The organism is Cellulosimicrobium sp. MI9406, assembly GCF_040595865.1.
Lineage (GTDB): Bacteria > Actinomycetota > Actinomycetes > Actinomycetales > Cellulomonadaceae > Cellulosimicrobium > Cellulosimicrobium funkei.
In genome coordinates, this window is sequence record NZ_JALIZI010000003.1 from 342,649 (window position 1) to 454,992 (window position 112,344).

A 112,344-nucleotide genomic window follows, 5' to 3' on the forward strand; every position below is an offset into this window, starting at 1 on the left:
GCGGGAGCTCGTTCGCCGCGCCACGGTCCGCACCCCGCCCTACAATGACGACAGAGGGACGACAGGAGCTGCCACCGGCTCCGGGACGGAGCGGAGGGCGAGATGTCGAGCAGCGGCGCAGCAGGTCAGAGGACCGTGAGCGAGCGGAGCGCCCACCGGAAGGCGATCGGTCTCGCCGTCGCCGCCGCGGTCGGCGGCTTCCTCTTCGGGTTCGACAGCTCGGTCATCAACGGCGCCGTCGCGGCGATCGAGGGCCAGTTCGACCTCGACTCCGCGGTGACGGGCCTCGTCGTCGCGATCGCTCTCCTCGGCTGCGCGCTCGGCGCGTGGTCGGGCGGCCGCCTGGCCGACCGGTGGGGCCGCACGCGCGTCATGGTGTTCGGCGCCGTCCTGTTCTTCGTCTCCTCGATCCTCTCGGCGATCGCGTGGTCGGCCTTCGACCTGGCCATCTGGCGGTTCATGGCGGGCGTCGGCATCGGTATCGCCTCGGTCATCGCGCCCGCGTACATCGCGGAGATCGCGCCGGCCCGCCTCCGCGGCCGCATGGGCTCGCTCCAGCAGCTCGCCATCACGATCGGCATCTTCGCCGCGCTGCTCTCCGACCAGCTCCTCGCGGAGACCGCTGGCGGCGCGTCCAACGAGCTGTGGCTCGGGTGGGAGGCGTGGCGCTGGATGTTCCTCGTCTGCGTCGTCCCCGCGGCGGTCTACGGCATCCTCGCCCTGCGCATCCCCGAGTCGCCCCGGTACCTGGTGGCGAAGGGCCGGGACGACGAGGCGCGCGCCGTGCTCGAGTCCGTGCTCGGGCCGGACGAGGACGTCGACGACCGCATCGCGCAGATCCACCGCTCGATCGCCGTCGACGAGAAGAACGCGCAGGAGGGCACGCTCAAGGGCTCGGCACTGGGCCTCAAGCCGATCGTGTGGGTCGGCATCCTGCTCTCGGTGTTCCAGCAGTTCGTCGGGATCAACGTGATCTTCTACTACTCGACGACGCTGTGGCAGGCCGTCGGCTTCGACGAGAGCCAGTCGTTCCTCGTCTCGACGATCACGTCCGTGACGAACGTCGCGGTGACGTTCATCGCGATCGCGCTCGTCGACAAGGTGGGGCGACGCCCGATCCTGCTCATCGGCTCTGCCGGCATGACCCTGTCGCTCGGGATCATGGCGCTCGCCTTCACGCAGGCCAGCGGGAGCGGGGACAACATCAGCCTGCCGGACCCGTGGGGCCCGATCGCCCTCGTGGCCGCGAACGCGTTCGTCGTGTTCTTCGGGGCGTCGTGGGGCCCGCTCGTCTGGGTCCTCCTGGGCGAGATGTTCCCGAACCGGATCCGGGCCGCCGCCCTGGGCGTGGCGGCCATGGCGCAGTGGCTGGCGAACTTCGCCATCACCCTGACGTTCCCGCCGATGCTCGCCGCCTTCGGCGCCTCGATCCCCTACCTGATGTACGCGATCTTCGCGGCGCTCTCGTTCGTCTTCGTCCTGAGCAAGGTGCCGGAGACGAAGGGCGTCGAGCTGGAGGACATGGGCGACCAGGCCAAGAGCCGCTCCGGGCGCTGACCTCCCCTCCGGGACGCCACCGAGCCCAGGCCCTCCCACCGCTGCGACAGCGGGGACGGGCCCGGGCTCCGTCGTTCGCACCACCGCCTCTCACGGCCGGGAATTCCTTGCCCCACACAATGGTTGCTGAAAGCAACTTCGCGGAGTATGCTTGCCTGCAGCAACCAAGGAGTGCCTGTGCCTGTGACCGCCCTTCCCGCGACCGACGTCGCGGACCCCGGACTCACCCCGGACCCGTCCCCCGCGGCGGGACTCGTCCGCGCGCTCGACGACCTGGCGCGCGCCCAGCGGGAGTCCGCCGTCCGGATCGCCCGCGACCTCGACATGCCGCGGGCGTCGTTCGGTCTGCTCCGGATGCTCCAGCACTGCGGCCCCGTCCAGCTCGGGGACGTCGCGGCGAAGCTCCGGGTCGACCTCTCCGTCGCGAGCCGCCAGGTGAGCCACCTGGTCGACGCGGGCCTCGTGCGCCGCACGGTGGACGACGACGACCGGCGGGCCCGGACCGTCGAGCTCACCGAGGCGGGCCGCGCGCTCCTGGTGCGGGCGTACGAGCACATCGACGTCCTCGCCGCGACGACGTTCGCGGACTGGGGCGACGAGGAGATCGTCGAGGCCACGCGCCACATCGAGCGCGTCGCCGCGGCGGTCGTCGCGGTCCACGACTCCCCCCGCACCACCGGGTGACCGACGGCGCCCGGCGGCCCTGCGCCGTCGGGCACGCGCCCCGACCACCGGCCGCACCGCGGACCGGCCCCCGACCACCTGACACCGCCCCCCGACACGTGCGCCCCGCCCCGGCCTCGTGAGCAAGGAACCCAGCGCCTGATGACCAGCACCCCCGCAGAACGCACCGCACCGCCCGGCAGCGCCGGCGCCCCCGCACCGATGACCCGCCGCGAGGTCATGGAGTCCCTCTCCGGGATCCTCCTCGGCATGTTCGTCGCGATCCTCGCGAGCTCGATCGTCTCGAGCTCCCTCCCGAAGATCGTCAGCGACCTCGACGGCTCGCAGTCGTCGTACACGTGGGTCGTCACCTCGACCCTCCTCGCCATGACGATCTCGACCCCCATCTGGGGCAAGCTCGCCGACCTCACCAACCGCAAGGTCCTCATCCAGATCGCGCTCGTCGTCGCGGTCGTGTCCTCCGCGCTCGCGGGGCTGTCGCAGAACGTCGGCACCCTCATCGCGCTGCGCGCCTTCCAGGGCATCGGCGCCGGTGGCCTCATGGCGCTCGCCACGGTGCTCATCACCGACATCATCTCGCCGCGCGAGCGTGGCAAGTTCATGGGCCTCATGGGCGGCATCATGGCCGTCAGCCAGATCGGCGGGCCGCTCCTCGGCGGCGTCCTCACCGACGCCGTGAGCTGGCGCCTGAACTTCTTCGTCGGCCTGCCGTTCGCCATCGCCGCGATCATCGTCCTCCAGCGCACGCTGCACCTGCCGAAGGTCGCGCGCCGCGTCGTCCGGATCGACTACTGGGGCGCGATCCTCATCAGCGCCGGCGTGTCCTCGCTCCTGCTGTGGGTGACGTTCGCCGGGCAGAACTTCGAGTGGCTCTCGTGGCAGACCTTCGCGATGGTCGGCGGCGCGGTCGTCGCGCTCGTGGGTGCCGTGCTCGTCGAGCGCGTCACGCCCGAGCCGCTCATCCCGCTGCACCTGTTCAAGAACCGCACGTTCGTCCTCGCGGTCGTCGCGTCCGTCGCGGTCGGCGTCGCGATGTTCGGGACCGCCGTGTTCCTCAGCCAGTACATGCAGGTCGCGCGGGGCAAGACGCCGACCGAGTCCGGCCTCCTTACGATCCCGATGATCGTCGGCACGTTCGTCGCGTCGACCCTCTTCGGCCAGCTCATCACGCGCTACGGCCGCTACAAGGCCTTCATGGTCACCGGTGGCGCGGTCCTCGTCGCCTCGCTCTTCGCGCTGTCGACGATCGACTACCACACGAGCTTCACGCTCATCAGCGTCTACCTGTTCTTCCTCGGCGTGAGCATGGGCATGCTCATGCAGAACCTCGTGCTCGCCGTGCAGAACACGCTCGCCGTGGAGGAGATGGGTGCCGGGACCTCGACCGTCGCGTTCTTCCGCAGCCTCGGCGGCGCGATCGGCGTGTCCGTGCTCGGCGCGGTGCTCGCGAACAAGGTCACGACGTCGATCCAGGACGGCCTCACCCAGCTCGGCGTGCCGGCCGGCTCGATGGGCGGCGGCAACGCCGTGCCCGAGGTCTCGACCCTGCCCGCGCCGATCAAGGACCTCGTGGAGAAGTCCTACGGCGACGGGATCGCCGAGATCTTCCTCGTCGCGGTGCCGCTCGCGCTCGTCGCGCTCATCGCCGTGTCGTTCCTCAAGGAGGTGCCGCTCGGCACCAAGACCGGCCTCCAGGAGCGCCTCGAGAAGGAGGCGGCCCTGCTCGGCACGGACGCCCCCGTCGACGCGACCCCCGGTCGCGTGACCCTCGCGGAGGAGACGGAGTCCACGCTGCTCGGTGCCTACGAGCCCGCGGGCGTGGTCGACGACGAGGCGACCGCACGCCGGTCGCGCTGACGCCGGCGTCCCCGCTGCACGGGAGGCAACTCTGACGCACCCCGAGGGGGTGGTCCCGGACTGCCCGGGACCACCCCCTCGGTCGTGCGCCGGGAGCTCCCGTCGCCCCGCGCGGGTGAGGTTCCGGGGAGGAAGGTGACCGGGCCGTGCCCTTCGCGCCATGATGGCCCTGTGCCCCCCGAGACCGCTCCGGCCCGCCCCGCTCCCGACACCGCGCACGTCGACGACGGCGCGTACGTCGACCTCGAACGCGAGCTGCGGATCCTGCTGCGCCGCGCCGGCGCGGTCGCCACGGGCATGGCCCGCCGCATCCACCCCGACCTGGAGGCGAGCGCCTACCCGCTGCTCGCCCACATCGCCGACCACCCCGGGGTCCGCGGCTCGGAGCTCGCGGCGCAGTTCGGCGTGGGGCGCGCCACGATCTCCCGCCAGCTCAGCCGCCTGCACGACCTCGGCCTCGTCGCGCGCGAGGTCGACCCCGACGACTCGCGCGGCCAGCTCATCACCCTGACGCCCGACGGCGAGGCCCGCCTCCACGCCGCGCACAGCGGGCGGGTCACGTCGATCACCGAGGCGCTGGAGGGCTGGGACCAGCGCGACGTCGCGACGCTCGCGACGCTCCTGCACCGGTACTCCGAGGACGTCGTGCGCTGGGCCGCCAACCGGTGACCCTGGCCCCCGGCGCGGCATGACCGTGCCCGACGGCGCCTGCCCGCCCCACGTCGCCCCGCGCGGTCGCGGGGCGGCCCGGGTCCGACGGCGGCCCGTCGTCGCGCTCGTCCTCGCGCTCGTCGTGGTGGCGGGCCTCGTCGTCGCGACGCGCGTCCCCGACCCGTGGGGCGACGTCGGCGGCGACGTGCTCTACGCCGTCGCGACCTTCGTCCTCGTGGTCCTCGTGGCGCCGCGCGTGCGCCCGCTCGTGGCGGGCGCCGTCGCGCTGGGGTGGTGCTGGGCGGTCGAGGCGCTCCAGGCGACGGGCGTCGCCGCCGCCGTGAACGACGCGGTCCCGCCCGCGGCGTGGCTGCTGGGCAGCACGTTCGCGGTGCGGGACCTGGTCTGCTATCTGGTGGGCGTGGCGCTCGCGTGCGTGGTCGACGCGGGCGTCGGCGCCCGGTCGGCTACTCCGCGCCGGCCTCGAACGTCAGGCTGACCGAGTTCATGCAGAACCGGTCGCCCGTCGGGGTCTGGGGCGCGTCGTCGAACACGTGGCCCAGGTGCGAGCCGCAGCGCGCGCAGCGCACCTCGGTGCGCACCATGCCGTGGCTGCGGTCGGTGAGCAGCTCGACGCGGTCACCCGCGAGCGGGCTGAAGAAGCTCGGCCACCCGCAGTGCGAGTCGAACTTCGTGTCGGAGCGGAACAGCTCGTTGCCGCACGCGCGACACGCGTAGACGCCGACGCGCTTCTCGTCGAGCAGCTCGCCCGTCCACGCGCGCTCGGTCCCGGCCTGCCGCAGCACGGCGTACTCCTGCGGGGACAGCTCGGCGCGCCACTCGTCGTCGGTCTTCACGACCTCGTAGGGCTGGTTCTCGTGGGTCTGGCTGGTCATGGTCCACCTCCGACGGTCCCAACCACGCCGACCGCTCCCGTGTTCCCGGCCCGCCCCACCCGCTGAGAGCACGAGAGAGTCGCGGCCGAACCGGTTCGACCGCGACTCTCTCCTGCCTCAGCGCCGGGGCGTCAGCGCGGGCTGGAGGTCGAGTAGACGGTGCTCGACCCGCCGGCGGGGCGTTGCGCGCGGCCACGGCCACCACGACGGCGGCCGCCGCCCTGGCCTGCCGCGCCGTTCCCGGTGCCCGAGGTGCCGCGGCCGTCCCGGGCGCCGCCCTCGGGGCGACCCGCACCCGTCGGGCGCTGCGCCGGGCGCTGACCGCCCTGGCCGCGCTGCGCCGTCGTGCCCTGGCCCGCGGGCTGCGCGGCCGGGCGTGCGCCGCCCTGGCCGCCACGGCCACGGCGCGACGCGCGCGACCCGCCGTTGGACGAGCCCGTGCCGCGCTTCGCCTGCGTCTGCGGCGGCGTGATGTCGGACGGGCGCACGTACTCCGCGACCTCGCCGACGAGCCCCTTGATCGTCGCGTCGCCGGGCGCGACCGGCTGCGGCTGCGCGGTGATCTTCGCCTTGCGCGTGAGGTCGCGCACGTCGCCGCGCTGCTCCGGGAGCATGACGGTGACGACGACGCCCTCCGACCCGGCGCGGGCGGTACGGCCCGAGCGGTGCAGGTACGCCTTGTGCTCCGCCGGCGGGTCGACGTGCACGACGAGCTCCACGTCGTCGACGTGGATGCCGCGCGCCGCGATGTCCGTGGCGACGAGCACCTTGACCGCGCCCGACGAGAACGCCTCGAGGTTGCGCTCGCGCGCGCCCTGGCCGAGGTTGCCGTGCAGGTCGACGGCGGGCACGCCCGCCGCGGTGAGCTGCTTCGCGAGCTTCTTCGCCTGGTGCTTGGTGCGCATGAACAGCACGCGGCGGCCCGTGCCCGAGGCGAGCTCGTGCACGATCTGCTTCTTCGCGTCCGCGTCGCGCACCGCGAGGATGTGGTGCGTCATCTGCGGGGGCGCGGCCGCGGCGTCGTCCACCGAGTGGCGCACCGGGTTGCTGAGGTAGCGCTTGACCAGCTGGTCGACGCCGTTGTCCAGCGTCGCGGAGAACAGCATGCGCTGCCCCTGCTTCGGCGTCTTGTCCATGATGCGCTTCACGCCCGGCAGGAACCCGAGGTCGGCCATGTGGTCGGCCTCGTCGAGCACGGTGATCTCGATGCCGTCGAGCGTGAGCAGGCGCTGGTTGAGGAGGTCCTCCAGGCGGCCCGGGCACGCGATGACGATGTCGGCGCCCTTGTCGAGCGCGGCGACCTGGCGCGACTGCGCGACGCCGCCGAAGATCGTCGTCGTCACGAGCCCGAGCGCCTTCGCGACCGGCTCCATCGTGGCGTTGATCTGGTTGGCGAGCTCGCGCGTCGGGCACAGCACGAGCGCGCGGGGCCGGCGCGGGTGGCGCGACGACTTCGCCCACGACAGGCGGGCGACGGTGGGCAGCGAGAACGCGAGCGTCTTGCCGGAGCCGGTGCGGCCGCGGCCGAGGACGTCACGGCCCTTCAGCGAGTCGGGCAGCGTGGCGGTCTGGATGGGGAACGGGGAGTCGATGCCCTGGCGCGAGAGCTCGCGCACGACAGGGGTGGGCAGGCCGAAGTCGGCAAAGGAAGTCACAGGTGATGGGCCTCTCGGGGCTCAAGGTCGGGGTCCGCCGCACGCAATCCGGGGGGATCTCCACGACGCCGGGCGCGCGGGATCGCGCTGCCCTCGAACGTCCAGTGTCTCATGCCCGACGACGGGCGGCCGGGTGAGGTGCGTCTCGGCGCCCTCGCGTACAGGGCCCTGTGGTGGAATGTCGCGCGTGCACGCCCTGGCGAACGCCCTCACCGTCCTGCCCGCTCTCCCCCGAGGCGGGGTCACGGGAGCGCCCGACGGCGCCTCCACCACGGGCAGTGACGTCGCCGCGTCCGTGGGGGACGTCGTCGGGCAGGTGTGGGAGGCCGCAACCACGCCCGTCCCTCCCCCGGCGGCCGCCGTGGTCGTCGCGATGGGCGTCCTCGCGCTCGTCGTCGTGCTCGTCACGCCCGTGTGGCGCGTGGCCCGGCACGTCGTGACCATCGCGCACGAGGCGTCGCACGCGCTCGCGGCCCTGCTCACGGGCCGTCGGCTCGCGGGCATCCGCCTGCATTCCGACACGTCGGGGCTCACCGTGTCGTCCGGGCGCCCGCGCGGGTTCGGCATGGTCCTCACCGCGTTCATGGGATATGTCGGCCCCGGCCTCATCGGCCTGGGCGCCGCCGCGCTGCTCCGCCAGGGGTACGCCGTCGGGCTGCTGTGGCTGCTCGTCGTGCTGCTCGCCCTCATGCTGCTGCAGATCCGCAACTGGTTCGGGCTCTGGTCCGTGCTCGTCACCGGCGCCGCGCTCGTCGGGGTGTCCTGGTGGGCGACGCCGCCCGTGCAGAGCGCCGTCGCGTACGCCGTGACGTGGTTCCTGCTGCTGGGCGCCGTGCGGCCGGTGCTGGAGCTGCAGTCCGAGCGGTCGCGCGGCCGGGCGAGCACCTCCGACGCCGACATCCTCGCGCGCCTCACCCGCCTGCCCGGCCTGTTCTGGGTCGGGGTGTTCCTCGTCGTGACGGTCGGCGCCGCCGTGCTCGGCGGGTCGTGGATCGTCGGGCCCGCCGCCTGACCCTCGCGTACCGGTCGCACCCCGGTCGAGCGGGCCTCGCAGGCCGGTCGAGACACGACGACGGGCCGCCCGCCGGAGCGAGCGGCCCGCCGTGGGACCGAGGACGCGCCTGGAGGAGGAGGACGCGTCGTCGAGACGGTCCGGCGCGAGCGCCGGGAACGTCCCGTCAGCCCTGCGGCGTCAGGACGAACGCCGGTCCCTGCGCGTTCGGGTCCGTGTCGAGCGTGAGGTTCGCGAGGGTCGGGGCCGTGGCGGACTCCACGAACACCTTCGCCTCGCCGTTCTCCACGACCGTGTCGTCGGGCTGCGGGGCGGGGACGAGCGCGAGCTCGAAGCTGCCCGCCTGGTCCGCCGACTCGGCGATCCGCAGACCGCCTCCCTCGGGGACGCCGGCCTGGGTCTGCAGGTCGTGGACAGCGGTACGGGCGTTGTCGGTCAGGGTAAGCACGAGAGCTCCTCTCGTCGCCGGGCGGAACCTGCGGGACACGTCCGTGCGGCCCACGCCTGGCCGGCGTGACCTGCCGTCGGTGCACCCTCCCGCGGGCTCCTCGGTCTTCTCCACCGAAACAAGAACCCGCGACCGTCGCAAGCGAAACGCCCGGTTCTCACCAAATTTCTCACGGAGCAAGACCGCGGGTGACACGTCGCGGAGCGCCGCATAGGGTGCGCGCCCGCGGGAGTCGCGATCTGAGATCGGCACATGCTGCCCGGGTCGGCACGTTCTGCGCGGTTCGGCAGTCGCACGTGCCGATCTGGGTCGGGACGGCCGAACTCGGTCGGGACTGCCGACGGCGGGGCGCGGGTAGCCTGTGCGTGGACGCCACCGGCGTCCAGGGCCTCTAGCTCAATCGGCAGAGCTGCGGACTTTTAATCCGTAGGTTGTGGGTTCGAACCCCACGGGGCCCACCTCCTGGCCCGCGGACGCCCCAGCTCTCTCACGGCGCCACCCGGCGGACGGCCACGCCCTGGTGGACCGCCAGCCGGCGCCGCGTGCCCTGGTCAGCAGACGCTCAGGCCGTGAACGTCGCCCAGACGGTCTTGACGTCGTCGGTCCGGTACCAGCCGACGTCGAGCGAGAGCTGGCGGGCCATGTGCAGGCCGACGCCGCCCGCCCCGGGGATGCGGCGCCCGGCGTAGACGGGCTCGGTGGACACGTCGTGGTCGGCGACCTCGAGGAGGAACCGGTCGCCGCTGCGGGCGAGGCGCACGATCGTCGGGGGCAGGCCGTGGCGCAGCGCGTTGGTCGCGAGCTCCGAGGCGATGAGGACGAGCTTGTCCGGCGTGGACGAGAGCCGACCGGTCGACGCGACGCCCTGGCTCTCGAGCGTCGCCACGAGGCCGGCGCGCAGCGCGGAGAGCTCCTCCGTCGTGGAGAGCACCCACTCCTCCACGAGCTGGTACTCCTCGGGCGGCATCGACGTGATGAGGTCGGCGTCGTCGAGGGGGACGTCGATCAGGGTCTGGTCGTCCACGCGGGGGTACCTCCAGCGGCTTGAAGGAGCGGAGCGGCCACCCTGACACGCGAACCCCCGGCCCGCACCCCGTCCCGCCCGGCTCACCGGGAGCCCGCCGGCCCGGCCACCGGGGCGGGCCGGTCAGCGGCCCGACTGCGGCCCGACGCCGCGCGTTCATCCCCCGTTGGTTGCGCGCGGGACGGGTGCGGCCGGACCGTCGGACCATGGCGATCGAGGACGAGGACCGCGAGATCGACGTCGTGGTGGAGCGGGTCAGCACGCGCTTCCCGGACGTGCCGGTGGAGGACGTCCGTGAGCAGGTGCTCGCGGAGCTGGGCCGGTACCAGGCCGCGCACGTGCGCGACTTCGTGCCGGTGCTGGTGGAGAACGCGGTGATGGACGTGCTGCGCTCGGGCGAGCGGGCGCACCGGCCGCCCCGCGGGAGCGTGCGCCCCGACCGATGAGTCCGGGTGTGGGCGGTCGTCGGTACGTTCGCGGCGGGTCGATCGACCTGCCCCGACGACGAGGAGCTCGCATGTCCTTCCAGGCCTATCTCGACGCGGTCGAGGACAAGACCGGTCTGACCCCGCGCCAGCTGGTCGACCTCGCGCACGAGCGCGGGTTCGACGAGACGACGAAGGCGACCCCGATCCTCGAGTGGCTCCGGGACGACTACGGCCTGGGCCGCGGGCACGGCATGGCGATGGTCCACGTCATCACGAAGGGCCCGCAGATCTCGTCGAAGCACGTGGGGTCCGACGGCTCGCACCGCGACGACTCCGACACGCTGTGGCTCGACGGCAAGGCGACCCGGCCGGCCTGACACCCGGCGCGGCCGTCCCCCCGGCCCGCACGCCGGTGCCCGACGACGTCCCGGGAGCGGGCGTCGTCGGGCACCGGGGCGCGGGGCGGCTCAGACGACGGGCGCGGTCAGAGCGTCCAGCGCTGGGCCTCGGTCTGGTTGCAGGTCCAGAGCTGGACCTTCTGGCCGTCACGCAGCGGTGCGCCGCCCTGGGCGTCGAGGCACTTGCCGGACTGCGGGTTGCGCAGGGCCTTGGTCGCGGAGTCGTACGTCCACTTCTGCGCGCCCGTGCCGTTGCACGTGTAGATCCACACGGCGGTGCCGTCGGCCGTCCCGCTGCGCGCGACGTCGAGGCACTTGCCGAGGGCTCTCACGGTCCCGTCGGTGCCGCGCGTCCACTGCTGCGCCGCGTTGCCGCTGCAGGTGGCGAGCTGGACCTGGTTGGTGTCGGTCGGGTCGGCCCACGGGACGTCGAGGCACAGCGTGCTCCCGATGCGGAGCGCGCCCGTCCCGGCGGGCAGACCACCGGGGGTGCCCGGCTGCTCGGTGCTGCCGCCGTTCCCGAGGGGCGTGGCCGTGCCGGTGAACGGGTCGAGCTTGATGTACGCGGCCTGGGGGTTGCCGTCGTGGACGAGCGACTCGTGCGCGCCGACGTCGTCGAACGCGAACGCGTACGCCTTGCCGTTCGCCATCTGCTGGTGCGCGAGCTTCGCGTAGACGTTGGTGCGGGCGTCCTGGTAGAAGCCGGCGTTGCTGGCGTCCGGCTGGTTCGGGTTCGTCAGCGCCGTGGTGCGGACGAGCGCCGCGCACAGGGTGCGGGCGATCGGCCCGACGACGTGGTCGTTGGGCGCCTGGAGGTCCTTGTGGCACCCGTACACGCTCGACGCGTCGGGCTTCTTGAACGCGGCGACCTCCTGCCCGGACCCGTTCCTGAAGCGGAACCAGTCGCCGTCGACCCGGCCGCGGAACTGCGTGCCGGGCTCGTGGGAGAACGGCGTGACGACCATGTCGCGCGTGCGGTACGAGTTCCACACCTCGGTGACGTAGGAGTCGATCGAGGCCGACGAGATCTTCCCGACGTCGATCCCGTGCGACGGGTTGAGCGCGCGCAGGCGGCTCCCGTCGGGCGCGCGCTGCACGAGCCCGCCCCACCCCGCGCTCTCGAGGGCCGTGTAGAACGCCTCGTAGCCGTTCGGCTTGAGCATGCCCGTGCTGAGGACCTGCCCGTCGGCGCGCTGGACGCCCACCTGGTACGGCGCGGACCAGTGGTCCACCTGCGTGCTGTTGATCCACAGGCCGCCGTCGTTGAGCGTGTACTCGGTCCAGTTGAAGAGGATGTTCCGGTTGGGGTCGGAGTCGTTCTGGACGGCGGGCTGGACGAGCCGCCCGTCGAGCACGATCTGGAACGTCATCTTCTGGCCGTACGAGTAGTAGACGCGCCCGGACAGCTTCGGGAGCCGGATCGTCACGGACTGGCCGGGGCCGGGTCCGGCGATCGACGCGTTGGGTGCCGGGACGGGCACGGGCCCGACCCCGCCGGGCCACGGGTGGAACGTGCCGCCCGCGTCCGCCCAGCCGGCGACGCCGTCGCGCTCGCCGAGGACGTACAGGTAGATCGGCCCCCTGCCCGAGTCGTTGGTGATCGTCAGCGGGATGGTCGCGGGGACCGCGCTCGCGGGCGCCGCCACGCCGACCAGCGCCCCGCTCACCGCGAGGACCGCGGCGCACAGCGCGGCCCACGCTCGTCTGCTGCTGTTCTTCCTGTCGTGAGGCATACGGGATCTGCTCCTGTTCGGTTGCTCCGTCGAAACCGGTCGCCGGACCGTTCCGGCGACAGCGTTGCCACAGGAGGTGTGGAAGCGCTGCCACGACCGTAACGGACAGCGGCCCGCGACGCCAGGGAGCGCTCCCCCGCGTCCGGTGCGGCGTGCTTGGGGGCCATGGATCGACGCCGCGGCGCTCCCTCCGCGCGCGGCCCCCCGGAGGGAGCCGGTCGCCCGTAGACTCGAACGAGTGCAGTGCCACCACTACGACGCCGGCCGGTGCCGGTCGTGCACCCTCCTCGACCTCGCCTACCCCGCGCAGGTCACCGGCAAGCAGGAGCACTGCGCCGAGCTCCTCACCCCGCTCGCGCCGGACCTCACCTGGCTGCCCACTGTCGAGTCCACCGACTCCGGCTTCCGCAACAAGGCGAAGATGGTCGTCACCGGCACCACCGACGCCCCGGTGCTCGGGATCCTCGCGGAGGGCGGCGGCGTCGACCTCACCGACTGCCCGCTCTACCCGCCCGCGCTCCAGGCGTCGTTCCCCGCGTTCGCGGCGTTCGTCACGCGCGCGCGGCTCGTCCCCTACGACGTCCGCACCCGGCGTGGCGAGCTCAAGTACGTCCTCGTCACCCTCTCCCCCGACGGCGACCTCATGGCGCGGTTCGTCCTGCGGTCCACCGAGTCCGTGCCGCGGGTCCGCAAGCACCTGCCGGCCCTGCTCGACGCTCTCCCGTCGCTGCGCGTCGTGTCCGTGAACCTGCACCCCGAGCACAAGGCCGTCGTCGAGGGCGAGACCGAGATCGTGCTCACCGAGGCCGAGACGCTGCGCATGCACGTCAACGGGATCGACCTCCACCTGCGCCCGCAGAGCTTCTTCCAGACCAACACCGACGTCGCCGCGGCCCTCTACCGCCAGGGCCGGGCCTGGGTGGACGACGCCGCACCCGCCACGGTCTGGGACCTCTACTGCGGCGTGGGCGGGTTCGCGCTGCACGTCGCGGGGCCCGCGCGCGACGTCGTCGGCGTCGAGACGAGCGCCGAGGCCGTCGCGAGCGCACGGCTCACCGCGCGCGACGCCGGGCTCGACCGCACGACCTTCCTCGCCGAGGACGCGACCGCGTTCGCCCTCTCACGGCAGGACGTGCCGGACCTCGTCGTCGTGAACCCCCCGCGGCGCGGCATCGGGGAGACGCTCAGCACCTGGCTGGAGCGGTCCGGCGTCGGGCACGTCGTCTACTCGAGCTGCAACGCGACGACGCTCGCGCGCGACCTGGCCCTCATGCCGTCGCTCCGACCGCGCGAGGCGCGCGTGCTCGACATGTTCCCGCAGACGTCGCACTACGAGGTCGCGGTCCTGCTCGAGCGCGCCTGACCTCGCCCGGCGTCCGCGAGCGCCGCGCGGCTCAGGGGCGCTCCCCCGCGCGTCGGGACGCCTCGACGGCCGCAGACTCGACGCGCGCCCGGTAGGCGACCCACTCGTCGTCGTCCAGCGCGGGCAGGTTGCCCCGCCCGTCGCCCGCCGCGCCGTCGACGAGCTCGCGCACGATGTCGGCGTGCCCGGCGTGGTGCGCCACCTCCGCGAGCACGTGCACGAGCACCTGGTGGAGCGTGACGTCCCGGTTCTCCGGGCGCCACCACGGCACGTGCCCGGGTGCGTCGAGGTCGAGCGACGCCACGGTCGCGTCGCACAGCTCCGTCGACCGCCGGAACAGCTCCAGGATCTCCTCCCGGCTCTCGTCCGCCGTGGCCCACATGTCGGCGTTCACCTCCGCGCCGTCGGCGAACCAGGGCAGGTCGAGGTCGTGCGTGCCGCCGAACGCCTCGTGCAGGTAGCCGAGCTGCACGCTGCCCACGTGCTTCACCAGGCCCAGGACGTTCGTGCCCGTGCGCGTGAGCGGACGGCGCACGTCGTACTCGCTCAGCCCCTCCGCCTTGGCGAGCAGCGCGTCGCGCTCCCGGCTCAGGTAGCGCAGCAGCGTCGCCTTGGGGTCGTGGTCCGGTGCCGTCCTCGTGCTCATCCACCGGACGCTACCGACGCCCTCCCACGCCAGTGCCAAACTCCCCTCATGGCCACCGTGCACGCAGAGATCACCGACCGGCTGGCGGCGTTCGTGCTCGCGCAGCCGGTGTTCTTCGTCGGCACCGCGCCGCTCGCGGCGGACGGTCATGTGAACGTCGCGCCCAAGGGCATGGCCGGGACGTTCGCGGTGCTCGGGCCGCACCGCGTCGCCTACCTGGACTACACCGGCTCGGGCGCCGAGACGCCCGCGCACCTGCGCGAGAACGGCCGGATCGTCGTGATGTTCTGCGCGTTCGAGGGCCCACCGAACATCGTCCGCTTCCACGGGACCGGCCGGTACGTCGAGGCCGGCAGCCCGGAGTTCGACGCGCTGCGCGCCCGCTTCCCCAAGCGCGAGACAGCGGGTCAGCGCGGCGTCGTGGTCGTCGACGTGACGCGGGTCTCCGACTCGTGCGGGTTCTCCGTGCCGCGCATGGCCCTCGTCGAGGACCGGGACCTGCTCGACCGCTGGGCCGATCGCAAGACTCCGGAGCAGCTCGAGGCCTACCGCGTCACGAAGAACACCACGAGCATCGACGGCCTCCCGGCGATCGGCGACGGCTCGCACACCGTGGAGACCACGACGCCACGCGAAGCCCTCGGGCGCTGACGTCTCGCGACACCGGGCTCCTGGGTGCGTGCGCACCCGAGAACCCGCGACGCACGCCCGCGCGCACGTCCGCGCGCACGTCTCGCCGACAGGCACTACCAGGCCTCTACCTCGCCGAGGTAGAGACCCGGTTCTGCGAGGTAGAGGCGGGGTCTCGCGAGGTAGAGCCCAGGTCCGCGAGGTAGAGGCCTGGTCGCGCGGAGTAGAGGCCCGGCCCCGCGAGGGAGCTCGACCTCACGAGGCGGGCCGCTCGTCCGCCGTCGCGGCGAGGTAGGCCCTCCCGCGCGGCGAGAGGCGGTACCCGACGTCGAGGCTCTCGGTGAGGCCGAGCTCCTTGAGCCGACGCACGCGCGCCTTGAAGTCGTCGCGGGCCAACCCCAGCCCGGCGGCGAGCTCGCGCGCGACGACGCCCTCGTGCGTGCCGATCAGCTCGAGGTACCGGCGCGTCCACGGCTCCGCGGCGGCCCGGTCCTTCCGCGCGAGCGCGGTGCGGAGCTGCTCGACGGCGTCCTCGTCGAGGTCCGCGTCCTCGCGCAGCGCGACGCGCGGGTCCGGGCCGGCGAGCCGCAGGCCCACGCGGTAGAGGTCCCCCTCGCGCCCGGCGCCCCGAGCGAGCACACGCTCGGGCGAGGTCATCCCCGCGAGGCGGGCCTCGTCGTCGGACACGACGGGCTCGCCGCCCGGACCGGCGGGCACGCGCTCGACCGACGTCACCTCGACGACGCCCACCCGGGTGCGCTGGAGCGTCCCGACGCGCACGCGCGGCGTCGTCCAGCGGCGGAACGCCAGCGTCACCGTCCCGTCCTGGAGGCCGCGCAGCGTGCGGGCGTCGAGGAGCACGCTCCGAGCCTACGACCACGCCGCCACACCCTCCCGAGGGAGAGCCCGGCCGGTGAGGTAGAGCCGAGGTCACGACCTGGGCTCTACCTCGCCGGACCGGGGCTCTACTCGCGCGACCAGGGCTCTACCTCGCGAGCCCGCGCGACTGCGGCTCTACCTCGGCAGGGCAGGCAGGTCAGGCGAGCTCGGGGCGGCGGGCGACGGTGAGGACGTGGGTGTCGGGCCAGTCGACGGGCTCGCCGGTCGTGGCGTCGTGCAGGGCGGCGACGGGCGTGAACGCGTGCTCCACGACCCACTCGTTGCGCCACGCCCCGCTCCCCGGCTCGAGCTCGAACCCGGCGGCGGTGAGGAGCTCGGCCCATCGGGGGCCGGTGAGGTCGCAGAAGCGCTCGTGGCTCTCGGACAGCCAGTTGTCGACGTAGTCCTTGCGCGTGAGGAACTCCATCGCCTCGCGCAGCGTGAGCCGCCACGACCCGGGGCGCACGCGCTCGGGCCGGAACTCTGCCCCGGAGAGGCGGGGGAAGTCGTACGCGAACTGGACGAGCCGGGCGTCGGTCGAGAGCGCCCCGACCCACGCCGCGACGTCCTCGCGCGCGAGGTCGTCGAGGTCGGTGCGGGCGCCGCCGGGCCCGTCGCCGGTCGCGGGGGCGCCGTCGTCGGTCCGCAGCGTGAGCACGACGACCCGGTCCGGCTCCGCGGGGCCGCACACGTCCGAGTTGATCCACACGCCGCCGAGCCGCGTGTGCGCGTGGACGCGGCGCGCGAACGTCTCGACGTCGCGCACGCCGTCCCCGTACGACGACACCTCGTGCGTGAGCGCGACGGTGAGGGTCGTGTCGACGGAGGCGTCGGGCATCACGGACCGGTCGAGGATGTTGGCCTGCACGAACCACACGTGCGGGTTCGTGAACACGCCCTGCGCCTTCTTGTGCTCGGCCTCCGCGACGAGGTGCCGCGCGACGTCGACGCCGAACAGGTCCGACTCGTGCAGGCGCGGCTCGCGCGCCACGTGCTCCAGGAGGCCGCCCGTCGCGCACCCGATGTCGACGATCCGGCCGGGCCGCACGTGCGGGGCGACCTGGGCCCACTTGCGCGCCGACGCGTCCTCGAACGCGGCGGCGTACGTGCGGTAGTCGCGCGTCGAGGTGAGGTCGCCGTCGCCGGACACGACCGGGTCGGCGAAGATGCGCCGGACGTCCTCGACGAACCGGTAGCGCGCGAAGAACTCCGGCACGGCGGGGTGCGCGACGTCGCGCCAGCGCTCGTCCCCCGCGGCGATCTGCTCGACGACGTCCCACGGCCGCGCGGGGAGGTCGCCGCCCGGCTCGGCGGCGTCGAGCTCGACCCCCGCGACCCGGTAGCCGAGCGCGCGGTAGGCGTCGACGAGCGCGGGCGTCGAGCACGCGACGACGGTGCCCGCGGGGTCGGGCGCGACGCCGGTCGCGGTCGCGACGCTCGTCACGACGAGGTGGGCGAAGCGGTCGTCGGGCGCGACGTCGGGCACGGGCACGACGACGGACGCGAGGCCCTCCCGGGTCGTGACGTTCTCGACGAGCGCCTCGCGCCGGTGCCCGGGCAGCGGGTTGCGGCGGGTTCCCGCGTGGTTGGCGGACGTCACGACCCAGACGACCTCCACGTCGGGGGCGCAGCGCACGCGCCGACCGTCGAGGTCGTGCACGAGACCGGCGCGCAGCGCCCGGAGGTAGTCGACCTGGTAGCGCGTGACGACGTGGTGGCGGCCGGGGAAGAGGATGCGGCGCACGGGCGGGCCGTCGGTGGGGAGGGGCACCCGCACACGGTGCGGCCAGCCGGCACCCGGGCGCAACCCGTCTCACCTCTCGGGCCGACAGCCGCAGCCCTGGGCGCCACCCGTCTCACGTCTCGGGCGGCCGGACGCAGCACCCGCAGGGCCCGCGTCCGGGGCACGGACGCTCACGAGGCGCGGAACGGTGCGGTTGTGCGGGTCCGAGCACGTGTTCGCACGACGCGACACGCCAGACCTGGACGGCCGTCCACGATGCAGCGGGGCGCGCCGTATGCGACGGTATGGGCGATGTTCTGGATCGTGGCAGGGGCTGTGCTCGTCGTGTCCGGCCTCGCGATCGCCGCGACGGCCGCCCGTGGCGCGCGCCGCGCCGGGTCGACGGGTGCGAGCGGCATCGCGATCGCGGTCGGCGGCGGCCTCGTCGTGTGGGGCGCCGTCGCCCTGCTCGTCGGGCTGCTCACCGAGGGCTGACCGGAACCTTCCGCGCGTCCACGAGCTCCGCCCCGCTCACCGCACCCGAGAGCCCGCGGCGCCCGCGCGTGAACGGGACCGCGACCACCGACACCACCGCGAACAGGGCCGCGAGCGGCGCCGCGACCGAGGCGGTCACCCCCACCGCCGCAGGCAGCCCCGCCGGCAGGTCGCTCAGCAGGCCGAGCGCTCCCCACAGGGCTCCGCCCGCCGCCGCGCGGGCGACGCGCTGCGCCGTCGTGCCGCGCCGCCCGCCCCAGCGCGGGGCGAGCCACACCGTCCGCTGGCCCCACGAGGCACCGCTGCCGAGCAACGTCGGCGCCACGAACACGACCACGAACGGCACGAGCGTGCCGAGCAGCCACTGGGCCCAGTCCGCGCCGTCGGGCAGCGGGCGCCCGAGCGCGTAGAGCACCGTGCGGTACGCGACCTGCAGCACGACGCCCAGCGCCGTGACGAGCAGCGCGTCGAGCAGCATCCCGAGCCACCGCCGCCAGACGGTCACCGGCCGGGCCTCCTCGCGGCGTGCCTCGAGCTCTCCCGCGCGCGGCATCCAGCGCAGCAGGAGGGGCGCCGCGAGCGCCCCGAGGAGCGCGCCGAGCGTGTTGGTCAGCACGTCGTCGACGTCGGCGACCCGGTACGAGCACGGGATGATGCCGAAGATCCCGGTGTACTGCGTGGTCTCGACGAGGAGCGACACGAGCAGGCCGGACAGCGTCGTGACGAGCACCCCGCGGCCGAGGTAGCGCCGCACGAGCACGCCCCACGGGACGAACAGGACGACGTTGAAGACCACCTGGAGCACGGCGGTGCTGCGCAGGGTCGCGCCGAGCCCGAGCCCGGCCGTGTCCCGTCGGACGTCCGCGAGCGAGTGGAACGGCACGAGCTCGGCGCCCGCGACGCCGTACTGCGCGCACCACCGCGCGAGGTCGCCGCTCGGGAGCGGCAGGAGCGTGTAGGCGACGAGCGCGACGCCGTAGACCGCGACGGCGGCCGCCCCGAGCAGACGCCGGCCGCTCAGGCGGCCGTACCGCCGGTACTGCCACACGAGCGCGGGCACGAGGAAGGCGGCGAAGAGCAGGGCGCCCCCGAGCAGGCCGACGTACGCGGGCCACGTCCACCGGTCGGTCACGCGCGGGCTCCGCCCTGCGCGGGACGGCGCGCGGCGCGGGTCGCGGTCGGGACCGGGGCGGGGTTCGGTGTCACGGGCCCCAGTATCGCGGCCGACGACGACCGGCCCCGTCCGGCGGGACCTTCGGCGCGGCCCGGGGCGGGGCCTCGGGCCTACCGTGGAGGTGCGGTCGGGAACCACGGGTCGCCGCGGGTGCACCGAGGACCGGTCCGGGACCGGCCGCCGCGCACCGACCGGTGCGCGCGGCACGACGGACGAGGTGAGCACGATGAAGGCGGCGCGGTACCACGGCAAGGAAGACCTCCGGATCGAGGACGTCCCGGAGCCCGAGACCCGGCCGGGGACCGTGAAGATCCGGCCCGCGTGGACGGGGATCTGCGGCTCGGACCTGCACCTCTACCTCGAGGGCCCGTTCCCGCCGGCGCCGTCGGAGACGCAGCCGCACCCCCTGTCGGGCGAGACGCTGCCCGTCGTGTTCGGGCACGAGTTCTCCGGCGTGGTCGAGGAGCTCGGCGAGGGCGTCGAGGGCCTCGCGGTCGGGGACGCGGTCGTCGTCGAGCCGTTCATGGTGTGCGGCGAGTGCCCGCCGTGCCGCGACGGGCTCTACAACGCGTGCGTGAAGATGGGCTTCATCGGCATCTCCGGCCGCGGCGGCGGGCTGGCGGAGCACGTCGTGGTCGAGCCGCGGTGGGTGCACCCGGTGGGCGACGTCCCGCTGGACCAGGCGGCGCTCATCGAGCCGCTGGCCGTCGCGTACCACGGCGTCCGCCTCTCCGGGGCGCAGGCGGGCGACACGGTCCTCGTCGGCGGCGCAGGTCCGATCGGCCTGCTCACGTGCGCCGTGCTGCACGCGATCGGGGCGCGCGCGATCGTCACGGAGGTGAGCGGGGCGCGCAAGGCCAAGGCGCTCGAGACCGGGGTGGCCGACGACGTCCTCGACCCGCGCGAGGTCGACGTCGCCGCGCGCGTCCTCGAGCTCACGGACGGCCGCGGCGCGGACGTCGCGATCGAGTGCTCGGGCGCGCAACCTGTGCTCGACACGCTGACCCGCGCGCTCAAGGCGGGCGGCACGCTCCAGATCGTGGCGCTGTTCTCCGAGCCGCCGACGCTCGACGTCATGACGGTCCTGCTCCGCGAGCTGACCATCAAGGGCGCGATCGGGTACGCGGACGACCACCCGGCCGTGATCCGGCTCGTGCAGGAGGGCAAGGTCGACCTCGCCCCGTTCGTGACGAGCCGCATCGCCGTCGAGGACGTCGTGGAGAAGGGGTACCGAGAGCTCATCGACCACAAGGACGACCACGTGAAGATCGTCGTGTCGGTGTGAGACGGCGGCCCGCGGCCCCCACCGTCCCCGGGGGCCGCGGGCCGCGCTGCTCGACCTGCGGTGCGCGGCGGGGCGTGCCACGGTGGAGGAGCACCGCAGCACCCGGCCCCGGGAGGCCCGCATGGACGTCCTCGCCGCCCACGGCGACGCGATCGGCGCGTTCGACGCGCTCGTGCGCCCGCTGCGCGACGACCGGTGGCCGCTCCCCACGCCCGACGCGGACTGGACCGTGCGCGACCTCGTCAACCATGTCACGGCCGAGCAGCTCTGGGCGCCGGAGCTCCTCGCGGGCCGCTGGATCGAGGACGTCGGCGGCGTCTTCGACGGCGACGTGCTGGGCGACGACCCCGTCGACCGCTGGGTCGACGCGTCCGTCCAGGCGCGCGAGGCGTTCCTCGCGCCGGACGCCCTCGACCGTCGCGTGCACCTCTCGTACGGCGACGAGTCGGGCGCGGAGTACTGCGCGCAGATGACGTTCGACCTCGTGGTGCACGCGTGGGACCTGGCCCGGGCGACGGGCGGGGACGAGGAGGTCGACCCGGCGCTCGTCGCGTGGGCGCTGCGCTACGCCGAGGCGCGCTCGACGTTCCTCGAGCCCGGCCCGCTCTTCCGCGGTCCCCTCGACGTCGACGACGGCGCCGACGACCTCACGCGCCTCCTCGCGCTCACCGGCCGGGCGCGCTGACCGCCGTCGCACGACGACCGGGTGAACGTCGGCGGAACGTCCGGCGCGCGGCGTCCTGCGCAGGACGGCCGGGCGCGCCGCGCGCGAGACTGGCCCCATGCCGCTCGACCGCACCGCACCCCGGACGCCGGCGGAGCCGCCCGGCGCACCGCGTCGCGCCCGTCTCCTCGAACCGGTCGCCGACCGCGCGGGCCGGCCGCTCGTCGTCGGGCACCGGGGCAACTCGTCCGTCGCGCCGCAGAACACGCTCGCGGCGTTCGAGGCGGCGTGGCGCGCGGGCGCGGACGCGATCGAGCTCGACGTGCACCTCACGGCCGACCGGCACGTCGTGGTGCTGCACGACGACGTCGTGGACGAGACGACGGACGGCACCGGCCGCGTGGACGGACTGACGCTGGCGCAGGTCCGCGCGCTGGACGCCGGGTCGTCGTTCGCGCGGGCGTTCGCGGGCCAGCGCGTCCCCACGTTCGAGGAGGCGGCGCGGTTCGTCGCGGAGCGGCCCGGGCTGGAGCTGCTCGTCGAGCTCAAGGGCGTGTGGTCGGCGGACGACGCGGCGCTCGTGACGGGGGTCGTGGACGCCGCCGGGATCGGGGACCGGGTGGTCGTCCAGTCGTTCTGGCCGCCCACGGTCGCCGCGCTGCGCGACGCCGCGCCGCACCTCGACCGGGCGCTGCTGCTCGCGCTGCACCCGGACAGCCTGGACGAGCTGGTCGCAGTGTGTGCGGACCTCGGGGTCGTGGGGTGCCACCCGGAGGTCGCGCTCCTCGCGCACGAGCCGGGCCTCGTGGAGACTCTGCGCGACGCGGGCCTGCGCGTGCACGTCTGGACCGCGGACACGCCGGACGAGTGGGACGACCTCCTGGTCCAGGGCGTCGACGGCATCATGACCGACCGACCCGACCGCCTCGTCGGCTGGCTCGACGCGCGGCTCGGCCCCGCCGTGCACGCGGGCGCCCGAGAGGTGGACCTCGCCGCGTCGCCCTAGCCTCGACGGATGAGCGCGACGACCCCGCCGACGCCCCCGGGCGCGCACCCGCCCGGCACCGCGACGAGCCCTGCCGCGACCGGCGGCGCGCCCCGGTCGCCCGCGGTGTGCGTGCTCGCCTTGACCCCGTTGCTCGCGATCGAGATCGAGCCCGCCGGGCCGACCGAGACGTCGCCCGAGGTGCACGTCCACCCGGGCGGGCAGGGCCTGTGGCTCGCGCGCATGGCCTACTCGCTCGGGGCGCACGTCGTGGTCTGCGGGCCGTTCGGCGGCGAGACGGGCAGCGTCGCGGCGCACCTCGCCCGCACCGAGAACCTCGAGCTGCGCACGGTCGGCACCGGCGGCAACGGGGCGTTCGTCCACGACCGGCGCAGCGGCCAGCGCACCGAGCTCGTGACGATGGATCCCTACCCCCTGAACCGGCACGAGGTCGACGACCTCTACAGCACCGTCCTGGTCAGCGCGCTCGACGCGGCCGTCACGATCCTCACCGGCTCGGAGACGGCCGTCGGGGTCCCCGCGTCGTTCTTCCGGCGCCTCGCTCACGACCTGCACGCCTCGGACAGCCAGGTCGTCGCGGACCTCTCCGCGGACCAGGCCCGGGCCGTCGCCGACGCGCCGGGGGTCGTGCTGAAGATGAGCCACGAGGAGCTCGTCGAGGGCGGCTTCAGCGACGACGAGTCCGAGGAGTCGCTCCTGCGGTCCGCGCGCGCCATGGTCGACGCCGGCCCGCGCGCGCTCGTCGTGTCCCGCGCGCACGACCCCTCGCTGCTCGTCACGCGCGAGCACACGTACCGGGTCACGACGCCCCGCGTCACGACCGTCGACCACCGCGGCGCGGGCGACTCGATGACGGCGGGGATCGCCGTCGGGCTGGGGCGCGGGCTCGAGCCGCCCGACGCCGTCCGCCTCGGCGCCGCAGCCGGGGCGCTCAACGTCACGCGGCGGGGCCTCGGGACGGGCCGCCGCGACCAGATCGAGCGCTTCGCGCGCAGCGTCACGGTCGAGGACGTGACCTGACGCCGGCCCGCGGAGCGTGGCCCCGCACCAGAACCCGGACCCGAACCCTCAGGAGGACCGCGTGCGCGCACTCGTGACCAACGACGACGGGATCGACTCCCCCGGCCTGGCGGTGCTCGCCGGGGCGGCGCTCGACGCCGGGTACGAGGTCGTCGTCGCGGCGCCCGCCCGGGAGTCGTCCGGGGCGAGCGCCGCGCTGCTGGGCGCCGAGCGCGACGGCCGGCTCGCCGTCGAGCCGCGCCGCGCGCCCGGCCTGCCCGACGACGTCACCTCCTACGCCGTGCGCGCCGCCCCCGCGCTCATCGCGTTCGTCGCCGCCTACGGGGGGTTCGGCCCGCGGCCCGACCTCGTGCTCTCGGGCGCCAACAAGGGCGCGAACACCGGCAACGCGATCCTGCACTCGGGCACGGTGGGCGCGGCGCTGTCCGCGATGACGCACGGCATCCGGTCGCTCGCCGTCTCGGTCGACGCCGCCGAGCCGCGGCACTGGGACACCGCGCGGCTCGTCACCGACCACGTGCTCGCGTGGATGGGCGGGAGCGACGCCGCCGAGGTCCCGCTCGACCGGCGCACGCTCAACGTCAACGTGCCCGACGTCGCCCCCGACCGCCTGCGCGGGCTGCGGCAGGCGCCGCTCGCGTCGTTCGGCCTCGTCCAGGCGAACATCCACGAGGACGGCGACCGGCACCTCGTGCTCCAGTACTCGGGCACCGAGCGGCACTCCGAGCCCGACTCCGACACCGGCCTGCTCACGCGCGGCTGGGCCACCGTGACGCTCCTCGTCGCCCCCTACGCAGACGCGAGCCTGGCGATCCCGCCCCTCCCCTGACGACTCCCGCCGTCGAGCACGGGGTCCGCGACCGTGTCTCGGCCGATCCGGTCGTCAACCGCGTGCTCGACCGTCGCCGGTGTCGTGGTCGGGGGTCTCGTCCGGCACCTTCTCGTGCTCGGCGGTGCGCTCGCGCTCCTCGATGACGTCCTGACCGGGTCCGGCGAACGCCCGCGAGCGCTCCTCGCCCTCGGGCGTCCCGCTGAAGAAGGCGGACTCCGCGGCCTCGGGCAGGTCGTCGTCGTGCCCCACGGCGGGCAGCGGCCGGGTGCTGCCCGGCGCCTCGGCGTCGACGCCCCCGTCCGCCGCGGTCGGCCCGGTGGGGCCGGGACGGCCCGCGCCGTCGTCCGGGCCCGGCACCACCCCGACGAGCCGCGTCGGGTCCTCGCTCGGCGCGGCACCCGCACCGCGCCCCGCGCGCCGGATCGTGCCGAGGACGACGGGCGCGTCGGCACGGCGCGCACCGCGCTCGGCGGGGAGCCGGGGCGGTCGCGCCGGGGCGACGGGACCGCCGTCGTCCGTGGCGTCGCGGCCGGGGCCACCGGGCGCGTCGGCCCCGTCCGGCGCGCCGAGCCCGTCGCGCTCGTCCGGCCCGTCGAGGTCCAGGGCGTCCACCGCGCGCTCGAGCCGCGTGCGCGGCAGGCCCTGGGGCGCGGCGCGCTGCAACCAGTCGACGAGTCCCTCGCGCACGAAGCACCGCAGGTCGAACAGCGTCGGGGCGTCGTGCGCGCTGACGAGCGCGCGCACGCGCACGAGGCCCCCGACGGCGTCGGTCACCTGGAGGATGCCGACGCGCTCGTCCCACAGGTCCGTGAGCCCCAGCAGGCGCCGCAGCTCGGCGCGCATGGGGCCGACCGGCACCTCGAAGTCGAGGTCGAGCTCGACCGTGCCCAGCAGGTCGGCCGCGCGCCGGGTCCAGTTCTGGAACGGCGTCGTCGTGAAGTAGGTCGACGGCATGATGAGCCGGCGGTCGTCCCACAGGTGCACGACGACGTACGTCATGGTGATCTCCTCGATGCGCCCCCACTCGCCCTCGAGCACCACGACGTCGTCGACGCGGATCGCGTCGGTGAACGCGATCTGCATGCCCGCGAAGACGTTGGCGAGCGACGTCTGCGCCGCGAGCCCCGCGACGATCGAGATGAGCCCGGCCGACGCGAGCAGGCTCGCCCCCGCCGCGCGCGCGGCGGGGAACGTCAGCAGGATGCCCGCGACCGCGCACACGACGATCACCGCGACGGTGAGCCGCCGCAGCACCGTGATCTGCGTCCGGACGCGGCGCGCGTGCCGGTTGTCCGCGGTGTCCATGCGGTAGCGCTGGAGCGCGGAGTCCTCGAGCACGAACGCGATCGCGCCCACCCACCACGCCCCGACCACGATGAGCGCGATGAGCAGCAGGTGCTCGACGGCGGGCCGCCACGGCGTCCCGGCGTCGGTGGTGACGCGCACGGCGATCCAGACGGCGACGACGGTGAGGACCGCGCGGTCCGGCCGCCGGAGCCGTCGCGACAGGTCCCGGGCCAGCTCGCTGCGCCGCCCGGCCCGCCGCACGACGGCGGAGATCACCGTCCCCAGCACGAACGCCAGGACCACGCCCGCCGCGACCGCACCGAGGGTGAGCAGGACGTCGGTCGTGTTCTCGAGCTCGGTGTCCATCCCCCCAGGCTAGGCAGGGTGCGAGACCGTCACCTCCGGGCCGCGCGACGGACGCGGGGCGCCCGGGACCGCGGGGGGCGGGCCAGCCACGGGGCGAGCACCTGCGTCACGCGCGGCAGCACGAGGTAGGTCATCACGGGCGTGAGGACGAGCGTCGTGGCGAGCACGCGCGGGACGACCGGCACCGCGTCCCACGCGGGGACCAGGCTCCCGACGAGCACGGTGAACGCGAGGTTCACGGGGAAGAACCCGAGCCAGATGCTCACGGACTGCTTCCAGCGGGGCGGCGCCGCGGCGACCGCCGCGCCCGACGATGCGCCCGACGACGCGCCCGGCGTCGGGTCGTCGAACCAGCCCTCGATGCCCGTGCGGCGCTCGACCCGCGTCTCCTCGACGAGGTCCCGGCCTCGCGCGAGCCAGCCCACCCGGTCGGGCGAGGTCTCCCAGGCGTCGAGCGTCGCAGCGTCCGCGAACCGGTAGAGCATGTGCCAGTCGTGCGACCCGGCCGAGGCGCGCACCCAGCCGGAGCCGAGGAAGCCCGGGTAGCGGTTGGCGAGGTTGACCCCGTCCTGCACCCAGCGCGTGACGGCGGGGACGTTCTCGGGCCGGACGCGGCGCTCGATCGCGACGGTCACGGGACCGGCGCCGGTGCGGGCCGGGCCGGAGCGGGGTCGGGCGGGCGGGCTCGGGGGCAGGGCGCGGGCGGGGTCGCCGCCGGTCCGCCGCACGTCCCCGGGGACGTCGTGGGTCATGGGACGAGTGAACGCGGCGGGTGTTTCCGGGTCGTGAACGCGCGCGGGCGCGGGACGGATCGTCCCGCGGGTCGGGACGCGAGCCGACGCGCGCGGCGGCCGGGCCGGGCCTACCGTGGCAGGCATGATCTCGTGGGAGCTCGCGCTCGCCCTGCGCGACGCGGGCGTGCGGTGGTCCCCCGCCTCGGGCGACCGCTTCCGCCTCCTCACCACCGGTGCCGACGGCGACGTCTTCACCGTGAGCGACATGACCATCGAGCCGCACGAGTTCGACACCGGCGTCGTGCTCGGCTTCAACGGCACGACGGAGTGGGCGCTCGACTCCGTCGCGCTCGAGGACGCGCTGTGGCACCCGCTGGAGGACCAGCTCCGCGAGCTGCTCGGCGGCACGTTCCGCGCGCTCGAACGGACCGCCGACGGGTACGTCGTGCGCACCGAGGTCCTCGGCGAGGCGGCCGAGCACCGCGCCGCCGACGCGGCCGACGCCTACGCGGACGCCCTGCTCGCGCTCGTCGCCGTGAGCACGGAGGGCCCGCCCTGACCCGCCGCCGGCACGCGGCCTGGCTCGACGACGTCCGGCGTGCCCCGGGCGTCGTGCGCCGGGTGCTGCGCGCGCTGGGCGACGAGCCGCCCCTCGCCGTCGAGCCCGAGCCGCCCGAGGTCTCGCCCGACCTCGTGCCCCTCCTGCGCGAGCTCGGGACGGCGCTCCTCGACTCCGGCCGCTCGGTCACGGACGTCGAGGACGACCTCGAGGCGGTCGCCCGGCGGTCGGGCGCCTCGACCGTCGGCACCCTCGTCCTGCCGACGGGCGTGTTCGTCCGGGTGAGCACCGAGAGCGGCGCGGTCGCGGACTTCTCGGCCGCGGAGGCGAGCGGTCTCAACCTCGACCAGATCGGGGCGCTCATGACGCTCGTGCGCCGCCTGCGCACGTCGGACGTCCCGCTCGCCGACGCGCGGGCCCAGCTGCGCGCGATCGTCGCCCGCCCGCCCCGGTTCGGGCCCGTGCTCACCGTCGTCGGGCACGGGCTGCTCACCGTCGGGTTCGGCCTCGTGCTCAACCCGACGGGCCCGCTCCTGCCCGTCTACCTCGCGCTCGGGCTGCTCGTCGGGGCGCTGCGCTGGCTCGGCACGCGCTGGCCGACGCTCGCGACCGCCCTGCCCGTCGTCGCGGCGTTCGTCGTCACGCTCCTCGCCGTGGACGTGGTGCACCCGTGGCTGGGCGACGACCCGCTGAGCGTGCTCGTCCCGCCGCTCGTGTCGTTCCTGCCCGGGTCGGTGCTCACCGTCGCGGCGATCGAGCTGACGAGCAACCAGATCGTCGCGGGGGCGAGCCGGCTCGTCTACGGCGTCGCGCAGCTCCTGCTCCTCGTGTTCGGCGTCGTCGCCGGCGCCGCCGTCGGGGGCCCGCTCGTCGCGGCGCCGCAGGGCGACCACCTCGGGTGGTGGGCGCCGTGGGTGGGGATCCTCGCCGTCGGGCTGGGGCAGATGCTCTTCGCGTCGTCGCCGCGCGGTTCGCTTCCCTGGGTCCTGCTCGTGCTGCTGGGCGCCTACGCGGCCCAGCTCCTGGGGTCGCTCGCCGCGGCGCCCCTCGCCGGGTTCTTCGGGGCGCTCGTCATCGCCCCGCTCGCCGCGCTCGTCGAGCGCTCGCGGCACGGGCCGCCGGCGGCCGTCACGACGCTGCCCGCGTTCTGGCTCCTCGTGCCCGGCGCCCTGAGCCTCCTGGGTCTCTCCGACCTCGTGAACGGGGGCCCGGAGGCCGCGCAGGAGATCGCGAACGCGGTCGTCGCCGTGTTCGGGATCGCGCTCGGGACGCTCGTCGGCTCGGCGGTCACGCGCGACGCAGGACGCGTGACACGTACCCTCTTCACGTCCTGAGCACACGGTCCCCACGTCATTCCCGGGGCTTCCCCTCGTGAGCCCACCCCTCTGGACGTCCGTCTAGTTGAAGATGGAACAGCCGACAGGCCTCCGCGGTCCACCCCGAGACCGTGCCTGTCGGCGTCGTGGTGAGAGGGCGCGCTCGCGTCCCGCCCGACCGCACGCCGTCGTGGTCACCCCGCGCTCCCCTGCGCAGGTGCCCAGGGACCGGAGCGCGCCGCGCTCGATGCCCGCGACCACGACCCGATGATCGGATCGTCCGCTTGACCACTGCACAGCACCTCACGTCCACCCCGACCGGCACCACCGGCGCGTACCCCGCCGTCCGCGGCGAGGCGCGCTAGATGGGCCGCCACACCGCGCGCCGGGCCTCGTTCCCCGCCGCACTCGTCTCCGCTGCCCGCCGTGGCACGCACGGGACCGGCTCTGCCGCGCCCCGGCGCCGCCGCACGCTCGGGACCGGCGCCGCCGTCGCGGCCGTCGCGCTCACCGCGAGCACCGCCGCGGCGGCCTTCGCCGACGGCGCGGCGCCGTCCGCGGCGACCGACGCGACCGAGGCGGCGCCCGCCGGCGCGCCGACCCCCGGCACCGCGGTCGCCCCCGTGTCCCTCGGGACGTCCGCCGCCCCGGCGACGGCCGACCCGGCGACCGTCGACGCCGCGGGCGACGTGCTCGTCCGGGCCCAGTTCCTCACCGGGGAGGGCGCCGCGGCGCTCACGCCCGAGCAGGTCGCCCAGATCGAGGACGCGCGCACGCGGCTCAGCGAGGCCGTGTCCGAGGCGTCCCCGTCCGAGGACGCCACCACGCTCCTCGGCTCCCCCGCGGGCTCCGGGCTCGCGAGCCCGGACGACGGCGCCCCGGCGACCACCGAGGAGCCCGCGACCGACGACACGCTCACCGCCGCGGAGACGCTCGGCGCGAGCGTGCCCGCGCTCGACGGCCGCGCCGACGACCGTGCGAGCCGGTCCTCGGCCCGCACGCCGCTCGACGAGCTCGAGGCCGCGGTCCCGACGCTCGGCACCGCGACGCCGGACCTGGCCACGGCGCCCGACGACGCCACGCCCGGGACGGACGCCGCCGCGCCGTCGGCCGGCGCCGACGCGGCGACCGAGTCGCCCGAGGAGGACGCGGCGGCCGCGGACACCGCGACCGACGCGCCCGACCTCACCACCGGCACGACGGACGCGACCACCGACGCCCCGGTCGCCGACGCCGAGGCACCGGCGGACCCGGCGGCTCCCGCCGGCACGGAGCAGATCGCCGCGCTGACCGCGGAGCTCACGACCCTGCTCGACGCCGCCGGCTCGGGCGTGACCGTCCAGGTCGTGCCCGGACCGCCGTCGGCCGAGGAGGTCGCCGCCCAGCTCGACCAGTGGGCCACGTCCACCGCGGGCTACGGCAACGGGCAGATCCCGGCGAGCGCGCTGTGCGAGCTGTCGTTCGCGCCCGGCGAGCAGCTCCGCTGCGACGCCGCCCACCAGATCGAGGCCCTCAACGAGAAGTACCGCGAGGCGTTCGGCGCGAACCTGTCCGTCACGGACTCGTACCGCTCGTACGCGTCCCAGGTCGCCGTGAAGGCGTCCCGCGGCTACTTCGCGGCGCCGCCCGGCATGTCGAACCACGGCTGGGCGCTCGCGCTCGACCTCGGCGGCGGCATCCAGAGCTACGGCACCGCGCAGTACGAGTGGATGCGCGCCAACGCGCCGGCCTACGGGTGGGAGAACCCCGAGTGGGCCCGCGCCGGCGGCTCGAAGAACGAGCCCTGGCACTGGGAGTACGGCGACATCTCCTGACGAGCCGCTCCCCCACGACGACGGCCCCGGCACCGCGACGACCTCGCGGACCGGGGCCGTCGTCGTCCGTGCCCGGCGACGCGGGGCGCGTCAGGTGAGGGCGTCTGCGAGGAGCAGCATCGTCACGAGGAACCCGGTGACGAGGTTGAGCCACAGGAACGCCCGCCACCCCGCGTTGGCGCGCTCGCAGTCGTCGTCGCGCACGTCGCGGAACCGCAGCACGTTGAGGGCGTACGGCAGCGGGAGCAGCGCGGCGAGGACGCCGGGCCACGGGAGCACCGCGAGCACGACGGCCGCCCCGACGTACGCCGCCGCCGCGGCGAGCACGGTCGCGTGCGCGCCGATCGCCGTCGCGACGGACGCGATGCCGCCCTCGCGGTCCGCGCGCACGTCCTGCACGGCGCCGAACGCGTGCGACGCCATGCCCCAGAGCACGAAGCCGACGAGCACGGGCCAGACGGCGCGCGCGGAGAGGTCCGCGTCGACGAGCACGAGCGCGTACAGCAGCGGCCCGGCGAAGTGCATCGCGGAGGTGAACGAGTCGAGGAACGGGCGCTCCTTGAACCGCAGCCGGGGCGCCGAGTAGGCGACGACGCCGAACACCACGAGCGCGAGGACCGCGCCCGCGAGCGGGTCGCCGAGGAGCAGGAGCGCGACGAGGAACGGCACGTTGGTCGCGACGCACGCGCGCAGGATGCGCCGGTGCGTGACGCGCGCGGTCGCCGGGTCCGCCAGCGCACCCTCGATGCCGCCCTTGCGCGGGTTCCGCAGGTCGCTCGCGTAGTCGAAGACGTCGTTCACGCCGTACATGAGCAGGTTGTACGGCACGAGGAAGTACAGCGTCCCGACGACGAGCGCGAGGTCGACGCGGCCACCGGTCGCCACGAGGTACCCCGCGGCGAAGGGGTACGCGGTGTTGATCCAGGAGAAGGGCCGCGACGCGGCGAGGACGTCCTTCACCGGTCGTCCTCCGTGGCACGCCCGAACCCGCGGCCGGCGGTGCGGTCGCGACCGCGGGCGCCGAGCACCGTCCACAGCACCGGCATCCCGAGCGCGGCGGCGAGCGCGTACGCGAAGTCCTCGAGCGGCGCCCCCCACAGGTAGACGCCGAGGATCTTGTCCGGGTGGTAGACGTACAGGTCGGCGGCGATCATCAGCGTGTCGAACACGAGCGTGAGCACGCACATCACGACGGCCGTCCACACGAGCGGCCCGGGTCGCAGCCGGCGCAGCACGCGCCACGACACCGCGACGAGCACCGCGAGGACGATGACGTTGAGCACGATGTTCGTCACGCGTCGTCCTCCCCGGCGCGGCGGGCCGCGAGCACGCGCTCGGCGCCCCGCCAGACGAGCAGCGCGTTGTAGCACAGGAGCGTCAGGAACACCGCCTCCTCGACGGGGAGGTCGGGCGCGAGCAGCAGCCCGGTCATCCAGGGGCTCTCCCCGCGCGCGAAGATCCCGAGCGCGAGACCCGCGACGTCCCACGCGAGGAACCCGACGACGCCGAGCCCGACCGTGAGCGCGGCCCGCCGCGGGTCGGACCAGAACGCGAGCCGGAACCGGCGGTCGAGCACGGCGAGGCCGCCGAGCGAGACCGCGAGCGCACCGAGGTAGGCGAGGCCCGTCACCGGCGGACCGCCACCGGCCGGTCCGCCGGCCGGAGCCGTTCGGGCCGGCGGCTCGCGGCGAGGAAGCCCTCCCGCAGCGGCTCGGGCAGCGGGTGCGCGGACGTCTCGCCGAGCAGCCGCTTGGCGACGAGCTCGGCGCTGATCAGGCACATCGGCAGTCCCACGCCCGGGATCGTGCCACCTCCGGCGTGGTAGAGCCCGTCGACACGGCGGGACGCGTTGCCCGGGCGCCACAGCGCGGACTGCCGCAGGGTGTGCTCCATGCCGAGCGCGCCGCCGCGCCACGCCGAGAGCTCGGTCGCGAAGTGCGCCGGCCCGAGCACCCGTCGCGTGACGACGCGCCCCGGGAGGTCCTCGACCCCCGCCCAGCGCCCCACCTGGGCGAGGTAGCGGTCGGCCAGCCCTTCGAGCGTGCGCTGCGACGGCTCGTCGCCGCCGAGCGCCGGGTCGGCGGGGAACGGCACGAGGAGGAACAGGTTCTCGTGGCCGGGCGGCGCCGCGGGGGCGGCCGACGTCGGCCCGTCCGTCGCGCTCGTGCGCGACACGTACAGCGACGCGGGCTCCGGCACGCGCAGGCCGCGGGGGTCGCTGCGCCGGTCCGGGCCCAGCACCGCGTCGAAGTTGGCGGGCCAGTCCTTCGTGAAGAACAGCGAGTGGTGCGCGAGCTCGGGCAGCTCGCCGCGGACGCCCGCGAGCACGAGCAGCGCCGAGATGCCGGGGCCCTTGTCCTCCCACGTCGCGGCGGGGAGGTCGGCCCAGCGCGGCTCGAGGAGGGCCGTCTCCGTGTGGTGCCGGTCGGCGGCCGACACGACGACGTCCGCCTCGACGAGCTCGCCCGACGCGAGACGCACCCCGGCGACCCGGCCGCGGCGACCGCCGCCGGGCACGACCTCGATCCCGGCGACGTCCGCGCCGGTGCGCACCTCGGCGCCCGCGTCGCGCGCGAGCCGCTCGACGGCCTCGATGAGCGTGTACATGCCCCCGCGGGGGTACTGGACGCCGTCGACGAGGTCGAGGTGGCTCATGAGCGAGTAGAGCGCGGGCGCGCGGTAGGGGGACGACCCGAGGAACACGGCGTGGTACCCGAGGAGCTGCTGGAGCCGCGGGTCGTGCACGGCGCGCGCGGCCCGGTCGGCGAGCGACTCGCGCAGGAGCCCGGCCAGGCGCGGCAGCCGGCGCAGCACCGCGGGCGAGAGCGCCCGGTCGGGGCGCTCGAACGTCGTGTAGAGGAAGTGGTCGAGCGCGAGCCCGTACGCCTCGCTCGCGTCCTCGGCGTACGCAGCGATCCGGCCGCCGGAGCCCGGCTCGATCGCGTCGAGTCGCGACCGGTTGACCCCGGGGTTGCCGGACAGCTCGAACGTCGACGCCGCGCCGTCCGCGCCCGGCTCGAAGAACACCCGGTACGCCGGGTCGAGCGGGACGAGGTCGAGGTGGTCCTCGACGCGCGCGCCGAACAGCCCGAAGAAGTGCTCGAACACCTCGGGCATGAAGTACCAGGACGGGCCGGTGTCGAAGCGGAAGCCGTCCACCTCGAGCGTGCCCGCGCGACCGCCCACCTCGTCGTGCCGCTCGAGCAGGGTGACGCGGGCGCCGCCGCGCGCGAGCAGGGCGGCGGTGGCGAGCCCGGCGATCCCCCCTCCGACGACGACGACGCGCGGAGGCCTCACGCGAGCACCTTCCGCGGGCGCGGGGAGCGGGCGGACGCCACCTGGCCGAGGAGCTGGCCGCCGGCGGCGCGCGCCGCGAGCGCGACCTTCATCGTGTCCGGGATGCGCACGCGCGCACGCAGGATGTCCTCCGGCGGCGTCGCGGCGAGCCGCGCGAGGAGCCGCTCGTAGACGGCGACGGTCGCGGCCACGGCGATGCGCGGGCGCACCGGGAGCCCGGGGAGCGCGACGCGGGCGGCGGCGAGGTCGCCCTCCACCTCGCGGCAGAACGCCTCGACGTCCCGGCGGCGCAGTCGGCCGGGGACGACGCCGGGCAGGTAGGCGCGCCCGAGCTCGTCGTGGTCGGTGCGCAGGTCGCGCAGGAAGTTGATCTTCTGGAACGCCGCGCCGAGCGCGCGGGCGCCCCGGACCAGCACCGGGTCCGGGACGTGCAGCGGCTCTCCCGGGCGGCGCCGCGCGTTGAGGAACACCGCGAGGCACATGAGGCCGACGACCTCCGCCGAGCCGTACACGTACCGCTCGTAGCTCTCGCGGTCGTGCACGCGCACCGTGAGGTCGGTGCGCATCGAGGCGAAGAACGGGTCGACCTCGTCGTGCCCGAAGCCGCAGCGGCGCGCGGCGCGGGCGAACGAGTGGACGACGAGGTTCGTCGACCAGCCCCGGTCGAGCGCCCGCGCCGTCTCCGCCTCGAGCTCGTCGAGGAGGTCTGCCGCACCGTCGCCGCGGCGCGTGTCCACGACCTCGTCGGCGATCCGCACGAGCCCGTACACCGCGTCGATCCCGTCGCGGGTCGGCGCGTCGAGCAGGCGTGCGCCCAGCCCGAACGAGGTCGAGTACGCCGCCAGCACGACCCGGCTCGTGCGTGCGGCGGTCAGGTCGTACAGCCGTGCCGGGTCGCTCTCGTCGCCCACGTCGTCGTCCCGCCTTCCGTCGCCGGGGCACCTCCCCGGTCAATCCTCAGCATGCTGAGGGATATAGGGTCGCACGGGACGCCGGATTTCACACCTCGGAGGCGGCCTCGCGCGTCGTGTCGATGCGGCGGGGCCCGGCCTGCCAGGCCTCCCACGCCGACGCGATGATCTCCGGCAGGCCGTTCGTGGCGCGCCAGCCGAAGAGCTCGTTGATGCGGCGAGGGTTCCCGACGAGCTGCGGCGGGTCGCCCGCGCGGCGCGGCAGGACCTCCGGCGTGACGTCGAGCCCGCTGACGCGCCCGATCTCGTCGATCACCTCGCGCACCGAGGAGCCCTCGCCCGTGCCGACGTTGAAGACGTCGAACGGACGCTCGTCCACGTCGAGGTACTCGAGCGCGGCGAGGTGGGCCTGCGCGAGGTCGAGGACGTGGATGTAGTCCCGGATGCACGTGCCGTCCGGCGTCGGGTAGTCGTCCCCGAAGATCTTGGGCCGCTCGCCGCGCTCGAGGCGGTCGAGGACCATGGGCACGAGGTTGAGCACCGCGGGGTCGCCCAGGTCCGGCCAGCCCGCACCGGCGACGTTGAAGTAGCGCAGGGCGACGAACCGCAGCCCCCACGCGCGGCTCGCGGCCCGGCCGAGCCACTCCCCCACGAGCTTCGTCTCGCCGTAGGGGTTGATCGGCTCGGCGTGCAGCTTCTCCTCGACCAGGGACACCGACGGCATGCCGTACGTCGCCGCCGACGACGAGAAGACGAGGCGGTCGACGCCGGCCGCCTGCATCGCGGTGACGAGGTTCGTGAAGCCCCCGACGTTCTGCTGGTAGTACCAGGCCGGCTTCTCGACCGACTCCCCCACCTGCTTGCGCGCCGCGAAGTGGACGACCGCGCGCACGTCGTGCTCGGTCATGGCGCGGGTGAGCACGTCCACGGCCTCGGGCGACGCGACGTCGACCTCGACGAGCACCGCGTCGCCGACCCGGTCCGCGCGGCCCGTGCTCAGGTCGTCGACCACGACCACCTTCTCGCCGCGCTCCTGCAGGAGGCGCACCACGTGCGCGCCGATGTACCCGGCTCCGCCGGTCACGAGGATCGTCATGGCACCACCCTAGTGCGCGCGCCCCGCCCGGCGGCGGCCCGTCCCCAGGGTGTCCGGGTCGCGCGCCGAGGGGGCAGGCCGACCGCCCTCAGGCGTGTCCGTGCGCCTCGCGGTCGCGCAGGGCGGCCGTCTCGAGCTGGAAGGTCGAGTGCTCGACGGAGACCGGGAAGTGGTGGGCGACGCACGTGCGCACGCGCTCGACGATCTCCAGCGCGTGCCCGTCGCGGAAGCACGCGTCGTCCACGACGACGTGCGCCGAGATGGTCGGGAGCCCCGTCGCGACGGTGGAGGCGTGCAGGTCGTGGACGTCCTCGACATGGTCGAGCGAGAGGATGTGCCGCCGGACGTCGTCGAGGTCCAGGCCCTCGGGCGTGAACTCCATGAGGACGGCCGTCGCCTCGCGCAGGAGGCGGAACGCGCGCGGCACGATGAGGACGGCGATGAGCAGGCCGGCGATCGCGTCGGCCCGCTGGTAGCCCGTCGTGGCGATCACGACGGCGGCCACGATGACCCCGACGGAGCCCAGCGCGTCGTTGACCACCTCGAGGAACGCGGCCCGCAGGTTGAGGTTCGCGCGCCGCCCGGACGCCAGGACCGCGATGGCGACGAGGTTCCCCACGAGGCCGACGATCCCGAACACGAGCAGCTCGGAGGAGGGCACCTCGGGCGGCTCGAGCAGGCGCCGGACGCCCTCGACGGCGGCGTACGCGCCGACGGCGAGGAGCAGCGCCGCCTGCGCGAGGGCCGCGAGCACCTCGACACGACGGAAGCCCCACGTGCGGTGCTTGGTCGCCGGGCGCAGCGCGAGCGACGCCGCGACCAGCGCGACGGCCAGCCCGATCGCGTCGGTGAGCATGTGCGCCGTGTCCGTGAGGAGCGCCAGGCTCCCCGTGAGCACCGCGCCGACGGCCTGGACCGCGAGGATCGTCGCGGTGATGCCGAACGCGACGGCGAGCCGCCTGCGGTGGTCGGGCGCGTCGAAGCCACCTGCGCCGTGGTCGTGACCCGCTCCCATCGATCCTCCATTCATCGGTGTGTACCGATGATATCGATGAACGCCGATGTTTTCTAGGCGGGGTGCGCCGTGACACGCGTCACGCGCAGGGGTCAGGGGGCGAGGGCGACGTGCTCAGCGTCGGCGAGGAGGTGCGCCACCTCCGGCCGCACGAGGCGGTACCAGGACGACCGGCCCTCCCGCCGCACGGCGACGACCCCCACCTCGCGCAGCGTGGTGAGGTGCTCCGAGACGGTCGACTGGGCCAGCCCGAGCTCGCGCGTGAGGTCGACGACGCGGCGCTCCGAGCCCGTGAGCAGGTGCACGATCGCGAGGCGGCGCGGCTCGGCGAGCGCGTGGAGCAGGCGCGCGACCGCCTCGTGGTCGTGCGCGCCGTCGTGCCGGGGGTCGCTCGCGGCGCTCGTCGTCACCCGCCGATCCTAGCGATCGGCAGGCCCGGACCGCCCGGGATCAGCCCCAGCCGAGCTCGTGCAGCCGGTCGTCGTCGATGCCGAAGTGGTGCGCGATCTCGTGGACGACGGTCACCGCCACCTCCTCGACCACGTCCTCGCGCGTCTCGCAGATGGCCAGCGTCGGGTTCCGGAAGATCGTGATGCGGTCGGGCAGCGCGCCCGCCGCCCACATGTGGTCGCGCTCCGTGAGCGGCACCCCCTCGTAGAGTCCGAGCAGCTCGGGGTCGTCGTCGGGCGCGTCGTCCTCGACCAGCACCACGACGTTGTCCATCTGCGCCGCCAGGTCCTCGGGGACGAGGTCCAGCCCGTCGCGCACGGCGTCCTCGAACTCGGCTCGCGTCATCTCCACCACCCGCCCATCCTCCCCCGCGCGGGCGGCGCATCCGACGAGGAGCCCCCGGCGGCGCCGCTGTACACTGGCCGACGTTCCTGAGCCCCCATCGTCTAGCGGCCTAGGACCCCGCCCTTTCACGGCGGTAGCACGGGTTCGAATCCCGTTGGGGGTACGCGAGATCGCGTCGGGACCGGTGGTCGCCGGCGGATTTACGGATCGGCTCACCGGTACGGTACGATCCTCTCGGTTCGAATGCGGGCCACCACACCACCAGGCCCACTGGTGAAATCGCCGGGTTCCCTGGTGTTAGGGTGTGTCTCGCACAGAACAGCAAGGCCCTGTAGCGCAGTTGGTTAGCGCGCCGCCCTGTCACGGCGGAGGTCGCGGGTTCAAGTCCCGTCAGGGTCGCGTGAGGCGAAGAGCCCGGTCGGCATCGGCCGGCCGGGCTCTTCCCCCATGGCTCTGTAGCTCAGTTGGTAGAGCGTTCGACTGAAAATCGAAAGGTCACCGGATCGACGCCGGTCGGAGCCACCGAGAGACCCCCGCCCGGGATTCCGGACGGGGGTCTTCTGCGTCCCGGGCCCGCGCGGCGTCCCTCGCGCGGCCCTCCTCGCCGCCGGGCACCGCTCGCACCCCCGGGGAAGTTGCGCGCCGACCCCGGTGCCGGTTGAGTGGTGGGGGATCACCTGCGGAAAGGCTGAGAGATGAGCGACTGGATCGACGGGCGCATCCCGCCCGAGGAGCAGAAGCCGACGGTCGGACAGCTCGTGGAGCGCTTGTCCGAGCAGGCGACCCGGCTCGTCCGCTCGGAGATCGCCCTCGCGAAGGCCGAGCTGACGACGAAGGCGAAGCACGCCGGCATCGGCATCGGCCTGCTCGTCGTCGGCGGCGTGCTCGTGCTGTACGGCCTGGGCTTCCTGCTGCACTCCGCCATGGAGGGCCTCGCGACCGCCATGCCGCTGTGGCTCGCGGCGCTGATCGTCGGCGGCGTCCTCGTGCTGGTCGCCGGTACGCTCGCGTTCGTCGGCGTCAAGCAGCTCCAGCGGGGCGTGCCGCCGACGCCGACCGGTGCGGTCGAGAGCATCAAGGAAGACGTCGCGACCATCAAGGAAGGACTGCGCCCGTGAGCGGAACCGGCGAGACCCCCGACCCCCAGCTCTCCCCGTCCCAGCTCGAGGACGAGATCGCGCGCACCCGCAAGGAGCTCGCGGGGACGATCGACGAGCTCACGACGCGGCTCGACCCGCGCGTCCAGGCCAAGGCCGCCGCGCAGCAGGCGAAGCAGGCGGCGAGCGACACCGGGGCGTTCCTCTCCGGCAACGGGCTGCCCGAGGAGGACCCGGACCGGTCCCGCAACGTCAAGCTGCTGCTCGGCGCCGCCGTGGTCGGCGTCGCGCTGGTGGCCGCGGCGATCCTCCGCCGCCGCTCGTAGCGACCCCGTCGACGAACGCCGTCGACCCCGCGCCGGTGATCTACCGGACGCGGGGTCGGCGGCGTTCCGGCGTGCGGGAGGGTTCGGCGACGCGCGGGGCGTCCGGCACGCGGGGAGGGTTCGGGGACGCGGGGCGTCCGGCGTGCGGGAGCGTCGCACGCGCGCAGAGCTGGGTGGCAAGGCCGGCGGCGACAGAGGGCGCGCGTCGAGCCGGCGCCCGTTCGGGTGCGCGCCGCCACGTCGGCGCGCCGCGGGCCGTGGGCGGGGCGCGACCCCGGGGTCAGGACTTGTCGGTGCCGTCCGCGGGCTCGCTCGCGGCGCCGAGCAGGGCCCGGACCTCGGACTCGCGGTAGCGCCGGTGGCCACCGAGGGTGCGGATCGACGACAGCTTGCCCGCCTTCGCCCAGCGGGTGACGGTCTTGGGGTCGACGCGGAAAAGGCTGGCGACCTCGGCGGGCGTGAGCAGAACCTCGGACTCCCCGTGCATGGACATCACGACACCTCCTCCTGGTACGCGCTGGTCCGGCAGATACCCCGGATCACGACGACAGCACGACGCCAGTACCTTCCATTGTCGCAGCATGCGGATTTCGGGCGACTTGACGGACGGGTGAATTAGGCGCTCTATGGTCGGATCGGCCGGATAGGCGCTCCTGCGGCATACGAGAGCGTTGCCGCAGGTGGTCCGCGGGGGCCCTCCGCACCGCCGGACCCGGTCCGAGCGAGGCCGCGCGGTGGAGACTGTGTGACGGTAGGCACGTCCACGGCTCGACCAGGGGCTCTGAGTGGATGGAATAGGCCCTGAGCATGTACCGTTGGACCCTGAACAGACGAAACTACACCCCGGGGCCGCACGTCTGAGTACGTTGCCGCCCCGCTTCTACGTTGAGGGGGTCGGAGCCATGGGCCGCGGCCGTCAGAAGGCAAAGCAGACCAAGGTCGCTCGCGCGCTGAAGTACTACAGCCCCGAGACGAACTACAGTGCGCTCGAGCAGGAGCTCACGGGTCACAGCCGTACGGATGTCGTGACGGACTCGCGCTTCGGCGCCGAGCCGGACGACCTCGAGCGCTACGACCAGCGCTACAACGACTGGTCCGACGACCGCTGACGGTCGTCCGCGACACCCCCTCCGCCGTCTCGCACGGACGCACCTGACCTCGACGGCGCCGCCGCCTGCCCGCAGGCGGTGGCGCCGTCGTCGTGCGTCCGCGACGGATCACCCCACCGCGACGTCCGCGACGTCCGCGACGTCCGCGACGGACCATCCCACCGCGAGGTCCTCGGCGGATCGACCCACCGCGCCGTCGCGCCCGCGGGAGAGCAGCCCTGGCCGGGCCGACGCCGCGATCCGCGCGCCGACCCGACCGGGCGGTGATCAGGAGCGGTAGTCCCCGACGAGCCGCACCGCGCCCGCCTGGACGCCCTTGGTGCCGGCGACCAGGTCGCCGTCGGCGAGGTCGCGGGCCGCGTCCGGGTCGAAGGCCTCGACCGTGCCGAGCACCCACGCGGGCACGCCGAGCGCGGCGCACCGCGCCAGGGCGGCGTCGACGCCGTCCGCGCCCACGACCGCGACCATCCCGACGCCGAGGTTGAGGGTGTTCTCGAGGTCGCCGCGCGGGACCCCGCCCAGCTCGTGCACGAGGCGGAACACCGGCGGCACGTCCCAGCTCCCCCGGTCCACGACCCCGACGAGCCCGGCCGGGAGGACGCGCGCGAGGTTCGCGGCCAGTCCGCCGCCCGTGACGTGCGTGAACGCATGGACCTGAGCCGCGTCGTCGGCGGCCAGGGCGAGGCAGTCGCTCGCGTAGACGCGCGTCGGGGTGAGCAGCTCCTCGCCGACGGTGCGGCCGAGCTCGTCCACGTGCCGCTCGAGGCCCCAGCCCGCGTGCTTCAGCACGGCGCGCACGAGCGAGTAGCCGTTCGAGTGGAGACCCGACGACGCCATGGCGACGAGCACGTCGCCCTCGCGCACGCGCTCCGGGCCGAGCAGGGCGTCCGCCTCGACGACGCCCGTCGCCGCGCCCGCGACGTCGTACTCGTCCTCGCCGAGCAGGCCCGGGTGCTCGGCCGTCTCGCCGCCGACGAGCGCGGTGCCGGCGACCTCGCAGGCCGCGGCGATGCCCCGCACGATGCCCGCGATGCGCTCGGGCACGACCTTGCCGCACGCGATGTAGTCGGTCATGAACAGCGGCTTGGCACCCACCACCACGATGTCGTCGACGACCATGCCGACGAGGTCGAAGCCGATCGTGTCGTGCACGTCGAGCGCCTGGGCGATCGCGACCTTGGTGCCGACGCCGTCGGTCGACGTCGCGAGCAGCGGACGGCGGTACGTCGCGACCTCGGAGAAGTCGTAGAGCCCGGCGAATCCGCCGACGCCGCCGAGGACCTGCGGCCCGTGGGTGCGGCGCACGGCGTCCTTCATGAGCTCGACGGCCTTGTCACCGGCCTCGGTGTCGACCCCCGCGGCGGCGTAGGTGAGGCCCGTGCGGGGCGAGTCGGCAGTCATGGTGTCGGCTCCAAAGGTGTCTCGCGGCGCGCGCGCCGGTGGTGCGGAGGGTGCGGGTCAGGGGTGCTGGAGGGCGCCGGCGCCGCCGGCGGTCACCGAGAGGCTGCGCAGCCCGTCCTCGGGCGCCCCGAGCGGGAGCTCTGCCTGCTCGAGGAGGTGCTTGCCGAGCTGGTCGTCCGGCGGCAGCTCGATGGGGTACTTGCCCGTGAAGCACGCCGTGCAGAGCTGGGACGACGGCTGCTCGGTCGCCGAGATCATGCCCTCGGTCGAGATGTAGCCGAGGCTGTCGGCACCGAGCGACTGGCCGATCTCGTGCGGTGACAGGCCGTTCGCGATGAGCTCGGCGCGCGACGCGAAGTCGATGCCGTAGAAGCACGGCCACTTCACGGGCGGCGAGCTGATGCGCACGTGCACCTCCGCCGCGCCGGCCTCACGCAGCATCCGCACGAGCGCGCGCTGCGTGTTGCCGCGCACGATCGAGTCGTCGACGACGACGAGCCGCTTGCCGCGGATCACGTCGCGCAGCGGGTTGAGCTTGAGCCGGATGCCGAGCTGGCGCAGCGTGTCCGACGGCTGGATGAACGTGCGGCCCACGTAGGCGTTCTTCGTGAGCCCCTGGCCGAACGGGATGCCCGACTCGGCGGCGTAGCCGACCGCGGCGGGCGTGCCGGACTCGGGGACCGGGATGACGAGATCCGCCTCGACGGGGTGCTCGCGGGCGAGCTGGCGGCCCATCTCGACGCGCGCCGCGTGCACCGAGCGGCCGTTGATGCTCGTGTCCGGGCGGGCCAGGTAGACGTACTCGAAGACGCAGCCCGCGCGCTCGATGGGCGCGAAGCGCTGCGAGCGCAGGCCCTCCGCGTCGATCGCGATGAGCTCCCCGGGCTCGACCTCGCGCACGAAGGACGCGCCCACGATGTCCAGAGCCGGCGTCTCGCTCGCGACGACCCAGCCGCGCTCGAGGCGGCCGAGCACGAGCGGGCGCACGCCCTGCGGGTCGCGCGCGGCGTACAGCGTGCGCTCGTCCATGAAGACGAGCGAGAACGCACCGCGCAAGCGCGGGAGCACCTCGAGCGCCGTCGCCTCGAGCGTGTGGTCGGCGTCGCCCGCGAGCAGGGCGGTGACGAGCGCCGTGTCTGTCGTGTTGCCGCGCGCGAGCTCGCCGCGGCGCTGGCTCCCGTAGCGCTCGGCGACGAGGTTGACGAGCTCGGCGGAGTTCGTGAGGTTGCCGTTGTGCCCGAGGGCCACGGTCCCGGACGCGGTGGCGCCGAGCGTCGGCTGCGCGTTCTCCCACGTCACGCCGCCCGTGGTCGAGTACCGGCAGTGCCCGACGGCGATGTGCCCCGTCAGGGCGTTGAGGGCCGTCTCGTCGAAGACCTGGGAGACGAGGCCCATGTCCTTGTAGACGAGGATCTGCTCGCCGTTGCTCGTCGCGATGCCCGCCGACTCCTGGCCGCGGTGCTGCAGCGCGTAGAGCCCGAAGTAGGCGAGCTTGGCGACCTCCTCGCCGGGCGCCCAGACACCGAAGACGCCGCAGGCGTCCTGGGGGCCTTTCTCGCCGGGCATGAGGTCGTGGTTGAGAAGTCCATCTCCGCGGGGGGCCACGTACCTCAGTGTCCCACAGCGTGCGGGCGAGGGCGGAAGCGGACGACCAGGCGGACGGCCCCCGGCCGTCGTTCACGGTGGCGTTACGTCGTCCCACCTGTCGGTCGGGGGTTTCGCTGCGTGGGAACGCCGCGCTTGAATCTCGACTTACCCGACCGCGGGGGTCCAGTATGGCCGCCGCGCCGGGCCCGTTCCACCACCGCTCCCGCTCCCTGGGACCCCGACGAAGGACGACACCATGCGACGCCTCCGGACGACGATCACCCTCGCGGCTGCCGCGGCAGCCACCGCCCTGGTCCTCACCGCCTGCGCGCCGACCGCCGTCGACGGGTCGGGCGGGGGCGACGCGAGCGGCGACGGCGGCTCCGACGTCGAGCCCACGACGCTCTCGCTCGTCGGCTTCGCCGTGCCGAAGGCGGGCAACGACGCGGCGCAGGAGCTGTGGGGCGAGACCGAGGACGGCCAGGGCGTGACCTGGGAGACGTCGTACGGCGCGTCCGGCGACCAGAGCCGCGCGGTCGCCGACGGGCTGGAGGCCGACTACGTGCACTTCTCGCTCGAGGGCGACGTGACGCGCCTCGTCGACGCGGGCCTCGTCGCCGAGGACTGGAACGCGGGCGAGAACCAGGGCATCGTCAGCCAGTCCGTCGTCGTGCTCGTGGTGCGCGAGGGCAACCCGAAGAACATCCAGAGCTGGGAGGACATCGTCCAGCCCGGCGTCGAGATCGTCACCCCGAACCCCGGCTCGTCGGGCTCGGCCCGCTGGAACATCCTCGCCGGGTGGGGCAGCGTCATCGCGAACGGCGGCTCCGAGGAGGACGCGACCGAGTACCTGCGGAAGTTCTTCACCAACGCGGTGGCGCTGCCCGGCAGCGGCCGCGACGCGACGACGGCGTTCACCTCCGGCACCGGCGACGTCCTGCTCTCCTACGAGAACGAGGCGATCCTCGCGCGGCAGAACGGCGAGACGTTCGACTACGTGGTCCCCGACCAGACGCTCCTCATCGAGAACCCCGCCGCGGTGACGGTCGACGCCGACCCCAAGGCGCAGAGCTACCTCGACTTCGTCCTCACGCCCGAGGGCCAGGAGGCGTTCGCGCACGTGGGCTTCCGCCCCCTGACCGGGGACGTCGACTTCGAGGTCGAGGGCGCCAACGACCCGAGCGACCCGTTCCCCACCGTCCCGACGCTCCTCACCATCGCCGACGACTTCGGCGGCTGGTCGGCCACGAACGACAAGTTCTTCGGCGACGAGGGCCTCGTGACCAAGATCCAGGCCGAGACCGGGAAGCAGTGACCCGTGTCCTCGACCCTCGCTGAACGACCGGGCCGGGCGGCGCGCGAGCGCCGCCCGGCCTCGGCCGCGCCTCCCGGCCGCACGCGCCGTCGGGCGCCCAACGGCCCCTACCGGCTCACGGCGACCTCGGGCCTCGGGCTCGGCGTCGCGCTCGTGTGGTTCTCGGCCCTCGCCCTCGTCCCGCTGATCGCGGTGCTCGTCGAGACGTCCGTCGGCGGCTGGCCGGCCTTCGTCGCCGCCGTGACGCAACCGCAGACCGCCGCGGCGCTGACCCTCACGGTCACGCAGGCGCTCGCCGTGACCGCCGTCAACGTCGTCATGGGCACGCTCGTCGCGTGGGTCCTCGTGCGCGACCGGTTCCCCGGCAAGCGGCTCCTCGAGGTGCTCATCGACATCCCGTTCGCGCTCCCCACGATCGTCGCCGGTCTCGTGCTGCTCGCGCTGTACGGGCCGTCGGGGCCGCTGGGGATCGACGTCGCGAACACGCGCGCCGCCGTCTTCCTCGCGTTCCTGTTCGTCACGCTGCCCTTCGTGGTGCGCAGCGTGCAGCCCGTGCTCGCCGAGCTCGACCGGGACGTCGAGGAGGCCGCCGCGTCGCTCGGCGCGACGCGGGCCACGACCTTCCGCCGCGTCGTCCTCCCGGCCCTCGCGCCCGCGATCACCGCGGGCGCCGCGCTGTCGTTCGCGCGCGCGATCAGCGAGTACGGCGCGCTCGTCCTGCTCTCCGGGAACCTGCCGATGCGCACCGAGGTGGGCTCCGTGCGCATCCTCAGCTACCTCGAGAACGGCCAGCCGGAGCAGGCGGCGGCCGTCGCGTCGGTGCTCCTCCTCGTCTCGCTGCTCGTCATCGCGACGATCCAGCTCCTCCAGCGCAGGGCGGCCCGCCGTGGATAGCTCTCCCTGGGTGCGCCGCACGCTGCGCGCCGTCGTGGTCGTCTACCTCGTGCTGCTCGTCGGGTGGCCGGTCTCGCTCGTCGTGCGCGGCGCGTTCGCCGACGGGCTCGAGACGTTCCAGCGGGCCCTCGCCGACCCGTCCGTCGTCTTCGCGCTCCAGCTCACCGCCGCCGTCGCGGTGCAGGTCGTGCTGATCAACACCGTGTTCGGCGTCGGGATCTCGATGCTCATCGTCCGGTACGACTTCCCGGGCAAGGCGCTCCTCAACGCCCTGCTCGACCTCCCGCTGTCCGTCTCCCCGATCGTCGTCGGGCTCTCGCTCGTCCTCGTGTACGGGAAGAACGGCTGGTTCGGCGGCGCCCTCGAGGACGCCGGGCTCCAGGTGATCTTCGCGCCGCCGGGCATCGTCCTCGCCACCGCGTTCGTGTGCCTCCCGCTCGTCATCCGCGAGGTCGTGCCGGTCCTCACGGAGCTCGGCACCGACGAGGAGCTCGCCGCGACGAGCCTCGGGGCGAGCCGCCTCCAGACGTTCCGGCGCATCACCCTGCCGGCGATCCGGTGGGCCGTCGTCTACGGGGTCGTGCTCACCCTCGCGCGCGCCCTCGGCGAGTTCGGCGCGGTCAAGGTCGTCTCCGGCAACTTCGAGGGCCGCACGCAGACGTCCACGCTGCTCGTCGAGCAGCGGTACCAGGACTTCGAGCAGGGCACCGCCTACGCCGTCGCGTTCCTCCTCGCGTCGGTGTCCGTCGCGTGCATCGTCGCCGTGACGTTCCTGCGCTCCGACGACGCCGCCGGCCCCCGCCCCCGCCGCTCCCCCCGCACCGTCAGGTCCACCCGCACCGCCGCCCCCACGGAGGCCGACGCATGAGCATCGAGATCCGCAACGTCCGCAAGACCTTCGGCGACTTCGTCGCGCTCGACGACGTCTCCGTCTCCGTGCCGACCGGCCGCCTCACGGCCCTGCTCGGCCCGAGCGGCGGCGGCAAGTCCACGCTGCTGCGCGTCGTCGCCGGGCTCGAGGTGCCGGACTCCGGCCAGGTCGAGATCGAGGGCCGCGATGCCACGAAGCTGCCCGCGCGCCGCCGCAACGTGGGCTTCGTCTTCCAGCACTACGCGGCCTTCAAGCACCTGAGCGTCGCGCGGAACGTCGCGTTCGGGCTCGAGATCCGCCGCACGCCGAAGGCCGAGATCGCCGAGCGCGTCGACGAGCTCCTGCGGCTCGTACACCTCGAGAGCTTCGCGCACCGGCTGCCGTCGCAGCTCTCCGGCGGGCAGCGCCAGCGCATGGCGCTCGCCCGCGCGCTCGCGATCCGCCCGAGCGTCCTCCTGCTCGACGAGCCGTTCGGTGCGCTCGACGCGAAGGTCCGCAAGGAGCTGCGCGACTGGCTGCGCCGCCTGCACGACGAGATCCCCGTGACCACGGTCTTCGTCACGCACGACCAGGAGGAGGCGCTCGAGGTCGCGGACGAGATCGTCGTCGTCAACGAGGGCCGCATCGAGCAGGTCGGCACGCCCGACGACCTCTACGACCGCCCCGCGAACGACTTCGTCATGGGCTTCCTCGGCCCGGTCACGCGCCTCGGCGGCGTCCTCGTGCGACCGCACGACGTGCACGTCGAGGTGCTGCCGGACGGCGGGGCGAGCCTCGACCCGTCGGCGCACCGGGGCGTCGCGATCGGGGACACGGCGGACGCGGCGGGCGTGACCGGCGTCGTCACGCGGACGACGCGCGTGGGGTTCGAGGTGCGCGCAGAGGTGACCGCGGGCGACGAGGTGGTGTCCGTCGTCGTGACCCGCGCGGAGGCGCGGACGCTGGGCCTGGCGCCCGGCGTGGCGGTGCGGCTCTCCCCCGCCGCCGGCGCCCCGACCGGTACGGCGTCCGAGCCGGCGGACCGGCGCGTGGCCGAGCCGCTCGTCGGCTGAGCGGTCAGCGGCGCCCGCGCAGGCTGCGGCGGTCGGCGACGACGGCCCACACGCCCGCGACCGCGGCGCCGAGCGCCGCGCACGTCACGAGGATGACCGTGAAGTAGACGCCGGGCTTGAAGACCGGCGCCGCGGCGGGCGACTGGAGCCACGCGCCACCGATGCCCAGGCCGAGGACCGTGCCCAGGAGGATGCCGACCGTGAAGAACGCGCGGTAGCGGGGGGCGCGGCGGACGGTCGCCGGGTCGACCACGGACTCGATCTCGACCTCCTCGCCACCCGCGGAGGCGGTGTCGTCGGACGCCGCGCCGGGCGTCTCGTCCGCCCCCGTCCCCGGCCCGGCGGCCTCGGGCTCAGCGCCCCCGGGCTCAGCGGCCTCGGACCCGGCCTCGGACCCGGCCTCGGGGCGCGCGGCGTCGGGCACGAAGGCGTCGGGCACGACGGCGTCGGGCGCGGCGGACGGGTCTGGGGTCGTGCCGTCGGGCACGCGGGACTGCTCGGAGCTCACGAGCACGACCCTACCCGCGCTCCCTGGGACTCCCCGCAGAGTCCTCGCCCCGGACGCACCGCGACCCGGGCCCGTCGGACGGGACCCGGGTCGCGGGACGTGGCGTCGCCTCCACGGCGGCGCCGCGCGACGTCAGGCAGGCGTCAGCCGCAGGTCTGTCCCTCGAAGGGGATCTCGTACTCCTGCGTCACGCCGTCGAGCGTCGCGGTCACGGTGACCGTCCCGCCCTCGACCGACGTGGCCCGGGTGTTGAACGACTGGTAGGCGTTCTTGCCCGGCTGGAGGTTCGGGAACCGCTTGGAGCCGTAGGGCGTCTCGAGGACGACCTCGACCGGCGCGTCCTCGCCGTTGGTGGCGCGGACCGCGAGGTGGACGAACTTGCCGGTGCAGCGCGCGGTGGCCTCGAGGTTCACGAGCTCCACCGTCGGGGCCGCGGCCTCGACCGTGACGGGGATGCGCGCCGTCGTGCCGCTCGGCGACGCGACGACCCACAGGTCGTACTCGCCCGCCGCGGCGTCGGCCGGGACCGTCGCCGTCAGGGTCGCCGCCCCGCCCGTCACCGTGGCGGTGCCCGCCGCGGTGCCCGGGTTCGCCGGGTCGAACGTGGCGTCCGCGGCGACGAGGTACCCGTCCACCGACGTGTTCGTCGGCGACCCGAGCGACGTGAGGTTCAGGCCCGAGAGCCCCATGCTCACCTCGGAGCCCGCCGTCACGGTGCCGGGCAGCTCGTTGACGACCACGCGCGAGCGGTCGAACGACGGCGACACCGGCGAGCTCTGCTGCAGGTACGCGATCCACGCGTCCCGGTCGACCAGACCGGAGTCGCGCGGGTCGGTGCCGTCCGTGAACACGCGGAAGTTGTCGCCCCCGGTGGCCAGGAACGAGAACGTCGCGACGCGGTACTCGCCGGCGGGGTCGATCGGCTCGCCGTCGATCGTCACGGACGAGACGTTGCTCCCCGGCGCCGCGTTCGGGTCGGCGGTGCTCGCCGTCCACGACACGTTGTCGGAGAGGCCCAGGGCGAGGTACGGGCGCGACGGGCGGTTGCCGTTCGCGTCCGTCTGCCACTGCTGCTCGAGCATCTCGACGACCTGCTCGCCCGTGAGGGTCACGGTCCACAGGTTGTTGACGAACGGCAGGACCGCGTTGGCCTCGGCGTACGTGATGACGCCGTCGTCGCCGTGCAGCAGCTCGGCGCGCAGCCCGCCCGGGTTGACGACGCCGATGTCCGCACCGCCGCGCGCCGGGTCGGAGAGCGTCGCGAGGAGCGAGTCGGCGACGAGGTTGCCGAGCGTCGACTCCGAGGCGCGGTCGTCACGCCCGGAGGTCGGGTCCGGGCCGGAGCCCACGTACGTCCCGCCGGGGCCCGTGTACGAGCCGCCCGCGAACGCGGTCGTGATGTCCGCGGTGACCTCGCCGATCGGCTGCGCGCCGATGATCTCGGCCTGCTGGAGCGCCGCGTCGACGATCGTCTTGACCTCCGCGACGCGCGGGTACGTCGCGACCAGGGTCGCGTCCTCCGCCTTCGTGCGGGCCACGTTCTGCGCCGTGTACGCCGTGACCTCGTGGGTCGCGGTGTCCACGGTGAGCGACACGTGCCCGATGAACTCGCCGTAGTTGCCGGTCTGGACGATCGGGCGGGTCTTGCCCGGGACGCCCGGGACGGGCGCGTCCCACGCGTACTGCTTGTGGGTGTGGCCCGTGAAGATCGCCGCGACGCGCGCGTCGGTCCCGTCGACGATGTCCGCGAAGGCGCCGCCCGCGGCGACCTCCTCCTCGAGCGTCGCGCCGTCGGGCGTGCCCGCGGACGCACCCTCGTGGACGAGGCCCACGACGACGTCCGCCTCGCCGTTCGCCGGGTCGCCGTCCTGGAGCTGGGCGGTGACGCGGTTGAGCGCCTCGACGGGGTCCCCGAACTCGACGTCGGCGATGCCCGACGGCGTGACGAGCGTCGGGGTCTCCTCCGTCACGACGCCGACGAAGCCGACGTCGAGGCCGTCGATCTCGACGACCTGGTACTCCGGCAGCGCCGGGTTCGTCGTGCCCTTGTCGTAGACGTTCGCGCCCAGGTAGGCCCAGTCGGCCTCGTCGGTGACCCGACCCGTGAGGTCGTCCATGCCCTGGTCGAACTCGTGGTTGCCCACCGCGGACGCCGCGAGGTCGAGCGCGTTCAGCACGTCAATCGTCGGCTGGTCCTCCTGGAGCGCCGACGCGAACAGCGAGGCGCCGATGTTGTCGCCCGCCGAGACGAAGGCCGTCCCGTCGGGGTTCGCCGCGCGCAGTTGCTCGATCGTGCCCGCGAACTTCACCGTGTTGGCGTCGATGCGACCGTGGAAGTCGTTGATCGCCAGCAGGTCCAGCTGCGTGGTGCCGGGCTCGGTGGCGCCGAGCTGGAGGCCCACGAGGACGGGGTCGTGGTCGGACGACCGGAACGGCGTCGGGTCGTAGAGGATCGACGCGTTGTAGTTGTACCGGCTGTACTCGTTGGCGATCGGCTCGACCGAGTTGATGTTCCACACGTCGGTGCCGGTGACTGCGTCCGCCGCGGCCGACGACGCGAACACGTGGTCGAGCGACCCGACGTACCCGTCGAACAGGTAGGTGTGCTCGCCCGTCGACGCACCGAGGTCGGTGTAGCCGGCGTCCTTGAGCACCTGCAGCGGGTCCTCCTGCTCGTAGGAGTTGAAGTCGCCCGCGAGCAGGACCTTGTCCGTCCCGGCGTCGGCCGCGACGTCCTCGGCGAAGGCGACGAGCGCCGTCGCCTGGCCCACGCGCGCCTTGTTGTACGCGCCCTGGCCGTCGCCGGTGTCCTTCTGGTCGGCGGGCGCGGAGTCGCTGCCGCCCTTCGACTTGAGGTGGTTCGCGACGACGAGCACGTCGTCGCTCGCCGCGTCGTCACCCTCGGTGATCCCGCCCGCGGGCTGGAAGACCTGGGCGAGGGGCTCGCGCGCGTTCGAGAACGCCGGGTCGTCGAGCAGGATCACGGAGTCGCCGACCGGCTCGGCCTCGGCCACCTGGTAGATGTACGCGAGGCGGATGACGTCCTCGTCCGTCGGCACGGCGGCCGGGGACGGGACGAACGCCCACTCCTCCGCGCCCGCGGCCGCGTTGAGCGCGTCCACGAGGTCCGACAGCGCCTGGTCGCGGTCCTTGCCGAACGGCTCGGAGTTCTCGATCTCCATGAGCGCGACGACGTCCGCGTCGAGGGCGTCGATCGCCGCGACGATCTTCGTCTGCTGCCGCTCGAGGTTCGCGGCGTCCGCCGCGCCGCGCGCGTCGCAGCCCGTGCGGACCGTGATCGGGTTCCCGGCGCGGTCCGTGTAGAACTGGCAGCCCGCGACCTGGTCGCCCGTGGTCGTGAAGTAGTTGAGCACGTTGAACGTCGCGACGGAGAGGTCGCCCCCGACCTCGGCCGGCGCGTCCTCCCGCGTGTTCTCGAACGTGACCGGCTGCACCGTGGCGGCGTTGCCGCCGTCGCCCGCGGTGAGCTGCGTGCGCGGCTGGAACGTCCAGGCGTCGAACCGGTAGTCGAGGATGACCGGCGTCGTGAACGACACGGCCGCACCCACGCGCGCCGGTGCCCCGCCCGTGAGGTACGGGAGCGGGACGCCCTTGTTCGCCGTGTTGTTGAAGTTCGTCGTGGCGCCGTCGTCGAGCACCACGGCCCGCGCGGCACGGTCCGCGACGGCGGCCGCCGCCTCCGCGCTGCCCGGCCGCCCGGCCGACGTCGGCTGGACGAACGGGTCCGTCCCCGCCGCGAGCACGAACGACCCGTAGTAGTTCGTGTCGTAGTTGTCCGCGACGACGTAGTCGCCCGCCGGCTGCACGAGCATGCCCTCGAGGACCTCGCGCTCGGCGTCGGTCGCCGGGAACGCGACGTTCGCGGGCTTGACGTCCTGCGCCGCCTCGTCGAGCACGGTCCAGCCGCCCGCCGCGGGCGTGATCTGGGTGAGCGTGAAGTACTCGGACACCGCGCCCGTCACCTCGACGTGGTCGCCGACCGCCACCGCGGCCGCGCCCGCCTTCGAGTAGACGAAGATCGCGTCCGACGCCGTGTGCGACGCGTCGAGGTCGCCGCCGGTGCCCTCGGTCTGCAGGTAGAAGCCGTCGTAGCCGCCCGTGGGGTACGTCGCGGTGACGACGCCGCGCGTGGTGACCGTCTGCCCGACGAGCGGGCTCGCCGCGCCCGTGCCCTGGATCTCCGCGATCGGGACGACCTCGCCCGGCTCGGGGCCCGGGCCGCCGCCGTCGTCACCGCTGTTCTGCGGCGTGACGGTGCTGGAGAGCGTGAGGTCCTTGCTGTTGTCGTCCGAGTCGGCGTACCCGGTCCGGTTGATCGACGCGGGCACGTTGTTGGCCGACGGCGCGGGGCCCACGGCCGTCTCGAACGTGTTCGAGGTGCCGTACCCGATGAGGTCGACGACGTTCGCGGCGCCCGCGGCGTTCCCCGCCGGCAGCGTCACCGGGGAGGTCGACCGCACGAGCGCGAGGGTGCCCGTCGTGCCCGACGGGTTGAGACCGCCCGTCGCGTCGGGCGTGGGCAGCTCGGCGCCGTTCGAGCCGTTCGACCCGCCCTGCACCAGGTAGTAGCCCCCGGGGGCGACCGAGCCGGTCAGCGCGGTCACGCCCGTGAAGGCGCCCGTGCTCGTCGCGGAGCGGTACTGCAGCGACATCCCGGAGAGGTCAATCGCCGCCTGCGTGGGGTTGTACAGCTCGACGAACTTGTGGGTGTACGGGGCGTTGGCGCTGCCGCCGCTCAGGTAGGCCTCGTTGATGACGAGGCCCGACCCGTCGGGCGCCGCGCTCGCGGCGGTGGCCGCCGCGACGGAGAACGGCACGGCGAGGGCCACGGTCAACGTGCCCGCCACCACCCTCCGTCGCCGCAGGTGCTGGTGGTCGGTCACGCTGACTCCTTCATCTCGTGCGGACGGCCGGGCAGCAGCTCGCGCGTTCCCGTGGGTCGGGGACGTCCCTCGGACGGGGCTACGCCCTGCCTCCGCGGGACATCGCACCCCACCTGGATGAACGTGCGGTTGCTGCCGTGTCACCGTCACGAGAACGCCAGCGCACGTCGTCGTGCCGCGAGCGCCCGCGCGGACGGCGGCCGGTCATCCTGGGACGCTAGTCCCCCGTCCGGCGCTCCGCCAGACCGGCCCCCAGAACGTTACCCACCGGTAACACGCTCGCCGCCCGCGAGCGGATGCCGAGGCCCCCACCGGAGTGGTCAGCGCGGCCGGGCCGCCTGGAGCGGGAGCAGGAAGGAGATGTCGGAGCGCTCGCCCGACGCGCGGACGCGCCCGTCCGCGACGGCGTCGGGCCAGGCGACGGCCCCCGTCACGAGGCCCAGCCACGTCTGCGGGTCCGTCTCGACGACGTTCGGCGGCGTCCCGCGCGTGTGCCGCGGGCCCTCGACCGCCTGGACGGCCCCCGCGGGCGGTACGCGCACCTCGACCGTGTGCCCGGGCGCGACGTCGGCGAGCTCCTCGAGCGTGAACCGCACGGCCGTCGTCACGGCACGGCGGTCGGTGGGGTCGTCGCGCCACGTCGCCAGGGCGAGGCGGCCGGCGGCGGGGTCGGTACGGCGTCGGGCAGGCACGAGGACCAGCCTAGGCCGCGCAGCCCGGCGTCAGCCGACGGTGAACCGGACGCGGCGCCCGGGCACCGACGCCTCGCGCAGCGTGGCGCGCACCGGGTCGCCGAGCGGGAGGTCCGCCCCCTCGACGGGGGCGCGCACCGCGGGGTCGGCGAGGACCACCTGGCCGCGCCGTGCCCCGCCCGCCTCGTCGGCGTCCTCGCGCTCGAGACGACGGGCGCGCTCGCGGTCGTCCTCGACGTCGACCACGACGCCGTCGAACTCCTCGCCCTCGCGGCCGGTGAGCAGCGCGGCCTCGACGACGTCGACGATCGCGCGCTCGTACCCGCTCGCGCGCTGGCCCGTGCGGGCCATGGTGCGCGGGAGACCGGGCAGGGCGTCGAGCACCCACCGCGGCACGTCCTCCCCCGTGCACAGCGCGAGGCACACCTCGGTGCCGTAGCGGTCCACGAGCCGGCGCAGGGGCGCGGTGACGTGCGCGTACTCCGCGCCGATCGCGGCGTGCGCCGCGTCGTCGGGCACGCCGGGCTCCTGGCCCGTGCCGCCGAACGCCTCGTACGACGCGCCCCGGAACAGCGACGTCGCCTCGTTGAGGAACGCGGCGTGGCGCGGGACGCGCGAGTCGAGCGTCGGGACGAGCTCGGCGTACGGCGTCTCGCGCGGCCAGTCGATGCCGAGCGCGCGGGCCGTGCGGCGCAGGCGCGCGAGGTCGCGCGGGTCGGCCTCCGGCAGCGCGCGGAAGACGCCGACACCCCCCGCGCGCATGATCCGCGCCGCCGCGATGCCCGTGAGCAGCGACACCTGCGCGTTCCAGGCCTCTACCGGGAGGGTCGAGCGGAACTCGAGGCCGAACGAGCCGTCGTCGCGCGTGACGATCTCCTGCTCCGGGACCTCGAGCGACACACCGCCGCGCTCGCGCTCGCGCGCGAGCCGCAGCTCGCCCACCTCGCGGAGCAGCAGGAGGGGGTCGCCGGTGTCGTCCCCGGCGGGACGAGCGTCGATCCGGGCCTGCGCCTCGTCGTAGGTGAGGCGCTGCGTCGAGCGCACGACGGCGCGCCGCACCCTCGCGTCGAGGATCTCGCCGCGGGCGTCGAGCACGACGCGCCAGGCCGCGGCCGGGCGGTCCTCGCCCGGCAGGAGGCTCGCCGCGCCCTCGGACAGCACGGCCGGGTGCAGCGGGGTGCGGCCGTCGGGCGCGTAGAGGGTCGTGCCGCGCTCGTGGACCTCGGCGTCGATCGCGCCGCCCGGCACGACGAACGCGCCGACGTCGGCGATCGCGTAGCGCACGACGAACGCGGCGCCCGCCGGGTCGCCCGGCGCTCCCCCGGCCCGCTCGAGGTGCAGCGCCTGGTCGAGGTCCATCGAGCCCGGCGGGTCGATCGTGACGAACGGGACGTCGCGCAGGTCGACGCGCCCCGGACCGGGCACCGCGCGGTCCTCGCGCACGACCTCCTCGGCCTCGGCGAGCACCCCGTCCGGGAAGCTCTCCGGTACCTCCATCTCGCGGCGCAGCGCCGCGAGCGCGTCGGTGACCAGCGCGGCGGTGCTCGGGGCGGAGGGCTCGGGTCGCGCGAGGCGCAGGTGACGGGCGGGCACGAGCCCGACCCTACCCACCCGTCGCCGGGGACGTCCTGCGTGGCAGGACGGACGACGACGGACGGGGCGAGCGCGCGGGCCAGGGCGTCCGACTGACCTGGCCCGCGCGACGCGCACGCGTCACCACCGACGCGTGCCGCCGGGCAACCCCCGCTGCCCGGACGAAGAGGGGACGGGCGACGCCCGTCTCACATGCCGCGCGTGCCGAAGCGGTCGCGGGCGACGGCGTCGCCCTCGCCCGCCGCGGCCGCGGCGAGCTCGCGGCGCACCTCCTCGCGGAGGCGGCCGTGGTTCTGCGGCTCCGGCGCCGCCCCGAGGAGCAGCTTCGTGTACTCGTGCTGCGGGTCGAGGATGACCTGGTCCGACGGCCCGCGCTCGACGACGTTCCCGCGGAACATCACGAGGATCTCGTCGCTGAAGTGCCGCGCCGTCGCGAGGTCGTGCGTGATGTAGAGGACGCCGAGGTTCTCCTCGCGCTGCAGGCGTGCCAGCAGGTTGAGCACCCCGAGCCGGATCGACACGTCGAGCATCGACACGGGCTCGTCCGCGACGAGGAACCGGGAGCCGGGGGCGAGCGCGCGGGCGATCGCGACGCGCTGGCGCTGGCCTCCGGACATCTCGTGCGGACGCTTCTCCGCGAACGTCCCCGGGGGCGTGAGGTTCACGCGCGTGAGGAGCTCGTCGACGGCTGCGTCGAGCTCGGCGGCCGTCTTCGCGCGCCCGTGGATCCGCAGCGGCCGCTCCAGGTGGTGACGGATCGAGTGGAACGGGTTGAGCGACGCGAACGGGTCCTGGAACACCATCTGGACGTCGTGCCGGTACTCGGCCAGGCCACGGCCACGCCGGGCGGACGGGACGCCGTCGAGCAGGATGTCGCCGGACGTCGGCGTCTCGAGCTTCGCGATCATCCGCGCGACGGTCGACTTCCCGGAACCCGACTCACCGACGATGGCGATCGTCTTGCCCGGCTCGAGCGTGAACGACACGTCGTTCACCGCACGCAGCCGCGACCGCTTCCACCCGTTGCGGATGACGAAGTCCTTGGTGAGGTTCCGGATCTCGAGCGTGCCCATCAGGCCACCCCTCCCGTGCTGTCGGCGGTGTCCTCGCCGGACCGGACGAACCCGCCACGGTCGCCCGTCAGGCTCGGGAACGACCCGAGCAGGCGGCGCGTGTACTCGTGCGCGGGCGCGTTGTAGATCTCCTCGGCCGTGTTGAGCTCGACGATCTCGCCGCGGAGCATGACCGCGATCCGGTCGCTGATCTCCAGCAGCAGCGGCAGGTCGTGCGTGATGAAGACGACGGCGAAGTCGAACTGCTCGCGGAGCCGCATGATCTCGCGCAGGATGCCGCGCTGGACGACGACGTCGAGCGCCGTCGTCGGCTCGTCCATGATCATGACCTGCGGCTGGAGCGCGAGGGCCATCGCGATCATGACGCGCTGGCGCATGCCGCCGGAGAGCTCGTGCGCGTAGCTGTCGAGCCGGTTCGGGTCGACCCCGACGAGCTCCAGCAGCTCACGGCTGCGCTCGAGCTTGGCCTTCGCGGACATCCCCGGGCGGTGCGTCGCGAAGACGTCGAACAGCTGGGCCTTGATGCTGATCACGGGGTTGAGGGAGTTCATCGCCCCCTGGAAGACCATCGAGACCTTGTCCCAGCGGAACGCCCGCAGCGAGTCCCCGGACAGGGCGGCGACGTCGATGTCGTCGCCGTCCTTGTCGTGGAGGACGATCTCCCCGCTCGTGCGCAGCGCCGGCGGCTTGAGGAGCTGGTTGAGCCCGTACGCGAGGGTCGTCTTGCCGCAGCCGGACTCGCCCGCGAGGCCGAGGATCTCGCCTCGATGCAGGGTCAGGGACACGTCCTTCACGGCCTGCACGACCGGGTTCACCTGGTACTCGATCGAGACGTTCCGCGCCGTGAGCACGGGGACCGCACCGGGCGGGGCCCCGAAGTCGCCCGCAGGCTTCGCGGTGAGGGTCGGTGCGCTCATGACTGGACCTTCTCGTCGTCGCGGGCGGGGGTGTCGGCCGCGGTGCCCGCCGTGCCGGCCTTGGCGGTGCTCGGCGCGGTCGCCGCCTGGAGCTTCGCACGCTGCTTGCGCGCGAGGCGGACGTTCTTGACCGCGGCAGGGGCCGTCCGCAGCTTGGGGTTGATGATCTCGTCGATGCTGAAGTTGATGAGGGCGAGCCCGCAGCCGAACAGCGCGATGAGGAGGCCCGGCGGGACGAACCACCACCAGCGCCCGTACGCCATCGCGTTCTGCGTGCTGGCCTCGTTGAGGATGGTGCCCCACGTCACCGACCCGGACGGCCCGAGGCCGAGGTACGAGAGGCCGGCCTCGCTGAGGATCGCGAGGAGCACGGCGCCCAGGAAGTTCGCGGTGAGCAGCGGCAGGAGGTTCGGCAGGATCTCGACGAGGACGATGCGCGGCGCCTTCTCGCCCGCGACCTTGGCTGCGTAGACGTAGTCGCGGCTGCGCAGGGACCGGGCCTGTGCCCGTAGCACGATCGCCGCCCCCGCCCACCCGGTGATGCCGAGGATCAGGGCGACGAGGAAGAGCGAGCGGGACTCGAGGTAGGCGGAGATCACGATGATCAGGGGGAGCCCGGGGATCACGAGCATGATGTTCGTGACGAAGGACAGGATCTCGTTGGTCCAGCCCCCGACGTAGCCGGCGATGATGCCGAACAGGAGCGAGAGGACCATCGCGATCACGCCCGCGAGCAGTCCCACCGTGAGGGAGCCGAGGCCGCCGTGCGCGACCTGGGCGAAGATGTCGACGCCGATGTTGTTCGTGCCGAGCAGGTGCTCGGTGCTCGGCGGCAGGTACGCCGGGTTCGACGTCGCCCGCGGGCTCTGGCTGAACAGCGGCGCCACGACGGAGAAGAGCACGATCCCGAGCGTCAGCACGAGGCCGACGACGAGCTTGCCCGAACGGCGCGGGAGCATCGCCCGGATGCCGCGCTTCGGCGCGGTGCTCTGTGGGACGGGCTCGCCCGCGACGACGGCCTCGGGCGGGGCGATGGGCACGTCCGGCACGATGCCGGCGGTCCGGTTCTCGGGCGGCAGGCCGTCCACCACCACGGAGGCGGCAGGAGCGGCGTCGGCCGCGGGAGTCACGGTCTCGGCGTCACGGGTGGGGTCAGCCATTGTTCCGCGTCCTCGGGTCGATGATGCCGTTGATCAGGTCCATGAGGAAGTTCGCCGCGAGCACCACGACGGTGATCACGAGGAAGGCGCCCTGCATGAGCGCGTAGTCCTTCGCCTGGACCGCGGTGAAGAGTAGCTTGCCGATGCCGGGGTAGCTGAAGGCCTGCTCCATGACCACCGACCCGGCGACGACGAAGCCGAGCGCGATGCCGAAGCCCGTGACCGACGGCAGGACCGCGTTCCGCGTCGCGTACGTCAGCGCGACCCGGAAGGGGCGCAGGCCCTTGGCCTCGGCCGTCGTGACGTAGTCCTCGGCGATCGTCGAGACCATCATGTTGCGCATCCCGAGGAGCCAGCCGCCCATCGCCGACAGGATGATCGTCACGGCCGGGAGCGTGCCGTGGTAGATCACGCTGCCCACGAAGTCCCACGACCACTCGGGACCGCTGTCGAACTCGAAGATGTCGTACGCGCCCACGATGGGGAACCAGCCGAGCGACACCGAGAAGATCGAGATGAGGACCAGGGCGAGCCAGAAGTACGGCACCGCCTGGAGGAAGGTCGACGCGGGGATGATGTGGTCGACCCACGTACCGCGCTTCCACCCGACCCATGCGCCGAGGCCGACGCCGAGGAGGAACGCGATGATCGTCGCCAGCCCGACGAGGCCCACCGTCCAGGGGAGGGCCTCGCCGAGCAGCTGGCTGACGGGTGCCGGGAAGTACAGGACCGACGTACCGAGATCACCTGTGAAGATGTTCTTCCAGTACGTGAGGTACTGCTCCCACAGCGAGGCGTCGTCACTGCCGAAGAGGATGTCGACACTCTGGATGAGGCCCGGAGTCAGCTCACCGTTCTTCCGGAGCAGGGTGTCGAGGTAGATCTGCTTGGGATCACCGGGGATGGCCCGCGGGAGAAGGAAGTTGAGCGAGACGGCGGCCCAGAAGGTGACCACGTAGAACGCGATCCGCCGTGCGTAGTACCTCATTGAACCGACTCCTCGTTCACCCGAGCTCCTCTTCGGCAGTGCGACATCAGCTCGCGGGCTTGAGCTGGGAGAGGATCACGCCGTTGCTGATCGTGGCCCACGACGGCGGGAAGGCGTACATGTCGTCCTCCGACGGCCAGCCGGTGTAGTCCTTCGTGTTGACGAACGACATGGTCGGGTGCACGACGAGGGCGATGTAGGGGAGGTCGCGGGCGATCTCCTTCTGCACCGTGGCGTACGCGGCCTTCTTCGTGTCCTCGTCGTTGGTGCCGGCGGCGGTGGCCACGGCCTCGTCGACGAGCGGGTTCGAGTAGCGCGGGAAGTTGAAGCGGCCGGCCTCGATGGTCTCGCCCACCGGCGTCGTGTACTCGGTCGTGAGCCACTGGCGGTAGATGGCGAACGGGTCGTCGAGCGACGTGCCCGTGATGCCGCTGATCATCATCTGGTAGTTGCCGCTGGTCCGGGCGTCGGACATCTCCTGCTGCGTGATCTTCACGTGGTTGATCTGCACGCCCGCCTCGAGCGCCTGCTGCGCGATGAGGTCACCCGCCGCGTTGTGGTCGCTCCAGCCGTCGACCGAGATGAGGTCGACCGAGAGCTTCTGGCCGTCCTTCTCGAAGATGCCGTCAGCACCCTTGGTGTAGCCCGCCGCCTCGAGGACCTTGGCCGCCTCGGCCGGGTCGCCCTCCTGCGGGCTCTCCTTCTCGATCTCGGAGGAGATCCAGCGGTCGTCACGACCGACGAGCGCGAGCGACGGCGACGCGACGGCCGCGTGGCCCGAGAACGCCTTCTCGTTGATCTCGCCGCGGTCGACGAGCAGGTTGACCGCCTGGCGGACGGCGAGGTCCGTCTGCGGGCCCGCGCAGCCGAGCGCCGCGTTCGAGCACGACATGATCGTGGTCGGGTCCTGCGGGGTGTTGAGCAGCGAGACCTGGCCGCCGCCGGTGACCGCCTCCGGGTCCGCGATGAACATCGTGGTCCAGTCGATCTTGCCGGTGGCGAGGAGGTCCTGGGCGCTCTGGTTCTTGTCGAGCGCGAGGAAGCGGACCTTCCCGAGGCTCGGCTCGCCGCCCCAGTAGTCCTCGTTCGGGACGACGGTGTAGGTCGCGTTCGTGATGGTGTCGAGCGTGAACGGCCCGGTGCCCACCGGCTCGTCGTTCGTGAACGTGATGAGGTCCGACACCTCCTTGAAGAGGTGCTCGGGGACCATGAGCGTGGTGCCGAGGATCTGCACGGCGCTCGTGAACTGCGCGCCGTTGAACGTGAACTTGACGGTCGACTCGTCGACCTTCTCGATCGTGTTCAGGTAGTCGCGCTTCGCCGCGTCGTTGGTGTACGAGAAGATGACGTCCTCGACCGTGAAGTCCTCGCCGTCGGACCACTTCACGCCCTCGCGGATCTTGACGGTCAGCTCGGTGCCGTCCTCGCTCCACTCGTAGGACTCGCCCAGGCGGGGCGTCGGGTCGCCGGCCTCGGCGCGGTTGTAGAAGAACAGCGGCTCGTAGATGCCACCGTTCGTCACGTGCAGCGGGTTGGGCGCGTACGGGTTGAAGTTCGCGACCATGGGCGTCTGGGTGCCGGCCCAGACGTTGAGGACACGGGCCTCACCGCCGTTGCCCTCACCCTCGCCATCGCCCCCGCCGGTGCAGGCGCTCGCGAGCAGCGAGACGCCCGTCACGAGTGCCGCGGCCGTGAGCAGACGCTTGCGCGCCGTGCTTCGAATCATCTTCGGTCCTTTCGCATGGACGACGCGTCCTCACGTCGTACTTCGGCGCCCGCAGGCGTGTGGCAGGAACACTAACTAATAGCCACCGGCCCTCCTACGAATACGACAGGAAAGTTACCTAACTGAGACATCGATACCAGGATCGCGCGCGACGGGCTCGGCCGGACCCCGTGGAACGGGGTCCGGCCGGGGTGCCGAGGACGGTCAGGAGGGGGTGGGGCGGCCCGTGGCCGGTCCCGGCGCAGCGGGTCGTGCGGGGCGCAGCGCGTCGCACGGGCGCAGCAGGCCGCGCTGGCGGGAGCGGTCGGGGACGGGGTCGGCGGCGGGACGGCGGCAGCGCCGGCGGCGAGCCGGGAGCGGGGTCAGCGAGCGGCGTCCAGCGCGGCACGCGCGGCCCGCGCGACCTCGGGGTCGGTGACCTCGTAGCCGGCGTCGCCGCCGCCCCCCGGCCCCGCGTCGTCCGCGACGACGCGCTTGGCCGAGAGGTGCACGGCGTCGACGCCCGCGGCCACCAGGGCCCCGACGTCCTGCGGCCGCACTCCCCCGCCGGCCATGACCTGCACACGCCCGCCGAGCGCGTCGCGCGCGTGCGCCGCCATGGCGCGCAGCCGGTCGGTGCCGTCGATGCTGCGCGACGCACCGCCCGACGTGAGCACGCGCACGACCCCGGCCCCGGAGAGCGCGTCGAGCGCGGCGAGCGGGTCGGCGACGACGTCGACGGCGCGGTGGAACGTGACCTCGCGCCCGTCGGCGGCGTCCACGAGGGCGCGGACGGCGCCGACGTCGACCAGGCCGTCCGGGGTGAGCGCACCCACGACGACGCCGCGCGCCCCGGCCGCCACCGCGGCCCGGACGTCGCGCACCTGGACGTCGAGGTCGGTGGGCGTGAGGACGAAGCCGCCCGGGCGCGGGCGCACGAGCACGTGCACCTCGACGCGCGGCCCCGGACCGTCGGCCTCCGCTGCGGCGGCGACCGCGGCCTCGACGAGCCCGGCGCTGGGCGTGAGCCCGCCCGTCGCGCCGAGCCCGACGCACAGCTCGACCCGGTGCGCACGCACGGCCGCGGCCACGCGGACGCCGTCGGGGTCCTGGACCGCGAGCTCGAGGGCCACGTCGCGGGCCGCGGGCGCCGCGCCCCCCTCGGGGTGGGTGGTCGTCATGGCGCTCTCCCGTCGTCCGGTCCGGCGGCCGTCGCGTCGCGCGACCCGCACGACGGCGGCCGTCGGCCAGGGTAGACGACTCCGGGCGCGGGCCGGGCGCGGGAGCTCAGGCCGGCGTCGGCCGTCCCGTGGCGACGGCGGCGAGGCACGCGGACCGCAGGGTCGCGGCCACCTCGTCGGGGTCGCCGAGGTAGCCCGCGACCATGGCGCCGTCGCGCAGCATCATGAGCTGCGCCGCGGTCGCGTCGGCGTCCGTGACGCCGACCGCGGCGGCGAGGCGGGCGAACACGTCCCGCGTCCAGCGCCGGTGGCGGTCCACGACGACGCGCACCGGGTCCTGCGGGTCGGGTGTCTCCGCCGCGGCGTTGATGAACGGGCAGCCGCGGAAGCCCGGCACGCAGCTCACGGCGCCGATGGCGCCCGCGAGGGCGCTCAGGGCGTCGAGCGGCTCGGCGTCGCGGAGCGACTCGTCGACGACGGCGCGGTCGCGTGCGGCCTGCGCCTCGAGGTAGGCGACGACGAGGTCGGACTTCGTGCGGAAGTGGCGGTAGAACGTCACCTTGGTGATGCCGACCTGCTCGATGACGCGGTCGGCGCTCGTCGCTCGGATGCCCTGGGCGTAGAAGAGCGCCGAGGCTGCCTCGAGGATGCGGCGGCGCGTGTCGGCCGCGGTGCCGCGGCCCGTCGCCCCGGGCGTCGGCGAATCGTCGACCATGCCCCCTCCTTGTCTCCGCCCTTGCGCGCGGTCGGCCGCCAGTCTAGGTTCTCCGATGTAGACGTACTAGTAACTCTACTTCGATCCCACTCTCGAGAGGCACCTCATGGCTGACACCCTCTACACCGCCGTGGCCACCGCGACCGGCGACGGTCGCGCCGGAGGCCGCGCCGTGTCCGACGACGGCCAGCTCGACGTCACGCTCGCCGTCCCGCGCCAGATGGGCGGCCCCGGTGGCGGGACGAACCCGGAGCAGCTGTTCGCAGCCGGGTGGTCGTCATGCTTCCACTCGGCGCTGAAGATGGTCGCGGCGCAGCGCAAGGTCCCCGTGGCCGACTCCGCCGTCGTCGCCGAGGTCGACCTCGTCCCGACCGGCGACGGCGGCTTCTCGCTCGGCGCGACGCTGCACGTCGAGCTCGGGGGCGGCGTCACCCAGGACGTCGCCGAGGAGCTCGCGGAGGCCGCGCACGCCGTCTGCCCGTACTCGCTCGCGACCCGGGGCAACATCCCGGTCACCGTCCGCACGACGGTCGCGTAGGGCACCCCTCGGCACGACCGCCGGGGCCGGCTGGCGGAGCGGTCCGCGGGTCGGCCCGGCCGTCAGTCCAGGCAGAACTCGTTGCCCTCGACGTCCTGCATGACGATGCAGGACTCGTTCTCCTCGTCGGCGACCATCACGCGCACGCACGTCGCGCCGAGCGCGACGAGCCGGTCGCGCTCGGCCTCGAGCGCGGCGAGGCGCTCGGCGCCCACGAGCCCGGTGCCGGCACGCACGTCGAGGTGCACGCGGTTCTTGACGACCTTGCCCTCGGGAACACGCTGGAAGTACAGGCGCGGACCGGCCCCGGTGGGGTCGCTGCACGCGGACCACGCGTCCCGCTCTGTGGCCGGGAGGGAGGCCTCGGCGTCGTCCCAGGTGCTGAAGCCCTCCGGGGGCGGCGCCGGGACGTAGCCCAGCACCTCGCACCAGAACCGGGCGACGCGCCGTGGCTGCGCGCAGTCGAACGTGACCTGGACCTGCCTGACCGTCGCCATCCGGCCACCCTAGGCGCCCGACCCTTCTCGGCCGGAGGGCTTTTCACGGGCGCACGACGGCCGCCGATGCCACCGCTCTGCGCGGGGCACCGACGGCCGTCGTCGTGCGGCTCGGGTCAGATGACGCCGAGCGCGAGGATCGCGTCGGCGACCTTGGTGAAGCCCGCGATGTTGGCGCCGAGCACGTAGTTGCCGGGCGTGCCGTACTCGTCGGCCGTCTCGACGCAGCGGTCGTGGATGCCCGCCATGATCTGCGCGAGGCGGTCCTCCGTGTACTCGAAGGACCACGCGTCGCGCGACGCGTTCTGCTGCATCTCGAGGGCCGACGTCGCGACGCCGCCCGCGTTGGCTGCCTTGCCCGGCGCGAAGAGGACGCCCGCCTCCTGGAGCAGCGCGACGGCGCTCGGCGTCGTGGGCATGTTGGCGCCCTCCGCGACCGCGACGACGCCGTTCGCGACGAGCTGCTTGGCCGCCGCCTCGTCGAGCTCGTTCTGCGTCGCGCACGGGAGCGCGACGTCGCACGGCACGTCCCAGATGGACCCGTCGGTGACGACGCGGGCCCCGGGGCGGCGCGCGGCGTAGTCGGCGACGCGCCCGCGCTCGACCTCCTTGATCTGGCGCAGGAGCTCGAGGTCGACCCCGGCCTCGTCGACGACGTACCCCGACGAGTCGGAGAACGCGACCACGTTCGCGCCGAGCTGCTGCGCCTTGGCCGTCGCGTAGATCGCGACGTTGCCCGAGCCCGAGACGACGACGCGGCGCCCGTCGAGCTCCTGCCCGCGCGTCTCCAGCATGTTCTGCGCGAAGAGGACCGTGCCGTAGCCCGTGGCCTCCGTGCGGACGAGCGAGCCGCCCCACGAGATGCCCTTGCCCGTGAGGACGCCGGACTCGTACCGGTTGGTGATGCGCTTGTACTGCCCGAAGAGGTAGCCGATCTCGCGGCCGCCCACGCCGATGTCGCCCGCGGGGACGTCCGTGTTCTCGCCGATGTGCCGGTAGAGCTCCGTCATGAACGACTGGCAGAACCGCATGACCTCGCCGTCGGACCGCCCGCGCGGGTCGAAGTCGGAGCCGCCCTTGCCGCCGCCGATGGGCATGCCCGTGAGCGAGTTCTTGAAGATCTGCTCGAAGCCGAGGAACTTCACGATGCCCAGGTAGACCGACGGGTGGAACCGCAGGCCGCCCTTGTACGGGCCGAGCGCGGAGTTGAACTCGACGCGGAAGCCGCGGTTGATCTGCACGCGCCCGGTGTCGTCCACCCACGGGACCCGGAAGATGATCTGGCGCTCCGGCTCGCACACGCGCTCGAGGACGGCGGCCTCGACGTAGCGCGGGTGCTTGCGCAGCACGGGGCCGAGCGAGTCGAAGACCTCGCGCACGGCCTGGTGGAACTCGGCCTCGCCGGGGTTGCGACGCAGGACCTCGTCGTAGACGGACTGCAGTCGGCTGTCCATGGGTACTCCTCGTCTGACGCGGGCGGAACTCCTGCTGACGGTACGCCTGTGCCAGAAGCTCCCGTCACACCGTCTCACTCCGCGCGCACCGGGACGGGCGGCCGCAGGGCAGGAGCGACCGCACGGGGCGGCACAGGAGTCGCCGACGACGACACATCCGTCCACCCACTGAGAAACCCTACCGATCCGGTGCGGTTTCACGGGGCGGTTGCTATACCCGTCCCCAGGTCACGAGCGCCAGCGCGAAGCCCCGGCTCGCTGGCCGGCAACCCCCTGTCACGGCGGGGTGCTCCGGGAGATGACCAGGCCGGGCCCGGCCTGCCCCGCCACCGGCGGGGACGGCCCGCACGGCAAGCGTGATCGACGACTACTGCGAGGTGCACATGACCCACCACCCCACCCACCCGACGGTGCTCGCCGTCTCGGGCAACCCGCGGCCCGGCTCGCGCACGCTCGGCGCCGCCGAGACGGTCGCGCGCCGCGTCGCCGACCTCCTCGGCGCGGACGACGTCGCCACGGTCGACCTGGCGTCGCTCGCCGGCGAGGTGCTCGCCGCCGACCACCCGGCGGCCGACGCCGCCCGTGAGCAGCTCGCCCGGGCGACCGTCGCCGTCGTGGCGACGCCGGTCTACAAGGCGTCCTACACCGGGCTGCTGAAGGCCTTCCTCGACCTCTACGGCCCCGACGGGCTCGCGGGCGTCGTCGTGGTTCCGCTCGTCGTGTCCGGGAACCCGGCGCACGCGCTCGTCGGGGAGGTGCACCTGCGACCCGTGCTCGTCGAGCTCGGCGCCGTCGTCCCGACCCGGTCGCTCACGGTCACCGAGCCGCAGCTCGCGGACCTGGGACCGGTCGTGGACGCGTGGCTCGCGCGCGCGGGCGACGCCCTGCGCCGCGCCACGGCGCAGCTCCCCCCGGCGGAGGACCGCCCGTCGGCCCGCACCGACGCAGCCGTCGCCGACGCGTTCGCGGGGGTGGCCCGATGACCGCCGAGCTCACCCACCTGGAGGCCCTCCTGGCCGAGCAGGACGAGCCCCAGCTCTCCCCCGACGAGTACAAGGCCGTGTTCCGCGGCCACCCCGCGGGCGTCGCCGTCGTCGCGCTCGAGCACGGCGACCGCCTCGTCGGCTTCACCGCGACGTCGGTCATCTCCGTCTCGGCCGCGCCCCCGCTGCTCGCGTTCTCGCTCGCGTCCACGTCGTCGTCGTGGCCCGCGGTCTCGACGGCGCGCACGCTGACCGTGAGCTTCCTCGCGGACCACCAGGACGACATCTCGGCCCGGTTCGCGACGAGCGGCATCGACCGGTTCGCGGACGGCGGCTGGTCGCGCCTGCCGACGGGCGAGCCCGTGATCGACGGCGCGCTGTCGTGGGTGCGCGGGCGGGTCGTCCAGCGCACCCCGGTGGGCGACTCCTACCTCGTCTCGCTGCGCGCGCTCGCGTCGAGCGTCGGCGCCGCGCCCGGGGCGTCGCGGGAGGCGGCGGCGTCGCCGCTCGTCTACCACGACCGCACCTACCACCGGATCGGCGACCACTCCGCGCTCTGAGCACACGGACGGGCGAGGGGCCCGACGGCGGAGGTCCCGCCGTCGGGCCCCTCGCCCGTCCCGTGCCGCCCCTCACGGGTGGTCCGTCACCAGCTCCAGCCGCGCGCGCTGAGCTCGAGCTCCTCGCGGAACCGCTCGTCGTCGCCGGTGCGGAAGCCCGCGCGCAGGGGCGCGTCCGCGACCGGGAGCCCCGTGAGCCGACAGGCCTCGCGCAGCAGCGCGTCGTAGGCGCCCTGGACCGCGAGGTAGTGGTGGGCGCGCGCGTAGACGTCCGGGTCGGCCTCGATGCGCCGGAGCTCCGCGGCGAGCGCGGTGAGCCGCACCTGGAGCGCGAGCGTCGTGAGCGGGTCCGGGGCCGCGGCGGCACGACGGCGCCCGCCCGTCCGGTGGCTCGGAGGCCGCCCGGCCCGGCGCAGCACCCACCACGCGGCGGCGGCCGTGCACGCCGTCGCGCACCAGATCATGAGCAGCCACGACATCGGAGCCGACCTCTGCGCGGGGAGACCCACAGGACCTCTCCAGTCTAGGTCTCCCCGGCCCCGCGAGGCAGGGTGGGCGGCCCCCTGTCCTCGCCGCCGCCCGCGCGGCGGGTCAGCCGTCGAGGAGGTCCGGCTGCGGGTGCCGCACGCCCTGGACGGCCGCGCGCGGGATCGCCGCGCCGATCGTCGCGACGTCGTCCGGCGTCAGCTCGACCGCGGCCGCCGCGACGTTCTGCTCCAGGTACGCGACGCGCTTCGTCCCCGGGATCGGGACGACGTCGTCGCCCTGCGCGAGGAGCCACGCGAGCGCGAGCTGTGCCGTCGTGACGCCGTGTTCCGCGGCGAGCTGCTCCAGGGAGCGCACGAGGCCGCGGTTGTGCTCGAACGCCTCCCCGGCGTACCGGGCGTGGGCGCGGCGCACGTCGTCCTCCGCGAAGCCGTCGGTGGCGTCCACGGTCCCGGTGAGGATGCCCCGGCCGAGCGGCGAGAAGGGCACGAAGCCGACCCCGAGCTCGCGCAGCGTCGGCAGCACCTCGTCCTCCGGGTCGCGCGTCCACAGCGAGTACTCGCTCTGCACGGCCGTCACGGGGTGCACGGCGTGCGCGCGGCGCACGGTCGCGGCGGACGGCTCCGAGAGACCGATGCCGCGGACCTTCCCGGCCTCCACGAGGCCGGCGAGCGCGCCGACCGTGTCCTCGATCGGCACCTGGGGGTCGACACGGTGCAGGTAGTACAGGTCGAGGCGGTCGGTGCCGAGGCGGCGCAGGCTCGCGTCGACCGCGGCACGGACGTACTCGGGGCGGCCGTCGACCGGACGCCCGTCGGGGTGGCCGCCCGCGGGCGGGAGCCCGAACTTCGACGCGAGGACGATCTCGTCCCGGTGCGGCCCGAGGACCCGGCCGAACAGCTCCTCGTTGCGGCCGTGGCCGTAGACGTCGGCCGTGTCGAAGAGGGTCACGCCGAGCTCGAGCGCGCGGCGCAGCACGGCCTCCGCCTCCGCGGCGTCCGCGGGGCCGTAGGCGTCGGTGACGGACATGCCGCCGAACCCGACGGCGGAGACGGCGAGCGCCGCCCCGCCGGTGCCGAGCGTGCGCGACGGGAGGGTGCCGGGGGCGGGGGTCCGGGAGGTGTCGGTCATGGCCCCAGCGGACCACCGCGCGCCGCCGGGGGCAAGGGCGGACGCCGTCCTCTCACCTGGCGAGAGGACGTGACGCGCCGGGCTGCGCGACGCGTCCCGTCGCAGGTCAGGCACGCCTCTCCTTGCTGGCGGGCGCGCGGAATGCCCCCTAGTCTGGAATCGTTCAAGTGAACGGCACCGACGGAAGCCGGGTGACCGCCGCACGATTCCGGGCGACCCCCGAGAGAGCGAGGAGCACCATGTCCGCACCCACCATCCACCGCACGACGGCCCGCTTCGAGGCGTCGGAGAAGCTCCGCGCCCACCTGCAGCGCGTGCTCGTCGCGCTCGTCGACCTGCACGTCCAGAGCAAGCAGGCCCACTGGAACGTCACGGGCCGCGGGTTCCGCGACCTGCACCTCCAGCTCGACGACGTCGTGGACGCCGCGCGCGAGCACAGCGACACCGTCGCCGAGCGCATGCGCGCGCTCCAGGTCGTGCCCGACGGCCGCACCGAGACCGTCGCGACGACGACGGACCTCTCGCCGTACCCGGCCGGCCTCGTGTCGGTCGGCGACACCGTCGACGCGGTCGTCGAGCGCATCGCGCAGACGGTCGAGGTCGTCCGCGCCGTGCACGACGACGTCGACGCCGAGGACCCGACGAGCGCCGACATCCTGCACGAGATCATCGCGGACCTGGAGAAGCAGGCCTGGTTCCTCTCCTCGGAGAACCGCGAGGCCTGACCCGGCCCGCCGCCGCGAGGTAGAACGGCACGTCGCGAGGTAGAGCACGCCGTGTGCTACCTCGCGACGGGCCGTTCTACTTCGCCGTGCGCCCCTGGCGCGCGCGGCGGCCGGGGATGGCCGCGACGAGCTCACGCGTGTACTCCTCCTGCGGGTCGAGCAGGATCTGCTCGGCCGCCCCCTGCTCGACGACGCGCCCGCGGTGCATGACACCGACGTGGTCGGACACCTGCCGCACGACGGCGAGGTCGTGCGAGATGAACAGGTACGCGAGCCCGTGCTCGGCCTGGAGCCGCACGAGCAGCTCGAGGATCTGCGCCTGCACGGACACGTCGAGCGCCGAGACGGGCTCGTCGAGCACGACGAGCGCCGGGTTCAGGGCGAGCGCCCGCGCGATGGCGACGCGCTGCCGCTGCCCGCCCGAGAGCTCGCGCGGTCCCCGGCGGAGCACGTCGGGCGGGAGCGCGACGTCCTCGACGAGCGCACGTGCCCGGTCGGCGCGCTCGGACGGCGAGCCGACCCGGTACGCCCGGAGCGGCTCGGTGACGATCTGCTCGACGGTGAACCGCGGGTCGAGCGACGCGTACGGGGACTGGTAGACCACCTGGAAGCCGCGACGCAGCGACCGCAGCCGCTCGCCGCGCGCCGTCGTGATGTCCTCGCCGGCGAACTCCACCGTGCCCGCGGTGGGCCGCTCGAGCCGGAGGGCGAGGCGCGCCGTCGTGCTCTTGCCCGACCCCGACTCCCCCACGAGCGCGTACGTCTCGCCGCGCCCGACCTCGAGGCTCACGCCGTCCACCGCGACGAGCGTCCGGTGCGACGACCCGCGCGGCAGCGTGAACTCCTTGCGCAGGTCCCGCACCGCGAGGACGGGCGCGCTCGCGGTGTCCGGGCCCGCGGCGTCGGGCACCGCGATCCCCTGGTCGACGGCGCGGCTCGCGACCGCGGCGCGGCTCGCGTCGGCGCGCGGGACGACGCCGTCGCCCCGCACCCCCTCCGGGGTGCCGCCCGCGACGAGGCGCGAGCTCGCGAGGCTCGGCGCCGCCGCGATGAGCTGCTCGGTGTACGGGTGGCGCGGGTCGTGCAGCACCTGCTCGGCGGTGCCCTCCTCGACGACGACCCCCTGCTCGAGGACGACGATCCGGTCGGCGCGGTCCGCCGCGACGCCGAGGTCGTGCGTGATGAGCAGGACGGCGGTGCCGAGGTCGCGCACGAGGCCGTCGAGGTGGTCGAGGATGCGGCGCTGGACCGTCACGTCGAGCGCGCTCGTGGGCTCGTCCGCGACGACGAGGCGCGGCCGGGCCGCGACGGCGATCGCGATGAGCACGCGCTGGCGCATCCCGCCGGAGAGCTGCGACGGGTACTGCCGCGCGCGGGCCTCCGGGTCGTCGATCCCGGCCTGGCGCAGCAGCTCGACCGCACGCTCGCGCGCCTCCTTGCGCCGCGCGAGCCCGTGGATGACGAGCACCTCCGCGACCTGGTCGCCCACGCGCGTGACGGGGTTGAGCGACACCGTCGGGTCCTGCGGCACGAGCCCGACGTCGCGGCCCCGCACCTGCTGCCACTCCTTCTCGGAGAGCCGTCCGACGTCGCGCCCACCGAGGCGGATGGTCCCTGCCGTCACCTCGCCCCCGCGCGCGAGCAGGTGCAGGGCTGCGTGCGCCGTCGTGCTCTTGCCCGACCCGGACTCGCCCACGAGCGCGACGACCTCGCCCGCCCCGACCGTGAGGTCGACGCCGCGCACGGCGGCGTAGGAGCCGCCGTCGCGCGTGCGGTAGGCGACCTCCAGACCGCGGATCTCGAGCGCGGGCGCCTCGCCCGACGTCGGGCCGGGACGCTCCTGGGTGATCGGCGTCGTGGCGGTCATGCGTCCCCTCCGGTCCGTTCCAGGGCCCGCGCGATGCGGTTCGCCGACAGCACGACGGCGACGATCACGAGGCCCGGCATGGTCGTGAGCCACCACGCGGTGGCCAGGTAGTCGCGCCCGCCCGAGACGAGCGACCCCCACTCCGGCGCGGGCGGCGGCGTCCCGTAGCCGAGGAAGCTCAGGGCCGAGATGGCGAGCACGGCCGTGCCGAGCTCGAGCGCGACGAGCGCGAGCACCGGTCCCGTCGAGTTGGGCAGCACGTGGCGCCCCAGCACGCCGTACCAGCGCACCCCCGACGCGCGGGCCGCCTCGACGTACACCGACGTCGAGGTGCGCAGGACCTCGGCCCGCATGACGCGCGCGAACGTCGCGACGCTCGTGATGCCGACGGCGATCGCGACCTTGACCGTCCCGAACCCGAGCGCCGTGATGATCGCGAGCGAGAGCAGGATGCTGGGGATCGCGAGCAGCACGTCGACGAACCGGCCGACGACGTCGTCCACCCACCCGCGCACGAATCCCGCGAGCAGGCCGAGCAGCGACCCGGCGACGAGCCCGACCGCGACCGCGATGACAGTCGCGCCGAGCGAGGCCGACGCGCCGTGGACGACGCGCGCGTACACGTCCCGCCCCAGGTGGTCGGTGCCGAACAGGTGCGCGCCCGACGGCGGCTGCAGCCGGTCCGCGGGCACGCCCGTCAGCGGGTCGTACGACGTGAAGAGCTGCGGGACGACCGCCCACGCCGTGACGAGCAGGACGACGAGCACGGCGACGACCAGCCCGGGACGCCGCACGGCGTACCGCGCCCCGCGCCGCCACCGGCTCGCTGTGCCCCGGGTCCGCACGCGGCCGTGCCGCAGGATCGCGCGCGCGTCCTCGCGGTCCTCGACCTCGATCTCCGCGGGCGTGCGTCCCCCGGGCGCGTCGGCGGGCGGGGCGTCGGGGGCGAGCGCGCCCGACGGCGGCACGTCCGCCACCGCGGCACGGTCCGCGACCCGGGCCTCGTCCCGGAGCACGATGCGCACTCCCGGCCTGGTGCTCATGCGGCCACCGCCTTCTGTCGAGCGTCGATCCGGGGGTCGAGCAGGGGGTAGAGCAGGTCGACCGCGAGCGTGACGACCACGAACACGAGCGCCGAGAGGACGACGACCGCCTGCACCACGGGGATGTCCTGCGCGTCCACCGACGTGACCGTGAGCCGTCCCAGGCCCGCGCGCGAGAACACCGTCTCGGTGACGACCGTGCCGCCGAGCAGCCCGCCCACGACGACCCCCAGCACGGTCAGCGCGGGGATCGCGGCGTTGCGCAGCGCGTGACGGAAGTGCACGCGCGCGCGGCTCGCGCCCTTGGCGCGCGCCGTCTCCACGTACGGCTCGCCGAGGGTCCCGCGCAGGCTCCGCGCGAGCACCTGGGCGAGCGCGGCGCTCGCCGGCACGGCGAGCGTGATCGCCGGCAGCACGAGGCTGATCGCGCCCTGGTTGCCGATCGCGGGGAACAGCGGGAGCTGGAAGGAGAACCACTGCAGCAGGAGGAGGCCCAGCCAGAACGGCGGCAGGGCGACGCCGAGCGGAGGGAGCGACGCGAGCGCGTGGCGCAGCCAGGCCGCGCGCGGGAACGTGCTCGCGATCGCGATGCCGGCGCCCGCCACGACGGCGAGGACGAGCGCCGCGGCCGTGAGCCGGAGCGTCTCCGGGAGCGCCTGGAGCACGAGCTGCGTCGCGGGCGCCCCGGACGCGTACGACGTCCCGAAGTCGAGCCGCAGCGCGTGCCACAGCGCGTCGGCGTACTGCACGAGCACGGGCCGGTCGAGGCCGTACTGGGCGCGCAGGGCGTCGAGCAGCGCGGGGTCCACCTGGTCCGCCTCGCCACCGCCGCTCGCCATGAGCGCGGCCGGGTCGCTGGGCAGCAGGTAGAGGACGAAGAACGAGATGGTGAACGCCGCCCAGAGCACGAACAGGCCCTGCCCGGCGCGACGCAGGACGTACCGGCCCATGGTCGGCCTCCTTCCGTGGGGGATGCCCGCCTGCCCGACGCCGCGGCGTCGGGCAGGCGGGCCCGGCGGGTCAGCCCTGGGTGACCCAGGCGTCGTAGAAGTCGAGGCGCGACGACGCCTCGAACGTCAGGCCGTGGACCGTGTCGGCGGCCGCGATGGTCGTCGAGAGCTCGTAGACCGGGATCGCGTGCCCCTTCTGGACCAGGAGGCGTGACGCCTCCGTGACGAGCCTCTGGCGCTCGGCCGGGTCGGTCGCCGCGGCCGACGCGTCGAGCAGGTCGTCGACCTCCTCCGCGTCGCGCTGGTTGATGTTGCGCGCGTTCGCCGAGAAGATCGTGCGCAGCACGTCCGGGTCGGAGCGCGTGAGGTTGTAGTAGTCGAAGTCGAAGTCGCCGCTCTCCTTGATCGCCTGCGACTCGGCGACGGTCACGTGCTGGAGCTGGAGGTCCACGCCGATCTGCGCGAGCTGCTGCTGGACGAGCTCGAGCGGCTCCGGCACCTGCCAGAACGTCACGGTCGTGGAGAGCTTCTGGCCGTCCTTCTCCCGCACGCCGTCGGCGCCCTCGACCCAGCCCGCGTCGTCGAGGATCTTCTTCGCGCCCTCGGGGTCGTAGGCGAGCTCGTCCGCGACGCTCTCGTAGAGCGGGGTCGAGTGCGACAGGACGCTCGTGGCCGACTCGTCCTGCGCGCTGAGCACGGTGTCCGCGATCTGCTCGCGGTCGATGCCCTGGAGGATCGCCGTCCGCACGGCCTCGTCGCCCGCGAGCGGGCTCGACTCGTTGGGGAAGAGGTTGAACACGACGCCCGGGTTGGCGCGGTACTCGAGCCAGAACCCGTTCCCGTCGAACTGCGGCAGGTCGACGGTCGAGATCGCGGCCGTGGCGTCGATCTGCCCGGACTGCAGGCTGCCGCTGCGCACGCTCGCCTCGGGGATGACCTTGAACGTCACCGTGTCGAGGTAGGCCTCGCCCTGGTGGTCGCTCGCCTCCGAGCCCCACGCGTAGCCCGCGACCTTCTCGAGCACGATCTCCTGGTCCTGCGTGTACGACTTCACGGAGAACGGGCCGGAGCCGACGAACTTCCCGGCGCAGCGGTCCTCGACGCTCAGGTCGGCCGAGGACGGGGCGAGGAGGCCGAGCGAGAACGTCGACGTCGCCTGGAGGAACTGCGCGCTCGGCTCCGCGAAGTCCACCGTGAGGGTCTGCGGGTCGGTGACGGTCGTGCCCTCGTAGCCGACGAGGTACTGCGACCCGAGCGACGCCGTCGCGCCGAGCGCGACGATCGCGTCGAAGTTCGTCTTCACCGACTCGGCGTCGATCGGCGTGCCGTCGGCGTACGTCGCGTCGTCGCGCAGGTGGAACGTGTAGCTCGACGCGTCGTCGTTCACCTCCCAGCTCTCCGCGAGCCACGGCAGGATCTCGCCCGACTCCGGGTCCTGCGCCGTGAGCGACGCGACCGTCTGGCGGGCCGCCGCGATGGCGTCGTTGTTGCCGACCTGCTGCGGGTCGATGCAGTGCGAGTCGACCGTGAGGGCGAACGTCAGGTCGCCGCCCGCCACGGGCTCGCCGGACGGGCTGGGCGACCCGTCGCCGTCGGACGCGCCGGAGCCGCCGCCCGCGCACGCGCTGAGCAGGAGGCCCGTCGCGGCGGCCGCCGCGGCGACGGTCAGGGACCGGCGTCGGTGAGGTGTGGGGATCATGTCGTGCTGCTCTCCTCGTGTGCCGGCTGAGGACCGGCGGTCGTCCGGCGCCGGTGGTCGACCGCGCCGGGCTCAGGGCCGGCGCGGCGGGGGAACCCACCGGGGTGCCGTGCTTACCGCGCGGCGGGAGCCACGCGGTCAGGTCGTTCCCGGAGCACCCCGTCACGTCGAAGGGTTGCTGGTCAGCGAGCCGGGCCTGCGTGCTGACGCTCGTCACCTGGGAGCAGGAAAGACAATCTCGACCAGGTGAGTCAAGTATCGAGACGGCCGTCCCGCCAGACGAACGGTTGTTTCCTGCTCCGCGTCGTCGTGACCCGTCGCCGGGGCTGCCACGAGCACGGCGAGGACCCGCCTCGCCGGGCGAGACGGGCCCCTCCCTCCGGTCCGGCGATCGCTCAGGCCGCGGTGAACCCCGCCGCGCGGCGGGTGTCGGCCGGGCTCCACAGGTCCGTCTTCACCTCGGCCTGCACGACGGGCACGACCTCCTCCGCGAACCGGCGCAGCACGTCCTCCTGCTGCGCCGCGGGGATCAGGTGGTTCACCGAGACGGACTGCAGGTCGTGCCGGTACGAGGCGTGGTAGTCGAGGATCTTCTCCGCCACGCGCTCCGGCGACCCCACGAGCGCGGGCCCGCGCTCGACGGCGTCCTCGACCGTCCGGAAGCTCGGTGCCTTCCCGACGGCGTCCGGCCCGTACCCCCGGCGCGCCGCCGCCGCGACCTGGCCCTCGTAGATCGGGCGGTACTGCTCGATCGCCTCCTCCGTCGTGTCGGCGAGGAACAGCCCGCCCGAGCCCGACCCGACGTACCCGTACGCCGGGTCGTGCCCGTGCGCCGCGTACTGCTCGCGGTAGCGGTCGATGAGCACCTGGTAGTTCTCGCGCGGCTGCAACGCGTTGGCGCTGACGATCGGGTCCCCGTACCGGGCCGCGAGGTCGACCGCGAAGCGCGACGTCGCCGACCCGTGCCAGATCCGGAACGGCCCGGCGAACGGTCGCGGCAGCGTCGTCGCGTGCTCCAGCGCGTGGCGGTGCCGCCCGCTCCAGCTGACGTCCTCCTCCGACAGCAGCAGGCGCAGCAGCTGGTAGTTCTCCTGGAGGTACTCGTACTGCTTGTCGATGTCCAGCCCGAGCAGCGGGTACTGCAGCACCTCGTTGCCCTTGCCGATGACGATCTCCAGCCGCCCGCGGCTCAGCTGGTCGACCGTCGCGAGGTCCTCGGCGACGCGGATCGGGTCGAGCAGCGACAGCACGGTGACGCCCGTGCTCAGCAGGATGCGCGACGTCCGCGCCGCGACCGCGCCGAGGATCACCGTCGGCGCCGACGACAGCACCTCTCCGGCGTGCCGCTCCCCCACCGCGAACGAGTCGAACCCGAGCTCCTCCGCCAGCACCGCCGTCTCCACGACCCGGTTCAACCGGTCGGACGGCGCGACCGCCTCCCCGGTCACGGGGTGGGGCGGGTTGAACACGATGTCGAGTACCTGGAACCGCACGTCCTTCTCCTTGTTGTTCGTCGTCGTCCGGGGGCCGGTACCGGCGCGTTCGGCAGCTCCGGTCGTGTTCGGCACACGCAGGTGCCGAACCCGACCGGAGCTGCCGACCCGGGGCGGGGTTGCCGATCTGTCAGGCCGCGGCGGCCTCGGCGGCGGCGGCGTCGCGCTTCGCGACGTCCTCGCGAACGAGCGGGATGACGTAGCGACCGAAGTCGACCGCGTCGTCCAGCAGGTCGTAGCCGCGCGCGGAGATGACGCGGACGCCGAGGTCGTAGTACGCGAGCAGCGCCTCGGCGACCTGCTCGGGCGTGCCGACGAGCGCGTTGGAGTTGCCGGCGCCGCCGGTGGCCTTCGCGGTCGCGGTCCACAGCGCGGTGTCGAAGCGCTCGCCCTGGGCGGCGATCTCGAGCAGGCGCTGGGAACCCGCGTTCTCGGGCTTGTCGATCGGGTGCCGACGGCTGAGCTGGCCCCCCGCGGCGGCCTTGCGCGCCTCGATCCGGTCGAGGATGCGGTGCGCCTTCTCCCAGGCGAGCTCCTCGGTCGGCGCGACGATCGGCCGGAACGCGGCGTGGATGCGCGGCGGCGTCGTGCGGCCCGCGGCGGCGGCCTCGGCGTGCACGCGCGCGATCTGCTCGGCGGTGCGGTCGAGCGGCTCGCCCCAGACGGCGTAGATGTCGGCCTCGGCCGCGCCGACGCGGAACGCGGCGTCCGACGACCCGCCGAACGAGATGGTCGGGGTGCGGCCCTCGAACGGCTTGGCGTCGAGCACGAAGTCGTCGAAGTCGTAGAACGGCCCGTGGTGGTCGAACGGCTCGGCGCTCGACCAGGCCTGCTTGACGATCTGGATGTACTCGTGGGTGCGCGCGTACCGCTCGTCCTTGGTCAGCGTGTCGCCCTCGCGGCCCTGCTCGTGGTCGTTTCCGCCGGTGATGAAGTGCACGGAGAGCCGCCCGCCGGAGAGCTGGTCGAGCGTCGCGAACGTCTTGGCGGCGTACGTCGGGTAGGACACGTTGGGCCGGTGCGCGAGCAGCAGCTCGATCGACTGCAGGCGCGCGGCGGTGTAGGCGGCGAGCGCGGCGGGCTCGGGGCCGGAGGAGCCGTACGCGAAGAGGACGCGCGTCCAGCCGTTGTCCTCGTGCGCGCGCACGAGGCGCTCGAGGTAGGCGGGGTCGAACGCGGCGGTCGTGCGCTCGGTGGTCTCCGAGGCGTCGTTGGTCGTGGCGATGCCGAGGAACTCGACGGGCATGAGGGTCTCCGTGGTGTCGGTGCGGGTGGTGCGTCGTGCGGTGGTGCGGGGGCCGGACGTGCGGGGCACGGTCCGGCCGCCGGCTCAGGGCCGGGCGGGCGCCGTCGGGTCCGGCGACGCCGCGGGCCCCGCGGGCGCGGGCTCCGGGGCCGCCCCGACCGGGTCGGACGCCGGGAGGCCTGCCTCCTTCCACGCGGGGAAGCCGCCGTCGACGTGGGACACGTGCGTGTACCCGCGGCGTGCGAGCGCCTCGGCGACGGGCCCGGAGCCGTTCGGCGACCCGCACACGACGACGACGGGCGTGTCGAGCGAGATCACCGGGGCGTCGGCGGGGCCGAACAGCGCGTCCAGGTCGTCGCGGTCGGCGAGCGTGGCGCCGGGGATCTCGCCGTGCGCGGCGCGACCGCCGGCCGAGCGCACGTCGATCAGCAGCGCGCCGTCGGCGACCTGGGCGGCGGCGTCGGTCGCGGCCCGCAGGGGCGGGGTCGTGGTCATGGGTGTCTCCTTCGCGGGGTGGTGGCGTCAGCGGGTGGTGGCGAGCGCGGGTGCGACGGCGGGCGTAGCGGTCGTGGTCGTGGTGTCGCCGCCGCTCGGGGCGCCCGCGAACCAGTGCTCGGCGAGCAGCGCGAACGAGCGTCGGGCGTCGTCGGCGTCGTGGGTCGCGGTGGTGACGAGCAGCTCGTCCGCGCCGGTCGCGCGGCGCAGGGTCTCGAGTCGCCGCACGACGGTCTCGGGGTCGCCGACGATGCGCGTGTCGACGCGGTCGGCGACGAGCGCGCGCTCCGCCTCCGGGCGCTCCTCCCACGCGGGCGACGTGCCCGGCTCCGGGTAGGCGATCGCGCCGTCGGCGCCGCTGCGGATGGAGAGCACCCAGTCCGCGAACGGCGTCGCGAGCTCGCGGGCCCGCTCGACGGTGTCGGCGACGAGCACGTCGGCGGACACGACGACGTAGGGCTCGTCGAGCACGCCCGGCCGGAACGCCTCGCGGTACGCGGCGACGGTGTCGAGCGTCGCCGACGGCGCCACGTGGTAGTTCGCGGCGAGCGGCAGCCCGAGCTCGCCCGCGACGCGCGCGCTCTCGCCCGCGCTCGACGCGAGGACCCACAGGTCCCAGTCGGCGCCCTCGACGGGCGGGCTCACGTACGGCGTCCCGCGCTCGTCGCGGTAGGTCCCCGCGCGCAGCCCGAGCACGAGCTCGAGCTCGTCGCGGAAGCTCGCCGGGGTGCGCGACGCCCCGACGATCCGCTTCTGCGCGAGGATGCGTTCGCGCAGCACGGAGTCGTTCACGTCGGCGGGCGGCGCGCCGGGCACGTACAGCCCGTCGACGACCCGCGGCCCGGTGGCGGGCCGGGCCCGCCGCGGCGCCCCGGCCCCCTTCTCCCCCGTCGGCGGCGTGAACGCGCGGCCGAGCCCGAGGTCGACGCGGCCCGGGTGGAGCGCGGCGATCGTCCCGAACTGCTCGGCGGCGACGAGCGGGCTCGTCGTGCTGAGCAGCACGGCACCGCTGCCGACACGGATGCGCTCGGTCCGGGCCGCGACGGCGGCGGCGAGCACGGCGGGCGACGCGGAGCCGACGCCGGGCGACAGGTGGTGCTCGGCGTACCAGACGCGGTGGTAGCCGAGCCGGTCGAGGTCGCGCGCGAGCCCGACGGCGCGGCGCACCGCGTCCTGGCCCGTCGCCCCCTCGGGGACGATCGCGAGGTCGAGCACGGACAGCGGGACGCGGCCGGACGCCGGTCGCGGCCCGCCGGGGGTGGCGGTCGGGTGCGGGTGCTGGTGGGACATGGCTTCCTCTGGTGGGGTGCGGTGGCTCGGGGCGACGCGGTCGCGTGGGGGCCCGCCGGGCTACTTGGACGGGAACCCGAGCGCGGCGAGCGTGGTGCGCAGGTGGGCGCGCCCGCGCAGGGCGCCGGGGACGCGCAGGCGGTCGACGACGCGGTCGCGCCAGCCGCCGTCGAGCCCCTCCTCGCGGTAGAAGGGCGCGATGCGCTCCTCGTACGCCGCGACGTGCTGGTCCTGCCCGACGGCGCGGTAGCGCTCGGCGTGCAGGACGGCCGCCTGCGGCAGCCGCGGCTTGACCCGTTCGCCGCCCGCGGGGTCGGGGTGCCCGACGACGAGCCCCACGACCGCGACGACGCCCTCGGGCAGGCCGAGCTCGGCCGCGACCTGGGCGGGGTGGTTGCGCAGCGCGCCGATGTACACGGTGCCGAGACCGAGCGACTCCGCCGCCACGACGGCGTTCTGCGCGGCGAGCGCGGCGTCGAGGAACGCGACGACCGTCGTCTCGAGGTAGTCGGTCGCCTCGAGCCGGACGCCCTCGCGCTCGCCGAGGGCGCGGGCCCGCGCGACGTCGGCGAGCCAGACGAGCAGCAGCGGCGCGGTGCGCACGTGCTCCTGGTCGCCCGCGAGCGCCGCGAGCCGCGCCTTGCGCACGGGGTCGGTGACGGCGACGACGCTCCAGAGCTGGAGGTTCGACGACGTCGGGGCGGACTGCGCGGCGGCGACGAGCGTCGGCACGACGTGGTGGGCCAGCGGGTCGGTGCGGTAGCGGCGCACCGTCCGGTGGCCCAGCTGCGTCGCGAGGACGGTGCCGGGACGGTCCGCGGCGGGTGCCAGGCCCGCGGTCGCGCCGGGCGCGACGTCCTCGACCGCGGCGAGGTCGACGCCGTACCGCGCGGCGAGCGCGGCGCGGGCACCGTCGGCGTCGTGGGACGGCGCGCGGAGCGTCCCGGGGTCCGCGGCCGGGGCCGCAGCGTCCCCAGCGGTGGGTGCGGGAGCGATCGTCATGAGGCGGTCCTCTCGGGGAGTGCGGCGAGGCGGGCGAGCGCGAACCGCTCGGCGGCGGTGCCGCCGTCGGGCAGGGCGCCGGGGGCGGTCGCGAGGTCGGCGAGCACGCGCCCGACGGCCGGGGCGAACTTGAAGCCGTGGCCGGAGAACCCGGCGCCGACGACGACCGGGCCGCGCCGGTCGAGCACGAAGTCGTGGTCCGGCGTCGTGGTGTACGTGCAGCTCACGGGGACGTAGGCGTCGGGGTCGAGGCCGGGCAGCCAGGTCCGCACGTAGTCGCGCAGCGCGGCGAGCTGGCCCGGCTCCGGCCGGTAGGAGCGCCGGTCGGGGTCGACGACGGGGCCGACGCCGTGGAAGCCGACCTTGACGCCCTCGCCCGGGGTCGCGAGCCCGTAGACGCCGCTCGGCCACGCGGTGCCGGGACCGACGTCGTGCGTGAACGCGGGCCACCCCGCGGGCGACGTGCCGGGGGCGAGCGCGAAGTGGGCGGGCTGCTCCTGCGTGACGACGAGCGGGAGCTCCTGCCCGAGCAGGCCGCCCGCCGGGGAACCCAGCAGACCCGCGCTCCACGCCCCGACGGTCACGACGACGACCCGCGCGACGACGTCGGCGCCGTCGGTGACGACGCGCACGCCCTCGGGGACGCGCTCGACGTGCCGGACGGCGACCTCGTGCCGCACGTCGGCGCCCCGCGCGGCCGCGGCCCCCTGGAGGGCCGCGACGGCCCGGTCGGCGTGGAGCCGGCCGGCCGTCGCGACCTCGTGCAGCACCCGGCCCTCGAACCGCAGCCCCGGCCAGCGCTCGGCCGCGGCCGCGGGGTCGAGCCACTCGTGCTCGATCCCGCGGGCCGCGAACGCGGCGCCGATCGCGTCGACGCGGCGCTCGGCCGCACCGTCGCGACGCCCGTGGCTCACGCCGCCGGTCACGTCGAGGAGCTCGGTCCCGGTCTCGTCCTCGACCTCGCGCCACAGGCGCAGCGCCTCCTGCGCGAGGTCGAGGTACTCGGGCTCGGCGTACGTCGTGCGGTAGATGCGCGACGTCCCGTGCGAGGCGCCGTGCGCGTGCCCGGGCGCGAAGCGCTCGAGCAGCACGACGTCGCGCCCGCGCCGGGCGAGCTGCCACGCCGCGGCCGAGCCCATGACGCCGCCCCCGACCACGAGGTGGTCGACGTGCTGGGTGCTGGTGGTCATGCGCGGGTCACTCCGTCTTCGGCAGGCCGGGCGGGTTGGTCTGCGACTCCTCGACGGCCTCGGACTCCAGGCCCCACCGCTGGAGCACCTCGAGGTACGTGCCGTCCTCGATGGCGTGGTTGATCGCGGCGGTGATGGCCGGGGCCGCCTCGTTGCCCTTCTTCGTGGCGACGGCGATCTGCGCCGTGTCGGGCCAGCCGCCGTTGAGCGTGCCCACGACCTTGAAGTCCTGCGGGGAGATCGCCGCCTGGTACGCGAGCGACGCGTTGGGGCCGACGTACGTCTCGATGCGCCCGGACTGGAGCGCGAGCAGGACGTCGGAGAACTGCTCGTAGTACTCGGGGCCCTGGATGGGCTCGAGGCCGTCCTCCTGGTTGAGGCGGTCCCACTCGAGCACGATCTTCTCCTGGTTCGTCCCGGAGCCGACGGCGACGACCTTGCCCGCGATGTCCTCGCGCTTCGTGATCGACGTGATGTCGGAGTCCGCGCCCACGAGCCAGCCGAGCTCGTCGTTGCGGTACGTGGAGAAGTCGATGGTCTCCTTGCGCTCCTCGGTCACCGTGACGTTGGAGATCACGGCGTCGACGTCGCCCGAGCCGAGCGCGAGCGGCCAGTCGGCCCAGGCCTTGACCTCGAGGCGCAGGTCCTTGCCGAGCGCGTCGGCGACGAGCTGCGCGATGTCGGTCTCGTTGCCGATGGGCGTCTCGTCGTCGTCGGCGAGGAAGCCGAGCGGGGGCGCGGAGCCCGCGGAGATCGCGACGACGAGCTCGTCCTTGTCCTTCCAGGCGTCCGGGAGGAGGGCGACGGCCTCGGCCGACTCGGTGGTGCGGATGCGGTCCTGGTCGGGGCTCGTGCTCACGTCGAGGGCGTCCGAGACGGACGTCGTGCTCTCCGTCGTGCCGTCGGAGGACGCCGCGCCCTCGTCCGCGGCGGCCGGGGCCTCGGTGCTCACCCCGGAGCAGGCCGCGAGCGCCAGCAGGGGCACGACGGCGAGGGCGGCGAGCGCGCGGGGGGCGCGGGCGCGGGTGGTCGTTGCGGTCACGGGTGTCCTACCTCTCGGGTGGTGCGTCGGGGTGACGCAGGGAGTGCGGGTGTGCGGGACGGCCGGGCGGCCGGTCGCGGGTCACGACGGTGGGCGTCGGTGGAGGTCGGTGGTTCAGAGGACCTTCTGGAGGAAGGCCCGGGTGCGGTCGTGGCGCGGGTGGTCGAGCACCTCGGCGGGCGTGCCCTGCTCCACGACGACGCCGTCGTCCATGAACACGACGGTGTCGGCGACCTCGCGGGCGAAGCCGATCTCGTGCGTGACGACGACGAGCGTCGTGCCGGTGCTCGCGACGTCCTTGATGACCTCGAGCACCTCCCCGACGAGCTCGGGGTCGAGCGCCGAGGTGGGCTCGTCGAACAGGAGCACCTTGGGCCGCAGCGCGAGCGCACGGGCGATGGCGACGCGCTGCTGCTGCCCGCCGGAGAGCTGGCGCGGCCGGGCGTCGGCCTTGTCCGCGAGCCCGACGCGTTCCAGCAGCGCGCGGGCCTCGGGCTCGACGTCCTCGCGGCGCCGGCGCTGCGCGGAGACCGGCGCCTCGACGACGTTCTCGAGCGCGGTGAGGTGCGGGAAGAGGTTGAAGCTCTGGAAGACGAACCCGATCTGGGTGCGCTGGCCGAGGATCTCGCGCTCCTTGAGCTCGCGCAGGGTGCTGCCCTTGCGGCGGTACCCGATGAGCTCGCCGTCGAGCGAGATGAACCCCTTGTCGACCTTCTCCAGGTGGTTGATCGCGCGCAGCAGCGTCGACTTCCCGGAGCCGGACGGGCCGAGCACGACCGTCACGGACCCGGGCGCCACGGTGAGCGACACGTCGCGCAGCACCTCGAGGGTGCCGAAGCTCTTGTGGACGCCGTGGATCTCGACGAGCCCGGCGGTCGCGACGTCGGCGCTCATGCCGCACCTCCCGACGTGCGCGCGGTGCGGGTCAGCACGCCCACCCGGGCGCGGGCCGCGTACGCGGGCGGGACGGCGTCGGGCACGGGGCGGCCGGAGAGCCGCGACGCCCAGACGAGCACGGTCCACCGCGCCTTCTGGAGCGGGGTCGGGGGCAGCGTGCGCACCGCGCCCTTCGCGTAGTGCCGCTCGACGTAGTACTGGACGACCGTGATGAGCGTCGTCAGCACGAGGTACCAGATCGACGCGACGATGAGCAGCGGCACGACGCGGCCGTTGCGGCCGTAGATGACGCTGACGATGTAGAACAGCTCGCCGTACGCCAGCACGTAGACGATCGACGTGCCCTTGAGCAGCCCGATCACCTCGTTGACGGCCGTCGGGATGATGGAGCGCATCGCCTGCGGCAGGATGATGCGGCTCACCTGGCGGCGCTTGGGGATGCCGAGCGACGCGGCGGCCTCCTGCTGCCCCTGGTCGACCGAGAGGATCCCGGCCCGCACGATCTCGGCCGAGTACGCGGCCTGCGAGAGCCCGAGCCCGAGGATCGCGGCCCAGAACTTGTCGATCACGGACAGCGTGTCGAAGTACAGGAACTCCGGCCCGAAGGGGATGCCGACGCTCAGGTACGGGTACAGGTAGGCGAGGTTGTACCAGAGCAGGAGCTGGAGCAGCAGCGGCACGGACCGGAACACCCACGTGTACGTCCACGAGACCGACTGCAGGAGCGGCGAGCGCGACAGCCGCATGAGCGCGAGCACGGTGCCGAGCGCGAACCCGACGACCGACGCGACGAGCGTGAGCCGGATCGTCGCCCACGCGCCCTCGAGGATCGAGGGCCAGGTGAGGTACTGCGCGACGACGCCCCACTCCCAGCGGTCGTTCGTCACGAGCGAGCTGACGACCATGGCGAGGAGCACGGCCACGCCGGCCGTCGCGACCCAGCGGCCCGGGTGCCGGGCGGGGACGATGCGCAGGCTCTCGAGCGGCAGCGCGTCCTCGACACCGCCGCGCGGGTCGGCGGGGTGCCGGCCCGACGGCGGCGCGAGCTGCCGGGACTCGTCCTGCGGGAGCGACACGGTGCTCATGGCGCGACCTCCAACCACTTCTCGAAGGCGAGCGGGCCGATCTCCTCGGGATCGGTCCCGGTGTCGAACAGGGGCGTGTAGCCGGTCGCGAGGTACAGACCGGCGGCCTCGGGCTGGCGCGGGCCCGTCGTGAGGTACACGCGCCGGTAGCCGCGCTCGACGGCCCGGCGCTCGAGCTCGGCGAGCACGAGGCGCGCCAGCCCGCGGCGCCGGTGCGCCGAGTGCGTCCAGATCCGCTTGAGCTCGGCGGTGCGCACGGCGGGCGTCCCGTCGGCGCGGCGCGCGGCCGGCCGGGTGAGGCGCGCCGGGTCGCCGAGCTCCGGCTCGGCCCGACGGCGGAACGCGCCGCCCGCGACGGGCTCGCCGTCCTCCAGCACCAGCACGAGCTCGCCGTGCGGCGCCGCGAAGTCCTGCGCGGGGTAGTGCTCCATCTCGGCGCGGAGCTCCTCGGCGGTGAGCACGCGCTGGTACCGCGTCCAGTACTCGTGGGAGAGCTCGTCGAGGAGCGGCCGCACGAGCGGGTCGTGCATCGCGACGGACCGGACCTCGCGCGCCCCGCTCACCGTGGCGGGACGCGCGGCGACCGCGGTCACCGGGGTGCCCTCTCACCCGCGGTGACGGCGAACGGCACGTGGTTGCCCTCGACCGGCGCCGGGCACGTGCCGAAGTCGCTGAACGCGTACGGCAGGTTGACGGCCCGGTTGAGGTCGAGGCGCACGCTCCCCTCGGTGCCGGGCACCGCGTCGGCGTCCACGCGCAGGACCCGCCAGGGGGCGACGCCGTCCGCCTCGTCGCTGAAGAGCAGCGTCACCGCACCGCCCGGCGCGCCGGTGAGGGCGAGCGTCGCGCCGCGCCGGGCGCCGTCGCGCTCGACGACGAGGTCGACCTCGCCGACCGTGCGCACGTGGTGCACGAGGCCGGGCCGGGCCGCGCCGACGACGACGGGCCGCGGCGCGTCGTACCAGCGCACCGGCGCGTCGACGACCCAGGCGGCGTCGTAGGGGAACGTCGGGACGCCGTCGAACGCCGTCCGGGCCGGGGCGAGCGGGTCGCGCACGCGGACGGCGTAGCGGCCCGTGCGGTGCACGACCTCCACCGCGACCTCGCGCGTCTCGCCGCCGTCCGCCGGGTCGCCCGCGTCCCGGCCGTCCGGGAGGAACGTGCCCGCGAGCGTCGACCCGCCCTCCGCGACGACGACGGTCCCGACGACGCTGCCCGTCGTCGTCCGGACGGCGCCGCCCTCGCCCGCGCGGTGGTGCGCGCCGTCGGCGTCGGCCCACCAGAGCCCCGGGACACCCGGGAGGGCGGCGGGCTCGGCCGGGAGCGCGTGGTACGCGACGAGGCTCAGCCAGCCGTGCGGCGGGCGCAGCCCGTCCTCGCGGTCGGCGTGCCAGGCGGCCCACGCGGCGGCGTCGGGCGACGCGGACGCGACGGGGTCGGCGGGTGCGGTGGCCACGGCGCCCGTGGCGGTCGGCGTGCTCGTGCTCATGGGTCCTCCGAGGTCGGTGCGGGTGGTCGGTGCGGTGGTCGCCGCGGTGCCGGCGGCGGTCAGCCGACGAGCTCGGCGGGGTGCGCCGTCGTGGGCTCGCCGTCGCCGCGCGTCGCGCCGGGGCGGGCGAGGCCGAGGTGCTCGCGCAGGGTCGTGCCCGCGTACTCCGTGCGGAACGAGCCGCGCTCCTGGAGCAGCGGGACGACCTGGTCGAAGACGTCGTCGAGCCCGCCCGGCGTGAGGTGGGGCACGAGGATGAAGCCGTCGGAGGCGTCCTCCTGCACGTGGCGGTCGATGTCGTCCGCGACCTGCTGCGGCGTGCCGACGAACCCGCCGCGCGACGTCACCTGGATGACGAGCTCGCGGATCGACCAGCCGTTCGCCTCGGCCTGCTCGCGCCACGCCGCGGCGACCGCCGCCGGGTCCTTCGCGTGCCGCACCCGGCCGCGCGTGATCGACGGGTTCTCGGTGTCGGGGTCGACGTCGGGCAGCGGGCCCTCGGGGTCGTACGCCTCGAGGTCGCGGCCCCAGACCTGCTCGAGGAACGCGATCGCCGTCGGGCCCGAGACCTGCTGGAGCCGGATCTCCCGGGCGCGCTCCTCCGCCTCGGCGGGCGTGTCGCCCAGCACGACGACGGTCGCGGGCAGGATCTTCAGGGAGTCGCGCTCGCGCCCGTGCGCCGCGAGCCGCCCCTTGACGTCCTCGTAGAACGCGCGCCCGGCGTCGAACGTCGAGTGCGCGGAGAACACGACGTCGGCGGTCGCGGCGGCGAAGTCGCGCCCGTCGGCCGAGTCGCCCGCCTGGAACAGGACGGGGTGACCCTGCGGGCCGCGCGGCGTCTCGAACAGCCCGACGACGTCCGCGTACGTCCCGTGGTGCGCGACCGGCCGCACCGCGCCGGGCCGCAGGAACTCGCCCGCGATCCGGTCGGCCAGCACGGCGTCGTCGTCCCACGAGTCCCACAGGGCGCGCGCGACCTCGACGACCTCGGCCGCCCGCGCGTACCGCTCGGGGTAGGGCAGGTACCCGCCGCGGCGGAAGTTGGCGCCCGTGAAGGCGTCGGGGCTCGTCACGAGGTTCCACGCCGCGCGGCCCTCGGAGAGCAGGTCGAGCGTCGCGAACTGCTTCGCGAGCTCCCACGGCTCGTTGAACGTCGTGTTGATCGTGCCCGCGAGGCCGAGCCGCTCCGTGACGGCGGCGAGCGCGGCGAGGACGGGCAGCGTGTCGGGGCGGCCGACGACGTCGAGGTCGTGGATGCGGCCCTTGTGCTCGCGCAGGCGCAGGCCCTCGGCGAGGAAGAAGAAGTCGAGCCTCGCGTCCTCGGCGCGACGCGCGAGGTGCTCGAACGACGCGAAGTCGATCTGGCTGCGCGAGCGGGGGTCGCTCCACACCGTGGTGTTGTTGACGCCCGGGAAGTGGGCGCCGAGGTGGATCTGCTTGCGGGGTCGGGTGCTCATGTCGCGTCCGTCCGGGCTCAGGCGATCGCCGCGTAGCGGTTCGCGGGGTGCGGGAGGCCGAGCGTGTCGCGCAGCGTCGTGCCCGGGTACGCGGTGCGGAACAGCCCCACGCCCTGGAGCAGCGGCACGACCCCGTCGACGATCGCGTCGAGGTCCGTGCTCAGCGACGACGGCCGCAGCAGGAAGCCGTCGGCGGCACCGGCGTGCGCCCACTCCTCGACCGTCGCCGCGAGGTCGCGCGCCGTGCCGACGTGCGTCAGCGAGTCGGTGTCCCACGAGACGCCCTCGAGGTCCTCGAGCAGGTCGAGGCGGGCCTGCGCGCTCGCGCGCGTGTCCCCCACGACGACGTACGCGTCCACGAGGACCCGCAGCCCGTCGGGGTCGCGCCCGGCGTCCGCGGCGGCGTCGCGCACCTGCGCCCGCAGCGCGACCGCCTCGTCCCGCGTCGCCGCGCGGACCCGCACGACGTCGGCCCGCCGGGCCGCGAGGTCGAGCGACGCCGGCGTGCTCGCCCGCACGACGACGGGCGGCTGGCCCTGCGGCGGGCGCGGCGCGATCGACGGCCCCTTGACCGCGAACCGGATGCCCTCGTGGTCGACGTAGTGCAGCTTCTCGCGGTCCACGAACCGGCCCGTCGCGACGTCGCGGATCTCGGCGTCGTCCTCCCACGAGTCCCACAGCCGCGTGACGACCTCGACCGCCTCGTCCGCCTCGGCCACGGCGTCGGGCTCGTCCTGGGCGCCCTTGCGCCCGAAGGCCGCGGCCTCGGCCGGGGTCGTGGACCACCCGACCTGCCATCCCGCGCGGCCGGAGCTCACGTGGTCGATCGTCGCGACCGCCTTGGAGACGTGGAACGGCTCGGTGTGCGTGGTGGTGACGGTCGGGACGAGGCCGATGCCCGCGCTGCGCGGCGCGAGGCGGGACGCGACGAGCGCGGCGTCGAGCCGGCCGCGCACGGACCCGTTGCGGCCCGGCTGGAGGGTGAACGCGTCGTCGAGCGTGACGAGGTCGAGCAGGCCGCGCTGGGCCGTGGCCACGAGCTCGACGAGGCGCTTGGCGTCGAACAGGCGCTGGGCCTGGGAGCCCACGGTCCGCCAGGCGGCGGGGTGCGCACCGGCGTCGGTGAGGTCGACGCCCAGGTGGACGGTGCGGGCGGGGCGGGGGTCGGGCATCGCGAGGATCCGTTCTGGGACAGGCGCCGGCGGCGCGCTCAGGGCGCGGCGGGGTGCCGGGGGTGGGCAGGGTCGCCCCGCCGCGGGACGGCAGGGCGGGGCCGGGGAGACCGGAGGGAGGCCCGTCAGGGCGTGCGCGCGGGAGCGCGCGGCGTCAGGAGCGGGGCGTCGTCAGCGACAACAGGTGACGCGCACGGGGGCGCCGACCGGACAGGAGACGACGGCCGCAGCGCGGACCGGACAGGGGCACGTCGGCGCGTGCGGGGTGCTCACCGCGGTGCTCGACTCTCGCCGGTCCATCGTCCGTCTCCTTCGTGCCCGTCTCCGGGCGCCGCGTGTTGCCCCGCACCGCGCAGGCCGCGCGACGCGGGACCTGGTCCTCACCCGGGGCACCCCGCCACGCGGGAGGGTTGCCGTCCGACGAGCCGGGGCTTCGCGTCGGAGCTCATGACCATGTCCTGTGCCGGGGTCCGTGGACCTCGGTTGCCGGGAACCTACGAGCGGTCGGAGAGGGTGTCAACGCACCGCCGGGACCTTCCCACATACTGGACTCGATCGGTCAACTTTGAGCAGCAGAAGCGCCCGTTTGCACCGAGTGCATCGATGCACCTAGTGTCAAGAGGTGCCTCTCCTCCCCGGACCCGAGCGCCCGACCGCGCCCGCGACGGGCGCCGTGACCCCGGACGCGCCGAGCGCGGACGTCCCCGGCCCGGACGCCGCGGCCCCCGACCGTCGCGCTGCTCTGCGCGCGCGCCACCGCCGTGCGATCGTCGCCGCCGCCGCGACGCTCATGGAGGAGAAGGGCGGCGCGCGCTTCACCGTCGACGAGCTCGCGGCCCGCGCCGACGTCGCGCGCCGCACGATCTTCAACCACTTCGCGTCGCTCGACGACGTCGTCGTCGAGGTCTGCGAGGACGTGCTGGGCACCGTCGTCGAGACGCTCGGGGCGAGCGCGGCCGAGCCGGGCACCGACCGCCCCACGCCCCTCGACGACGTCACCGCGGCGCTGCGCGGCACGGACCTCGTCGGCCCCATGGCCTACCTCACGCGCGCCCTCGGCGGTACCGCGACCGAGCCCACGCCGCGCGTCACGACGATGGTCGTGCGCACCTTCACCCACCTCGCCGAGCGCCTCGTCGCGGCGACCACGCGCCGGCACCCGGACGTCGACCCGCTCGAGATCGAGATGCTGGTGGGCGCGCTGATGGCCGGGGTCCTCGTCATCCAGCGTCGCTGGTGGGCCGAGACCGGCGCCGCCGACGACGACGCCTCGCGCGCGGTGTGGTCGGGCCTGCTCGACCGCCTCGTCGAACGGATCCGCGCCGGCTGGGCGGACCCCGCCTGACGCGAGCCGCAAACTCCCCGCGACCACCTCTCCCGCAGCATCACCCCCGCCATCCCGGGCACACCCGCCACCCGCCACCGGACTCCCACCGAAGGACCCTCATGGCTGAACTCCTCTACCGCCTCGGCCGCGCGTGCGCGCGCCGCGCGCGGACCGTCCTCGCCGCGTGGCTCGCGGTGCTCGTGCTCGCCGGGGCGGCGTTCGTCGCGTTCGGCGGCACGCTCGCCAGCAGCTTCTCGATCCCCGGCACCCCGACCGCCGACGTCACCGAGCGGCTCCAGACCGCGCTGCCCGAGGCGTCGGGCGGGAGCGGCACGATCGTCTTCGCGACGGACGACGGCGCCCCGTTCACGCCCGAGCAGGAGGCGGCGATCGCGGACCGCTTCGCCGCGGCGGAGGAGGTCGACGGCGTCGCGTCGGTCGTCGACCCGTTCGCGACGCAGGAGGAGCTCGCCGACCAGCGGAAGCAGATCGACGACGGCCGCACCCAGATCGCCGCGGGACGCGAGCAGATCGAGGACGGCCGCGCGCAGCTCGCCGCCGCGCAGGAGCAGGTCGACGCCGCGCGCGCCCAGCTCGACGCGGGCCAGGCCGAGCTCGACGCCGCACGTGCCCAGGCGGAGGCCGCGGGCGCGCTGGAGCAGGCGGCGCCGCAGCTCGACGCGCAGCAGGCCGAGATCGACGCGGGCCGCGCCACGCTCGAGTCGCAGGCCACGACGCTCGACCAGCAGGTCACCGCGCTGGAGGACCAGAGCGCGACGCTCGAGGAGCAGTCCGCGCAGCTCGAGCTCTCCGCTCCCCTGCTCGACATGGCGTCCGACATCCGCCTCGTGTCCACGGACGGGAGCGCGGCGGTCGCGAACGTGACGTTCACCGAGCCGAACATGAGCATCGACCAGCAGACGAAGGACGACCTCGTGGCTGTCTTCGCCGACGACCCGGTCGACGGCGTCCAGACCGACTTCTCGTCCGACATCGCCCAGGGCGTGCCGCAGGTGTTCGGCGTGGGCGAGGCCGTCGGCCTCGTCGTCGCGGCGATCGTGCTCGTCGTCATGCTCGGGACGCTCGTGGGCGCAGGCCTGCCGATCCTCACGGCACTCATCGGGGTCGGGATCGGCGCGCTCGCCGCGATGTCGCTGTCCGGGGTGGTGGAGATGTCGTCGGTGACGCCGGTGCTCGGCCTCATGCTGGGGCTCGCCGTCGGGATCGACTACTCGCTGTTCATCGTCAACCGGCACCGGCGCCAGCTCAAGCAGGGCGACGAGCTGCACGAGTCGATCGCGCTCGCGAACGGCACGTCGGGCAACGCGGTCGTGTTCGCCGGGGCGACGGTGCTCATCGCGCTGCTCGCGCTCAACGTCACCGGCATCCCGTTCCTCGGCCTCATGGGCACGGTCGGTGCGCTGTGCGTCGCGATCGCCGTCCTCATCGCCGTCACGCTCACGCCGGCCCTGCTCGGCATGATCGGCCCGCGGATCCTCAGCCGCCGCGAGCGCGCCGCGCTCGCCGGGCCCGCCGCGTCGTCGGGCGCCTCGACGGGCGCGTCGACGGGCGCGTCGGCCGGGACCGCGTCGTCGGAGCCGGGCGCCGCGGGCGGCCTGCCCGCCGCGGAGCCCGTGCGCCCCATGTCGACCGTCCGCGCGGTGGGAACGGCCCTGCTCTCCGTCGTCGCGCTCGGCGTGATCGCCCTGCCCGCGCTCGACCTGCGGACCAACCTGCCCGACGGCTCGTCCGAGGCGCACGACTCCACGCAGTACCGCGCGTACTCGACCGTCGCCGAGGAGTTCGGCGAGGGCACGAACGGGCCGCTGCTCGTCGTCGCCGACCTGCCGGGCGAGCCCACCCAGGCCGAGGCGCTCGAGTACCAGGTCGGCGTGGCCGAGGAGCTGTTCGCGCAGGACGACGTCGTGGCGGTCGCCCCGATCGGGACGTCCGAGGACCGCACGGTCGCGGCGTTCCAGGTGATCCCGGCCGAGGGCCCGACGAGCGAGTCCACCGAGGAGCTCGTGCACGCGCTGCGCGCCCTCGAGCCGCTCGACGGCGAGGTCACGCTCGACGTCGCGGGCTCGGCCAGCGGCAACATCGACATCTCGCAGAAGCTCGCGCAGGCCCTGCCGATCTACCTCGCGGTCGTCGTCGGGCTGTCGCTCGTCATCCTCGTGCTCGTGTTCCGGTCGATCTTCGTGCCGGTCGTCGCGACGCTCGGTTTCATCCTGTCGTACTTCGCCGCGCTCGGCGGGGTCGTCGCGATCTACCAGTGGGGCTGGCTCGCGGGGGTGTTCGGCGTCGAGACGCCGGGCCCGATCCTCAACTTCCTGCCCACTATCCTCGTCGGCATCCTGTTCGGCCTCGCGATGGACTACCAGCTCTTCCTCGGCTCGGGGATGCGCGAGGCGTACGCGCACGGCGCCCCCGCGCGCGTCGCGATCGTGCAGGGCGTCCGCGCGGGCCGGGCCGTGGTGACGGCCGCGGCGATCATCATGATCTCCGTCTTCGGCGGGTTCGTCTTCTCGCACAGCGCGATGATCCGGCCCATCGGGTTCGCGCTCGCGTTCGGCGTGCTGGTCGACGCGTTCGTCGTGCGGATGCTGCTCGTCCCGGCGCTCATGCACCTCGTGGGCGACAAGGCGTGGTGGCTCCCCCGCTGGCTCGACCGCATCCTGCCCGACGTCGACGTGGAGGGCGCCGCGCTCGAGCGCCGGCACCCGCACCACCTCGACGGGTCGACCGACCCGGCGGCCCAGGGCGGCGCGCCCGACGCCGGCACCGAGCCGGGCACCACCGGCCCGGACGCGACCGAGCCGGAGACCGCGCGCGGCTGAGGCCGCGGAGCCCCGCACCGGACCCGGTGCCACCGGTCGACGAGCGAGCCCGCTCGTCGGCCGGTGGTGCCGGGTCCGTCGTCGTCAGGGGCGGGGCACGTGCACCGTCGCGACGATCGCGCGGTGGTCGCTGCCCACGACGTGCAGGGAGCCGACGTCGGTCACGACGTTCTCACGGTCGGTCACCACGTGGTCGAGGTTGAGCACCGGCGGCACGACGCCGGGGCGCGGCGACCACGACAGGTCGAGCCCGCCGCCCGAGGCGCGCGACGCGTCGTGGAACCGGTCGCCCAGCAGCCGGCGGAACGTCGCGTGGTCGTGGGTGGAGTTGAAGTCGCCGACGAGCACCTGGGGCAGCGGGTCGCCGTGCGCGCGCTCGGCGAGCGCGTCCGTCTCCTCGTGCCAGATGTCGACGTACTCCGGGATCGGCGGGATCGGGTGCACCGCGGTGACCCGCACCGGGACGCCGTCGACCTCCACCGTCGCCGACGGCATCGCGTCGTTCGAGAACGGCTCGACGTCCACGTCGCGGAGCGGCAGCGCGCTCCACAGCCCGCTGCCCATGGCGCCGCGCCCGACCTTGCCGTCGGCGCTGTACGGCAGCACGTCCTCGATCCCCGCCGCGACGAGCCGCTCGCGCAGGTCCGTCGTGAGCTCCAGCACGGCGAGCACCTGCACGTCCTCGGTGCGGACGAGGTCGACGAGCGCCTCCGCGTCCGCCGCGCCGTACCAGGTGTTGGCACCCATGACGCGCAGCGTCACCGCGTCGTCGGGCGGCGCGGGGCCGGGCACGAACGCGGGCACGAGCCACACCGCCTGCACGGTGACGCAGACGGCGAGCAGCGCCGCGAGCAGCCACCGGCGCGCGAGCAGCGTGAGCACGAGCCCGACGGCGGCGCCCAGGGCGACGAACGGCGTGAACCCGACGAGCTGCGCGACGGGCGTCCACGCGTCGTCGGGCAGCATGCGCACGAGCGTGAGGAGGAGCACGGCGACGACGCCCGTGGCGAGCACGACCGTGAGGGGTCGGCCGCCCGGTCGGCGCCGCGTCGTGACGCGCGCGGGCGGGAGGCGCGTGGTGGCCGAGGTCATGCCCGGACTCTCGCAGCGCCGCCCCGCCGCCGCGACCCGCCCCACCGGCCCGCCCGGTGATCTCCACCGAACCCGCCCACCCGCCCGTCCCCTCCGTCCGCCGAGCACGAGGTTGCCGTCGTTCCGGGGTCCGTCCCGACGCCAACCTCGTGCTCGACCGAGGGCTGGACCGGGACCGGACGACGACGCCCCGGTCACCACGTGGTGACCGGGGCGTCGGTGGAGCGGGTGTCAGCCGAAGATGGCCGGCAGCGTGCCGCGGAAGGCCGCGTCCGCCTCGCTGAGCGGGACGGTGAACAGGCCCGCGACCTCGAGCGCCTCGCCCGACTCGGCGACGGCGCCGGGCTCGGTGCCCGTCTCGCCGATCTTCAGGACGGGGACGCCGCGCGCGACGCACGCGTCGACGAGCTTGGACTCCTCGCCGCGGGGCACCGCGACGAGCGCGCGGGCCGTCGACTCGGAGAACAGCGCCTCGAACGGCGTGACGCCGTCGCGCTCGGTCAGCGCGTCGAGCGACACGGTGGCCCCGACGCCGAAGCGCAGCGACGCCTCGAGGAGCCCCTGCGCGAGCCCGCCCTCGGAGAGGTCGTGCGCGGCCGACACGAGGTCGTCGCGGCTCGCGTTGACGAGCACGCCGGCGAGCGCCTTCTCGGCCGCGAGGTCGACCCGCGGGGGCACGCCGCCCAGGTGGCCGTGCTCGACGTCGGCCCACGCCGAGCCGTCGAGCTCCGCGCGCGTGGTGCCGAGGAGGTAGATGCTCTCCCCCGTCTCGCGCCAGCCCGACGGCGTGGCGTGGGCGACGTCGTCGAGCACGCCGAGCACGCCCACGACCGGGGTCGGGTGGATCGAGGAGTCGATCTGCCCCGGCTCGCCGGTCCCGTTGTAGAGCGACACGTTGCCGCCCGTCACGGGGACGCCGAGCTCGCGGCACGCGTCCGCGAGGCCCTCGATCGCCTCGACGAGCTGCCACATCGAGTCGGGGTCCTCGGGCGAGCCGAAGTTGAGGCAGTCGGTCACGGCGAGCGGGCGGGCGCCCGTCGTCGCGACGTTGCGGTACGCCTCGGCGAGCGCGAGGCGGGCGCCCGTGCGCGGGTCGAGCTTGCCGTAGCGGCCGTTCGCGTCCGTCGCGAGCGCGACGCCGAGGCCCGTGCTCTCGTCGACGCGGACCACGCCCGAGTCGTCGGGCTGCGCGAGCGCGGTGTTGCCCTGGACGAACCGGTCGTACTGGTTCGTCACCCACTCCTTGGACGCGAGGTTCGGCGACGCGAGGAGGCGCAGGGCCGTCGCGCGGAGCTCGTCGCCGGTCTCGGGGCGGGCGAGCGCGTCGGCGTCCACGGTGCGGGCGTTGAGCCCGTCCTGCCACGACGGGCGCGCGTACGGGCGGTGGTACACCGGGCCCTCGTGCGCGACGGTCCGCGGGTCGACGTCGACGATGCGCTCGCCGTGGTGGTCGATCGTCAGGCGCCCGGAGTCGTTGACCTCGCCGATGACGGCGGTCTCGACGTCCCACTTGGCGGTGATGGCGAGGAACTCGTCGAGCTTCTCCGGCGCGACGACCGCCATCATGCGCTCCTGCGACTCGGACATGAGGATCTCGCCCGCGTTGAGCGTGGGGTCGCGCAGCAGGACGTCGTCGAGCCACACGTGCATGCCGCCGTCGCCGTTCGAGGCGAGCTCCGACGTCGCGCACGAGATGCCGGCGGCACCGAGGTCCTGGATGCCCTCCACGACCTGCGCCGCGTAGAGCTCGAGGCAGCACTCGATGAGGACCTTCTCCATGAAGGGGTCGCCCACCTGGACGCTCGGACGCTTGGCTGGCACGCCGTCCTCGAACGTCTCCGAGGCGAGGATCGAGGCGCCGCCGATGCCGTCGCCGCCCGTGCGGGCGCCGAACAGCACGACCTTGTTGCCGACGCCCGAGGCGTTGGCGAGGTGGATGTCCTCGTGGCGCAGCACGCCGAGGCACAGCGCGTTGACGAGCGGGTTGCCCTGGTACGAGGAGTCGAAGACGAGCTCGCCGCCGATGTTCGGCAGGCCGAGGCTGTTGCCGTACCCGCCGACGCCGCTCACGACGCCGTGCACGACGCGCGCCGTGTCCGGGTGGTCGACGGCGCCGAAGCGGAGCTGGTCCATGACGGCGACGGGGCGCGCGCCCATGGAGATGATGTCGCGCACGATGCCGCCGACGCCCGTCGCGGCGCCCTGGTAGGGCTCGACGAACGACGGGTGGTTGTGCGACTCGACCTTGAACGTCACGGCCCAGCCGTCACCGATGTCGACGACGCCCGCGTTCTCGCCGATGCCGACGAGAAGGTGCTTCTTCATCTCGTCCGTGGTGGCGGCGCCGAACTTCGACAGGTGGACCTTGGACGACTTGTACGAGCAGTGCTCGGACCACATGACAGAGTACATCGCGAGCTCCGCGGCCGTGGGGCGGCGCCCCAGGATGTCGCGGATGCGCTGGTACTCGTCCGGCTTGAGGCCGAGCTCGGCGAACGGCTGGACCTCGTCGGGCGTGGCGGCGGCGTGCTCGACGGTGTCGAGCGTCGACGCGGCGGGACGAGCCTCGGAGCGTGCGGAAGCCTGGGGTGCGGGGGCGGTCATCGTTTCCCTCGGGTGGGCGCTGAGCGGGGAGCGCACGACGGCGCGCGGCCAGTCTACCGGCGCCCGCGGAGAGGCCGTCCGCGCGTCTCGCGTCGCGGGCGGCCGAGAAGTGAGACGAGCGTCTCGCCGTGCGGAAACCCGGTTTCCGGGTTCCGATGGAGGGGTGACCACCCTTCTCGAACCGACGTCCGGCACCGACCGCAGCAGGACCAGCGACCTCCTCGACCCGCACCTGGAGCGGCTCGGCCACGAGCTCACGCTCGTCGAGCGCCAGCTCAACGGCTACTCCCGGCGCACGGGCTCCTACGTGGGCCACGGGGCCGTCGAGACCGTCGAACCGGCGGAGGGCCGCTACCGGGACGAGCTCGAGGCCGAGCGCGAGCGCATCCTGTCGCGCCTCGAGATGCTCAGCGCCATGCGCGTCGCCGCGTCCTGCTGACCAGCCTCCCGGCCGCGACTCCGAGCGCGGCCACCGCGGTACGCGGGACGGCTCAGAGCGTCAGCCCCAGCACGACCCCCAGCACGCCCAGCGCGGGCGGGACGAGCTGGACGAGCGCCGCCCGCGCCTTCGACGGCGACGAGACGAGGAGCACGAGCCCCGCCGCGACCATGGACCCGGCCCCCGCGACCACGAGCGTCAGGCCGACGTCCTGCCGGTCCGCCGCGTACAGGACGATGCCGAGCACGACGAGCACCGCGAGGAACAGGTTGTAGAACCCCTGGTTGAAGGCCATCTCGCGCGTGGCCGCCGCCTCCTGCGGCGACGTGCCGAACGTGGCGCGCGTGCGGGCGCTCGTCCACGTGAGCGACTCCATGACGAAGATGTACACGTGGATCGCCGCGGCGACTCCCGCGAGCGCCAGCCCGAACCCGATCATCGACGGTCCCTCCCGGTCCGCGAGGCCGCACGGTGCGCGGACCCCGGCGTACCGACCGGGTGTCGCTGCCTCAGCGCTCCTCAGCGTTCCACAGGAGCGGCTCGGCCGCCGCGAGCGCCACGGCCAGCGCGCCGACCACGAGCCCGACGCGCGTGTGCGGGAGCCGCACGCCGCGGTCGCGCAGCCGCTCCCCGCGCCGGTAGACCCACTTCTCGCCCGCGACGACGAGGGTCGTCGCGAGCGCGAGCCCGGCCGCCGCGCCCGCGACGGCGACGCCCGCCGGCACCGGCGTGGTGTCGTCGTCGGTCGTCGCCCAGGTGTTGTCCTCCCGCGGGGCGCCGTCGGCGGTCGTGGTCCCGGGCGTCGCGCCGGTCTCGCCCACGTCCGCCTCGCGGGCGGCGTCGCGCAGGGAGCGCAGGCCCTCGCGCGCCTCGGTCCCCTCGGTCGTCGAGGTGAACGTCAGCACGACGGCGGCCGTCGCGACCGCAGTCTTGGCGAGCGCGCGCGCCCAGCGCGGGCGGACGGCGTCGGGCACGGCGTACCACGCCACGGTGGACAGCCCCGCGATCGCCACGGTGCGCGGGTCGGCGACCCGTCGGGTCGGCGCGTGCTCGGTCATCGTGCCCCTTCGTCGGCAGGTGTGCTCCGGGGGCCTAACGGCTCGCACCCGTGCCGGGTTCCTGCGGCGCGCAGGCGTTCGCGCAGGTAGCGCACCGCAGGGGCGTCGGTCATGGTCGCGCGCCACACGACCGTGACCGGGCGGGTCGGGACGGGCTCGTGCACGGGCACCGCGACGACGTCGGCCGGCAGCGGGCCGCGCCCGAGACGCGGCACGAGCGCGACGGCGAGGTCCTGGGCCACGACCTCGACCTGCGACGCGAACTCGAGGCACCGGAAGTCGATGCGCGGGACGCGCGGCTCGCGCGCGAACATGTGGCAGAACCACTCGTAGCAGATGGTGCCGTCGGGCGTGCAGACCCAGGTCTCGTCGAGCAGGTCCGACGGCGTGAGCGCGGCCCGCCCCGCGAGCGGGCTCGACGCGTGCACGAGCACGTCCGCCTCGTCGCGGAACAGCTCCTCGGCGCGCAGGCTCGGCGGGAGCGCGAGGCCGACGCCCTCCCAGTGGTGCACGAGCGCGAGGTCCAGGGTGCCCGCCGCGACGGCCGCGACGGCGTCCCACGGCTCGGTCTCCTCGACGACGAGGCGCAGGTCCGGCACGTCGTCGCGCACGCGCGCGAGGAGCGGGGCGACGACGCCGCGCACCGCCGTCGAGAACGACCCGAGGCGCACGGTCCCGGTGGGGCGCGCCCCGGCGTCGTGCAGGCGGGCCCGCAGCGACTCGACCTGCTCGCGCAGCGCGCGGCCCTCCTCGACGACACGGCGCCCCGCGGCCGTGAGGACGACGCCGCGCCCCTCGCGGTCGAGCAGGCGCGCGCCGAGGTCGCGCTCCAGGCGCTTCACCTGCTGCGAGACGGCGGACGGCGTGTACCCGAGGTCGCGCGCCGCGGCGTGCACGGTGCCGGTGCGCTCGACGGCGAGCAGGGCGTCCACGGCGGCGAGGTCGATCATGCGACCGATGCTATCCGGAAGCGGCGCTACCGGGAACCGTGCACGACTGTGCGCTGGACGTGCACGATGCCGCGGGCGCACGCTCGATGCCATGCCGCTGCGCCCGTCCCTCCTCGCCGTCCTCGTCGCCGTCGTCTGGGGCGTGAACTTCGTCGTCATCGACCTCGGGCTCGGCGACGTGCCGCCGACGCTGTTCGTCGCCCTGCGCTTCCTCGTCGTCCTGGTCCCGGCGGTGTTCCTCGTGCCGCGGCCCCGCGCGCGGTGGCGGGACGTGCTGCTCGTCGGCACGTTCATGAGCCTCGGCCAGTTCGGCCTGCTGTACACCGCGCTCGCGCTCGGCATGCCCGCCGGGCTCGCGTCGCTCGTGCTCCAGGCCCAGGTCGGGCTCACCGTGCTGTTCGCCGCCGCGGCGCTGCGCGAGGTCCCGACGCGCGCGCAGCTCGTGGGCGTGCTGGTCGGGGCGGCCGGGCTGGTCGTCGTCGGCGTGGGCCGCAGCGCCTCGACGCCGGCCCTCGCGTTCGTCGTGACGCTCGCCGCAGCGGCGTCGTGGGCGGTGGGGAACGTCGTCGCCCGACGCGCCGGCATCCGCCGCGACCTGGGCTCTCCCTCGCGTGACCAAGGCTCTACCCCGGGTGACCAGGGAGCTATCTCGCCGGACCGCGGCTCTACCTCGCGTAGGCAGGGATCTCCCTCGCGGCCCGGGCTGGAGGGGCTGTCGATGACGGTGTGGTCGGCGCTCGTGGTGCCGGTCCCCATGCTCGGGCTGTCGCTCGCGCTCGACGGGCCGGACGCCGTCGGGCACGCGCTCACCCACCTCACGCTCGCGCCGGTCCTGTCGACCCTCTACACCGCCTGGCTCGCGAGTCTCGTGGGCTACGGGACCTGGAACACGCTCCTCGCGCGGTACCCGGCGTCGGCGGTCGTGCCGTTCACGATGCTCGTGCCGCCGGTCGGGATGCTCGCCGCGTGGCTCGTGCTCGACGAGGTGCCGAACGCGGCCGAGGTGGTGGGCGGCGTCGTGCTGCTCCTCGGCGTCGCGACGACGACGGGCGTCCTCGGGCGGCGCTCGCCCGGCACGGCGGTCGCGCCCGACGCGGCGGCGTCCTTCGTCGCGACCGACCCGCCCTCCGCTCCCGGGCGCCCCGACGCGACCGCGACCGACGGTCCGACCGCGACACGCGCGCGTTCGCGCTGACAGGACGCCCGCGCGGGGGGTTCCATGGGAGTCCGGGACGTCCGAGACGCGAGGGAGCCTCTCATGAGCGAGACCGCGGGCCGCACGCAGGAACGGCAGCAACCGGAGCTCAAGCGCGTCATGGGGCCCAAGCTGCTCCTGCTGTTCATCGTCGGGGACATCCTGGGCACGGGCGTGTACGCGCTCACCGGCCAGGTCGCGGGCGAGGTCGGCGGGGCGGCGTGGCTGCCGTTCCTGCTCGCGTTCGTCGTCGCGACGATCACCGCGTTCTCCTACCTCGAGCTCGTCACGAAGTACCCGAGCGCCGCCGGCGCCGCGCTCTACACGCACAAGGCGTTCGGCATCCACCTGCTGACGTTCGTCGTCGCGTTCATGGTCATGAGCTCCGGGATCACGTCGGCCTCCACGGCGTCCAACGCGTTCGCGGGGTTCGTCTCCGACGGGTTCGGGCTCGAGCTGCCGACGGGCGGCGACGGGCGCCTGCTCATCGCCCTCGCCTTCATGGCCCTCGTCGCGCTCGTCAACCTGCGCGGGGTCGGGGAGAGCGTCAAGGCGAACGTCGTGCTGTCGCTCGTCGAGCTGTCCGGCCTCCTGCTCGTCATCTTCGTGGGGCTGTGGGCGACGACGCAGGGCCGCGCCGACTTCTCGCGCGTCGTCGTGTTCGAGAGCGCCGACGACAAGAGCGTGTTCCTCGCCGTCACCGCCGCGACGACGCTCGCGTTCTTCGCGATGGTCGGGTTCGAGGACTCCGTGAACATGGCCGAGGAGTGCAAGAACCCCGTGCGGGACTTCCCGCGCATGATGCTCACCGGGCTCTCGATCACGGGCGCGATCTACGTGCTCGTCGCGATCACGGCCGTCGCGCTCGTCCCCGTGGGCGACCTCACGGACGATGCCAAGGGCTCGGCGCTCACGCAGGTCGTCGCGGCGGGCGCGCCGAACCTGCCGTTCGACACGATCTTCCCGTTCATCGGGATGTTCGCCGTCGCGAACTCCGCGCTCATCAACATGCTCATGGCGTCCCGCCTGCTCTACGGCATGGCGAACCAGGGCGTGCTGCCGCGCGCGTTCGGCCAGGTGCACCCGTTCCGCCGCACGCCGTGGGTCGCGATCCTCGTGACGACGGCCATCGCGTTCGCGCTCATCGTGTACGTCGTGCGGCAGTCCGGGACCGCGGCGGGCACCAACGCGATCGCCCTCCTGGGCGGGACGACGTCGCTGCTCCTGCTCGTCGTCTTCACGATCGTCAACATCGCGCTCCTCGTGCTGCGCCGCGACCGCGTCGACCACGAGCACTTCCGCACCCGCACCTGGCTCGCGGTGCTCGGCGCCCTCACGTGCGCGTACCTCGCCGGGCCGTGGGCCCGCAGCGCCGAGCAGCAGGAGCAGTACGTCATCGCGGGCGCGCTCGTGGCCCTCGGGGTCGTGCTCTCGTTCGTCACGTGGCTCTACAACCGCTCGGTGCGCCACCGCCGGATCGCGTTCTCCGACGTGTCGCGCCTGGAGGACGACGTCGACGACGACAGCTCGGGGCGGTGACCGCCGTCGCGCATGATGGGTCCATGCAGATCCGCGTCGCCGCCTACGCCGTGGTCGTCCGCGAGGACGGCCGGATGCTCCTCCCCCACTGGAGCGAGGGGGACCGCGGCGGCTGGACGCTGCCCGGTGGCGGCATCGACCCGGGCGAGGACCCCGCCGCCGCGGCCGTCCGCGAGGTGCGCGAGGAGACCGGCTACGACGTCGAGCTCGACGGCCTGCTCGGCGTCGACAGCCTCGTGATCGACGCCGCCGACCGGATCCGGCCCGAGGACCGCGACCGGTCGCTGCACGCGATCCGCATCGTCTACCGGGCCCACGTGGTGGGCGGCGAGCTGCGCGTCGAGGAGGACGAGTCGACCGACGACGTCGGCTGGTTCACGCCCGACGAGGTCGACGCGCTGGACCGCGTCGGCCTCGTCGACGTGGCCCGCCGCTGGGCCGGCCTGCTCCCCGTGCCGTCGTGACCCGCCCGCGCCGGGTGGCCCGCGGGCGGCCCGGGACGACGGTGCTGGGCGCGCTCGCCGTCGCCGTCCTCCTCCCGGTCGCGCTCGCCGCGTGCACGCCCGGCACCCCGGCGCCGGACCCGGACGTGGTGACGTCCGCACCGGTGCAGGTCCCGTCGCCCGGCCCGGGCGCCACCACCGAGGACGACGGAGCCGCGGACGACCCGGACGGCGACCGGCACGGCGACACCGAGCCCGCGTCCGTGCGCGTTCCCGTGGGGACGGCGACGGTCGAGCTCGCCGTACTCCCGCCGACGTCGGGCGGGGCGACGCCTCCCCGCGTCACGGCCGACGCCGAGGGTGCGTCCGACGTCACGCTCGCCCTCGCGGGCGCCCCCGCCGTGGTCTCGGTGGAGGGCGGCTCGCTCGTGCGCCACGCGGACGGCACGCTCACCGTCCTGGACGACGGCGGCACGCCCGTCGGCGGGCTCGGCCCCCTGCGCGCCGTGGGCCGGCACGGCGCGGACGGCGCAAACAGCGCAAGCGAGGCGGAGAGCGGGACGGCGAGCGGGACGGTCGACGGCACGGACGCCGGCCCCACGGCGGGCACCCCCGCACCCGGGACCCCGCGCGTCCGGGTCGCGCTCGTCGACGCCCACCGCGCGGAGGTGACGCTCGTGGGGACGGCGGGGACGGCGGGGACGGCGACAGCGGGGAGTGCGGGGACGACGTCGGACGCGGACGACGCGGCGGGCGCTCCCGCCGGGGACGCGGACGGGGCCGCGACGCCGGACGACGCGGCGGCGTGGGACGTCGTCGTCCCCCTCGGTACGCGCGCGGTGCGGACCACCGACTGGGGCGAGCGCGAGGGCGGCCGGTCGCTCGCCGTCGACCCGACGGCGTGGGCCCGCGCCGCGGGGCAGGCGGGCCGGGAGCTCGTGTGGGCGCAGGTCGTCGCCGCCGAGCCGGAGGCCGACACCCCGACGATGCACGACCAGCTCGTGTGCCACGCCGTCGGCGCCCCGGACAAGGCGACGTGGAACCTCGAGCCCTGGCGGCCCGACGTCGGGCTGCTCGCCACGATGTCCGCGCGCTGCAACCCCGCCTGACCACCGCCGTCGACCCGACTGCGGCCCGTGCACCGGCTCGGCCGCCGAGCACGACGTCCCTCCCCGTCGAGCACGAGGTTCCTGTCGGCATCCGCCTCGGAACGACAGGAACCTCGTTCTCGGCGACCGAGACGGAGACGGAGACCGAGACGGCAACGGCCCGGGCGGCACGACGGCTGGTGGACGTCGTGCCGCCCGGGCCTGACCCTCGGCAGCGGTACCGCTCCGCCTGCGACGCCGAGGACGTTCCGGGGTGGCGCCGAGGACGGCGCCGGGGTGGTCAGCGGGCCTGCGGGCCGCCCTTCGCGGCCTTGCGCAGCGACTTCTCGCTCCGCGGCTCGTCGCCGCTCGCGCGCAGGCGCCGGTAGTAGTCGCGCGCCTCGTCCTGGCGCTCCTTCTCGATGCCCGTCGCGATCGTCGCGCGCAGGTGCTCGGGGCCGTAGCCCCAGGCGTCCACGAGGTCCTGCGCGTGCGGACGCAGCCGGTCGACGAGGCGGTCCAGGTAGCTCGTCACCGTGCGCGCGCGCTGCGTCGAGAGGCGCCCGTTGAGCAGGTACCAGGCGAGGTGCCGCTCGACGAGGCTCAGGCCGAACAGGTCGCGCACCGTGGTGAGGACCTCGCGCGTGCCCGCGTCCTCGATCGTGCCGAGCGCCTGCGTGAACGCCTCCCAGCGCAGCAGCTCCGCGTGGGCGCGGGCCGCCTCGACGAGCTCGACCTGGTGGGCGTTGAACAGGTTCGTCGCCGTCTCCGGGTCGGCCTTCTGCGCCGGGCGCAGCGCCTGCGCGACGTCCGCGACCATCGTCTCGACCCGGTCGGTGAGCAGCGCGCGCTGCGTCTCGGGGTCGCGCAGGTGGCCGGCCGCGCGGCGCGGGTCGCCGACGTCCGCGAGCGCCTGGGCGGCCCGCTTGAGCGGCGTGCGGTGCAGCGCCATGTCGCCCGCGCGCTCGACGACGACGCGCGCCATCTGGCCCGGGGTGATGCCCTTGAACTGCTTGCCGTAGTCGGCGAGCAGGCGCTTCGCGACGAGCTGGAGCAGCACGGTGTTGTCGCCCTCGAACGTCGCGTACACGTCGAGGTCGGCGCGCAGGCTCGTGATGCGGTTGGTCGTGAGGAACCCGGCCCCGCCGCACGCCTCGCGCGTCTCCTGGAGCACGTCGAGCGCGAACCGCGTGCTCGTCGCCTTGAGCGCGGCCGCCGTCGTCTCGAGGTCCTCGCGCTGCTCCGGGGTGTCCTCCTCGCCGGAGAACACCGAGTGGAACAGGTCGAGCAGGCGGTCGTGCGCGAAGTGCGCCGCGTACGTCTCCGCGATGGGGACGATGAGGCGACGCTTGTGCGTGCCGTAGTCGAGGAGCACGACCTCCTCCGTCGGCGTCGCGCCCGTGAACTGGCGGCGCTCGTTCGCGTACCGCACCGCGATCGCGAGGCCGAGCTTCGCCGCGGTCACCGCGGCGCCGTCGAGCGACACGCGACCCTGGACGAGCGAGCCGAGCATCGTGAAGAAGCGGCGTCCGGGGCTGTCGATGGGGCTGGAGTACGTGCCGTCGGCGTCCACCGAGCCGTAGCGGGCGAGCAGGTCGGTGCGCGGGACCCGCACGTGGTCGAAGTGCAGGCGCCCGTTGTCGATGCCGTTGAGCCCCCCCTTCTGGCCGTCGTCCTCGCCGCCCACCCCGGGCAGGAAGGGCAGCCGGCCGAGCTCGTCGCGCTCGCCCGCGGTGTCGCGGATCGGCACGTAGAACGCGTGCACGCCGTGGTTGACGTTCTTCGTGATCAGCTGCGCGAACACGACCGCGGCCACGCCGTGCACGCCCGCGTTCCCGAGGTAGTCCTTCCACGCCCCGCGGAACGGGGTGTGGATGACGAACTCCTCGGTCTCCGGGTCGTACGTCGCCGTGGTGGCGATGCTCGCGACGTCGGACCCGTGGCCGATCTCCGTCATCGCGAACGCGCCCGGCACCGAGAGGTCCATGGCGCCCGGCAGGAGGCGGTCCTGCTGCTCGGGCGTGCCCAGGTGCAGGATCGCCGAGCCGAACAGCCCCCACTGCACGCCCGCCTTGATCTGCAGCGACGGGTCGGCCGCGACGAGCTCCTCGAACCCGGCGAGGTTGCCGCCCGCGTCGTCCGCGCCGCCGAGGCGCTCCGGGTACCCGCGCCACACCTGGCCCTTGCCCACGAGCAGGTGCATCTGCTCCAGCACGCGCTCGCGGTGCTCCCGCAGGCTCAGGCCCTCGATGCGCTGGAACGCCTCCTCGCCCGCGGTCGCGCGCGCCGCCGCGCGCAGGTCGGCCCAGCGGCCGAGCAGGAGCTTCTCGAGGGCGGCGACGTCGACGCGGGCGTCGCCCTGCGACGTCGGGCCCGCGTCGCCGGCGCTCGTCGTGCGCGGTGCGAGCGCGGGACGGTCGGACGTGGCGGTCATGGCTTCTCCTTGGGGTCTGAGGCGGTCGCCGGGTGCGGAGGGCGGACGGCGTCCGGGCGGGTCGCGCCCGGGTTGTGGGAGAGGACGCCGACGGGGCCGGCCCACAGCCACGCGGCGACGCGCTCGGTGAGCTGCTCGCGGTCGGGGACGTCGGCGCGGTCGCGGTGGGCGAGCCACCACTCGCCGGCGCCCCGGACGAACCCGACGGCGCCCGCGGCCCACGCCGCGGCGTCGGCCGGGGAGACGTCGGTGACCCGGGCGAAGGGCTCGGCGACGAGCTCGATCACCGAGTCGAGGAAGGCGGCGAGCGGGGCGCGGTCGGCGCCGCCCGCGCCCTGGGTGAGGCCGCTCGCCGCGAGCTGGGCGGCGGGCTCCTCCGTCCCCGCGACGGCGCTCGTCCGGGTGACGAAGTAGTACACGTTGGGCGAGCTCTCGATCATCTCGAGGTACACGCCGACCATCGCGCGCAGCGCGCGCTTGGGCGTCTCGGCGGCCTCGGCCGCCTGGGTCAGGGCGTCGTGCATCTGTCCCACGACGGCGGAGCCCAGGGCGACCTGGAGCCCGGTCTTGTCGTCGAAGTAGCGGTAGATGATCGACTTCGACGTGCCCGACGCCGCCGCGATCTCGTCCATGGAGACCCCGGGGCCTCCCCGGTGCACCGCCTTGCTCGCCGCCCGGATGAGCTCCGCGCGGCGCGCCGCCCGGTGCTCGTCCCAGCGGGTCGACCGACCGTCGACCACGGCGGCCGGCTGCACCCGCCCTCGGGTGACCGGTCGCGCGTCGGCACCTGCGTTCACGTCGTCCTCCGTTGCGCCCGACCTCGATGTCGTCGGCACCCCGTCACGGGTGCCGTGCCGGGGCAGGGCACAGCCCTGTGACCCGACTCACGAAACCGAGAGTATCAGGTACTCTTGGTATTGGACACCAACCGGCCCTCTCCCCCGCCTCGCGCACGCCGTGCCGAGGCGCTCTCCCGGGCCGGCACCGAACGCAGCGCAGCGAGCACGGACAGGAAGTGAGGCACAGTGGCCACCAGCACCAGCCCCCGCCCGACCCCCGAGCAGTCCCCCCGGGAAGACGCCCCTGCGGGCGCTCCCCGCGACGCGTGGGTCGTGGGCGGGAACCGCATCCCGTTCGCCCGCGCCGGCAAGAAGTACGCGTCCGCGAGCAACCAGGAGATGTTCACCGCCGCGCTCGAGGGGCTCGTCGCGCGCTTCGGCCTCCAGGGCGAGCGGCTCGGGGAGGTCGTCGGCGGCGCCGTGCTCAAGCACTCCCGCGACTTCAACCTCGTGCGCGAGTCGGTGCTCGGGTCGTCGCTCTCCCCGCAGACCCCGGCCTACGACCTCCAGCAGGCGTGCGCGACCGGCCTGGAGGCGACCATCGCCGTCGCGAACAAGATCCGTCTCGGCCAGGTCGAGTCGGGCGTCGCGGGCGGCTCCGACACCGTGTCCGACGCCCCCATCGCCGTGAGCGAGGGCCTGCGTCGGGCGCTGCTCGAGGCGAGCCACGCCAAGACCTTCGGCCAGCGCGTCAAGGCGTTCGCGAAGGTCCGCCCCGCCGACCTCGCGCCGCTCACGCCCGCGACCGACGAGCCGCGCACCGGCCTGTCGATGGGCGAGCACCAGGCGATCACGACGGCCCGCTGGGACATCTCGCGCGAGGCGCAGGACGAGCTCGCGCTCGCGAGCCACGAGCACCTCGCGGCCGCGTGGGACGCCGGGTTCTTCGACGACCTCGTCACCCCGTTCCGCGGGCTCGTGCGCGACGACAACCTGCGCGCCGACTCGTCGCTCGAGAAGCTCGCCGCGCTCAAGCCGGTGTACGGCAAGCGTCTGGAAGGCGTCCCCCCGACCATGACGGCGGGCAACTCGACCCCGCTCACCGACGGCGCGTCGACCGTCCTCCTCGCCTCGGCCGAGTGGGCGCGCGAGCGCGACCTGCCGCTCCTCGCGCGCGTCGTCGACGCGGAGACCGCCGCCGTCGACTTCGTGCACGGCCACGAGGGCCTGCTCATGGCCCCCGCGCACGCGGTCCCCCGCCTGCTCGCCCGCAACGGGCTCACGCTCGGCGACTTCGACCTCTACGAGATCCACGAGGCGTTCGCGTCGACCGTGCTCACGACGCTCAAGGCCTGGGAGGACGACGAGTACTGCCGCACCGAGCTCGGGCTCGACGGCGCGCTCGGCTCGATCGACCGCTCGCGGCTCAACGTCAACGGCTCCTCGCTCGCCGCGGGCCACCCGTTCGCCGCGACCGGCGGGCGCATCGTCGCGACGGCGGCCAAGCTCCTCGCGCAGCGCACCGCCGAGACCGGGGCGCCCGCGCGTGCGCTGATCTCCGTGTGCGCCGCGGGCGGCCTCGGCGTCGCCGCGATCCTCGAGTCCGTCCCCGCGACCGACGCCGCCTGACGCCCCGACGACCGAGAGGAACCCCCGTGACCGACTCCTACGTCCAGGCCGTCAACTCCGGCTTCACGAAGACGCTCGCCAAGAAGCTCGGCCTCCCCCGCCCCGCGGTCCTGCGCCGCTTCCGCGCGGGCGACCCGCTCACCGTCGGGCCCGTGCTCGTGCTCGGCGGCACGCCGGGCGTGCGCGACGACGCCGACCTCGTCGCCGAGGCCCTGCTCGGCTGGGACCTCGACGTCCGCCAGACCCCGGACGACACGACCCGCTGGGGCGCGGTCGTCGTCGTGCTCAGCGGGATCGAGCGGCCGCAGGACGCGTCCGCGCCCGTCATGGCGCTCTCGGCGACGCTCCGCCGCCTCGCGCCCAACGGTCGCGTCGTGACGATCTCCCGCGCCCCCGCCGACACCGACTCGCCCGAGCTCGCCGCCGCCCGCGAGGGCGTCGACGGGTTCCTGCGGTCCGTCGCCAAGGAGCTGCGCTACGGCGCGACCGCCAACGGCATCCAGGTGACCGACGACGCCCCTGTCGACAGCCCGAGCGTCCTCGCGACCCTCCGCTTCTTCCTCTCGGCGAAGTCCGCGTTCGTCGACGGCCAGCTCCTCCGGGTGGGTCCGAGCGCGACCGACGGCGCCGCCAGCACATCCGCCGACCTCGACCAGCCGCTCGCCGGCAAGGTCGCGGTCGTCACGGGCGCGGCCCGCGGCATCGGGGCGCAGGTCGCCCGGACGCTCGCGCGCGACGGCGCGAAGGTCGTCGTGGTCGACGTGCCCGCGGCGGGCGAGGCGCTCGCCCGCGTCGCGAACGAGATCAAGGGCACGGCGCTGCAGCTCGACGTGACCGCCGACGACGCGGGCGCCCGGATCCTCGAGCACGCCCGCGCACGGCACGGCGGGCTCGACGTCCTCGTGCACAACGCTGGCATCCTCCGCGACAAGCTGCTCGCCAACATGTCGCCCGACAAGTGGGACGCGGTGGTCGCGGTGAACCTCGCCGCGCAGCTGCGGATCACGGAGTACCTGCTCGGCGCGAACGGGTTCTCCTCCGCGCCGCGCGTCGTGTCGCTCGCCTCGACGAGCGGGATCGCGGGCAACCGCGGCCAGGCGAACTACGCGTTCTCCAAGGCGGGCGTCATCGGGCACACGCGCGCGTTCGCCCGCCTGCTCGCGGCGCCCGGGGGCCCGGGCGGGACGGCGAACGCCGTCGCGCCGGGCTTCATCGAGACGGACATGACGGCGTCGATCCCGTTCGTGCAGCGTGAGGTCGCGCGCCGCGTCGCGTCGCTCCAGCAGGGCGGCCAGCCCGTGGACGTCGCCGAGGCGATCGCGTTCCTCGCGTCGCCCGCGGCCGGTGGCGTCAACGGGCAGGTGCTGCGCGTGTGCGGGCAGAACGTGGTGGGCCGGTGACGGCGCCCGCGGGCGCCCCGGCGCGCGTCGAGACGCTGCCTGCCGTCCCGGGTCTGGGCGGCCTGTACGTTCGCGGGCTCGCGGCGTCGGGCCGGATCGCGGCGGCGCACCGGCTCCCCGTCCGGGGCGGCCCGACGGAGCTCACCCTCCCGGACGTCATGTACCGGGTCGCGGCCGTCCCGACGGGCGACGACGCGGCACCGGGCCACGTGGGCAGCGCCGCGCACCTCGCGCGGTACGCGCGGCTCGTGGGCGAGGCGCCGTCGGACGTGCTGCCCGCCGGGTACCTGCACGTGCTGGGGTTCCCGCTCGCGACGGCCGTCATGGTGCGGGCCGACTTCCCGCTCCCGCTGCTCGGCATGGTGCACCTCGCGAACTCGGTGTCCGTGCTGCGCCCGGTGCGGCTCGGGGACGCGCTCGAGGTCCGCGCGTGGGCGCAGGACCTGCGCCCGCACCGCCGCGGTGTCCAGGTGGACCTCGTCACGGAGGTCTCGGTGCTGCGCACGGACGACGAGCGCGCCGCGGGCAGCGGGCTGGCCGCGACGACGCTCGCCTACCGGGGCGTCTCGACGTACCTCGCGAAGGGCGCGTCCCTCCCGGGCGGCCCCGCCCCGGCCGACACCGAGGGACCGGCCGCGTTCGTCCCGCCCCTGCCCACCGCGCGGTGGGCGCTCGGGGCGGGGACCGGCCGCGCGTACGCGGCGGTGTCCGGCGACCGCAACCCGATCCACACCTCGGCGCTGGGCGCCAAGGCGTTCGGGTTCCCGCGGGCCATCGCGCACGGCATGTACACCGCGGCGCGGGCGCTCGCCGAGGCCGGCCCCGGTCGCGGCGACGCCTACGACTGGACCGTCACGTTCGCCAAGCCGGTGCTGCTGCCCGGCACGGTCGACGTCGCGCTGCGCCCGGCGGGCGACGTGCCCGCCGAGGTGCGGGACGCCGTCGGGCAGGTCGCGGCGGCCGTGCCCGACGGCGCGGGCGCCCCGGGCACGGGCGTCACCTACCAGGCGTGGGGCGGCAAGGGCCGCCTCCACCTCGCGGGCCGCGTCACCCCGCGTCGCTGACCCTCGCCGCCGAGCACGGGGTTCTTGTCGTTCTCGAGCGCATGACGACACCTACCCGTGCTCGACGCGCCGCAGGCCCGTGCTCGGCATGCCGGTCCGTCAGGGCAGGCGGGCGAGCACGCCGTCGCGGACGGTCGGCCACTCGTCGCGGAGGACCGAGAAGTAGGCGGTGTCCTGGCGGGAGCCGTCGGGCGCCACGCGGTGGCTGCGCAGGACGCCCTCCGGCACCGCGCCCAGGCGCCGGATCGCCCCGATGGACCGGCTGTTGCGGGCGTCGGCGCGGAGCGCGACGCGCGCGACCCCGAGGTCCTCGAACGCGTGCCGCAGCAGGAGGTACTTGCACGCCGGGTTCGTCGTCCCGCCCCACCACTCGCGCGCGTAGAACGTGGACCCGAGCTCGACCCGGCCCTGGGACGGGACCCACTCGTAGAGCGACGTCGAGCCACGGACCACGGCGTCGGCGGTCGCGCCGTCCGCACCGGGAGCGCCCACGACCGCGAACGCGAGCCGGCCCGGCGCGGCGACCGCGTCGCGCACGTAGCCCTCCATCGCCTCCGTGCCGCGCGGGACGGCGCTGGACATGCCCGCCCAGATGCCGTCGTCGACGAGGGCGCCGAGCGCCGGCGCGTGGGTCGCGGCGAGCGGTTCGAGGCGGACGCCGAAGCCTTCGAGGACCGTGTCGTGCTGCACCCGCACATCCCACCACACCCCGGTGGCTCGACCGCGTGCGAAGCCGGCCGACCGTGGTTACGGTCGAGAGGTACCGACGAGAGGAGCACCCATGGGACTCGGAGACAAGGCCAAGCACGCCGCCGAAGAGGCGGGTGGCAAGCTCAAGGAAGGCGCGGGCAAGCTCACGGACAACGAGCGGCTCGAGGCCGAGGGCCAGGCTGACCAGGCCAAGGCCAACGTCAAGCAGGCGGGCGACGACGTCAAGGACGCGTTCGACCGCTGACGTGCTCCACCGTTCTGCTCACGAGGGCTCCGCTCCGGTGGGGCCCTCGTGGCGTCTCGGGACCGTTCGCCCGGGGCGCGACGACCGGGACGCCACGACCAGGATGCGACGACCAGGACGCGACGACCGGGAGCCGCGGCGGTCAGGACGCGGCGAGCGGTCGGACGTCGGCCGACGGCGCCGGGGCGAGCACCGGGACGACGCGCGGGGCGGTGATCCGCGCGAGGAGGCCCACCTCGACCCCGGGCCACTCGGGCGCGAGGATCGAGAACAGCACGGAGTCGGCGCGCGTCCCGTCGGGCGCGGTGCGGTGGCCGCGCATGACGCCCTCCTCGTGGGCGCCGAGACGGCGCATGGCCCCGAGCGAGCGCTCGTTGCGCGTGTCGACGCGGAAGCCGACCCGGTGCACGTCCCACGTCTCGAACGCGTGACGCAGCAGGAGCCACTTCGTCACGGGGTTGACGAGGCTCCCCCACGTGGAGCGCGCGTAGAACGTGCGGCCCACCTCGACGCGGCGGTCGACGAGCGACAGGTCGCGGAACGCGGTGCTGCCGAGCACGGCGCCGGGCGCACCGTCGGGGTCGACGGCGCGCACGACGAAGCCGGTGAGGTCCGGGGCCGCGCGGGTCGCGGCCACGAGATCGGCCATCCCCGCGACCCCGTAGGGCAGGGGGATGCTCATCCCTGACCACATCGCCTCGTCGACGAGGCCGGCCAGCGTCTCAGCGTGCTCCAGGGCCAGCGGTTCCAGCCGGAAACCGTGCCCCGAGAGGACGACGTCGTGCAGCACAGCGCATATCAGAGCACACGCGGAACACCGCGCCAAGAGGGTCCGGCGACGCGGTGGACAACGCTCGGCGACGCTTCGGTGAACGGGCTCCGCCGTCGGCCGCCGACGCCGGTCAGACGGCCGGTCCGCAGCCCGCCGCGTCGGCGAGGAAGCCCGCCGCTGCGGTCGCGAACAGCCCTTCCAGGCCGGACCCCGCGGGGACCGGGCGGGGGTCGTCCACGACGGCCCAGCAGCCGTCGACGACCTCGTACCGGGTGGTCGGTCCCTGCTCGACGTACGCGCGCACGGCCTCGACGAGACGCACGACGTCGGCGCCCGTCGTCCCGACGCCCACCGAGGCGCGGATCGCGCCCGCGTCGTGGCCGAGGCGCGCGAGCAGCGGGTGCGCGCAGAACCGGCCGTCGCGCACACCGATGCCGTGCTCGGCCGAGAGGTAGGCGGCGACGAGGCCCGGGTCGTGGCCCTCGACGGCGAACGTCACGACGCCGACCGGGTCGACGGCGTCGTCCCACACGCGCACGACCCGGACGCCCGGGACGGCCTCCAGGCCCGCGACGAGGGCCGCGCGGAGCGTCGTCTCGTGCGCGTG

The 112,344-nt window shown here is 74.5% G+C and carries 106 protein-coding genes, 4 tRNA genes and 3 riboswitches (1 of these 113 only partly in view); of the genes, 45 read left to right on the forward strand and 65 right to left on the reverse strand.

All coding sequences use genetic code 11. From position 1 onward, the window contains the following. Window positions 1–102 precede the first annotated feature (102 nt). From MT994_RS07120 to MT994_RS07140, 5 genes are all read left to right on the forward strand, one after another. A complete protein-coding gene (locus tag MT994_RS07120; protein WP_021482816.1) occupies window positions 103–1,557 on the forward strand; it encodes a sugar porter family MFS transporter in 1,455 nt (484 codons plus the stop codon). Window positions 1,558–1,740: 183 nt separating this feature from the next. After that, the gene (locus MT994_RS07125) at window positions 1,741–2,241 is read left to right on the forward strand and encodes a MarR family winged helix-turn-helix transcriptional regulator (RefSeq protein WP_021482815.1); all 501 of its coding nucleotides are present in this window, start codon (window positions 1,741–1,743) and stop codon (window positions 2,239–2,241) included. A 141-nt stretch (window positions 2,242–2,382) separates the two neighbouring features. Continuing rightward, complete coding sequence (locus tag MT994_RS07130; RefSeq protein ID WP_354805706.1) at window positions 2,383–4,098, forward strand: MDR family MFS transporter; 1,716 nt, start codon at window positions 2,383–2,385, stop codon at window positions 4,096–4,098. A 171-nt stretch (window positions 4,099–4,269) separates the two neighbouring features. Next, a complete protein-coding gene (locus MT994_RS07135) occupies window positions 4,270–4,767 on the forward strand; it encodes a MarR family winged helix-turn-helix transcriptional regulator (protein WP_354805707.1) in 498 nt (165 codons plus the stop codon). A gap of 19 nt (window positions 4,768–4,786) precedes the next feature. Next, window positions 4,787–5,248, forward strand: a complete 462-nt coding sequence (locus MT994_RS07140) for a DUF2809 domain-containing protein (protein WP_354805708.1) — start codon at window positions 4,787–4,789, stop codon at window positions 5,246–5,248. On the opposite strand, the gene msrB is transcribed toward MT994_RS07140, so the two are convergent. Both msrB and MT994_RS07150 read right to left on the reverse strand, forming a co-directional pair. After that, entirely contained in the window at window positions 5,217–5,645 is a 429-nt protein-coding gene (gene msrB / locus MT994_RS07145) for a peptide-methionine (R)-S-oxide reductase MsrB (protein WP_034652513.1), read from the reverse strand. The genes MT994_RS07140 and msrB overlap by 32 nt on opposite strands. 131 nt (window positions 5,646–5,776) lie before the next feature. Further along, window positions 5,777–7,300 carry a DEAD/DEAH box helicase gene (locus MT994_RS07150; protein WP_194521994.1) on the reverse strand — a complete coding sequence of 508 codons (1,524 nt, stop codon included), beginning with the start codon at window positions 7,298–7,300 and terminating at the stop codon, window positions 5,777–5,779. A gap of 295 nt (window positions 7,301–7,595) precedes the next feature. Here MT994_RS07150 and MT994_RS07155 point away from each other — a divergent pair, with 295 nt between their 5' ends. Further along, the gene (locus tag MT994_RS07155; protein ID WP_031315119.1) at window positions 7,596–8,312 is read left to right on the forward strand and encodes a M50 family metallopeptidase; all 717 of its coding nucleotides are present in this window, start codon (window positions 7,596–7,598) and stop codon (window positions 8,310–8,312) included. Window positions 8,313–8,478: 166 nt separating this feature from the next. Here the strand turns inward: MT994_RS07155 and MT994_RS07160 are convergent, their stop codons facing one another. Then, a complete protein-coding gene (locus tag MT994_RS07160) occupies window positions 8,479–8,760 on the reverse strand; it encodes an iron-sulfur cluster biosynthesis family protein (protein ID WP_021479822.1) in 282 nt (93 codons plus the stop codon). A gap of 385 nt (window positions 8,761–9,145) precedes the next feature. Between MT994_RS07160 and MT994_RS07165 the strand changes: the two genes are divergently transcribed. Further along, window positions 9,146–9,218: transfer RNA gene (locus MT994_RS07165), tRNA-Lys, on the forward strand. 104 nt (window positions 9,219–9,322) lie between these two features. On the opposite strand, the gene MT994_RS07170 is transcribed toward MT994_RS07165, so the two are convergent. Beyond that, window positions 9,323–9,784 (reverse strand): ATP-binding protein, encoded by a 462-nt coding sequence (locus MT994_RS07170; RefSeq protein ID WP_021479821.1) that lies wholly within the window; start codon window positions 9,782–9,784, stop codon window positions 9,323–9,325. 206 nt (window positions 9,785–9,990) lie between these two features. Between MT994_RS07170 and MT994_RS07175 the strand changes: the two genes are divergently transcribed. Together MT994_RS07175 and MT994_RS07180 are read left to right on the forward strand one after the other, a co-directional pair. After that, window positions 9,991–10,230, forward strand: a complete 240-nt coding sequence (locus tag MT994_RS07175; RefSeq protein WP_034651271.1) for a three-helix bundle dimerization domain-containing protein — start codon at window positions 9,991–9,993, stop codon at window positions 10,228–10,230. A 71-nt stretch (window positions 10,231–10,301) separates the two neighbouring features. Continuing rightward, a complete protein-coding gene (locus MT994_RS07180; RefSeq protein WP_034651273.1) occupies window positions 10,302–10,589 on the forward strand; it encodes a DUF4287 domain-containing protein in 288 nt (95 codons plus the stop codon). 107 nt (window positions 10,590–10,696) lie between these two features. Here MT994_RS07180 and MT994_RS07185 read toward each other — a convergent pair whose 3' ends face one another. Continuing rightward, window positions 10,697–12,343 carry a glucan endo-1,3-beta-glucosidase gene (locus tag MT994_RS07185; RefSeq protein ID WP_354805710.1) on the reverse strand — a complete coding sequence of 549 codons (1,647 nt, stop codon included), beginning with the start codon at window positions 12,341–12,343 and terminating at the stop codon, window positions 10,697–10,699. Window positions 12,344–12,581: 238 nt separating this feature from the next. Between MT994_RS07185 and rlmC the strand changes: the two genes are divergently transcribed. Then, entirely contained in the window at window positions 12,582–13,706 is a 1,125-nt protein-coding gene (gene rlmC, locus MT994_RS07190; protein ID WP_354805711.1) for a 23S rRNA (uracil(747)-C(5))-methyltransferase RlmC, read from the forward strand. Window positions 13,707–13,737: 31 nt separating this feature from the next. On the opposite strand, the gene MT994_RS07195 is transcribed toward rlmC, so the two are convergent. Then, entirely contained in the window at window positions 13,738–14,352 is a 615-nt protein-coding gene (locus MT994_RS07195) for a DinB family protein (protein WP_085386562.1), read from the reverse strand. A 48-nt stretch (window positions 14,353–14,400) separates the two neighbouring features. Between MT994_RS07195 and MT994_RS07200 the strand changes: the two genes are divergently transcribed. After that, window positions 14,401–15,003: a pyridoxamine 5'-phosphate oxidase family protein gene (locus MT994_RS07200; RefSeq protein WP_251176484.1), complete on the forward strand. Its 603-nt coding sequence runs from the start codon at window positions 14,401–14,403 to the stop codon at window positions 15,001–15,003. Window positions 15,004–15,237: 234 nt separating this feature from the next. Here the strand turns inward: MT994_RS07200 and MT994_RS07205 are convergent, their stop codons facing one another. Then, window positions 15,238–15,843, reverse strand: coding sequence for an ASCH domain-containing protein (locus tag MT994_RS07205; protein WP_354805713.1), 606 nt, complete (start codon window positions 15,841–15,843; stop codon window positions 15,238–15,240). Window positions 15,844–16,018: 175 nt separating this feature from the next. Further along, window positions 16,019–17,632, reverse strand: a complete 1,614-nt coding sequence (locus MT994_RS07210; protein WP_354805714.1) for a class I SAM-dependent methyltransferase — start codon at window positions 17,630–17,632, stop codon at window positions 16,019–16,021. A 264-nt stretch (window positions 17,633–17,896) separates the two neighbouring features. On the opposite strand from MT994_RS07210, the gene MT994_RS07215 reads away from it, so the two are divergent. Next, window positions 17,897–18,079, forward strand: a complete 183-nt coding sequence (locus MT994_RS07215) for a hypothetical protein (protein WP_354805715.1) — start codon at window positions 17,897–17,899, stop codon at window positions 18,077–18,079. On the opposite strand, the gene MT994_RS07220 is transcribed toward MT994_RS07215, so the two are convergent. Further along, on the reverse strand, window positions 18,066–19,211 hold the full coding sequence (locus MT994_RS07220) for a VanZ family protein (RefSeq protein ID WP_354805716.1): 1,146 nt from the start codon (window positions 19,209–19,211) through the stop codon (window positions 18,066–18,068). The genes MT994_RS07215 and MT994_RS07220 overlap by 14 nt on opposite strands. 268 nt (window positions 19,212–19,479) lie before the next feature. Here MT994_RS07220 and MT994_RS07225 point away from each other — a divergent pair, with 268 nt between their 5' ends. The 5 genes from MT994_RS07225 to MT994_RS07245 all read left to right on the forward strand — a co-directional run bounded on the left by MT994_RS07225 (window position 19,480) and on the right by MT994_RS07245 (window position 24,057). Continuing rightward, window positions 19,480–20,538, forward strand: coding sequence for a 2,3-butanediol dehydrogenase (locus MT994_RS07225; protein ID WP_354805854.1), 1,059 nt, complete (start codon window positions 19,480–19,482; stop codon window positions 20,536–20,538). Window positions 20,539–20,659: 121 nt separating this feature from the next. Next, window positions 20,660–21,223: a TIGR03086 family metal-binding protein gene (locus MT994_RS07230; protein WP_061269353.1), complete on the forward strand. Its 564-nt coding sequence runs from the start codon at window positions 20,660–20,662 to the stop codon at window positions 21,221–21,223. 97 nt (window positions 21,224–21,320) lie between these two features. Next, window positions 21,321–22,208 carry a glycerophosphodiester phosphodiesterase family protein gene (locus tag MT994_RS07235; protein WP_354805717.1) on the forward strand — a complete coding sequence of 296 codons (888 nt, stop codon included), beginning with the start codon at window positions 21,321–21,323 and terminating at the stop codon, window positions 22,206–22,208. Between the two features lie 9 nt (window positions 22,209–22,217). After that, complete coding sequence (locus MT994_RS07240; protein WP_354805718.1) at window positions 22,218–23,228, forward strand: PfkB family carbohydrate kinase; 1,011 nt, start codon at window positions 22,218–22,220, stop codon at window positions 23,226–23,228. A 61-nt stretch (window positions 23,229–23,289) separates the two neighbouring features. Next, window positions 23,290–24,057, forward strand: coding sequence for a 5'/3'-nucleotidase SurE (locus MT994_RS07245; protein WP_354805719.1), 768 nt, complete (start codon window positions 23,290–23,292; stop codon window positions 24,055–24,057). A 54-nt stretch (window positions 24,058–24,111) separates the two neighbouring features. On the opposite strand, the gene MT994_RS07250 is transcribed toward MT994_RS07245, so the two are convergent. Together MT994_RS07250 and MT994_RS07255 are read right to left on the reverse strand one after the other, a co-directional pair. Beyond that, the gene (locus MT994_RS07250) at window positions 24,112–25,713 is read right to left on the reverse strand and encodes a mechanosensitive ion channel domain-containing protein (RefSeq protein ID WP_354805720.1); all 1,602 of its coding nucleotides are present in this window, start codon (window positions 25,711–25,713) and stop codon (window positions 24,112–24,114) included. Window positions 25,714–25,742: 29 nt separating this feature from the next. Next, on the reverse strand, window positions 25,743–26,465 hold the full coding sequence (locus MT994_RS07255) for an antibiotic biosynthesis monooxygenase (protein WP_354805721.1): 723 nt from the start codon (window positions 26,463–26,465) through the stop codon (window positions 25,743–25,745). 124 nt (window positions 26,466–26,589) lie between these two features. Between MT994_RS07255 and MT994_RS07260 the strand changes: the two genes are divergently transcribed. From MT994_RS07260 to MT994_RS07270, 3 genes are all read left to right on the forward strand, one after another. Beyond that, window positions 26,590–27,006: a hypothetical protein gene (locus MT994_RS07260; protein ID WP_034654403.1), complete on the forward strand. Its 417-nt coding sequence runs from the start codon at window positions 26,590–26,592 to the stop codon at window positions 27,004–27,006. Between the two features lie 53 nt (window positions 27,007–27,059). Next, window positions 27,060–28,340 (forward strand): threonine/serine exporter family protein, encoded by a 1,281-nt coding sequence (locus MT994_RS07265; protein ID WP_354805722.1) that lies wholly within the window; start codon window positions 27,060–27,062, stop codon window positions 28,338–28,340. A gap of 347 nt (window positions 28,341–28,687) precedes the next feature. Beyond that, the gene (locus MT994_RS07270) at window positions 28,688–30,136 is read left to right on the forward strand and encodes a M15 family metallopeptidase (RefSeq protein ID WP_354805724.1); all 1,449 of its coding nucleotides are present in this window, start codon (window positions 28,688–28,690) and stop codon (window positions 30,134–30,136) included. Window positions 30,137–30,226: 90 nt separating this feature from the next. Here the strand turns inward: MT994_RS07270 and MT994_RS07275 are convergent, their stop codons facing one another. From MT994_RS07275 to MT994_RS07315, 9 genes are all read right to left on the reverse strand, one after another. Beyond that, window positions 30,227–31,096 carry a prenyltransferase gene (locus MT994_RS07275; RefSeq protein ID WP_211932145.1) on the reverse strand — a complete coding sequence of 290 codons (870 nt, stop codon included), beginning with the start codon at window positions 31,094–31,096 and terminating at the stop codon, window positions 30,227–30,229. Continuing rightward, entirely contained in the window at window positions 31,093–31,431 is a 339-nt protein-coding gene (locus MT994_RS07280) for a lycopene cyclase domain-containing protein (RefSeq protein ID WP_354805726.1), read from the reverse strand. The genes MT994_RS07275 and MT994_RS07280 overlap by 4 nt, the downstream gene beginning before the upstream one ends. Next, window positions 31,428–31,766 carry a lycopene cyclase domain-containing protein gene (locus MT994_RS07285; RefSeq protein ID WP_031317163.1) on the reverse strand — a complete coding sequence of 113 codons (339 nt, stop codon included), beginning with the start codon at window positions 31,764–31,766 and terminating at the stop codon, window positions 31,428–31,430. The genes MT994_RS07280 and MT994_RS07285 overlap by 4 nt, the downstream gene beginning before the upstream one ends. Beyond that, a complete protein-coding gene (gene crtI / locus MT994_RS07290) occupies window positions 31,763–33,433 on the reverse strand; it encodes a phytoene desaturase family protein (RefSeq protein WP_354805727.1) in 1,671 nt (556 codons plus the stop codon). The genes MT994_RS07285 and crtI overlap by 4 nt, the downstream gene beginning before the upstream one ends. After that, window positions 33,430–34,344, reverse strand: coding sequence for a squalene/phytoene synthase family protein (locus tag MT994_RS07295; protein ID WP_354805728.1), 915 nt, complete (start codon window positions 34,342–34,344; stop codon window positions 33,430–33,432). The genes crtI and MT994_RS07295 overlap by 4 nt, the downstream gene beginning before the upstream one ends. 88 nt (window positions 34,345–34,432) lie before the next feature. After that, window positions 34,433–35,440: a UDP-glucose 4-epimerase GalE gene (gene galE, locus MT994_RS07300; RefSeq protein ID WP_144681913.1), complete on the reverse strand. Its 1,008-nt coding sequence runs from the start codon at window positions 35,438–35,440 to the stop codon at window positions 34,433–34,435. A gap of 88 nt (window positions 35,441–35,528) precedes the next feature. Beyond that, entirely contained in the window at window positions 35,529–36,455 is a 927-nt protein-coding gene (locus MT994_RS07305; RefSeq protein ID WP_354805729.1) for a cation diffusion facilitator family transporter, read from the reverse strand. A 92-nt stretch (window positions 36,456–36,547) separates the two neighbouring features. Beyond that, complete coding sequence (locus tag MT994_RS07310) at window positions 36,548–36,865, reverse strand: metalloregulator ArsR/SmtB family transcription factor (protein ID WP_021481595.1); 318 nt, start codon at window positions 36,863–36,865, stop codon at window positions 36,548–36,550. A gap of 40 nt (window positions 36,866–36,905) precedes the next feature. After that, complete coding sequence (locus tag MT994_RS07315) at window positions 36,906–37,250, reverse strand: metallopeptidase family protein (RefSeq protein WP_074805895.1); 345 nt, start codon at window positions 37,248–37,250, stop codon at window positions 36,906–36,908. 90 nt (window positions 37,251–37,340) lie between these two features. Between MT994_RS07315 and MT994_RS07320 the strand changes: the two genes are divergently transcribed. From MT994_RS07320 to MT994_RS07340, 5 genes are all read left to right on the forward strand, one after another. Then, window positions 37,341–37,413 (forward strand) — tRNA-Glu (locus MT994_RS07320). Between the two features lie 162 nt (window positions 37,414–37,575). Next, window positions 37,576–37,649: transfer RNA gene (locus MT994_RS07325), tRNA-Asp, on the forward strand. 50 nt (window positions 37,650–37,699) lie between these two features. Continuing rightward, a tRNA-Phe gene (locus MT994_RS07330) sits at window positions 37,700–37,772 on the forward strand. A 173-nt stretch (window positions 37,773–37,945) separates the two neighbouring features. After that, complete coding sequence (locus tag MT994_RS07335; RefSeq protein WP_021481597.1) at window positions 37,946–38,368, forward strand: phage holin family protein; 423 nt, start codon at window positions 37,946–37,948, stop codon at window positions 38,366–38,368. Further along, the gene (locus MT994_RS07340) at window positions 38,365–38,673 is read left to right on the forward strand and encodes a DUF3618 domain-containing protein (protein WP_021481598.1); all 309 of its coding nucleotides are present in this window, start codon (window positions 38,365–38,367) and stop codon (window positions 38,671–38,673) included. The genes MT994_RS07335 and MT994_RS07340 overlap by 4 nt, the downstream gene beginning before the upstream one ends. Window positions 38,674–38,953: 280 nt before the next feature. Here MT994_RS07340 and MT994_RS07345 read toward each other — a convergent pair whose 3' ends face one another. Beyond that, on the reverse strand, window positions 38,954–39,166 hold the full coding sequence (locus MT994_RS07345; RefSeq protein ID WP_021482113.1) for a BldC family transcriptional regulator: 213 nt from the start codon (window positions 39,164–39,166) through the stop codon (window positions 38,954–38,956). A gap of 409 nt (window positions 39,167–39,575) precedes the next feature. Here MT994_RS07345 and MT994_RS07350 point away from each other — a divergent pair, with 409 nt between their 5' ends. Then, window positions 39,576–39,782 (forward strand): DUF3073 domain-containing protein, encoded by a 207-nt coding sequence (locus MT994_RS07350; RefSeq protein ID WP_021482112.1) that lies wholly within the window; start codon window positions 39,576–39,578, stop codon window positions 39,780–39,782. A 267-nt stretch (window positions 39,783–40,049) separates the two neighbouring features. On the opposite strand, the gene purM is transcribed toward MT994_RS07350, so the two are convergent. Both purM and purF read right to left on the reverse strand, forming a co-directional pair. After that, the gene (gene purM, locus MT994_RS07355; RefSeq protein WP_354805730.1) at window positions 40,050–41,183 is read right to left on the reverse strand and encodes a phosphoribosylformylglycinamidine cyclo-ligase; all 1,134 of its coding nucleotides are present in this window, start codon (window positions 41,181–41,183) and stop codon (window positions 40,050–40,052) included. A gap of 57 nt (window positions 41,184–41,240) precedes the next feature. After that, entirely contained in the window at window positions 41,241–42,788 is a 1,548-nt protein-coding gene (gene purF, locus MT994_RS07360; RefSeq protein ID WP_031315107.1) for an amidophosphoribosyltransferase, read from the reverse strand. A gap of 238 nt (window positions 42,789–43,026) precedes the next feature. On the opposite strand from purF, the gene MT994_RS07365 reads away from it, so the two are divergent. The 4 genes from MT994_RS07365 to MT994_RS07380 are packed head-to-tail and all read left to right on the forward strand — an operon-like array spanning window position 43,027 to window position 46,902. Then, window positions 43,027–44,085, forward strand: coding sequence for a sulfate ABC transporter substrate-binding protein (locus MT994_RS07365; RefSeq protein ID WP_034653459.1), 1,059 nt, complete (start codon window positions 43,027–43,029; stop codon window positions 44,083–44,085). Window positions 44,086–44,088: 3 nt separating this feature from the next. Then, entirely contained in the window at window positions 44,089–44,979 is an 891-nt protein-coding gene (cysT, locus tag MT994_RS07370; protein ID WP_354805732.1) for a sulfate ABC transporter permease subunit CysT, read from the forward strand. Next, on the forward strand, window positions 44,972–45,847 hold the full coding sequence (locus tag MT994_RS07375) for a sulfate ABC transporter permease subunit (RefSeq protein ID WP_114552656.1): 876 nt from the start codon (window positions 44,972–44,974) through the stop codon (window positions 45,845–45,847). The genes cysT and MT994_RS07375 overlap by 8 nt, the downstream gene beginning before the upstream one ends. Further along, window positions 45,844–46,902 (forward strand): TOBE-like domain-containing protein, encoded by a 1,059-nt coding sequence (locus MT994_RS07380; protein WP_354805734.1) that lies wholly within the window; start codon window positions 45,844–45,846, stop codon window positions 46,900–46,902. The genes MT994_RS07375 and MT994_RS07380 overlap by 4 nt, the downstream gene beginning before the upstream one ends. 4 nt (window positions 46,903–46,906) lie before the next feature. Here the strand turns inward: MT994_RS07380 and MT994_RS07385 are convergent, their stop codons facing one another. The 11 genes from MT994_RS07385 to MT994_RS07435 all read right to left on the reverse strand — a co-directional run bounded on the left by MT994_RS07385 (window position 46,907) and on the right by MT994_RS07435 (window position 62,338). Continuing rightward, on the reverse strand, window positions 46,907–47,410 hold the full coding sequence (locus MT994_RS07385) for a hypothetical protein (RefSeq protein ID WP_354805735.1): 504 nt from the start codon (window positions 47,408–47,410) through the stop codon (window positions 46,907–46,909). A gap of 143 nt (window positions 47,411–47,553) precedes the next feature. Next, complete coding sequence (locus MT994_RS07390) at window positions 47,554–52,314, reverse strand: ExeM/NucH family extracellular endonuclease (protein WP_354805737.1); 4,761 nt, start codon at window positions 52,312–52,314, stop codon at window positions 47,554–47,556. Between the two features lie 320 nt (window positions 52,315–52,634). After that, entirely contained in the window at window positions 52,635–53,006 is a 372-nt protein-coding gene (locus tag MT994_RS07395; protein WP_194521912.1) for a sterol carrier family protein, read from the reverse strand. Window positions 53,007–53,036: 30 nt separating this feature from the next. Continuing rightward, window positions 53,037–54,599 carry an RNB domain-containing ribonuclease gene (locus tag MT994_RS07400; RefSeq protein ID WP_346773826.1) on the reverse strand — a complete coding sequence of 521 codons (1,563 nt, stop codon included), beginning with the start codon at window positions 54,597–54,599 and terminating at the stop codon, window positions 53,037–53,039. A 188-nt stretch (window positions 54,600–54,787) separates the two neighbouring features. Then, the gene (locus MT994_RS07405) at window positions 54,788–55,672 is read right to left on the reverse strand and encodes an ATP-binding cassette domain-containing protein (RefSeq protein ID WP_061268322.1); all 885 of its coding nucleotides are present in this window, start codon (window positions 55,670–55,672) and stop codon (window positions 54,788–54,790) included. After that, a complete protein-coding gene (locus MT994_RS07410; RefSeq protein ID WP_082774603.1) occupies window positions 55,672–56,589 on the reverse strand; it encodes an ABC transporter ATP-binding protein in 918 nt (305 codons plus the stop codon). The genes MT994_RS07405 and MT994_RS07410 overlap by 1 nt, the downstream gene beginning before the upstream one ends. After that, on the reverse strand, window positions 56,586–57,749 hold the full coding sequence (locus tag MT994_RS07415) for an ABC transporter permease (protein WP_076403547.1): 1,164 nt from the start codon (window positions 57,747–57,749) through the stop codon (window positions 56,586–56,588). Before MT994_RS07415 ends, MT994_RS07410 begins: the two co-directional genes overlap by 4 nt. Continuing rightward, window positions 57,742–58,737 carry an ABC transporter permease gene (locus MT994_RS07420; RefSeq protein WP_061268323.1) on the reverse strand — a complete coding sequence of 332 codons (996 nt, stop codon included), beginning with the start codon at window positions 58,735–58,737 and terminating at the stop codon, window positions 57,742–57,744. Before MT994_RS07420 ends, MT994_RS07415 begins: the two co-directional genes overlap by 8 nt. Before the next feature lie 46 nt (window positions 58,738–58,783). Continuing rightward, window positions 58,784–60,463 carry an ABC transporter substrate-binding protein gene (locus MT994_RS07425; RefSeq protein ID WP_354805739.1) on the reverse strand — a complete coding sequence of 560 codons (1,680 nt, stop codon included), beginning with the start codon at window positions 60,461–60,463 and terminating at the stop codon, window positions 58,784–58,786. A 362-nt stretch (window positions 60,464–60,825) separates the two neighbouring features. Next, entirely contained in the window at window positions 60,826–61,623 is a 798-nt protein-coding gene (locus MT994_RS07430; protein WP_061268325.1) for a copper homeostasis protein CutC, read from the reverse strand. Window positions 61,624–61,729: 106 nt separating this feature from the next. After that, window positions 61,730–62,338: a TetR/AcrR family transcriptional regulator gene (locus MT994_RS07435; RefSeq protein WP_082774605.1), complete on the reverse strand. Its 609-nt coding sequence runs from the start codon at window positions 62,336–62,338 to the stop codon at window positions 61,730–61,732. A gap of 106 nt (window positions 62,339–62,444) precedes the next feature. Here MT994_RS07435 and MT994_RS07440 point away from each other — a divergent pair, with 106 nt between their 5' ends. Then, the gene (locus MT994_RS07440) at window positions 62,445–62,876 is read left to right on the forward strand and encodes an organic hydroperoxide resistance protein (protein WP_076403553.1); all 432 of its coding nucleotides are present in this window, start codon (window positions 62,445–62,447) and stop codon (window positions 62,874–62,876) included. A 62-nt stretch (window positions 62,877–62,938) separates the two neighbouring features. Here the strand turns inward: MT994_RS07440 and MT994_RS07445 are convergent, their stop codons facing one another. Together MT994_RS07445 and gdhA are read right to left on the reverse strand one after the other, a co-directional pair. Next, complete coding sequence (locus tag MT994_RS07445) at window positions 62,939–63,373, reverse strand: VOC family protein (protein ID WP_076403555.1); 435 nt, start codon at window positions 63,371–63,373, stop codon at window positions 62,939–62,941. A 116-nt stretch (window positions 63,374–63,489) separates the two neighbouring features. Next, on the reverse strand, window positions 63,490–64,827 hold the full coding sequence (gene gdhA / locus MT994_RS07450; protein ID WP_021482903.1) for an NADP-specific glutamate dehydrogenase: 1,338 nt from the start codon (window positions 64,825–64,827) through the stop codon (window positions 63,490–63,492). A gap of 226 nt (window positions 64,828–65,053) precedes the next feature. Next, window positions 65,054–65,156, forward strand: a riboswitch (SAM riboswitch). Window positions 65,157–65,210: 54 nt separating this feature from the next. Between gdhA and MT994_RS07455 the strand changes: the two genes are divergently transcribed. Beyond that, window positions 65,211–65,810 carry an NAD(P)H-dependent oxidoreductase gene (locus tag MT994_RS07455; RefSeq protein WP_163186141.1) on the forward strand — a complete coding sequence of 200 codons (600 nt, stop codon included), beginning with the start codon at window positions 65,211–65,213 and terminating at the stop codon, window positions 65,808–65,810. Beyond that, window positions 65,807–66,370, forward strand: coding sequence for a flavin reductase family protein (locus MT994_RS07460; protein WP_354805740.1), 564 nt, complete (start codon window positions 65,807–65,809; stop codon window positions 66,368–66,370). Before MT994_RS07455 ends, MT994_RS07460 begins: the two co-directional genes overlap by 4 nt. A gap of 86 nt (window positions 66,371–66,456) precedes the next feature. On the opposite strand, the gene MT994_RS07465 is transcribed toward MT994_RS07460, so the two are convergent. Then, entirely contained in the window at window positions 66,457–66,849 is a 393-nt protein-coding gene (locus MT994_RS07465; RefSeq protein ID WP_228086558.1) for a hypothetical protein, read from the reverse strand. Window positions 66,850–66,961: 112 nt separating this feature from the next. After that, window positions 66,962–67,987, reverse strand: a complete 1,026-nt coding sequence (locus MT994_RS07470; protein ID WP_354805741.1) for an aldo/keto reductase — start codon at window positions 67,985–67,987, stop codon at window positions 66,962–66,964. Between the two features lie 239 nt (window positions 67,988–68,226). On the opposite strand from MT994_RS07470, the gene MT994_RS07475 reads away from it, so the two are divergent. Continuing rightward, entirely contained in the window at window positions 68,227–68,712 is a 486-nt protein-coding gene (locus tag MT994_RS07475) for a DNA starvation/stationary phase protection protein (RefSeq protein WP_354805743.1), read from the forward strand. A 76-nt stretch (window positions 68,713–68,788) separates the two neighbouring features. Here MT994_RS07475 and MT994_RS07480 read toward each other — a convergent pair whose 3' ends face one another. The 17 genes from MT994_RS07480 to MT994_RS07560 form a co-directional block, all read right to left on the reverse strand. Next, the gene (locus MT994_RS07480) at window positions 68,789–70,579 is read right to left on the reverse strand and encodes an ABC transporter ATP-binding protein (protein ID WP_354805744.1); all 1,791 of its coding nucleotides are present in this window, start codon (window positions 70,577–70,579) and stop codon (window positions 68,789–68,791) included. Beyond that, window positions 70,576–71,622, reverse strand: a complete 1,047-nt coding sequence (locus MT994_RS07485) for an ABC transporter permease (protein ID WP_354805745.1) — start codon at window positions 71,620–71,622, stop codon at window positions 70,576–70,578. The genes MT994_RS07480 and MT994_RS07485 overlap by 4 nt, the downstream gene beginning before the upstream one ends. Continuing rightward, window positions 71,619–72,572 (reverse strand): ABC transporter permease, encoded by a 954-nt coding sequence (locus tag MT994_RS07490; protein WP_354805746.1) that lies wholly within the window; start codon window positions 72,570–72,572, stop codon window positions 71,619–71,621. The genes MT994_RS07485 and MT994_RS07490 overlap by 4 nt, the downstream gene beginning before the upstream one ends. Window positions 72,573–72,642: 70 nt before the next feature. After that, a complete protein-coding gene (locus MT994_RS07495; RefSeq protein ID WP_354805748.1) occupies window positions 72,643–74,271 on the reverse strand; it encodes an ABC transporter substrate-binding protein in 1,629 nt (542 codons plus the stop codon). Between the two features lie 104 nt (window positions 74,272–74,375). Continuing rightward, a riboswitch (SAM riboswitch) is annotated at window positions 74,376–74,489 on the reverse strand. A 177-nt stretch (window positions 74,490–74,666) separates the two neighbouring features. After that, window positions 74,667–75,764 (reverse strand): LLM class flavin-dependent oxidoreductase, encoded by a 1,098-nt coding sequence (locus tag MT994_RS07500; protein ID WP_354805749.1) that lies wholly within the window; start codon window positions 75,762–75,764, stop codon window positions 74,667–74,669. A gap of 130 nt (window positions 75,765–75,894) precedes the next feature. Next, the gene (locus MT994_RS07505) at window positions 75,895–77,010 is read right to left on the reverse strand and encodes an LLM class flavin-dependent oxidoreductase (RefSeq protein WP_354805751.1); all 1,116 of its coding nucleotides are present in this window, start codon (window positions 77,008–77,010) and stop codon (window positions 75,895–75,897) included. An 84-nt stretch (window positions 77,011–77,094) separates the two neighbouring features. Further along, on the reverse strand, window positions 77,095–77,505 hold the full coding sequence (locus MT994_RS07510; protein ID WP_085386602.1) for a rhodanese-like domain-containing protein: 411 nt from the start codon (window positions 77,503–77,505) through the stop codon (window positions 77,095–77,097). A gap of 27 nt (window positions 77,506–77,532) precedes the next feature. Further along, window positions 77,533–78,795, reverse strand: a complete 1,263-nt coding sequence (locus MT994_RS07515) for an LLM class flavin-dependent oxidoreductase (RefSeq protein ID WP_085386603.1) — start codon at window positions 78,793–78,795, stop codon at window positions 77,533–77,535. Between the two features lie 60 nt (window positions 78,796–78,855). Further along, a complete protein-coding gene (locus tag MT994_RS07520) occupies window positions 78,856–79,797 on the reverse strand; it encodes an NADPH-dependent oxidoreductase (protein WP_085386604.1) in 942 nt (313 codons plus the stop codon). Further along, window positions 79,794–80,987, reverse strand: coding sequence for an FAD-dependent oxidoreductase (locus tag MT994_RS07525; RefSeq protein ID WP_163186175.1), 1,194 nt, complete (start codon window positions 80,985–80,987; stop codon window positions 79,794–79,796). The genes MT994_RS07520 and MT994_RS07525 overlap by 4 nt, the downstream gene beginning before the upstream one ends. 7 nt (window positions 80,988–80,994) lie before the next feature. Beyond that, the gene (locus MT994_RS07530; protein ID WP_354805754.1) at window positions 80,995–82,029 is read right to left on the reverse strand and encodes an ABC transporter substrate-binding protein; all 1,035 of its coding nucleotides are present in this window, start codon (window positions 82,027–82,029) and stop codon (window positions 80,995–80,997) included. Window positions 82,030–82,143: 114 nt separating this feature from the next. Then, a complete protein-coding gene (locus MT994_RS07535; protein WP_354805755.1) occupies window positions 82,144–82,923 on the reverse strand; it encodes an amino acid ABC transporter ATP-binding protein in 780 nt (259 codons plus the stop codon). After that, a complete protein-coding gene (locus MT994_RS07540) occupies window positions 82,920–84,011 on the reverse strand; it encodes an amino acid ABC transporter permease (RefSeq protein WP_076403581.1) in 1,092 nt (363 codons plus the stop codon). The genes MT994_RS07535 and MT994_RS07540 overlap by 4 nt, the downstream gene beginning before the upstream one ends. After that, a complete protein-coding gene (locus tag MT994_RS07545; RefSeq protein WP_354805757.1) occupies window positions 84,008–84,604 on the reverse strand; it encodes a GNAT family N-acetyltransferase in 597 nt (198 codons plus the stop codon). The genes MT994_RS07540 and MT994_RS07545 overlap by 4 nt, the downstream gene beginning before the upstream one ends. Then, window positions 84,601–85,500 (reverse strand): DUF1684 domain-containing protein, encoded by a 900-nt coding sequence (locus MT994_RS07550; RefSeq protein WP_354805758.1) that lies wholly within the window; start codon window positions 85,498–85,500, stop codon window positions 84,601–84,603. Before MT994_RS07550 ends, MT994_RS07545 begins: the two co-directional genes overlap by 4 nt. Before the next feature lie 59 nt (window positions 85,501–85,559). Next, the gene (locus MT994_RS07555; RefSeq protein ID WP_354805760.1) at window positions 85,560–86,957 is read right to left on the reverse strand and encodes an NtaA/DmoA family FMN-dependent monooxygenase; all 1,398 of its coding nucleotides are present in this window, start codon (window positions 86,955–86,957) and stop codon (window positions 85,560–85,562) included. 17 nt (window positions 86,958–86,974) lie between these two features. Then, window positions 86,975–88,129: an LLM class flavin-dependent oxidoreductase gene (locus MT994_RS07560; RefSeq protein WP_354805761.1), complete on the reverse strand. Its 1,155-nt coding sequence runs from the start codon at window positions 88,127–88,129 to the stop codon at window positions 86,975–86,977. 345 nt (window positions 88,130–88,474) lie between these two features. Further along, window positions 88,475–88,582: riboswitch (SAM riboswitch) on the reverse strand. A 169-nt stretch (window positions 88,583–88,751) separates the two neighbouring features. Between MT994_RS07560 and MT994_RS07565 the strand changes: the two genes are divergently transcribed. Both MT994_RS07565 and MT994_RS07570 read left to right on the forward strand, forming a co-directional pair. Beyond that, on the forward strand, window positions 88,752–89,474 hold the full coding sequence (locus MT994_RS07565) for a helix-turn-helix domain-containing protein (protein ID WP_354805762.1): 723 nt from the start codon (window positions 88,752–88,754) through the stop codon (window positions 89,472–89,474). Window positions 89,475–89,575: 101 nt separating this feature from the next. After that, window positions 89,576–92,296, forward strand: coding sequence for an MMPL family transporter (locus tag MT994_RS07570; protein WP_354805764.1), 2,721 nt, complete (start codon window positions 89,576–89,578; stop codon window positions 92,294–92,296). 84 nt (window positions 92,297–92,380) lie between these two features. Here the strand turns inward: MT994_RS07570 and MT994_RS07575 are convergent, their stop codons facing one another. Beyond that, window positions 92,381–93,388: an endonuclease/exonuclease/phosphatase family protein gene (locus tag MT994_RS07575; protein WP_061268349.1), complete on the reverse strand. Its 1,008-nt coding sequence runs from the start codon at window positions 93,386–93,388 to the stop codon at window positions 92,381–92,383. A 231-nt stretch (window positions 93,389–93,619) separates the two neighbouring features. Further along, on the reverse strand, window positions 93,620–95,992 hold the full coding sequence (gene purL, locus MT994_RS07580; RefSeq protein WP_354805766.1) for a phosphoribosylformylglycinamidine synthase subunit PurL: 2,373 nt from the start codon (window positions 95,990–95,992) through the stop codon (window positions 93,620–93,622). A gap of 163 nt (window positions 95,993–96,155) precedes the next feature. Here purL and MT994_RS07585 point away from each other — a divergent pair, with 163 nt between their 5' ends. Next, on the forward strand, window positions 96,156–96,431 hold the full coding sequence (locus MT994_RS07585) for a hypothetical protein (RefSeq protein WP_021482313.1): 276 nt from the start codon (window positions 96,156–96,158) through the stop codon (window positions 96,429–96,431). A gap of 52 nt (window positions 96,432–96,483) precedes the next feature. Here the strand turns inward: MT994_RS07585 and MT994_RS07590 are convergent, their stop codons facing one another. The 3 genes from MT994_RS07590 to MT994_RS07600 form a co-directional block, all read right to left on the reverse strand. Beyond that, the gene (locus MT994_RS07590) at window positions 96,484–96,870 is read right to left on the reverse strand and encodes a DUF1304 domain-containing protein (RefSeq protein WP_354805768.1); all 387 of its coding nucleotides are present in this window, start codon (window positions 96,868–96,870) and stop codon (window positions 96,484–96,486) included. Window positions 96,871–96,940: 70 nt separating this feature from the next. After that, window positions 96,941–97,489 (reverse strand): hypothetical protein, encoded by a 549-nt coding sequence (locus tag MT994_RS07595; protein ID WP_354805770.1) that lies wholly within the window; start codon window positions 97,487–97,489, stop codon window positions 96,941–96,943. Continuing rightward, window positions 97,486–98,439: a LysR family transcriptional regulator gene (locus tag MT994_RS07600; protein WP_354805771.1), complete on the reverse strand. Its 954-nt coding sequence runs from the start codon at window positions 98,437–98,439 to the stop codon at window positions 97,486–97,488. The genes MT994_RS07595 and MT994_RS07600 overlap by 4 nt, the downstream gene beginning before the upstream one ends. Window positions 98,440–98,530: 91 nt before the next feature. Here MT994_RS07600 and MT994_RS07605 point away from each other — a divergent pair, with 91 nt between their 5' ends. The 4 genes from MT994_RS07605 to MT994_RS07620 all read left to right on the forward strand — a co-directional run bounded on the left by MT994_RS07605 (window position 98,531) and on the right by MT994_RS07620 (window position 102,725). Beyond that, window positions 98,531–99,634, forward strand: coding sequence for an EamA family transporter (locus MT994_RS07605; protein WP_354805772.1), 1,104 nt, complete (start codon window positions 98,531–98,533; stop codon window positions 99,632–99,634). Window positions 99,635–99,697: 63 nt separating this feature from the next. Continuing rightward, window positions 99,698–101,173: an APC family permease gene (locus MT994_RS07610; RefSeq protein ID WP_354805773.1), complete on the forward strand. Its 1,476-nt coding sequence runs from the start codon at window positions 99,698–99,700 to the stop codon at window positions 101,171–101,173. 23 nt (window positions 101,174–101,196) lie between these two features. After that, window positions 101,197–101,637, forward strand: a complete 441-nt coding sequence (locus MT994_RS07615; protein WP_061267120.1) for an NUDIX hydrolase — start codon at window positions 101,197–101,199, stop codon at window positions 101,635–101,637. Then, on the forward strand, window positions 101,634–102,725 hold the full coding sequence (locus tag MT994_RS07620) for a DUF2599 domain-containing protein (protein WP_354805774.1): 1,092 nt from the start codon (window positions 101,634–101,636) through the stop codon (window positions 102,723–102,725). The genes MT994_RS07615 and MT994_RS07620 overlap by 4 nt, the downstream gene beginning before the upstream one ends. Before the next feature lie 280 nt (window positions 102,726–103,005). Here the strand turns inward: MT994_RS07620 and MT994_RS07625 are convergent, their stop codons facing one another. Then, window positions 103,006–105,138, reverse strand: coding sequence for an acyl-CoA dehydrogenase (locus tag MT994_RS07625; RefSeq protein WP_354805775.1), 2,133 nt, complete (start codon window positions 105,136–105,138; stop codon window positions 103,006–103,008). Then, a complete protein-coding gene (locus tag MT994_RS07630; RefSeq protein WP_354805777.1) occupies window positions 105,135–105,878 on the reverse strand; it encodes a TetR/AcrR family transcriptional regulator in 744 nt (247 codons plus the stop codon). Before MT994_RS07630 ends, MT994_RS07625 begins: the two co-directional genes overlap by 4 nt. 285 nt (window positions 105,879–106,163) lie before the next feature. On the opposite strand from MT994_RS07630, the gene MT994_RS07635 reads away from it, so the two are divergent. The 3 genes from MT994_RS07635 to MT994_RS07645 are packed head-to-tail and all read left to right on the forward strand — an operon-like array spanning window position 106,164 to window position 110,010. After that, entirely contained in the window at window positions 106,164–107,546 is a 1,383-nt protein-coding gene (locus tag MT994_RS07635; RefSeq protein WP_354805778.1) for an acetyl-CoA C-acetyltransferase, read from the forward strand. A 26-nt stretch (window positions 107,547–107,572) separates the two neighbouring features. Beyond that, window positions 107,573–108,946 (forward strand): 3-oxoacyl-ACP reductase, encoded by a 1,374-nt coding sequence (locus MT994_RS07640; RefSeq protein ID WP_354805780.1) that lies wholly within the window; start codon window positions 107,573–107,575, stop codon window positions 108,944–108,946. Beyond that, window positions 108,943–110,010 (forward strand): MaoC/PaaZ C-terminal domain-containing protein, encoded by a 1,068-nt coding sequence (locus MT994_RS07645; protein WP_354805782.1) that lies wholly within the window; start codon window positions 108,943–108,945, stop codon window positions 110,008–110,010. Before MT994_RS07640 ends, MT994_RS07645 begins: the two co-directional genes overlap by 4 nt. 99 nt (window positions 110,011–110,109) lie before the next feature. Here the strand turns inward: MT994_RS07645 and MT994_RS07650 are convergent, their stop codons facing one another. Next, complete coding sequence (locus MT994_RS07650; RefSeq protein ID WP_354805784.1) at window positions 110,110–110,700, reverse strand: GNAT family protein; 591 nt, start codon at window positions 110,698–110,700, stop codon at window positions 110,110–110,112. A gap of 91 nt (window positions 110,701–110,791) precedes the next feature. Here MT994_RS07650 and MT994_RS07655 point away from each other — a divergent pair, with 91 nt between their 5' ends. Next, the gene (locus MT994_RS07655; protein WP_009866995.1) at window positions 110,792–110,965 is read left to right on the forward strand and encodes a CsbD family protein; all 174 of its coding nucleotides are present in this window, start codon (window positions 110,792–110,794) and stop codon (window positions 110,963–110,965) included. A gap of 142 nt (window positions 110,966–111,107) precedes the next feature. Here MT994_RS07655 and MT994_RS07660 read toward each other — a convergent pair whose 3' ends face one another. Together MT994_RS07660 and MT994_RS07665 are read right to left on the reverse strand one after the other, a co-directional pair. Next, window positions 111,108–111,755 carry a GNAT family protein gene (locus tag MT994_RS07660; RefSeq protein WP_076403620.1) on the reverse strand — a complete coding sequence of 216 codons (648 nt, stop codon included), beginning with the start codon at window positions 111,753–111,755 and terminating at the stop codon, window positions 111,108–111,110. 112 nt (window positions 111,756–111,867) lie between these two features. Continuing rightward, window positions 111,868–112,344, reverse strand: the 3' portion of a protein-coding gene (locus tag MT994_RS07665) for an aminotransferase class V-fold PLP-dependent enzyme (protein ID WP_354805785.1). Its footprint extends 957 nt past the window's final position; the window shows 477 of its 1,434 coding nt (coding positions 958–1,434); the start codon falls outside the window, past its right edge — the gene reads right to left on this strand; its stop codon occupies window positions 111,868–111,870.

Bases quoted from the DNA above. Each gene is read 5' to 3' on its own strand.
- MT994_RS07120 (WP_021482816.1), top strand. From the start codon at position 103: ATGTCGAGCAGCGGCGCAGCAGGTCAGAGGACCGTGAGCGAGCGGAGC.
- MT994_RS07130 (WP_354805706.1), top strand. From the start codon at position 2,383: ATGACCAGCACCCCCGCAGAACGCACCGCACCGCCCGGCAGCGCCGGC.
- MT994_RS07140 (WP_354805708.1), top strand. From the start codon at position 4,787: ATGACCGTGCCCGACGGCGCCTGCCCGCCCCACGTCGCCCCGCGCGGT.
- msrB (WP_034652513.1), bottom strand. From the start codon at position 5,645: ATGACCAGCCAGACCCACGAGAACCAGCCCTACGAGGTCGTGAAGACC.
- MT994_RS07175 (WP_034651271.1), top strand. From the start codon at position 9,991: ATGGCGATCGAGGACGAGGACCGCGAGATCGACGTCGTGGTGGAGCGG.
- MT994_RS07180 (WP_034651273.1), top strand. From the start codon at position 10,302: ATGTCCTTCCAGGCCTATCTCGACGCGGTCGAGGACAAGACCGGTCTG.
- MT994_RS07185 (WP_354805710.1), bottom strand. From the start codon at position 12,343: ATGCCTCACGACAGGAAGAACAGCAGCAGACGAGCGTGGGCCGCGCTG.
- MT994_RS07195 (WP_085386562.1), bottom strand. From the start codon at position 14,352: ATGAGCACGAGGACGGCACCGGACCACGACCCCAAGGCGACGCTGCTG.
- MT994_RS07200 (WP_251176484.1), top strand. From the start codon at position 14,401: ATGGCCACCGTGCACGCAGAGATCACCGACCGGCTGGCGGCGTTCGTG.
- MT994_RS07215 (WP_354805715.1), top strand. From the start codon at position 17,897: ATGTTCTGGATCGTGGCAGGGGCTGTGCTCGTCGTGTCCGGCCTCGCG.
- MT994_RS07225 (WP_354805854.1), top strand. From the start codon at position 19,480: ATGAAGGCGGCGCGGTACCACGGCAAGGAAGACCTCCGGATCGAGGAC.
- MT994_RS07230 (WP_061269353.1), top strand. From the start codon at position 20,660: ATGGACGTCCTCGCCGCCCACGGCGACGCGATCGGCGCGTTCGACGCG.
- MT994_RS07235 (WP_354805717.1), top strand. From the start codon at position 21,321: ATGCCGCTCGACCGCACCGCACCCCGGACGCCGGCGGAGCCGCCCGGC.
- MT994_RS07240 (WP_354805718.1), top strand. From the start codon at position 22,218: ATGAGCGCGACGACCCCGCCGACGCCCCCGGGCGCGCACCCGCCCGGC.
- MT994_RS07250 (WP_354805720.1), bottom strand. From the start codon at position 25,713: ATGGACACCGAGCTCGAGAACACGACCGACGTCCTGCTCACCCTCGGT.
- MT994_RS07255 (WP_354805721.1), bottom strand. From the start codon at position 26,465: ATGACCCACGACGTCCCCGGGGACGTGCGGCGGACCGGCGGCGACCCC.
- MT994_RS07260 (WP_034654403.1), top strand. From the start codon at position 26,590: ATGATCTCGTGGGAGCTCGCGCTCGCCCTGCGCGACGCGGGCGTGCGG.
- MT994_RS07270 (WP_354805724.1), top strand. From the start codon at position 28,688: ATGGGCCGCCACACCGCGCGCCGGGCCTCGTTCCCCGCCGCACTCGTC.
- galE (WP_144681913.1), bottom strand. From the start codon at position 35,440: ATGACGATCCTCGTGACCGGCGGAGCCGGGTACATCGGCGCGCACGTG.
- MT994_RS07305 (WP_354805729.1), bottom strand. From the start codon at position 36,455: ATGGGAGCGGGTCACGACCACGGCGCAGGTGGCTTCGACGCGCCCGAC.
- MT994_RS07315 (WP_074805895.1), bottom strand. From the start codon at position 37,250: ATGACGCGAGCCGAGTTCGAGGACGCCGTGCGCGACGGGCTGGACCTC.
- MT994_RS07335 (WP_021481597.1), top strand. From the start codon at position 37,946: ATGAGCGACTGGATCGACGGGCGCATCCCGCCCGAGGAGCAGAAGCCG.
- MT994_RS07345 (WP_021482113.1), bottom strand. From the start codon at position 39,166: ATGTCCATGCACGGGGAGTCCGAGGTTCTGCTCACGCCCGCCGAGGTC.
- MT994_RS07350 (WP_021482112.1), top strand. From the start codon at position 39,576: ATGGGCCGCGGCCGTCAGAAGGCAAAGCAGACCAAGGTCGCTCGCGCG.
- purM (WP_354805730.1), bottom strand. From the start codon at position 41,183: ATGACTGCCGACTCGCCCCGCACGGGCCTCACCTACGCCGCCGCGGGG.
- MT994_RS07365 (WP_034653459.1), top strand. From the start codon at position 43,027: ATGCGACGCCTCCGGACGACGATCACCCTCGCGGCTGCCGCGGCAGCC.
- MT994_RS07380 (WP_354805734.1), top strand. From the start codon at position 45,844: ATGAGCATCGAGATCCGCAACGTCCGCAAGACCTTCGGCGACTTCGTC.
- MT994_RS07405 (WP_061268322.1), bottom strand. From the start codon at position 55,672: ATGGGCACGCTCGAGATCCGGAACCTCACCAAGGACTTCGTCATCCGC.
- MT994_RS07410 (WP_082774603.1), bottom strand. From the start codon at position 56,589: ATGAGCGCACCGACCCTCACCGCGAAGCCTGCGGGCGACTTCGGGGCC.
- MT994_RS07415 (WP_076403547.1), bottom strand. From the start codon at position 57,749: ATGGCTGACCCCACCCGTGACGCCGAGACCGTGACTCCCGCGGCCGAC.
- MT994_RS07420 (WP_061268323.1), bottom strand. From the start codon at position 58,737: ATGAGGTACTACGCACGGCGGATCGCGTTCTACGTGGTCACCTTCTGG.
- MT994_RS07425 (WP_354805739.1), bottom strand. From the start codon at position 60,463: ATGATTCGAAGCACGGCGCGCAAGCGTCTGCTCACGGCCGCGGCACTC.
- MT994_RS07430 (WP_061268325.1), bottom strand. From the start codon at position 61,623: ATGACGACCACCCACCCCGAGGGGGGCGCGGCGCCCGCGGCCCGCGAC.
- MT994_RS07435 (WP_082774605.1), bottom strand. From the start codon at position 62,338: ATGGTCGACGATTCGCCGACGCCCGGGGCGACGGGCCGCGGCACCGCG.
- MT994_RS07440 (WP_076403553.1), top strand. From the start codon at position 62,445: ATGGCTGACACCCTCTACACCGCCGTGGCCACCGCGACCGGCGACGGT.
- MT994_RS07445 (WP_076403555.1), bottom strand. From the start codon at position 63,373: ATGGCGACGGTCAGGCAGGTCCAGGTCACGTTCGACTGCGCGCAGCCA.
- gdhA (WP_021482903.1), bottom strand. From the start codon at position 64,827: ATGGACAGCCGACTGCAGTCCGTCTACGACGAGGTCCTGCGTCGCAAC.
- MT994_RS07455 (WP_163186141.1), top strand. From the start codon at position 65,211: ATGACCCACCACCCCACCCACCCGACGGTGCTCGCCGTCTCGGGCAAC.
- MT994_RS07460 (WP_354805740.1), top strand. From the start codon at position 65,807: ATGACCGCCGAGCTCACCCACCTGGAGGCCCTCCTGGCCGAGCAGGAC.
- MT994_RS07465 (WP_228086558.1), bottom strand. From the start codon at position 66,849: ATGTCGTGGCTGCTCATGATCTGGTGCGCGACGGCGTGCACGGCCGCC.
- MT994_RS07470 (WP_354805741.1), bottom strand. From the start codon at position 67,987: ATGACCGACACCTCCCGGACCCCCGCCCCCGGCACCCTCCCGTCGCGC.
- MT994_RS07475 (WP_354805743.1), top strand. From the start codon at position 68,227: ATGTCCGCACCCACCATCCACCGCACGACGGCCCGCTTCGAGGCGTCG.
- MT994_RS07480 (WP_354805744.1), bottom strand. From the start codon at position 70,579: ATGACCGCCACGACGCCGATCACCCAGGAGCGTCCCGGCCCGACGTCG.
- MT994_RS07485 (WP_354805745.1), bottom strand. From the start codon at position 71,622: ATGAGCACCAGGCCGGGAGTGCGCATCGTGCTCCGGGACGAGGCCCGG.
- MT994_RS07490 (WP_354805746.1), bottom strand. From the start codon at position 72,572: ATGGGCCGGTACGTCCTGCGTCGCGCCGGGCAGGGCCTGTTCGTGCTC.
- MT994_RS07495 (WP_354805748.1), bottom strand. From the start codon at position 74,271: ATGATCCCCACACCTCACCGACGCCGGTCCCTGACCGTCGCCGCGGCG.
- MT994_RS07505 (WP_354805751.1), bottom strand. From the start codon at position 77,010: ATGCCCGTCGAGTTCCTCGGCATCGCCACGACCAACGACGCCTCGGAG.
- MT994_RS07510 (WP_085386602.1), bottom strand. From the start codon at position 77,505: ATGACCACGACCCCGCCCCTGCGGGCCGCGACCGACGCCGCCGCCCAG.
- MT994_RS07515 (WP_085386603.1), bottom strand. From the start codon at position 78,795: ATGTCCCACCAGCACCCGCACCCGACCGCCACCCCCGGCGGGCCGCGA.
- MT994_RS07520 (WP_085386604.1), bottom strand. From the start codon at position 79,797: ATGACGATCGCTCCCGCACCCACCGCTGGGGACGCTGCGGCCCCGGCC.
- MT994_RS07525 (WP_163186175.1), bottom strand. From the start codon at position 80,987: ATGACCACCAGCACCCAGCACGTCGACCACCTCGTGGTCGGGGGCGGC.
- MT994_RS07535 (WP_354805755.1), bottom strand. From the start codon at position 82,923: ATGAGCGCCGACGTCGCGACCGCCGGGCTCGTCGAGATCCACGGCGTC.
- MT994_RS07540 (WP_076403581.1), bottom strand. From the start codon at position 84,011: ATGAGCACCGTGTCGCTCCCGCAGGACGAGTCCCGGCAGCTCGCGCCG.
- MT994_RS07550 (WP_354805758.1), bottom strand. From the start codon at position 85,500: ATGAGCACGAGCACGCCGACCGCCACGGGCGCCGTGGCCACCGCACCC.
- MT994_RS07555 (WP_354805760.1), bottom strand. From the start codon at position 86,957: ATGAGCACCCGACCCCGCAAGCAGATCCACCTCGGCGCCCACTTCCCG.
- MT994_RS07560 (WP_354805761.1), bottom strand. From the start codon at position 88,129: ATGCCCGACCCCCGCCCCGCCCGCACCGTCCACCTGGGCGTCGACCTC.
- MT994_RS07570 (WP_354805764.1), top strand. From the start codon at position 89,576: ATGGCTGAACTCCTCTACCGCCTCGGCCGCGCGTGCGCGCGCCGCGCG.
- MT994_RS07575 (WP_061268349.1), bottom strand. From the start codon at position 93,388: ATGACCTCGGCCACCACGCGCCTCCCGCCCGCGCGCGTCACGACGCGG.
- purL (WP_354805766.1), bottom strand. From the start codon at position 95,992: ATGACCGCCCCCGCACCCCAGGCTTCCGCACGCTCCGAGGCTCGTCCC.
- MT994_RS07590 (WP_354805768.1), bottom strand. From the start codon at position 96,870: ATGATCGGGTTCGGGCTGGCGCTCGCGGGAGTCGCCGCGGCGATCCAC.
- MT994_RS07595 (WP_354805770.1), bottom strand. From the start codon at position 97,489: ATGACCGAGCACGCGCCGACCCGACGGGTCGCCGACCCGCGCACCGTG.
- MT994_RS07600 (WP_354805771.1), bottom strand. From the start codon at position 98,439: ATGATCGACCTCGCCGCCGTGGACGCCCTGCTCGCCGTCGAGCGCACC.
- MT994_RS07605 (WP_354805772.1), top strand. From the start codon at position 98,531: ATGCCGCTGCGCCCGTCCCTCCTCGCCGTCCTCGTCGCCGTCGTCTGG.
- MT994_RS07610 (WP_354805773.1), top strand. From the start codon at position 99,698: ATGAGCGAGACCGCGGGCCGCACGCAGGAACGGCAGCAACCGGAGCTC.
- MT994_RS07615 (WP_061267120.1), top strand. From the start codon at position 101,197: ATGCAGATCCGCGTCGCCGCCTACGCCGTGGTCGTCCGCGAGGACGGC.
- MT994_RS07625 (WP_354805775.1), bottom strand. From the start codon at position 105,138: ATGACCGCCACGTCCGACCGTCCCGCGCTCGCACCGCGCACGACGAGC.
- MT994_RS07655 (WP_009866995.1), top strand. From the start codon at position 110,792: ATGGGACTCGGAGACAAGGCCAAGCACGCCGCCGAAGAGGCGGGTGGC.